This window comes from Aliivibrio sp. S3MY1 (genome assembly GCF_028765575.1).
Taxonomy (GTDB): domain Bacteria; phylum Pseudomonadota; class Gammaproteobacteria; order Enterobacterales; family Vibrionaceae; genus Aliivibrio.
The window spans coordinates 1-115,343 of the sequence record NZ_JARACO010000010.1 but is presented as its reverse complement, the minus strand read 5'-3'; the positions used below and the strand labels follow the sequence as shown (position 1 = coordinate 115,343).

Here is a 115,343-nt window from a genome sequence, read left to right as displayed (position 1 = left end):
TTTATTAATCTTTAAAAAGATAAAGATTAAATTGTATGGCTCCCTTTGCTGGACTTGAACCAGCGACATACGGATTAACAGTCCGGCGTTCTACCAACTGAACTAAAAGGGAATTGTATGGTGCCTCGAGGCGGAATCGAACCACCGACACGAGGATTTTCAATCCTCTGCTCTACCGACTGAGCTATCGAGGCAAAAGAATGGTGCCGACTACCGGAGTCGAACTGGTGACCTACTGATTACAAGTCAGTTGCTCTACCTACTGAGCTAAGTCGGCACACTAAATTCTTTTGACTATTCGTGATCTAGCATTTAATAAATAAATCTAGAACTACACCAACAATCTTATTGTATGGTGCCCGGAGGCGGAATCGAACCACCGACACGAGGATTTTCAATCCTCTGCTCTACCGACTGAGCTATCCGGGCAACGAGCGCTATTAAACGGATTTTTGCCCCTACCGTCAACTTTTTTTTTCAAAATAGGCCGTTTTTTTGATTGTTTGATTGATAATTCATCGAATAGGCGATTTTATCGCTAAATCTTCCCTGAGTTAAACTCTTTTTTAAAGGCGGTTACCTTTTCTAAATAGCGACGAGCTTCTGCATTTTTGTGTTTTTTGGTTAAAGCCCAGTACACTTGGTTAGGATTTAGGCTATTAATTTCGTTAATTGCACGGCTGCGGTTGCTATTGAAGGTAGTCAGTACGCCGCCAGCGCCGCCATTGTAAGCTGAGATCATACTGTATTGTTTAGATACAGGGTTTCGGATGTCTTTTAAGTAGCGTGTTTTTAGAATATGAAAGTAAGCCGTTCCAGTATCAATGTTGTTATGTGGATTAAAAAGATACTCAGGTGTTGGATCACCAGATTTATTTTTTACTAACTTAAAGACATCACGGCCAGCGGTTTTAGGCACAACTTGCATCAAGCCATAAGCATTTGCCCAACTAACAGCGTAAGGATTAAAGCTACTTTCGGTTCTAATAATTGAATAAATTAGATCTTCTGGAATGTTATAGCGTTGAGAAGCACCGCGAACAATGTCGGCGTATTGGTATTCTCGTAGTTGCGTGTGGTTTTTTACCATAGGGATATCGACATAAAGGGCTTTTTTATAATCGATATTTTTTGTCTTTAAATGATTAGCAATTAAATAGTCAGCATAACGACTAGCGCGCCATGACCATTCAATCGGCTTTTTATCTTGATCGACGACTTGCTGGTATAAAAAGGGTTTGCCACCAAGAGCAACATCAGCATCAGAATAAAGGTCGACACCTGCGGGATCATCGGGGGTAAGTAGGGTGGTGATAATAGCTTGGCGTAAATGGGCTTTAGGGTCCGTTCCTGCGACAGTTTCTACGGTAACTCGGCCAGTAGAAAAATCGACTTGAGATCGACTTAAATAGCCATCGGTGTATTTTACATACGATTGTTTACTGGCGATAACGAGGTTCTTTTTACCCCAACGCTTTTCAATGTTGCCATTAAAGCTGCTAATTAACGAGTCGAGGGCTTTAATGTCTTTAGTAAATTGGCCAGGAAGAGGTGCTAAATTTTTAGCAAAACGGTTCGTGGTATCGTAGTTTACCCCAAAAGTAGATTCTATTGACTCTCGGCTACAGCTGGTAAGAAAAAGACAAGCGGAAACAATCAGGATAATTTTTTTCATAAAAACAATATAGATAAGAATTCAATAATTAGATTAACGGCAGAAGTGCATAGTACTGAAATAGATAAAAATAAAGCAGTCATTAGACTGCTTTATTTACAATAATTTATTCGCTTGGTGGGGTATAACCATCAATGATGACTTCTTTGCCATCAAATAGAAAACCTTCCATTTCTGTTTCCAGCAGTTTGCGGTGCTCTGGATCCATCATGTTCAACTTCTTTTCATTAATAAGCATAGTTTGCTTGTGTTGCCATTGGCCCCATGCTTCTTTGGAGATATTGTCAAAAATACGCTTACCTAGTTCACCTGGGTAAAGTTGAAAATCTAGGCCGTCGGCTTCTTTATTTAAAAGAACGCAAAATACAGTGCGACTCATGGTTATTCTCCATTAGAAATTTCGAACGGTAAAGCATCTAACAGTTTTTGAACTGGCGCTGCTAGTCCTACCGTCATTGGTTGGGATAAGTTATACCAAACTCCACGCGTTCCTTCCATCACCATGTTCGGTTTCTTGTTCAGAGTGATAAGTACGGGAGTTATATCTAGGTGGTAATGACTAAAAGTATGACGAAAAGCAATCAATTGTTGGCTAGATTTTACGTCCATACCATAGTGTTCGGATAAATCATTTAAGGTATTTTCTGGTTGTTCAGGAAAACAGTATAAGCCACCCCAAATTCCCGTTTGAGGTCGTTGCTCTAGCAATACATCACCATCGTGATAGTAGATAGCAAACCATGCTTTTTTAGTCGGCTTGTCTTTTTTGGGTTTTTTAGTAGGGAAGTCTAATTGACGATCTTGCGCTTTGGCTTGGCAAAGATCATTCACTGGGCAAATCTCACACTTAGGCTTAGAACGAGTACAGACCATCGCCCCCATATCCATCATGGCTTGATTGTAACGTTCAACGCCTAACTTTGGTGTATGTTCTTCTGCTATTTTCCACATGGCATTTTCGACCGATTTCTTACCTGACCACCCTTCAATAGCAAAGCTACGAGAAAGAGTGCGTTTCACATTACCATCTAAAATAGGGTGGTGTTGCTTGAGAGAAAGTGACAATACAGCACCCGCAGTAGAACGGCCAATTCCCGGAAGTGCGATGACTTCTTCAATCGTTTCAGGGAATTTACCATTATATTGTTCAGCAATGATTTGGGCTGTTTTGTGTAAATTACGAGCACGAGCGTAATAGCCAAGTCCGGTCCATAAATGAAGCACTTCATCTTGTTCTGCATTAGCTAAATCAACAACGGTTGGAAAGCGAGCCATGAAACGCTCGAAATAGGGGATAACGGTAGTGACTTGGGTTTGTTGAAGCATGATCTCTGATAACCATACTTTATAAGGCGTTTTTTCTAATTGCCAAGGTAACGTCTTACGGCCGTAATTGTCGTACCACTCTAAAATGGCGTGAGAGAAAGAAGTCATGACATGCTCGATTACATTTTTATAATTAAGAATGGATCACATCATACTGTGATGATTTTGTACACCCGATAGAAAATAGGGTTATTAGTTCAGCTAAAGAATTGCCTTAATTAAGCTTGTTTATAGAGAAAAGCAAAGATAATACTTGAACACTGGGCTAAACTTTGGATAATGCCGGATCCACAATCCCTTGTTCAGAGAATAACCAGGTTATCCAATCATGACTGAAGTGACTAAAAACGACTTTACCGAAGAAGGTAAAATCGTTCGTAAAATTCGTAGCTTTGTACGCCGCGAAGGACGTTTAACGAAAGGCCAAGAAGGCGCTATTACTGAGTGCTGGTCTACCATGGGCATCGATTTTGTTGAGCAAATGCTTGATTGGAACGAGGTGTTTGGTAACAACAACCCTGTCGTTTTAGAAATCGGTTTTGGTATGGGTGCATCTTTGGTTGAGATGGCGCAAAAAGCACCAGAGCTTAATTTCCTTGGCATTGAGGTTCACCGTCCAGGTGTTGGCGCATGTCTTGCCGCAGCAAAAGAAGCTGGCGTAACGAACTTACGTGTAATGTGTCATGATGCGGTTGAAGTATTTGAATCAATGATCCCTGATTCATCTGTACATACCTTACAACTGTTCTTCCCTGACCCATGGCATAAAGCACGTCACCATAAGCGTCGTATCGTTAAAGCGGAGTTTGCTGAGATGATCCGTCCTAAGTTAAATCCTGATGGTGTTTTCCACATGGCAACTGACTGGGAAAATTACGCAGAACATATGATCGAAGTAATGAACGTCGCTCCGGGTTACGAGAATATCGCAACTGATGGTGATTACATTCCTCGTCCAGATGAGCGACCATTAACAAAATTTGAAGCGCGTGGTCATCGTTTAGGTCATGGCGTATGGGATATTAAATTCCGTCGCAACGCATAATCCGTTTATTTTAAAACGGGATGACAGCGTACGATAAGCGCTGCATGGCTCTGATGCCAATCTAAATAAATACTAAAGCCAACCTCTGTGTTGGCTTTTTTGTCCTTGCGATCAAAAGGGAATAAGAAATAATGAAGCCAACAAAACAGATATTAGATGATATTTTGAATGAAGTGCGTCCTCTTATTGGACAAGGAAAAGTTGCCGACTATATTCCCGCGCTTGCTTGTGTGCCAAGTGATAAATTAGGCATTGCCGTGTACACCAACGATGGTGAGATGATTACCTCTGGTGATGCAAATGAATGCTTTTCAATTCAATCGATCTCAAAAGCACTGAGTTTGACTCTTGCGATGGAGCTATATCAGCCAGAAGAATTATGGCAGCGAGTAGGAAAAGAACCGTCAGGGCAGGCATTTAACTCATTGATCCAACTTGAAATGGAGCAAGGTGTACCTCGTAATCCATTTATTAATGCCGGAGCTATTGTTATTTCAGATATGCTCTACAGCCGCTTTTCTGCTCCTAAGCATCGTTTATTGGAATTTGTGCGTAAATTATCTGGTAATAATCATATTATCTATGATCGTATTGTCGCTAATTCAGAAATGGATCACAGTGATCGAAATGCATCGATTGCCTATTTGATGCGTTCATTTGGTAACTTCGATAATGAAGTGATGCCAGTATTAAAGAACTATTTTCATGCTTGTGCACTGAATATGAGCTGTGTTGATTTAGCAAGAACGTTTGGTTATTTAGCCAATAAAGGCATTCAACCTGAGACGAATGAGTTCATAATTACGCCAATGCAGAGTAAACAAATTAATGCATTAATGGCTACTTGTGGATTATATGATGGTGCCGGAGAGTTTGCTTATCGCGTTGGTATGCCAGGAAAATCAGGTGTCGGTGGTGGGATAATAGCCATTGTTCCGGGTGAGATGACTATTGCTGTATGGTCTCCAGAATTAGACCCATCTGGTAACTCGCTAGCAGGAACTCAAGCATTAGAATTGCTTTCAGAACGTATTGGTCGTTCGATATTTTAAGATAAGAGCAGGTTTCAGGACGGTCGCAAGCTCCCTAAAGGTTTCAGGAAAAGATGTTTAAGCTCTTACTGAAACCTTTAAGCGAAGCGATCTGAACCCTGCTCTTAGTCTTCATCACTCACAAACGCTTCTAACATATCATTCAAGAACAACTTGCCGTGTTCTGTGATCTGCCAATGCGTTTCGGTTTCATCAAGATATTTCTTCTTTTTAGCCCAATCAATCGTCTCTTGAATCGACTCAAAACCTAACCCTGTTTTATCAATGAAATCTTGCTTAGGACAGGCTTCTAACAGACGGAAACGGTTCATGAAGAACTCAAAAGGCCTGTCGTGATCCGCAACCTCTTGTTCGTCAATTAAGTAAGGTTTCATTAAATCTAGAAAGCCGCGTGGGTGCTTGATTTTAGTGGTTCGAACAATGCGACCATCAGCAAAACTCAGTTTGCCATGAGCCCCACAACCAATGCCTAAATAATCCCCAAAACGCCAATAATTCAAATTATGTCGGCATTGATAACCGACTTTACTGTAGCCTGAAATCTCATATTGAACATAACCGGCGTCAGCAAGAATTTGGTGGCCTTGTTCAAAAATATCCCATAAATCATCATCGTCAGGCAATGTTGGTGGCTTATAGTAAAACACCGTGTTTGGTTCAATCGTCAGCTGATACCAAGACAAATGTGGAGGATTAAGCTCAATCGCTTGTTTTAAATCAGACAACGCATCATCAATACTTTGGTTTGGTAAACCGTGCATTAAATCAAGATTAAAGCTGTTTAATCCGGCCTCATGAGCAAGGCGAGCAGCACGAATGGCTTCATCTTTACCGTGAATACGTCCCAGTTTTTCCAATTTTTCTTGTTGGAAGCTTTGTACGCCGATGGAGATGCGGTTAACCCCCGCTTCACGGTATTCAATGAATCGACCTGCCTCTACGGTTCCAGGGTTAGCTTCCATCGTGATTTCAATATCATCAGCAAAGGGTAAGCGTTTTTCAACTTCGCTCAGTAAGCGTTTAATTTCAGGAGCAGTAATTAAGCTTGGTGTACCACCACCAATAAAAATAGAGTGCAGCTTACGGGATTCGTTTTGCATATCATAACGTGCAAGATCGGTATCAAGATCGTCAATTAACGCTGAAATGTATTGTGCTTCAGGGATTGTCGTTTTCAATGCATGAGAATTGAAATCACAATATGGGCATTTTTGAATACACCATGGAATATGAATGTATAAGCTTAGTGGTGGTGGAACTAGCATTACTTATTTACCTTCCTTTAATGCAGCAAACAGTTTTTTCAGCGCTTTACCACGGTGAGAAAGTTGTTTTTTGCGCGCAGGCTCAAGCTCTGCTGAAGAACAGTTATCTTCACTCACCCAAAAGATAGGATCATAGCCAAAGCCATTTTCACCTTGCTGTTCAGTGGTAATATGGCCTTCCCATGAACCGTGGCAAATTAACGGTGTAGGATCGTTCTCATGCTTCATTAGTACTAATACACAATGAAAGCGTGCAGTACGTTTTTCCGCAGGAATACCGTCCATTGCCGCTAGCATCTTATCGATATTCTTTTGATCGGTTGCGCTTTCGCCTGAGTAGCGTGCAGAGTAAACACCAGGTGCCCCATTTAATGCGTCGACCTCTAAGCCTGAATCATCAGCAATCGCCGGTAAGCCTGTTTCTTTAGCCGCATGACGCGCTTTAATAATGGCATTCTCAATGAAGGTTGTGCCAGTTTCTGCTACATCAGAGACGTTGAATTCACTTTGTGCAACCACATCAAACCCAAAGTCAGACAACACATCTGCCATTTCACGAACCTTACCTTGGTTGCCTGTTGCTAATACGATTTTGCTCATAATGATTCTCTTATTCTTCTACGTAAAATTTTTGATTGAATTTTAATTTACCAGCGCCTTTGGTATCGGCAGATACATTGATATCAAAGCGAAAGGTTTCTTCGTTAGTAATTGGCAGCTCAGCAATGTAGTAAATTGCATTTTGCTCTTTAATTTCACGAAAGGTTAACGTTTTTGTTTGGCCAAGTAAATTCTTAGCGCTGCCTGTGATTTTTGCAGCAATAGCCGGCTTTCCGGCTTGTGATATATCTAACACGCTAATATTAATTAAGGCGTTGTAGCCAGAGCGTTTTAGTTGATAAGTGCGAGCGACTTTAGGCGTTAGAAAGGTGGAATTAAATGCAGAGTAATGAACCTCGACATTTTTAATTTGTACAAATTGTCCTGCAAAAGTGGGTAAGCTAAAAAGAAACAGGGACAAAAGTAAGATTATTTTTTTCATAACGATCCTCATATAAAAAGATTTCCATATAAAAAAGCCGAGGGTTAACTCGGCATTCGTATTATTTTGATGGTAACAACTGCTTAATTGCTTCTGGGATAATGTCTGGTGAATGAATTCGAACTTGCTTGTGACGATTCAGTTCTCCTTTTTCTACCGCAATTTTTCCTTTAGCGACTTTAAACAGCTTGGAAAAGTACTTAATTAAATGTGCGTTTGCCTTTCCATCGACTGGAGGGGCGGTAATCGCTATTTTTAGCTCTTCACCATGTATTCCTACAATTTGATCTCGACTGGCTTTAGGTTGTAAATACAGCCGTAAGATCAAATCATCATTATCGTATTTAACTGGCATCGCTAGATTACAAGCTGTACCAAATAGGACCAATTAGATCGCCCATCAAGAAGTTAGCAAATTGAAGTACGATAAATAGCACTAATACGCTTAAGTCTAATCCACCCATTTGAGGAAGAATTTTACGAATAGGCGCTAACATTGGTTCTGTTAATTGGTGCATAACGTATTCAATTGGGCTACGACCTTGACTCACCCAGCTTAAGATTGCACGTACTAATAAGATCCAGAACAACAAACCACCCGCGGCTTTAGCAAGGGCAATCAGACCAATGAATAAAAACTCAGGGCCAAAAGCAATACCGCCTGATACGACTAATTGTAGAGCAATGAACTTCACAACACACAGTACATAAGCAAATAAAACCGTGGCTAAGTCTAAGCTACCAATTGATGGGATAACACGGCGTAAAGGAGAGACGATTGGTTGTGTCGCTTTTACGATAAATTGTGAAAATGGATTATAAAAGTCGGCGCGGGCAACTTGTAACCAAATACGTAGGATCACGACCATGATGTATAAATCAAAAACGGTCGAGATTAAAAAGCTCATTGCATTCATAGTTTATTAACCTTAAAAATCATTGGTTTTGTAAATAGAGTAATTGAGTAGAGAAGGTTATCTTAAAATAACGATTCCATCTCTTCTGCACGAGAGACCGCCGCTTGCATAGCTTTAGCGACAATATCTTTCAGGTTGTGTTCATTAAACGTGCGTAGTGCTTCTGCGGTAGTTCCACCTTTTGAAGTGACTTGTTCACGCAGTGTTGATAGTTCTGTTTCAGGGTTTGCTACTACCATTTCAGCAGCACCAAGAGCCGCTTGTTGTACTAATAGGCGAGCGGTTTCTTCATCAAAACCTTGTTTAATTGCTTCTGTTTGCATCGCTTCCATAAATAAGAAGAAATACGCTGGAGCGCTTCCTGCTGCCGCAATAACAGAGTTAATACCAGATTCTGTCTCAACCCAACAGACTTCACCGACGGCTGAAAGTAAGTTACTAGCATAGGTTTTGTCTTGTTCTGAGACATGTTCGACGGCAAACAGACCACTCATGCCTTTGCCCACTAATGCAGGAGTATTTGGCATAACTCGAACCAAATTCAACGTCGTAGCAAACATGTCATTGAGACGTTGTGCTGAAATGCCTGCAGCAATTGAGATAACTAACTTATCCGAGAAATCGACAGTTTGTAGGGGCTCTGCGGCACTGGCCATCATCTGTGGTTTTACCGCAAGAACAACGACATCTGCATTTTGAGTTGCAGTAAGGTTGTCTGTGCTGGTATTGATGCCATAACAGGTTTTCAAATGCTCAAGTTTCTCTGTACTTGGATTTGTCGCTGTAATTTTTCCTTTTGGATAACCACTGCTAATTAAACCGGCGATAATAGAGCGGGTCATGTTGCCCGCACCAATAAAAGCAATATTGCGATGTTCCATTCGTCTTCCTTACTTTATACCTATCGTTATATCGAGATTGGTATCATTCTAGTTGAGGTTATTTTTTATTTTTATAATGTTTGGCGCTAAAAAATCAGTCTCTAGTACCAAAAATAGCAGTGCCAATTCGAACCATTGTTGAGCCCGCTTCAATTGCAGCATCCATATCACTGCTCATTCCCATTGATAGGGTGTCTACTTGAGGATATTGTGCGCGTAATTGATTTTGAATGGAAGCAAGTTGTGTAAATGCAGCCAGTTGTTCATTGTAATTAGAGACATTTGCAGGGATCGACATCAATCCGCGTAATGTTAGGTTTGGCATCTCATGGATAGCAGCAGCCAGTTCCATAACTTCTTCAGAAGTAGTTCCTGATTTACTCTCTTCTGCGCTGATATTGACCTGAATAAGCACATTTAGTTCGCCAAGGTTATCTGGGCGTTGCTCATTAAGGCGTTGTGCTATTTTCAGGCGGTCAACAGAGTGAACCCAATCAAAATGTTCCGCTATTGGGCGAGTTTTGTTAGATTGAATTGGCCCAATAAAATGCCATTCTAACGGAGTGTTAGGATGGTTGTTTTGGAAGTATTGAATCTTTTCAATCCCTTCCTGAACGTAGTTTTCACCAAATGCGCGTTGACCAACATCCATTGCCTGTTCGAGTAATTCGATAGGTTTTGTTTTACTTACAGCCAGTAATTGCACTGAATCTGGGCGTCGACCACACTTTTGAACGCTATTCTCTATCTGAAGGGTGATTTGATTGATATTTTGCTTAATACTAGTCATAGAAACGATTACCGAGGAAAATTATGGATATCACAGAACTACTGGACTTTAGTGTAAAACAAAACGCGTCAGATCTACACCTATCTGCAGGAGTTCCTCCTATGGTACGTGTTGATGGGGATGTTCGTAAACTGACATTACCTGATTTTACACACGCAGAGGTTCATCGTTTAGTGACTGACATTATGAATGATGCTCAGCGCAGTGAATTTGAAGAGAAGCTTGAAGTCGATTTCTCATTTGAGTTGCCGAATGTTGGACGGTTTCGAGTGAATGCGTTTAATCAGTCTCGTGGGTGTGCGGCTGTGTTTCGAACCATTCCGGTTGAGATCCCATCATTAGAGCAACTTGCGGCACCTGATATTTTTACTAACATTGCCAACTATCAAAAAGGCTTAGTATTAATTACAGGACCAACAGGCTCAGGTAAATCAACAACGCTTGCAGCAATGGTTGATTACATCAATGAGAATCACAATAAACATGTATTGACGATTGAAGATCCGATTGAGTTTGTCCACAAAAATAAAAAGTGCTTGATTAACCAACGTGAAGTTCATCGTGATACGCACAGCTTTAAAGCGGCGCTACGTTCAGCGCTGCGTGAAGATCCTGATGTTATTTTAGTTGGTGAGCTTCGAGATCAAGAAACGATTAGTTTGGCATTAACCGCCGCAGAAACGGGACACTTAGTCTTTGGTACCTTGCACACGAGCTCTGCTGCAAAAACCATTGACCGTATTATTGATGTTTTCCCTGGTAGTGAAAAGTCGATGGTTCGTTCAATGCTTTCTGAATCACTTAAAGCCGTTGTCGCTCAAACATTATTAAAACGAACGGGTGGTGGCCGTGTTGCGTGCCATGAAGTGATGATTGCGACGCCTGCGATTCGTAACTTGATCCGTGAAGATAAAGTCGCGCAGATGTATTCGATAATTCAGACGGGATCTTCTTTTGGTATGCAGACCATGGAACAAAATGCCAAGAAAATCATGGCTCAAGGTTTGGTTGATCCTGATGAAGTGGCAAAGAAAGTTGATATCAGTAGCGTTGGGTTTTAATTATGGCGTTAGATCAACTTCTGGAGCAAATGGTTACACAAAAAGCGTCAGATATTTACTTAACGGTAGATGCGCCGTGCCTATTACGCGTTCACGGTGAATTACAGCCAGTAGGCGAAAAACAGACGTTTGATTCTATCACGGCGTTATTCACTGAAATGATGGATGATGATCGTCAAAAAGAATTTCATCAGAAGTTAGAAGCCAATTTTGCGATAGTGAAAGAGAGCGGTCGTTTTCGTGTGAGTGCATTTTGGCAGCGTGAACAGCCAGGTGCGGTGATCCGTCGCATTGAAACGAACATTCCATCAATGGATTCGTTGAATTTACCTGATGTAATGAAGGATCTTGCAACCTCTAAACGTGGTTTGGTTCTTGTCGTTGGGGCTACTGGTTCGGGGAAATCGACCTCGATGGCGGCAATGACAGGATACCGTAATGATAACCGCAGTGGTCATATTTTAACGGTGGAAGATCCAATTGAGTTTGTTCATCCGCATAATAAATGCATTGTGACTCAACGTGAAGTGGGGCTTGATACAGAAAGTTATGAAGTGGCACTGAAGAACTCGTTACGCCAAGCGCCAGATATGATTTTAATTGGTGAGATTCGTAGTCGTGAAACCATGGAATATGCAATGACATTTGCAGAAACTGGCCATTTATGTATGGCGACGTTGCATGCAAATAATGCCAACCAAGCATTAGAGCGTATTCTTCATTTAGTACCTAAAGATCGTAAAGAGCAGTTTTTGTTCGATTTATCAATGAACTTAAAAGGTATTATTGCTCAGCAACTTGTACCAGATATTAATGGTAATGGACGTCATGGTGTCTATGAGGTGCTATTAAATACTCCTCGAATTTCAGCTTTGATCCGTGGTGGTGATTTGCATCAGCTAAAATCAACCATGGCAAAATCACGAGAATTCGGTATGCAGACGTTTGATCAGTGTTTGTTTGATTTGGTTGTAGCAGAGAAAATTTCTGAGGATGAAGCGTTGCACAGTGCGGATTCAGCCAATGACTTGAGATTGATGTTAAAGACGAAGCGAGGGAGTTCATTTAGCTCGGCGGAGTTTGATAATGTGTCGATATCGTTAGACTAAAAAAGCAGGGTTCAGGACGCTTCGCGCTTAGGATTCAGAGGCGTTTGTTGTGAGTATTACACTTACAACGAGTACCTCTGAACCCTGCTCTTGTGCTTTTAGCTCCACTGATTCTCAAACCAGCTTTCTAAAATCACTACGGCTGACTGACAATCAATATTACCTTTTGATAACGCTTTATAGCCACCGAACTCAAATAAATCCGCACGAGCTTCAGCGGTTGATAAGCGTTCGTCATGAAGCTCAACTTGATTACCAAAACGACCATGTAGACGATTAGCAAACTTCTTTGCTTTTGGTGTGATGGTTTCTAGCTCTTTACCGTGAAGATCGGTTGGGAGGCCAACAACGATTAAATCGGGTTGCCATTCTTTAATCTGTTTTTCAATATCATCCCAGTTAGGGGTACCATCTTGAGCTTTAAATGCTTTTAATGGACTTGCAGTACCTGTGATTTCTTGGCCAATGGCAGAGCCAATGCTCTTGGTGCCAAAATCAAATGCCATGATGGTACGTGAACTCATGCGTGTCCAACCTCGCTAGATAGATTGGCAGGGTTAATGCCTAAAATTTCAATCGCTCTTCGCCAGCGATCAGGAATTGGGGTATCAAAAATAACAGCATGATCCGCTTCTAACACCAACCAACTGTTTTCAGAAAGCTCTTCTTCAAGCTGTCCAGCATCCCACCCTGAATACCCAAGCGCCACTAGGTATTTATGTGGCTGAGATTCAGTGCCAAGCGTGGCTAGAATGTCTTTTGATGTCGTGACTGAAAGTTCGTTAGTGACTCGGATACTTGATATATAACAGTCTTTCACTGAATGTAAGACAAAGCCTCGGTCATCAGAAACGGGCCCACCATTGAGTACTGGTTGGGTTAAGGTCTGTGGAAAAATAACCGGAGATGGCTTATCTAGTTTTATTTGGTCAAGCATACCTTCTAATGAAATAGGAACAGTTTCATTAATACGTAGGCCCATGGTCCCCTCTGAATCATGCTCACAAATGTAGATGACACTTCGGTGAAAAAATGGGTCTTTCATACTTGGCATTGCTACCAAAAAATGGTTTTTTAAATCCACAAAGCCTCCTAAAAAATTCAGTTTAATAAAGGGAACAATAGGTTCCCTTTATTATAGCTGGCTCAATTAAGCGTTAATGCGACGCTCGATTGCATCCATTAATTTACCCGTAATTGAAACATCAAATGCGGCTTCAATCTCTTTAATGCAAGTCGGGCTGGTTACGTTAATTTCTGTTAGCTTGTCACCAATAACATCCAGACCGACAAAGATTAGACCTTTTTCTTTCAATGTTGGAGCTACCGCATTAGCTATTGCCCAGTCAGTCTCACTTAATGGACGCGCTTCACCAGTACCGCCAGCGGCTAAGTTACCACGAGTTTCACCTTTAGCTGGAATACGAGCTAAGCAGTAAGGCATTGGTTCACCGTCAACAACAAGAATGCGTTTATCACCATTGCTAATATCTGGAACAAACGTTTGTGCCATACAGTAATTTTGTTCGTGATTAGTCAGTGTCTCAATGATCACAGATACGTTTGGATCGCCAGCTTTGACACGAAAGATTGACGCGCCACCCATACCATCAAGTGGTTTAAGGATAATATCGCCATGCTCTTCGCGGAATGCTTTAATTTTTTCCGCTTTACGAGTCACTAAGGTTGTAGGTGTTAGTTCAGGGAACCAAGCCGTAAATAGTTTCTCGTTACAATCACGTAAGCTTTGTGGTTTATTTACAATTAAAGCACCTTGAATTTCTGCGCGCTCTAAAATGTAAGTCGCGTAGATGTATTCAGTATCAAACGGAGGATCTTTACGCATTAATACCGCGTCAAGATCAGCAAGGTCGATGGTTTGCTCTGATTTAAATTCGTACCATCCGGTAGGGTCTTCTTTTAATTCAACGACTTTGGTATCTGCAACTGCTTTACCTTGATCTAGGTGTAGGTCAGCCATTTCCATGTAATGGATTTCCCAGCCACGTTTTTGTGCTTCAAGCATCATGGCAAAGCTAGAGTCTTTTTTGATGTTAATGGATGAGATAGGATCCATTACGATACCGAGTTTGATCATTGTGTTTCTCCAGTTAACCAAGATCGCCAAAACGAACTTGTAGGGCTGTAATTGCGGTAAGTGCTGCGGTTTCGGTTCTAAGAACACGAGGACCTAGCAACGTTTCTTCAAATTTGTATAGTTCAGTCATGTTAATTTCATCAGACGATAAACCGCCTTCTGGGCCGATTAACAAGCGTACATTTGTTACGGGTACTGGCAATGTATTGATAGAGTACTTTGCTCTTGGGTGAAGGTTTAGTTTTAGTCCTTCATACTCTTCAGCACACCACTCTTCTAATGACATGATCGGGCGAATTTCAGGAACAATATTACGTCCACACTGTTCACACGCTGCAATTGCAATTTTTTGCCATTGGTCGAGTTTCTTCTCGAAGCGTTCTTTATTTAATTTAACACCACAACGCTCTGAAATTAGAGGAGTAATGACATTAACGCCTAATTCAACCGATTTTTGAATGGTGAATTCCATTTTATCACCACGAGAAACCACTTGGCCTAAATGTAAATTTAGCGGTGATTCACTGCTACGCTCAACACGTTCGCTGATTTCAACTTCAACGCTTTTCTTAGAGGCTGATGTGATCACAGCAGGAAACTCCGCTCCACTGCCATCAAACAGTAATACCGACTCGCCTTCTTTCATTCGCATTACACGACCAACGTGGTTGGCTGCATCATCACTTAAATTAATTTTCCCTTGTGATGGAAGGGCATCTGGATGATGAATTCTTGGTATTCTCATGGTCTACTTTTCTTTAACTATCTTATATTTAAGGATGGAGGCTAAACGGTACTTTTTCAACCTCTATTTAGAGTCTATTGAGTTATTTAGTACACGCTTTGAAGACGAATTGATTGTGATTACCTTGGATCTTGGCAATACGTTTATCTCGTTCACATTCCCAAGCTGAAACTGGGTATTGTTTATCCCATGCTTCCATTAGTTGGCGCTGTGCTTTAGCTAAGTTAAAGCGATACTCTTTATTCATATACATATAGGTACGGGCAATCGCACCTCGTGATTGTGCTGGTGGCTCAGCAACGCGTCCTTTAAAATCGACTTTAAAGCTACATTGACCATAATTAGCCCCTTTACTGCCATTCCATTGTGAAAAACGAAAATTAGAACGGTCACCATTCACTTCGCCAATGGCTGGAACCAAGTTATGTAAATCGGCTTCCATCATTTTGAACTGTTTATCTTTTCGGGTGCAATTTTTACGTCCCCCCTCTTGCCAACATTGGCGTTGATGACCAAATTGCCAAGCAGGGACTACGTGTTCCCATTCTATACGGCTAGCGCGTTTTTCTTGTTTACGCACTTCATAGCCACAGCTTTCTAAGTCAGGAATGCCTTTCTTTTTATCTTTCCATGTAATGTCACAACCACAATAGAAAGAAGTAGGGTGATCAAGATAGATTTTCACGGCTAATTTTTTAGCTTTAGAAAATGAAGAAGGGGGCGCTGAAAGTACATTGAAGCTGAAAATAACAGCGATGATGCTGATAGCGAAGCGAATTAACTGCATGATAATGACCATTGATTATGTATTTATGCCGCAAGAATATCTTATTGTTAATTCGCATTATAGATAAATTAATTACTAGAGTGAGAAACGAGTCGTTTTCTATTTTTCCGTTGTTTGTAAACGACGCCTAGAAAGCTTTAATGGTGACTGGCACGCTTTACAAAGGTATTGGGTTTCTTTACGTTGAACTCGATTATGGCGGCGAACGGTAAGTTCGTGTGTTGTGCATTTACAGCGATAAGGAAAGGTTTCTCCCTTTACCGAATCAACACTAAAGCTGTGTGTGGTTCTTGCTGGTAAATTGAAAACTTGATTCATTACACCTTGCCACTCTTTTCCGTGTGGTTTTACTCGACCGTACAATTTAAATGTAATCAAATGAGCGATTTCATGAGGGATCACTTCATTAATAAAAGTGTGTTGATTCTCTTCTAATAATACGGGGTTAATTCTGATTTCCCATCCTTGAAGACGAGCGGTACCTGCAATTTTCCCACGCTGAGTAAAATTAATCGTTGGTAGGGAAAAGGGGCGATTAAAAAAGGCTGATGCTTGTTGAATACATTGTTGAGCTTTAGCTATGGAGGCTTGCTGAAGTGGGGTCATTGAATCTCTTTACTTTGAATGCCGATATCGAATCATAAATATAAAAAGTATATGGGGGTAAAAAACAAAAAAGGAAGCCGAAGGCTTCCTTTTCGTATCAGTTTAAGTAATAAACTACTTAATACCTGCGAAATCACGAAGGATTTCAGCTTTATCTGTCGCTTCCCAAGGAAACTCTTCACGACCGAAGTGACCGTATGCTGCTGTCTTCTTGTAGATTGGTTGAAGAAGGTTAAGCATTTCTTGTAGGCCGTATGGACGTAGGTCGAAGTGCTGACGAACCGCTTCAATGATGATGTCGTGAGATACTTTTTCAGTACCAAACGTTTCAACCATGATTGATGTTGGATCAGCAATACCGATAGCGTATGAAAGTTGGATTTCACAACGATCAGCCATGCCTGCGGCTACGATGTTTTTCGCTACGTAACGTGCAGCATATGCTGCTGAACGGTCAACTTTTGATGGATCTTTACCAGAGAATGCACCGCCACCATGACGAGCTGCGCCGCCGTAAGTATCAACGATGATTTTACGACCAGTTAGGCCACAGTCACCCATTGGGCCACCGATAACAAAACGACCAGTTGGGTTAATAAAGAATTTAGTCTCTTTATTTAACCATTCTGCTGGAAGTACTGGCTTGATGATCTCTTCCATTACCGCTTCACGAAGATCAGGAGTGGTTACTGAATCACAGTGTTGTGTTGAAAGAACAACGGCATCAATACCAACAATCTTACCTTGGTCGTATTGGAATGTTACTTGAGATTTTGCATCTGGACGTAAAAAGTCTAGTTTACCGCTTTTACGTACTTCTGCTTGTTTTTGAACAAGTAGGTGAGAGTAAGTAATTGGAGCTGGCATTAAAATTGGTGTTTCGTTTGTTGCGTAACCAAACATGATACCTTGGTCGCCTGCACCTTGATCTCTTGGGTCAGCTTTATCAACACCTTGGTTGATGTCAGGAGATTGCTTACCAATCGTATTTAATACGGCACAAGAGTTCGCATCAAAACCCATATCTGAATGAACATAACCGATATCACGAACGGTTTCACGAGTGATTTCTTCGATATCAACCCATGCTGAAGTCGTTACTTCACCACCGACCATAACCATGCCAGTTTTTACGTACGTTTCACAAGCAACACGAGCTTTTGGATCTTGTTCTAAGATCGCATCAAGTACTGCATCTGAAATTTGGTCGGCAATTTTATCTGGATGACCTTCTGATACTGACTCAGAGGTAAATAGGTGCTTAGCCATAAGGGAGCTCCACTTCTATAAATAATAAGTTCTAAAAATACCCACAATCTATATAAGTCTATACGTATAACAGTGTAGGTGTTTTTCCATCTAGACGGCTATAGTAGAGGAATATTGACTAATTACAACTCATTTCATAGAAGAAAATAAATATAAGACATAACCAATCGTTTGCGTCTGAGCGTGGGATTTGCTTCTGTAAATAAGGTTTTCTTTCAAAATCGTGAAAAAAAGCGTTTTATTTTATAAGTAATCGTTTGCAGTACAGATTAGCCTTTGCGACAATACGGACCTGCAAATTTAGGTTAATTCATAACGATGAATTAGCCAGTCAAGAGTTAACTAGCTCAATAAACATATAGTCCTTCGAATTCTCAGGAGTAGGCATGTCTTCACGTAAACATCTAGCAAATGCAATCCGCGCTTTAAGTATGGATGGTGTTCAACAAGCAAATTCTGGTCACCCTGGCGCACCTATGGGTATGGCAGACATCGCTGAAGTATTATGGCGTAGCCACCTAAATCACAACCCACAGAATCCAGAGTGGGCAGATCGCGACCGTTTCATTCTTTCAAATGGTCACGGTTCAATGCTGATTTACTCTCTGCTTCACCTTTCTGGTTACGACCTTTCTATCGAAGACTTAAAAAACTTCCGTCAGCTGCATTCTAAAACGCCAGGTCACCCTGAGTACGGTTATGCACCAGGTATCGAAACAACGACTGGTCCATTAGGTCAAGGCATCACAAACGGTGTTGGTATGGCAATGGCTGAGAAAGCATTGGCAGCGCAATTTAACCGTGAAGGCCATGATATCGTTGACCACAACACTTACGTGTTCATGGGCGATGGTTGTTTAATGGAAGGTATCTCTCACGAAGCGTGTTCTCTAGCTGGTACTCTTGGTCTTGGTAAGCTGGTTGCTTTCTGGGATGACAACGGTATCTCTATCGATGGTGAAGTGGAAGGTTGGTTCTCTGACGATACACCTAAACGTTTTGAAGCGTACGGCTGGCATGTAATTCAGTCTGTTGATGGTCACGATGCTGATGCAATCAACGCTGCAATTATTGCTGCTAAAGCAGATCCTCGCCCTACGTTGATCTGTACTAAAACAGTGATTGGCTTTGGTTCTCCAAACAAGCAAGGCACACACGACTGTCATGGTGCTCCACTAGGTGCAGATGAAATTGCAGCAACTAAGAAAGCATTAGGTTGGGAGTTCGGCGCATTCGAAATTCCAACAGATGTTGCTGCTGAGTGGGATGCAAAAGAAGCGGGTTCTGAAAAAGAAGCAGTTTGGAATGCTAAATTTGATGCGTATGCAGCGGCATACCCTGAGCTTGCCGCTGAATACAAGCGTCGTGTAAATGGCGATTTACCTGCAGAGTGGGAAGAAAAAGCATCGGCAATCATTGCAGATCTTCAAGCGAACCCTGCAAACATCGCTTCACGTAAAGCCTCTCAAAATGCACTAGAAGCGTTTGGTGCTATGTTACCTGAATTCATGGGTGGATCTGCTGACCTTGCGCCTTCTAACTTGACAATGTGGTCTGGTTCTAAGTCTCTAACGGCTGAAGATTTCTCTGGTAACTACATTCACTACGGTGTGCGTGAGTTTGGTATGACGGCGATCATGAACGGTATTGCTCTGCACGGTGGTTTCGTACCGTACGGCGCAACTTTCCTAATGTTCATGGAGTACGCTCGTAACGCAATGCGCATGGCTGCACTGATGAAAATTCAAAACATCCAAGTGTACACGCATGATTCAATAGGTCTTGGCGAAGATGGTCCTACTCACCAACCAGTTGAGCAGATTGCTTCTTTACGTCTAACACCAAACATGAGCACATGGCGTCCATGTGACCAAGTTGAATCTGCGGTTTCTTGGAAGCTAGCAATTGAACGTCGTGATGGTCCTTCTGCGCTCATCTTCTCTCGCCAAAACCTTGCACAACAAGATCGTAACGCTGAGCAAGTTGCTAATATCGCAAAGGGTGGTTACATCCTGAAAGATTGTGAAGGCCAACCTGAGCTTATCCTTATCGCAACAGGTTCTGAAGTTGAATTAGTGGTTGAAGCAGCAGCTCAATTAACCGCTGAAGGTAAATCAGTACGTGTTGTTTCTATGCCATCAACTGATGCATTTGATAAGCAAGACGAAGCGTACCGTGAAGCGGTTTTACCATCATCAGTAACTAAGCGTATCGCTGTTGAAGCCGGTATTGCTGATTTCTGGTACAAGTACGTTGGTTTTGGTGGCAAGATCATCGGTATGACAACATTTGGTGAGTCTGCACCTGCTGATGAGCTATTCAAAATGTTTGGGTTCACTACTGAAAATGTAGTAAACACAGCAAAAGAGCTTTTAGCTTAATCAAAAGTCATTCGCTGAATAAAAGTGAGTAACTGAATAAAAAGCGAAGTTATCGAAAGGTGGCTTCGCTTTTTTTTGATCCTTTAAGAAAAAAGCGAAAAGAGTACAATAGGTAGCAAATAAATCTGAGTGAATGGAATTATGTTAAGAGTGGCGATAAATGGATTTGGCCGAATTGGTCGCAGTGTTCTTCGTGCTTTATATGAAAGCGGAAAACGTGATCAAATAGAAATTGTTGCGGTGAATGAATTGTCACAACCAGAAGGGATGGCACACCTTCTTCAGTACGACTCTACTCATGGACGCTTTGCCCATAACATCACTCATGATCAAGAATATCTTTATATTGATTTACCAGATGGCTCTCAAGATAAGATTAGAATCGTGCATCAAGCTGATCTTTCTCTTTTGCCGTGGCAATCACTAGGTGTTGATTTGGTCTTGGACTGTTCAGGGGTCTATGGCTCTAAAGCGGATGGTGAAAAGCACATTGAAGCGGGCGCTAAAAAGGTTCTATTTTCTCATCCTGGTGGTTCGGATTTAGATAATACGATTATTTATGGTGTTAACCACGATACGCTACTGCCTGAGCATCGAATTGTTTCTAATGGTTCTTGTACTACCAATTGTATTATTCCTATTATTAAAGCCATTGATGATGCGTTTGGGATTGATTCTGGAACGATTACAACCATTCACTCATCCATGAATGACCAACAAGTTATTGATGCTTATCACCCTGATTTGCGCCGAACCCGCGCAGCAAGCCAATCTATTATTCCTGTCGATACTAAATTGCATAAAGGTATTGAACGAATTTTCCCGAAATTTTCCAACAAATTTGAAGCGATTTCCGTGCGAGTTCCGACAGTAAACGTCACAGCGATGGATTTAAGTGTAACAATTAATACAAATGTGAAAGTTAATGACATAAATCAAACCATTGTTAACGCATCTCGGTGTACATTACATAACATTGTTGATTATACTGAAGCGCCGCTTGTTTCTATCGATTTTAATCATGATCCCCACAGTGCGATTGTCGATGGTTCACAAACAAGAGTGAGTAATGGGCACTTAGTTAAAATGCTAGTCTGGTGTGATAACGAATGGGGATTCGCAAATCGAATGTTAGATACCGCATTAGTAATGAGAAAATAAAAGCGTCATTCAAGATATTTGAGATGGAAAGAGAAAAAAGATTAATTTTCACCTTGAAAAAAGTGAACTCCATCCCTATTTACTGAATAATGCAGTAAGAATTTAATCGGTTTGGCAATGATGCCGAACTTGAAAACTTTTTATTATTTAATTGAGAGGACAAAACATGTCTGTAATCAAGATGACTGACCTGGAACTTGCAGGTAAACGCGTATTTATCCGTGCTGACCTAAACGTACCAGTTAAAGATGGTAAAGTAACTTCTGATGCTCGTATTCTTGCATCTCTACCAACTATCAAGCTTTGCTTGGAAGCTGGTGCTAAAGTAATGGTTACTTCTCACCTAGGTCGTCCAACGGAAGGCGAATACAACGAAGAGTTCTCTCTAGCTCCTGTAGTTAACTACTTAAATGACGCACTAGATTGTGACGTTAAACTAGCGAAAGATTACCTAGATGGTCTTGAATTAAACGCTGGTGAGCTAGTTGTTCTTGAAAACGTTCGCTTTAACAAAGGCGAGAAGAAAAACGAAGAAGAACTTTCTAAAAAATACGCAGCATTATGTGACATCTTCGTGATGGATGCATTTGGTACTGCTCACCGTGCTCAAGCGTCAACTCACGGTGTTGGCATGAACGCTCCTGTAGCGTGTGCTGGTCCTCTTCTAGCTGCTGAACTTGAAGCACTTGGTAAAGCAATGGATAACCCAGCTCGTCCATTAGTTGCTATCGTTGGTGGCTCTAAAGTATCGACTAAGCTGACTGTTCTTGAGTCTCTATCTAAAATCGCTGACCAACTTGTTGTTGGTGGTGGTATCGCGAACACATTCATCGCTGCTGAAGGCCACAACGTAGGTAAGTCTTTGTACGAAGCTGACCTAGTTGAAACGGCTCAAAAACTAATGAAAGAGTGTGCAATCCCAGTAGCTACTGACGTTGCATGTGCAAAAGCATTTGATGAAAACGCTGAAGCTGAAATCAAGCACGTTTCTGAAGTACAAGACGACGACATGATCTTCGACCTTGGTCCAGATTCAACGGCTGCTCTTGCTGAAATTATCAGCAACGCAAAAACAATTCTTTGGAATGGCCCAGTTGGCGTATTTGAATTCAAAAACTTTGAAGCAGGTACGGCAGGTATTTCTAAAGCAATCGCTGATTCTGAAGGTTTCTCTGTAGCTGGTGGTGGTGATACGCTAGCAGCTATCGATAAGTTCGGTATTAAAGCTGACGTTTCTTACATTTCTACAGGTGGCGGTGCATTCCTTGAGTTCGTTGAAGGTAAAGTACTTCCTGCAGTAGCAATGCTTGAAGAGCGTGCTAAAGCATAATTATTTAAAAGCGGGAATCTAATCATTCCCGCTTTTTACGTTTGTTGATGACCCTGTTTATTGATACAATGGCGAGAGTTGTGAGCAAACGTTTGCAAAAATTTGAACGTAAGTTTTTTAATTTTAAAACGATAGAATAAATAGGACTATTTCCATGTCTAAGATCTTCGATTTTGTAAAACCTGGTGTTATTTCTGGCGACGACGTACAGAAAGTATTTGAAGTAGCAAAAGAAAACAAATTTGCTCTTCCTGCTGTAAACGTAGTTAACACAGATTCAATCAACGGTGTTCTAGAAGCGGCTTCTAAAGTTAAAGCGCCAGTTGTTGTTCAGTTCTCTAACGGCGGTGCTGGTTTCTTCGCTGGTAAAGGCGTTAAACTTGAAGGTCAAGGTGCACAAATCCTTGGTGCTGTAGCTGGTGCAAAATACGTACACGCTGTTGCTGAATCTTACGGTGTTCCAGTTATTCTTCACACTGACCACGCTGCTAAGAAACTTCTTCCATGGATCGACGGTCTACTAGACGCAGGTGAAGAGTTCTTCGCTCAAACTGGTAAGCCTCTATTCTCTTCTCACATGATCGACCTTTCTGAAGAGTCTCTAGAAGAAAACATCGAAATCTCTGGCCAATACCTTGCGCGTATGGCTAAGATGAACATGACTCTAGAAATCGAACTAGGTTGTACTGGTGGTGAAGAAGACGGCGTTGATAACTCTGATATGGACGCATCTGAGCTTTACACTTCTCCTGAAGATGTTGCATACGCATACGAGAAACTAACGGCTATCAGTCCACGTTTCACTATCGCTGCATCTTTCGGTAACGTACACGGTGTTTACCAAGCGGGTAACGTTGTACTTACTCCGACTATCCTACGTGACTCTCAAGCATACTGTTCAGAGAAGTTTGGTATTGCACCTAACGCTCTAAACTTCGTATTCCACGGTGGTTCTGGTTCTTCTGAAGCAGAAATCCAAGAGTCTATCGGTTACGGTGTTATCAAAATGAACATCGATACTGATACACAGTGGGCAACATGGGATGGTATCCGTACTTACTCTGCTGAAAACTTCGATTTCCTACAAGGTCAAATCGGTAACCCAACTGGCGAATCTGCGCCAAACAAGAAGTACTACGATCCACGCGTATGGCTACGTTCAGGTCAAGCTTCTATGGTTACTCGTCTTGAGAAAGCATTTGCAGACCTTAACGCAATCGACGTACTATAATTTTTATTATAGACCGCTCGAATTGAGTTAATAAAAAACCCGCTGATAGCGGGTTTTTTTATGTCTGAATTCTTCAAGCGAAGCGATCTGAACTCTTTCTCTTTAAAATAAAAAAGCAGCCTGTAATACAGACTGCTTTTATCGTTTCTAGCTAGCGAAGCGTATAGAAACTACTTTTTCTTTTTCTTCTTCGGTGCAAGTTTCTTCGCTAAAGCCGCTTTTTTCTTCGCGTTCTTTTTCTGTCTATTCTTAAATACCGCTTTTTTATGTTGTGGTTTTAATCCTTCAACAAAGCGTTCTTTAATGATTTCATCTTCTTCTTTAACGTAACGACCAACGCGTTCCATCATTTTTTGGTCATGCGCTTCGATTAAAGAAACCGCATTACCTTTTTTACCTGCGCGAGCAGTACGGCCGATACGGTGTAAATACACATCAGCGGTACGAGGCATATCAAAGTTAATTACATGACTAACATCTGGTAAATCAATACCACGAGCTGCTACATCGGTAGCAATCAAAACGTCAACTTTGCCATCACGGAAACGAGTAATCGCGTTATTTCGGCTCTCTTGAGGCATTTCACCTTGTAACCAAGCACATGAGATCTTAGCGGTTTCTAAGTGACCACGAAGTTCAGCAAGACGTTCACGAGTTTTTACAAACACGATAGCGCGCTCAGTTTGGTTCGTTAGAATACTTTTCAGTAGTTCTATTTTATGTGGCAAGCTATCTGCACGGTGATACCACTGAGTGATTTTTTTACGTTCACGACGAGAGGGATCTGCAATGATTTTTGCTGGCTCGTTTAATAGATCAGCAGTAAAACCATCAACGCCACGACCTTCTAATGTTGCAGAGAACAAGAAGGTTTGCTTACGCCAGCGACACTCTTTTGAAAGACGGTCAACGACAGGACCAAAGCCCATGTCTAACATGCGGTCAGCTTCATCTAGGATCAGTGTTTCAATAGCGCGGCAGTCAAAGCGTTCAGCTTCGATGTACTCCATTAAGCGCCCAGGAGTTGCGACAACAATATCTTGAGTTCTTGCAAGAATATCTGCGTGTTCTTGATAACTAATACCACCAGTAATTGTGAACACTTTGTGGTGAGTATATTTTGCTAGCTCACGAGCTTCATCTGCTACTTGAATAGCAAGCTCACGAGTTGGAGTTAGGATTAATACGCGCGCTGGACCAGGATCACGACGAGGGAAGTCATCAAGATGCTGTAGTGCTGGCAATAAGAAAGCCGCAGATTTACCAGTACCAGTTGGAGCAGAAGCAAGGATATCTTTACCTTCTAATGCTTCAGGGATAGCCATAGCCTGAACTTGAGTTGGACGTTGATAACCAATCTCCTCAAGAGCGCGCAGTAGGTTAGGGGATAGATCGAGATCAGCAAACGTTTTGATCACTGTAGATTCTCCGTTCAGGTCTAAAGAGTATAAATATGATGTTAGCCAGACATTATAATGATTTATTAGAGATGGATCACCGATCTTTTAATCCATATTGAGATAAAAGCCTCTTGTTAACTCAATAAAGGCATCACTATAACCATTTTTATTATGAATTATTAATGTATTCTCTTGAAAGTTATAAGGAAAAAGAGAAAGCTCAATCAATAAACGAGAAACTTCTTTTTTTTCTGTTGTTTTCACATTTGTCAGTTTAGTTAAGTTAAAACCGTCATTTTTAGCGATCTCAATAAATTTAGTGCCTTCAAAGAGTGGAAGAATGAAATTAGCTCTTCCTTTTGGCGAGAGTAATTTTTTACTTTGCGATAAGAGATCAGCAAACGATAAGGAGTCTGTGTGACGAGCAAAAGAACGCTCTCCTTTTTTGGACTGCTCTCCATTATTGAAATACGGCGGATTACAGATGATCGCGTCGTATTTTTTTTCAGGAAGGTACGAAAGAATATCCTGATGAAACAATTTAATTCGGTCATGCCATGGGCTGCGGTCTATGTTTGCTTGTGCGATTGTAGCGGCAGCAGGCATTAATTCAACGGCATCAATATGACTTAGAGCCTCTCTTTGAGCGCACATTAAGCTAAGTAGGCCAGTACCACTACCAATATCGATTATAGATACGCTATTTGCAATATTAGCCCATGCACCTAATAAAACGCCATCGGTACTTACTGGCATGCCGCATTCACCAATCTCGATGTGGAACTGCTTGAAAGTGAAGCTCTTATTCATAATTTCTCGTTAGATGATAACAATTGTTAATGTTGTGGATTTAATGTTAATTAGCTTGATGTTCTATTCTTGATCTTTTGTTGATTCTTTTAATGATAAGTGATCACTCTTTTATAAAAGAAATTAACAGAGGATTACACTGCTTTTAAAGCCTGTGACAACTTGATTGTGGTGTTTTTGTCTAAGCTATTGCGAATTATCGATAATTTGTTCATTATTCTGACATAAATATCAAAAAAGATATAAAACACAACATTTAATACACACAACATTATACAAGGGTTTCTTATGAAACAGTCATTAAAACTTACTGATATCATAGCCGTAGGCTTTATGCTTTTTGCCTTCTTTTTAGGCGCTGGTAATATCATTTTTCCACCAATTGCAGGTCAAATGGCTGGTGAGCACGTATATAGTGCGATGGGGGGCTTTCTAATTACAGCGGTAGGTTTACCACTATTAACTATTATAGCTATTGGTATTGCTGGCGGTTCTTGGCAGCAGCTTACTCGAGATTTACCACCCAAAGTCGCGATGATTATGGCGATCTTAATGTTTGTAATTATTGGCCCTGCATTTGCTGCACCACGTACAGGCTTAGTTGCTTATGAAATGGCTGCAAAACCATTTATGTCAGCAGAAGCTGGACAGTTATCACTAACTTTATTCTCAATTGCCTTCTTCTTAGTCGCAATGTTTTTTGCATGGTCTCAAGGTAAGCTTATCGATACGATTGGTAAGTTTTTAACACCAGCGCTATTCATTGGTTTAATCATTTTAGCAATTGCGGTATTTGTTAATCCACAAGGCGATATTGTTGCTGCAATGGGGAACTATATTGAGCAACCATTAACAACAGGTTTTTTTGAAGGTTATAACACCATGGATACGTTTGGTGCATTAATGTTTGGTATTTTAATTATTGATGCATTGAAAAAGAAAGGCATTACTGAACACAAAGCGACAACGAAGTACTTAACTGCTGCAGGTTGTATTGCTGCATTAGGACTAGCATTTGTTTATGTTTCTCTATTCTATTTAGGGGCAACTTCAAGCTCTGTTGCGCCAGGTGCGACCAACGGTGGTGCGATTCTAACGGCTTATACTCATGCATTGTTTGGTTCTTCAGGCCAAATTGTATTATCAGTTATCGTATTAATTGCATGTTTAACTACAGCAATTGGCCTTATCTCTGCGTGTGCAGATTACTTTAGCTCAATTAGCAAAGTAACATATAAAACATGGGTGATGGTTGTGGGCGCAGCTTGTGCGGTTGTTGCTAACATTGGTCTAACACAGTTAATTGCTTTATCTGTACCAGTACTATTCTTACTTTACCCAGTAGCCATTGCATTGGTTGCATTAGCATTTGTTCGTAAGATGATGCCAAACCCTCGTCTTGCATATCGTGTTGTGATTTTAGTAGCGACGTGTTTTGCAGTTCTAGATGCCGCGAAAGTGGCAGGGGCGGATATGTCAGCGTTCTCAATGCTACCATTATTTAATCATGGTATGGCTTGGGTTATCCCAACGTTTGCTTCGATGATTGCTGTACGTTTTGTTGGCAAGAAAGAAGACGAGTTAGTGACTGAAAACGCATAATTCTAGAGACTAGAGACTAGAGACTAGAGACTAGAGACTAGAGACTATAAGAGCGAGTGTAACTGTTTAAGTTTACTCGCTCTTTTCTTTTATAGAAGCGAAGCGCTCTAGTTAGCAAAGCGTATCGTTTCTAGTTTTAAAGTGAATCGTGATACTCCACTAACACCTGTTCACACCACTGCTCAATACGCTCATCACTTTTATCGTATTGGCTGTCTTCATCTAACGCCAAACCAACAAAGTGAGATTCATCTTCAGTCAACGCTTTTGATGCATCAAACTGATAGCCTTCATTCTTCCAATAGCCAATGAACTTCGCGTTTGTTGCTTTTAATTCATCGTGCAACAACCCCATCGCATCTAAGAACCATTCGCCATAGCCTTCTTGATCACCTAGACCAAATAGAGCAATAGTTTTACCTTCTAGAGAAAGGCCATCTAACTCTTCCCATACCGCAAGCCAATCTTCTTGAATTTCACCAAAGTCCCATGTTGATATCCCAAGCAATAGTAGATCGTAATCGTTCATTGTTGCTACTGGTGTCTCTTTAATATTGTAGATATCAACCAGTTCTTCACCCATGATAGATCTGATTTTTTCAGAAGCCATTTCGGTATAACAAGTGGAAGAGCCGTAAAACAGACCAATTTTCATTTTAACTACCATATTAATGAGGACGAAAGCCTAGTGTACCGCAAATGATTCTTAAAATTAAACTTGCAATGAAAGCCGTGATAATTGTTTAATACTGTAATTCTAACCAGTATTTTTGGTTTTCAGTAAATGGTGATGGCAATGAACAATGATATGGCTTTAATAGAGCGTTTTTTAGATACCATGTGGATGGAGCGTGGATTATCAGAGAATACGTTGGCTTCGTATCGAAATGATTTGGTGAAATTACTGCAATGGCTAGAAGATAATCATTATAAATGCGCTTCTATTTCAGCAATGGGTTTAAATGAATACCAAGCGTACTTGGTCGATAAAGAATATAAACAGACTTCACGAGCACGTATGTTGTCTGCACTTCGTCGATTCTTTCAGTATTTACATCGTGAGAAAGTTCGTGGTGATGATCCCACAGCGTTATTGATGAGCCCTAAGCTACCACAACGATTGCCGAAAGATTTGAGTGAGGATCAGGTGAATGATTTATTAGAAGCGCCTAATGTCGATGATCCACTAGAGCTTCGAGATCGTGCGATGTTAGAGCTGCTTTATGCAACCGGTTTACGTGTGACGGAATTAGTCAGTTTAACCATGGAAAACTTGAGCCTTCGTCAAGGTGTGGTTCGTGTTACTGGTAAGGGTGACAAAGAGCGTTTAGTGCCGATGGGTGAAAATGCGGTAGATTGGATTCAAACTTTTTTAGATCAAGGGCGTCCAGCATTACTTGGTGAAAAAAGTTCAGATGTGGTTTTTCCAAGTAAAAGAGCAAGACAGATGACAAGGCAAACCTTTTGGCATCGTATTAAGCATTATGCCGTGATTGCCGGTATTGATACGGATAAATTATCGCCACACGTCTTGCGCCATGCGTTTGCGACACATCTATTAAACTATGGTGCAGACCTACGTGTCGTACAAATGTTGCTAGGACATAGTGATCTTTCGACAACACAAATATATACTCACGTAGCAACGGAACGTTTAAAGCAGATCCATCAAGAGCATCACCCTCGTTCATAGTGAAAAGGGAACTTCTTGTTGGTTTACAACTCTAAAATTTAAACCTTCTATTTTTACTTTTTTTATAGGTACTTTTATGTCATTTATTCGCCGTACTAGCGCGATGTGTATTGCTCTATTAAGTGTTATTTCTTTTACTGCGTGTTCTGATGAGAAAGCAAAAGAAAAAGCAGTATCGCCATCAGTTGTTGAAGCATCTCAGGCTGATTCAGAGCAAGCGATTACTCAACGTTTAACTGCATTGGGTTTACCTGTAGAAGCCATTCACGACTCTGAAGTTGATGGTTTTAAACAAGTAGAAACGCCATTTGGTATTTTTTATGTTTCTGCTGATGGTAAGCATTTTATTCAGGGACGTATTTTTGAGTTTGATGAAAAAGGCAACATGAAAGACCTATTGGCAGCGCGTTTTGCCAAATTGGTTGATGGCCAAAGTGACAACATGATCGTTTTCCCTGCAAAAAATGAGAAATATGCGATTACTGTCTTCACTGATATTACGTGTGGCTACTGTACAAAGCTTCATAAAGAGATGAAAGATTATAACGATGCTGGAATTACGGTTCGTTATTTAGCTTACCCTCGCCAAGGTTACCAAGGCTCAGTTGCTAATCAAATGGCACAAATTTGGTGTGCAGATGACAAACAACAAGCGATGGACGATGCAAAATCACACCGTGCAATTAATGGTGAAAAACCAGCAACGGCTCAGTGTCAGAATATCATTAAAGAACAATATTTATTAGGTCGTAAAATGGGTGTAAATGGTACTCCTGCGATAGTACTGCCTAATGGTGATCTAGTACCTGGTTACAAACCAGCACAAGAGCTTTTGAAAGACTTAGAAAAATAATTCTTACGTCATTGAATTTAAATCCCCGCAATACTTATTTAAATTAAGTATGCTGCGGGGATTTTTTTATCTTTATAACTCTAACCTTGGGCCATTATCATGATTGAAGTGAAACGTCGTCTTATTCCTGAAATTCCAGCATTTCCAAGTTCAATTCCTTCAATCTTACAACGGATTTATGCTGCTCGTGGTATAACATCAAATGCTCAGTTAGATCGTGGTGCGAGATCGCTGCTGTCATTTCAATCTATGCATGGCATAACTAAAGCGGTTGATATTCTAGTTGAGGCTATCGCAAAACAAACTCGTATTATTGTTGTGGGTGATTTCGATGCCGATGGGGCGACGAGTTCAGCATTGTCTGTGATGGCATTTCGTTTAATGGGCAGCAGTAATGTCGATTATTTAGTGCCAAATCGCTTTGAGGATGGTTACGGATTAAGCCCTGATGTTGTCGATCAAGCGAAAGCGATGGGGGCTGAAATCATCATGACAGTAGATAATGGCGTATCATCCATCGACGGGGTATTAAAAGCCAAAGAGTATGGAATGCAAGTAGTGGTGACTGATCACCATTTACCGGGGGCTTCTTTACCTATTGCCGATTCAATAGTTAACCCTAACCTTGAGGAATGTGCGTTCCCATCAAAATCATTAGCAGGTGTTGGCGTCGCGTTTTATTTGATGTTAGCGATTCGTGCGCGTTTGCGTGAAAACAGCTGGTTTGAAACCCAAAATATCCCTATCCCTAATCTGGCCGATTTATTGGATTTAGTCGCTCTTGGTACTGTCGCTGATTTGGTGGCGTTGGATGAAAATAACCGTATTTTAGTGCATCAAGGTATTCAGCGTATTCGTGCTGGAAAATGCCGTCCTGGTATTCAAGCGTTAATCGAAGTGGCCAATAAAGTTCCTTCTCGAATTGTTGCTTCTGATTTTGGCTTTGCGCTTGGGCCGAGAATTAATGCAGCAGGGCGTTTGGATGATATGTCATTTGGTGTTGAGCTTCTGATGTCGAATAACATTCATGCAGCGCGTCGTATGGCTTCAGAGCTGGATGCCTTAAATCAAACTCGTAAAGAGATAGAGCAAGGGATGAAAGACGAAGCGATGGCCATTTGTGAGCGATTAGAATTCGGCGCACAGAGTGAATTACCCTTTGGTTTGGTCTTATTTCAACGTGATTGGCACCAAGGTGTTATTGGGATTCTCGCTTCGCGTATTAAAGAAAAATATCATCGTCCTGTGATCGCCTTTGCTGATGGTGGTGATGGCTTTATTAAAGGGTCGTGCCGCTCTATTTCTGGTTTTCATATGCGTGATGCATTGGATTTGATTGATACTCGTAATCCAGGATTAATTTTGAAATTTGGTGGCCATGCAATGGCAGCAGGCTTAACCATTAAAGAAGTGGATTATAAGAAATTCAGTCAAGCTTTTGATGATGTGGTTCGAGAATCAGTAGAGGAAGAGGCTCTTAATGGCGTTGTTTTATCTGATGGGGAACTCACGCCAGAAGAATTTACCTTAGGCACCGCTGAAATTATTCGTGCGGGTGGACCATGGGGACAAGCTTTCCCTGAACCTATTTTTGATGGTGAATTTAAAGTATTAAATCAGCGTTTGGTTGGTGAAAAACATCTTAAATTAATGTTAGAGCCAATTCATAGAGATTTCCCAACCAATAAAATGGTTGATGCCATCGCCTTTAATGTTGATATTCGTCGTTGGCCTGATGCTTCGGTACAAAAAGTGAAGCTGGCTTATCGCTTAGATATCAATGAATTTCGTGGTAATCAAACATTACAATTGATGGTTGAATACATAGACCCCATGTAAAGCGCCCCTTTTATAAAATGAAAAGGTTAATTTATACCAAGCAAGCCGTTAAGAAATACCTCATGAGATATTGTGTTCTTTTTTTGAATGAAAATAGAAAGGCTCGAATTCCGAGCTGAGGTTAAATAAAAAGAAATTTGGTGTGATTAAATTTACACCATTTTCTCAATCCTTATTGTTCTTGCCCTCAGAGGTTGAAATACCTCGATTTCTATCACACTTTTGGTTAAAATCTCTCGGTTATTTTTTATTCGGCGATGATAAACACCATGTTCGAAATTAATCCTATAAAAAACCGTCTCCAGGATGTGTCTGAACGCACAAATATCCTGAGGGGGTACCTTTGACTATGATGCTAAGAAAGAGCGTCTAGAAGAAGTCAATGCAGAGTTAGAGCAACCAGAAGTATGGAATGAACCTGAGCGTGCACAAGCGCTAGGCAAAGAACGTGCCACACTGGAAGCGATTGTTGAAACCATTGACCAATTAGATCTTGGCGGCGAAGACGTTGAAGGTTTACTTGAGTTAGCTGTGGAAGAACAAGATCAAGAAACATTTGATGAGATTGAACCTGAGCTTGCTGAGTTAGAAGCTAAACTAGCGACATTAGAATTTCGTCGTATGTTCTCAGGCGCACATGATGCATCTGATTGTTATATTGATTTGCAATCAGGCTCTGGCGGTACAGAAGCGCAAGATTGGACATCAATGATGTTGCGTATGTATTTGCGTTGGGCGGAAGCCAAAGGGTTTAAAACGGAAGTTATCGAAGTTTCTGACGGTGATGTTGCAGGCCTAAAAGGGGCAACTGTACGCATCTCTGGTGAATACGCTTATGGTTGGTTACGTACTGAAACTGGTGTACACCGTTTAGTTCGTAAGTCGCCATTTGACTCAAGTGGTCGTCGACATACCTCATTTGCTTCAGCGTTTATCTATCCTGAAATAGATGACAACATTGAGGTGGATATTAACCCTGCTGATTTACGTATTGATGTATACCGAGCTTCTGGCGCGGGTGGTCAGCACGTAAACACCACTGAATCTGCGGTACGTATTACTCACGTTCCGACAAATACAGTTGTGCAATGTCAAAATGATCGTTCTCAGCATAAAAACAAAGCACAAGCGATGAAGCAGTTGAAAGCAAAACTGTTTGAACTTGAGCTTCAGAAACAAAACGCAGAGAAACAAGTAAACGAAGATTCTAAATCCGACATTGGGTGGGGCAGTCAGATTCGCTCATACGTATTAGATGATTCGCGCATTAAAGATTTGCGTACCGGCATTGAAAATCGTAATACGCAAGCCGTATTAGACGGTGATTTAGATAAATTTATCGAAGCCAGCTTAAAATCTGGATTATAAGAAAGGGTTCATTATGACTGACCAAGTACAACTAGATGAAAACAAACTGATTGCAGAACGTCGTGGTAAATTAGACCATATCCGTCAAGCATGTAAGGCTAATGGCCACCCGAATGACTTCCGTCGTGACAGCCTTGCGAGTGACCTTCAAGCAGAGTTTGGTGAAAAGACCAAAGAAGAGCTAGAAGAACTAAACCATATCGTTGCTATCGCAGGCCGTATCATGGCTAAGCGTGGTCCTTTCTTATTGATCCAAGAAGTGTCTGGTAAGATCCAAGCTTATGCAGCAAAAGATGTGCAAAAAGAGCTTAAAGAACAATACCAAGGTTTAGATATCGGTGACATCATCGGTGTTAAAGGCGCACTACATAAATCAGGTAAAGGCGATCTTTACGTGAACATGGAAGAGTATGTATTACTAACTAAAGCATTGCGTCCATTGCCTGAAAAATTCCACGGCCTAACAGATCAAGAAATGCGTTACCGCCAGCGTTATGTTGACCTTATCGTAAACGAAGATTCTCGTACTGCATTTATTATCCGCTCTAAAGTGGTTTCTGCAATTCGTAACTTCATGGTTGATAAAGGCTTCATGGAAGTAGAAACACCAATGATGCATGTTATTCCTGGTGGCGCTTCTGCACGTCCATTCGTAACACACCATAATGCACTTGATGTTGATATGTACCTACGTATCGCCCCTGAGCTTTACCTAAAACGTCTCGTTGTTGGTGGTTTTGAGCGTGTGTTTGAAATTAACCGTAACTTCCGTAACGAAGGTCTATCTCCACGTCATAACCCAGAATTCACAATGATGGAATTCTACATGGCGTACGCTGATTACAACGATCTAATGGATCTAACTGAAGCAATGCTATCTCAAGTAGCTATCTCTGTATTAGGTAGTGATAAAATGCCTTACGGTGAGTATACCGTTGATTTTGGTGGCAAATACGCACGTATGAGCATGCTAGACGCGATTAAACTATACAACCCAGATCACGCAGAGATCCAAGCGCTAACGTATGAAGGCGTTCAAGATCGTGACCTAATGGTTTCTATCGCGAAATCAGTGCATGTTGACGTTGAAAGCTTCTGGACATGTGGTCAGCTTCTTGAGGAAATCTTTGGCGAAACTGCTGAACCTCAACTAATGCAACCAACATTCATTACAGAATACCCAGCAGATATCTCACCATTAGCACGTCGTAATGACAACAATGATTTCATTACAGACCGTTTTGAATTCTTTATTGGTGGCCGTGAAGTAGCAAATGGTTTCTCTGAGCTGAATGATGCTCAAGACCAAGACGAGCGTTTTAAAGCACAAGTTAATGCAAAAGAGTCTGGTGATGATGAAGCAATGTTCTATGATGCTGATTATATTACAGCACTTGAGCACGGTTTACCGCCAACAGCGGGTCAAGGTATTGGTATTGACCGTTTAGTGATGCTATTCACTAACACTCACACAATTCGTGACGTTATTTTATTCCCATCAATGCGCCCTCAAGCATAATTTAGAATAAAATTAGTATATTAATGAAAGAGCAGTGTTTAAAACTGCTCTTTTTTTTGACTAATTTCTGATAAAAAAGTAAATAATAAGAATTCAATAACACTTTTTAATCAATTGACTTAACTTTTACAATTCTATTGAGTCTCTTGTTATTTACTAAAAAGGAATATAGTTATTTTTTTTTATAACTAACTAACCTTTAAATCATCACTAATGAACCATTTTCTTATCTAATATGTTACTTGTTGCTTGTTGCTTATGGTGCTGTTGTCATTTTTTTGTTAAAAAGTCGACAGGCATCTCATTTATGAGACTGTGAGAGGTCTTAAAACCTGTATAGTTGCCTTTAGAAGAAAGTTTAGTTGGTTAAATAAAGAATTTAGAGGTAAGGCTATGGGTACTCAGTTTCGTATGGATTCTGTTCCAGGTTCGTTAGTGGTTGTTGGTGGAAGTTACGAACCTTGGTTAGCAGTATTAGAACAAGTTGGCTGGCGTTGTCATCGTTGTTATGACCTTCGTGCTGCGCAAGTATTGTTTGATGAAATTGGGCCATGTATTGGTATTGTTGATTTAAGCCAAGATGATTTTAGCCTTAATGGTATAGCGACATTGGTAAATAATAATAAACAAGTTCGTTGGATGGCATTTATTCGTGAATCTCAACTGAGTTCTGATACGATTTGCCAGTTTATAGTGAATTTCTGTATTGATTTCTTTACCGCTCCAATTCCTGACGCTCAGTTATTGAGTACGATTGGTCACCAACTTGGTATGCTTAAACTAGAGCGTAAAGTTTGGCCTAATATGGGCAAAAAATCAGAACTCGGCATTTTAGGCGAATCACCTATCGTGAAGCGCTTGCGTGATCAAATCCGTCGAGTAGCGCCTACAGACGTTTCTATTTTAGTCTCTGGCGAAAGTGGCGTAGGTAAAGATGCAGTAGCAAAAGCGGTGCACGACTCTTCTGGCCGTAATAAAGGCCCATTTATTTCTTTAAATTGTGGCTCGTTATCTGAATCAAAAATAGAGCAGGAGTTATTTGGTTTACCTATTTCTGAATTTGAAGACTTAAAACTATATCAAGCGAATGGTGGGACCCTATTTTTAAATGATATAAATGAGTTACCAGTGAGTCAGCAGCAGCATTTATTACGATTCCTACAGGAAGGTAATATTGAAACTTCTCAAGGTGTTATTGATCTTGATGTCCGTGTCATTGTCGCAAGTCATATTGATTTAGAGAAAGCGATTGAAGAGGGAGAATTTAAAGAAGAGCTGTATTACCGCTTAAATGTACTTCGTATTCATGTTCCTTCTTTAAAGGAAAGAAGTTCTGATATTTCGATCTTAGCGGATCACTTTCTTCAGCGCTATGCAAAAGAATATAATACTCAAGCGCGCACTTTCTCTGAAGAAGCGATACAGACTATGCTCCATTATCAATGGCCAGGAAATGTTCGTGAACTTGTGAATCAAGTAAAACGAGCGGTACTTCTTGCAGATAGTATGACGATTGATCTTGAGCATTTAGATCTTCCTCAACGTAGTGATACAAAACGTAGTTTACGTGTTATTCGTGAGGATTCTGAACGAGATGCACTATTGATGGTATTAGAGTCTCATGATGGTCAGGTTTCTTCAGCAGCAAAAGAGCTAGGTGTATCTCGCGCAACCATGTATCGTTTGCTGAATAAGCATAATTTAATTTCGGAACCAAGAAGCTATAGTTAATAAGAGACTATATTTAACAAGAAATTAGTTAAATAAAAAGTGCCAGTTAGATAGTAAAAAGAGGCTTATCTCGTTTGAGGTAAGCCTCTTTTTTACTTAAAAAATGATGTCAAAATAGAATGAGTAAAGTGGGTTTTTAAATAAAAGCCTCTAGGTAAGGTTTTAATTGGTTGACCGTTCTCTCCATAGGCCTCAGTAAGGGCTCGGCTATTTGCGGCTTTAGGTCTAAGTTGTAAGACTTCACCGTACTTTGCTGTTATAGACTCTACTTTCCCCAGTACAATAAGATCCATTAACTCCTCCCAATCCTGTTTAAGCTGTCGCTCTTCTTCTGATGACGGCTGCCATAAAACAGGATAGCCAACGTGTCGATCTCCTACTGGGATCTCTCGCTCGCCTTCTACAGGGATCCATAATACATGGGCTAATTTATGACGTACATGAGACTCTTCCCATTTTAAGCTGTGCACCCCAGTTAAAGGAGCAACAGAGACAAAAGTTGTCTCGAGGGGTTTTCCATTATGGCTAATAGGGATCGTTTTAAGTTCAATATTAAGATCAACAAAGTCAGGTAGAGGTTTACTGCCAGCTGATGCGCCTAGGTGTAATTCTAATAATTGCCCAACCCATCCTTTATCTCGTTTTAGGTTTTCAGGAACAGGAACCCCTGCCATCTCTGCAAGCTCTGATAATGTATAGCCAGCAATGGCTTCAGCTCGTGTTAATAGCTCAGTAATTGAGGTTGGAGGCAGTCGTTTCATAATGGCTCATTCATGGTATCGAGAGGGTAAGATTATCATAAAATGAATCTTTTAAGTGGTCAGAACAAGATCTAAATAAGTTATCCACATTGATGGTTGTTTTTTATACTTAGCTTATTTTTATGGATCGATATACAGTGCTTTATTTATGAATAAGTTATTGACTTTTGGTGTGTTACCTCATATTTAGGGGGGTAATTGTGGGTAACCACTAAGTTGTTTGATCTTTGACCGATCTGTATTTTTATTACTCATGCTTATTTTTTTTCGAAGATCCTTGTAAGGATTTGGCGCTTAACTTTATGTTTAATATGATTTTTATTAAGATATGTTTTTTTGATGATTCTTGGCCTAAATCGACTTTTAAGTCTCTTTTTGATTTGTTTTAATCTTCTTCACAAAGTTATGCACAGAAAAGGTGAATAAATGTGGGGTAGCTCTCATTGTTATGTTGATAACTAACCTTGTGATTAAAACTTATTCAAGAAAAGAGGTTATTTTAATAAAACGTGACAAGAAAGCGTGATCCGGTTTGCTCAAAGAGACGATCTGTGAAAAAATCAAAGGTAATATAAGTTTAATATGAGGTCATCCAGTGATAGATGGCGATGGTTTCCGCCCGAATGTCGGGATAGTGATATGTAATAGCCATGGTCAAGTATTCTGGGCGAAACGATATGGACAACATTCTTGGCAATTTCCCCAAGGTGGCATTGATGATGGCGAGACGCCAGAACAAGCAATGTACCGAGAGTTGTATGAAGAAGTTGGTCTGACAAAAAATGATGTACGTATTTTAGCGAGTAGCCGACATTGGTTGCGATATAAATTACCGAAGCGTTTAGTTAGATGGGATTCAAAACCTGTCTGTATTGGGCAAAAACAAAAGTGGTTTTTGCTACGCTTGGAATGTGACGAATCCAAGGTGAATATGCAAAGAGATCGCACGCCAGAATTTGATGGTTGGCGATGGGTGAGTTATTGGTACCCAGTTAGACAAGTGGTTTCATTTAAGCGTGATGTTTATCGTCGGGCCCTCAAAGAGTTCGCGGTAATTGCTATGCCGTTTAAGGAACGAAAATTTAAAAGGAAAGGTAAAAAAGGTTAAGCGGTCGATACCTTATAACCTTAAGGATTGCCTCTTATGCTTACTCAACTCAGGGATATAGTTGATCACGTCGCTAAAGCAGAGTCATTAGATGATGCTTTAGCGCTACTGGTTAAAAACACTCGTAATTCTATGCGTACAGAGTGTTGTTCAGTCTACTTGATGAGCAATGATAATCTGCGGTTAGAACTAATGGCAACGGAAGGCTTAAAAGCCAAACCTAATACCGTGTCATTAGGTATTGATGAAGGACTAGTAGGTCTTGTTGCTCGCAGTTGTGAGCCACTAAACCTTGCTAACGCATCGGTGCACCCATCATATAAATACATTCCAAGTATTGCTGAATACAAATTTAACTCTTTTTTGGCGACTCCGATTATATATCGTCGTCAAAATTTAGGGGTATTGGTTGTTCAGCAAAAAGAAAAACGCCAATTTACAGAAGTTGAAGAATCCTTTTTAGTTACACTATCAGCTCAGCTTGCCGTGGTATTAGCGCACGCCAAAGCCCATGAAAGTTGGTCGACTCACTTACAAACGTCTTCAACAGAGCAGAAGCAATTTAACGGTATTTCAGCCTCTAATGGGGTTGGGATTGCACCGCTATGGTTTGATGACGCGCAACCTAAAATTGAAGCTATTTTACCAAGCTCATGCCTTGATTCTGAGGCAGAAAAAGATCGCTTAGGCACTGCAATTGAACAAGCCTTAAAAGACTTTAGACGATCGAAAAAACGTTTTGAACAAGAGTTGAATACAGAAACACTTGCCATCTTTGATCTGTTTACTCACTTGTTGAATGATCCAATGCTGAAAGCTGATCTGAAAAAACAGATCGATAAAGGTGATTCTGCTGAATGGGCACTACGCCAAGTCATTGAGTCTTATGCTGGACGCTTTGAGAGAATGAGTGACTCTTATTTGAGTGAGAGAGCGAATGATGTCAGGGAGTTAGGGCAGAGGTTACTTTATTTTCTGAACTATGAAGATAATCTTGATATTGACCTTTCGCATCCGGTCATTTTGGTGACGGCTCAACTCACCGCATCAATGTTGGCAAGTATTCCAAAAAATAAACTCAAAGGCGTTATTTCTCTAGAGGGGGCTGCGAACTCTCACGCGGCAATACTCTCAAGAGCATTAGGTATTCCGGCGATTATGGGAGTCGAGTTTAACCCTGCTCATTACCATAAGTCATTAGCCATTGTTGATGGTTACAGTGGTTTGCTTTATATCAAGCCAACAGATGCTTTAACTCAAGAATATATAGAACTACAGAATGAAGAGATCGCACTCTCTGAATTGATTACACAAGATCTTGATAAGCCAACATTAACGTTAGATGGTCATCTAATGAAGATCCATCTTAATGCCGGATTAAGTGCCGATTCAAGTATTGCGGTTAACCAAGGGGTTGATGGCGTTGGTTTGTATCGAACAGAAATACCGTTTTTATTGCATCAACGATTTCCTTCTGAAGAAGAGCAATATTTGCAATATAAGGCAATTTTAGAAACCTATCCTCAAAAACCAGTCATCATGAGAACATTGGATATTGGTGGGGATAAACCGTTACCTTATTTACCAATAGAAGAAGATAATCCATTTTTAGGTTGGCGTGGTATTCGATTTACTTTAGACCACCCTGATATCTTTTTATTGCAATTAAAAGCGATGGTAAGAGCCAATATTGGCAATGAAAATTTGTCTATTATGTTACCTATGATTTCAGGGATCCCAGAATTAAAGCAAGCAAGAGCTTTTATCAATCAAGCTTATGAAGAAGTGCTGAGTGAGGCTGAAACACACTTTGTAAAACCGCGCATTGGTATGATGGTAGAAGTGCCTTCGATGCTTTATCTCTTACCAAGAGTCGCAGGGTTAGTTGATTTCATTTCGGTAGGGACGAACGATTTAACTCAGTATTTATTAGCCGTCGATAGGAATAACTCACGAGTATCTCATGTTTATGAGTCTTACCATCCTGCGGTATTGTTAGCATTAAAACAGATTATCGATACGGCAAATCAGCATAATTTACCTGTCAGTGTTTGCGGTGAATTGGCAGGTGATCCTATTGGTTGTTTATTATTAATGGGGCTTGGTTATCACAGTTTAAGCATGAACACCTCTAACGTTGCAAAAGTTAAGTACATTATTAGGCAAGTCACACTGACTGAAATGGAAGCGACAATAGAAAAACTTTTACACCATGATGATGCAGAGCAAATTTTAGCTGATATGATGACGTTTTTTGAAGCGAAAGAACTCTCCGGATTTATTCGAGCAGGTAAATAAATGTCAGTGGATTTTTGGTCTATTTTTGCACTATATCTTGCATTAGGTAGTGTTGTTGGTGTTATGGCTGGTCTACTAGGGATTGGTGGTGGTTTACTTGTTGTACCTGCATTGCTGTGGTTACTTCCACAAGCGGGTATTGATGCGAGTATAGCAATGCAAATGGCACTTGGTACATCACTCGCAACCATTATATTTACCTCAAGCTCATCGGCATTGAACCATTTACGCTTAGGTAATGTCGAAGTGGGGTTAATTAAAAGTTTAGCACCAGGTGTTGTCATTGGTGGATTTATTGGTAGTTATCTTACTGAATTAATACCGACCCAATATTTACCTAAAGTCTTTGGTATTATCGTGCTTTTATTGGCTCTACAGATGTTATTAGCTCTTAAATTTACAGTAACAAGAACAATGCCATCGCCCCTTAAAGCAGCGGCCTCTGGTGGGGCTATAGGTGTTGTATCCAGTTTAGCGGGTATTGGTGGTGGTTCACTTACGGTACCTTATTTAAGTTTTCATGGTATTGAAATGAGAAAGGCCATTGGCAGTTCCTCATTATGTGGCACATTAATCGCGATAGCAGGCATGATAGGGTTTATCATACATGGCGTGAATGTAGAAAGTTTGCCAGCGATGAGTTTCGGTTATGTTTATTTACCGGCGTTATGTGGCATAAGTGTCACTTCTATTTTAACCACTAGAATAGGCGCTAAGTTAGCCTCGCATTTACCAACACAAACATTGAAAAAAATCTTTGCCGTATTTCTAGTATTTATTGGCAGTAAAATGTTCTTAGGATAAGAGAGTAGTCATGAGTCAGGGGTATTTAAACTTCCCACATATCGATCCGATATTATTTGAAATTGGTCCATTAGCAGTACGTTGGTATGGATTAATGTATCTATTTGGTTTTATGTTTGCCTTATGGCTTGCAAATAAACGCGCAGATAAGCCGAACAGTGGCTGGACTAGAGATCAAGTTAGTGATCTTCTGTTTGCTGGCTTTTTAGGGGTAGTGATAGGTGGCCGAGTTGGTTATGTATTGTTTTATAACTTCGGTTATTTCTTAGATAACCCACTGTATTTATTTGAAGTATGGACAGGCGGAATGTCTTTCCATGGTGGATTACTTGGTGTGATCACCGCAATGCTTTGGTACGGCTATAAGAATAATCGCAGTTTCTTTACTATTGCTGACTTTGTCGCACCATTAGTCCCGTTTGGCTTAGGCGCTGGTCGTCTTGGTAACTTCATGAATGGTGAACTATGGGGCCGTGTTACTGACGTGCCGTGGGCAATGGTATTCCCAACAGGTGGGCCTTTCCCTCGTCATCCATCGCAGCTGTATGAATTTGCGCTTGAAGGTGTCGTTTTATTCTTAATTCTAAATTGGTTTATTCGTAAACCTCGCCCACTAGGTGCAGTATCAGGTTTATTCCTATTTGGTTACGGTACATTCCGTTTCTTAGTTGAATATGTTCGTCAACCGGATGCGCAATTAGGCTTATTTGGTGATTGGATCTCAATGGGGCAAATCTTATCGCTACCTATGGTTATTGGTGGTCTGTTGATGATGGTTTGGGCATTCAAACGTAATGTTTTTGCGACAGACTTACAGAAAAAGTCTGCAAAAGAAAATAGCTCAAAACAGAAAGCAAAATAAGCTAGAATAGCGATAATAACGATTAATAGTAATGGCCTCTTCGTTTGAGGCCATTTTTTTAAGCCAATTTTAGAGAGCATGCCCGTGAAGCAGTATTTAAATTTATGCCAACGCATCGTTGATGAAGGTCACTGGATTGAAAACGAACGTACAGGAAAGCGCTGTTTGACGGTGATTAATGCCGATTTAACCTATGATGTTGCCAATGGTGAATTTCCATTAGTAACGACACGTAAGAGCTTTTGGAAATCAGCCGTTGCTGAAATGATTGGTTATATTCGCGGTTATGACAACGCAGAAGATTTCCGCAAAATAGGTACTAAAACTTGGGATGCAAATGCGAACTTAAATGATGCGTGGCTTAATAACCCCCATCGTAAAGGCGATGATGACATGGGGCGAGTATATGGAGTTCAAGGTCGTTCGTGGGCAAAACCAAACGGTGAGTTTGTCGACCAACTGAAAAAGATCATTGATGACTTAAATGCGGGTATTGATGACCGTGGTGAAATTTTAAATTTTTATAACCCTGGTGAGTTTGATATGGGGTGTTTACGTCCGTGCATGTACTCACATCATTTTTCGCTATTAGGGGATACTTTGTTCTTAAATAGTACTCAACGCTCGTGTGATGTTCCGCTAGGCCTTAATTTTAATATGGTTCAGGTCTATTTTCTGTTGGCGATTGTGGCTCAAATTACAGGGCATAAAGCAGGTAAGGCCTATCATAAGATCGTTAATGGTCATATTTATGAAGATCAACTTGAATTGATGAAAGAAGTTCAGTTAAAGCGTGAGCCATTGAAAGCCCCAATCTTTAAGATAAACCCTAAGATTAAATCATTAGAAGATTTAGAAACTTGGGTAACCATGGATGATTTTGAAGTGATTGGTTATGAAAGCCACGAAGCGATTAAATACCCTTTTTCTGTGTAATACCAATTCCAGTTCTAATATCCACTTAATTACGTTGGTATAAGACATAAAAAAGCCCCGAAGCATTTACTTCGGGGCTTTCCTTTATCTGTTTATCACTCTTAAACCGTTAGAGCTAATACGCTACCTGGTAGAATGATGAATACAAAACTTAAATATCCAGCAACAACCGCCTTGTTACGGTTAGCCATTTCTGCAATCCACTCAGCCCCTTTAATTGGTAGCTCACGTAAGAATGGCGTACCGAAGATAACTAGCGTTGCAATGACGTTGAAACATAGGTGAACCAGTGCAATTTGCAGAGCAAGAACCGCATACTCACCTGATGCTGCCGTTGCTGCTAGTAGAGCTGTCACACAAGTACCAATGTTAGCACCAAGAGTGAATGGGTAAACATCGCGAACCTTAAGTACACCAGTGCCGACAAGTGGAACCATTAAACTTGTTGTTGTCGATGATGATTGAACGAGAACCGTTACCACTGTACCTGATGCGATACCATGTAGAGGGCCACGGCCAATTGCGCTCTTAAGCAGTTCTTTTGCACGGCCAACCATTAAGCTCTTCATTAATTTACCCATAAGAGTAATAGAAATAATAAGAACGGTAATACCAAGTGCAATCATTAGTAGACCACCAGTCATGCTTCCAAAGCTAGATAGAGGCTCTTGGATCGCGCTGATCACAGGTTTCGTAATTGGTTTGATAAAATCAAAGCCTTTCATGTTCATGTCACCCGCACTTAAAAATGGAGAGACTAACCATGCTGATAATTTTTGGAAAATGCCAAACATCATTTCTAATGGTAAGAAAATCGTTACCGCTAGTAGGTTGAAAAAATCGTGAACCGTAGCACAAGCAAATGCACGTCTAAATTCATTTTTACAACGAGCGTGTCCAAGACTTACTAGGGTATTCGTAACCGTTGTACCAATGTTTGCACCCATTATCATAGGAATTGCAGTTTCAATAGGTAAACCACCAGCCACTAATCCAACAATAATAGATGTTACCGTAGAAGATGATTGGATTAACGCCGTTGCTACTAAGCCGATCATTAAGCCTGCAATAGGGTGAGCTGCAAATTCAAAAAGAACTTTTGCTTCTTCACCAACAGACCATTTAAAGCCTGTGCCAACCATTGCAACCGCTAAAAGAAGAAGGTAAAGCATAAATGCTAAGTTTGCCCAACGCAGCATGCGCGAGGTATTACTCATTGTTGCTGCAGAAATTGATTGGGTATTCATAGTAAAGCTCCGTACCGAAATAATATGTTGTCGGTTTATTTAATCTGCAGCGATAGTAGATAACGAATATTTCAGAAATATTACAGTGGAGGTAAAAACTGTAATAAATGCGTCATATTTATTTATTGTTCATTTTTTGACAATAAGTTGTCGATTAAGTAATTGAATTTAAATGTTTTTTATTGGTTATTTTAAAAAGGAATATAAAAATTTTTTTGAAACGATTTTGTTCTATATTGCGGATTAATGACACTTTTAAGAATCTGGATGCGGAAAAGTCGAGGTATTAACAGGAAATAAAAGGTTTTTACGAACTATTTGCTATTGATGTAATAAATAACGTATCTTCAGTTCTTACTGTAATAGATAAGTGTATTGATTTATAAATCATAGGATTCAAGATGTCTCATTTAAACTATAACCATTTGTACTATTTTTGGATGGTATGCAAACAAGGGTCAGTAACGAAAGCAGCAGAAGCTCTATTTCTTACACCTCAAACGGTGACAGGCCAAATTAAAGCACTAGAAGAGCGAGTTGATGGAAAGTTAACAAAGCGTAATGGACGTAACGTAGAGCCGACCGAGCTAGGACAGTTAATTTATAAGTATGCTGATCGTATGTTTGGTCTAAGTTATGAAATGCTGGATATCGTTAACTACAGTCAGCAATCTAATGTGCTATTTGATGTTGGGGTTGCTGATTCCTTATCCAAGCGCTTAGTTAGTAAAGTTCTTTCAACTACAGTACCTGAAGATGCCTCTATCCACCTTCGTTGTTTTGAATCCACTCACGAATTGTTACTCGAACAATTATCTCAGCATAAATTAGATATGATCTTGTCTGATTGCCCTGTTGATTCAAGCCAAAACTCAGGCTTGTTTAGTAAGAAGTTGGGGGAGTGTAATATGAGTTTTTTTTGTTCTAAAGAGATGACAGGTTTTAGTTTTCCTGAAGTATTAGAACAAAAGAAATTATTGATCCCTGGTAGTCGAACCTCAATGGGCAGAAAAGTGATTCAATGGTGTGATCAGCAAGGCATTAAACCAAATATACTGGGAGAGTTTGATGATGTTGCGCTAATGAAGGCGTTTGCTCGTGAAAATAATGCGGTATTTTTAGCTCCAACTGTATATATCAAAGAAGCGGATTCTGATCTTTCATTGCATAGAATTGCGGATGTAAGCGACTTAAAAGAAGAGTATTACGTTATTTTTGCAGAGAGGATGATCCAACACCCGGCAGTAAAGAGTATCTGTAGCGCTGATTTCTCACATTTATTTGATTTTCATTTGCAATAATAAAGCTGATTAAGCTAAATTAGATAGAGCTAAATTAGAGGTCTAAAGTTATGAACTTACAAATGATGGAAGAAAATGCACCTCAAGCGGTAGCATTACTAAAAGCGATGGCGAATGAGCGTCGTTTATTTGTTCTATGTTTGTTACTTGAAGGGGAATTATCGGTAGGTCAAATTGCTGAAAAATTAGAATTGAGCCAATCAGCACTATCACAACATCTAGGTTGGTTACGTAAAGATGAATTAGTGTCGACGAGAAAAGAGTCTCAAACTGTTTTTTACTCTCTTAATAGTGAAGAAGTAAAATCAGTGATTCAATTATTGCATGATCTTTATTGCCCAAAGAATTAAAAGATAAAAGATAAAAGATAAAAGATAAAAGATAGAGAGGTTAATACTTCTCTTTTATCAAATTTCAGACATAAAAAAACCGACCTAAGTCGGTTTTTTCTTATTTCTAACTGAGAATCAAATTTCTATTAAAGAGCTTTGATTGCAGCAGTGAAACGCGCTTTATGACGTGCAGCTTTATTCTTATGAATAAGGCCTTTAGTCGCCATGCGGTCTAGAAGAGGAACAGCTGTTGCTAATGCAGCAGTTGCAGCTTCTTTATCACCAGCTTCAATAGCTGCGATAGTTTTTTTCATGTAAGTGCGCATCATTGAACGACGGCTAGCGTTGTGCTGGCGACGTCTTTCAGCTTGAGTTGCGCGCTTCTTAGCAGATTTACTATTTGCCAAGGGTCTAACTCCCAAAAACGTAGTTCGGTGACAATTTAAGGTCGGGAAATATGCACCCATTGAACCCAAATGTCAAATGATTTGTGTAAAAACCAAGCTGTCTCAAACAAAAGTTTGATGAGAATGGCAAAACACGGTTAAGATGGCGTGCATTCTAACAGCATTTTTTCCAGTTAGTAAGCTATTTATGGTCATCATTACCATCTTTGTGAGGTTTTTTTGTGAGTAAACGACTTTTACGTTCTGGCTTAATCGTCAGCATCATGACTTTAGTGTCTCGAGTACTCGGTTTAGTCCGTGATGTAGTAGTAGCAAATTTAATGGGCGCGGGGGCATCTGCGGATGTTTTTTTCTTTGCGAATAAAATTCCCAATTTTTTACGTCGCTTATTTGCAGAAGGGGCTTTTTCGCAAGCCTTTGTGCCTGTACTGACTGAATATCATGCCAGCGGAGATGATAATAAAACCCGAGAATTAATAGCTAAAGCATCAGGCACGCTCGGGGTGCTAGTTACTATAGTGACTTTCTTTGGCATTATTGGTTCGGGGGTTGTGACTGCGCTGTTTGGAGCCGGTTGGTTTATGGACTGGCTTAATGATGGTCCTAATGCACCTAAATTCGAGCTTGCTAGCTTTTTATTAAAAATTACCTTCCCTTATTTATGGTTTATCACCTTTGTTGCGCTCTCAGGTGCCATTTTAAATACATTAGGTAAGTTTGCTGTTTCTTCTTTTACACCTGTTTTTTTAAATATTGCCATTATTGCTTGTGCGTATTTTGTTTCACCGAATTTAGAACAACCAGAGATCGGCTTAGCGATTGGTGTGTTCCTTGGTGGTTTAATTCAATTTTTATTTCAACTGCCATTTCTTTATAAAGCGAAAATGCTCGTTCGCCCTAAGTGGGGTTGGAATGATCCCGGAGTGACAAAAATCAGAACATTAATGATCCCTGCACTATTTGGTGTCTCTGTAAGTCAGATTAACCTATTGTTTGATACTTTTATTGCAAGTTTCCTAGCCACCGGCTCGATCAGTTGGCTCTACTATTCTGATCGTTTGTTGGAGTTCCCACTTGGTTTATTTGGGATTGCCATTGCGACCGTAATTTTACCTGCGCTTTCACGTCAACATGTCGATGCAAAAGGAACTGGATTTTCACAAACAATGGATTGGGGGGTGAGAATGGTGATCTTGCTTGGGATCCCCGCAATGCTTGGTTTGATGGTATTAGCAAAACCAATGTTGATGGTGCTATTCATGCGTGGTGAGTTTTCTCCACACGATGTAAATCAAGCTTCTCTTTCTTTACTTGCATACGCATCTGGTTTGCTTAACTTTATGTTAATCAAGGTATTAGCTCCAGGTTATTACGCTCGACAAGATACTAAAACCCCGGTTCGTTACGGTATTATCGCGATGATCACCAACATGTTTTTTAATGCTATTTTTGCGTATTTCTATGGTTATGTCGGGCTAGCAATGGCGACCGCGCTATCTGCTTTGGTCAATATGGCGTTACTTTACCGTGGCCTTCACTTAGCCAATGTGTATAAGGTATCAAAGGAGACGCTGGTTTATATTGGCAAGTTAATCGTTTCTGGCGGCGTAATGGTCACTGTATTAGTTTGGTTTATGCCATCAATTAGCGTATGGCTAGAATGGGATCTAATGAAGCGAATGATCATGCTGATTGGCTTCATCGGCCTAGGTGCATTGAGTTATTTGATAACCGCGGTACTCTTCGGTTTACGCCTTCGTCATTTACGAGTCTCGGTCTAAAGTAAGAATTACGTTGTTCAGTGGTTTGGTTGGACACATTAGTATATAATTCGTCAGTTTTTTTAATCAAATAACTTGATATTGAGATAATGGAATTAATCCGAGGCATTCATAATATTACGCCTGACCATAACGGTTGCGTAATGACTATTGGTAATTTTGATGGTGTTCATTTAGGACATCAACAAGTATTACAACAAGTTAAGGCTAAAGCTAAGCAATTAGGTTTACCTTCTGTTGTGATGACATTTGATCCACAACCAATGGAATTTTTTGCTAAAGAGAAAGCACCTGCTCGATTGACTCGTTTACGAGATAAGTTTGTTCAGCTTGATAAATTGAATATAGAGCGATTGCTTTGTATTAATTTTAATCATAAATTTGCACAGCAAACGGCAGATGAATTCGTTGAGCACTTGTTGGTTAAGCTATTGGGTGTTAAGTTTCTGGTTGTTGGTGATGATTTTTGTTTTGGACAACATCGCCAAGGTAACTTTGAAATGCTACAAAAAGCAGGTAAAAAATACGGCTTTGAAGTAGTGAATACACAAAGCTTTTGTCTGCAACAACAACGAGTCAGCAGTACCGCTATTCGTAATGCACTTGCGGAAGACCGATTAAAAGATGTCGCCACGATGTTAGGGCGAAATTATAGTATTACAGGCCGTGTTTCACATGGTCGAAAATTAGGGAGAACGATAGGTTTTCCCACTGCGAATATCCCATTAAAACGTTGTGTTTCCCCTGTGTCTGGCGTTTATGTTGTTCAAGCCAAAGACAGTAGTGGTAAACAATTAGGTGGTGTCGCCAATATAGGCAACCGTCCAACGATAAATGGTGTTCGTCAACAGCTGGAAGTTCACTTCTTCGATTACAAAGGCAATTTATATGGCCAGCAATTGGATGTGGAGTTACTTTGTAAGTTGCGTGATGAGCATAAATTTGAGTCATTTGACGCATTAAAACAACAAATAGAATTAGATTCTCAGGCAGCACGGGTGTGGCTGTCTGAAAACAGATAACATTTCATTTCGCCCAAGTAACGGAATTAAGAATCAATGAGTGACTATAAAGATACCTTGAACCTGCCAGAAACAGGATTCCCAATGCGTGGTAACCTGGCTAATCGTGAGCCAGAAATGCTGAAGCGTTGGTATGATGAAGATCTTTACGGTGAAATCCGTAAAGCAAAAAAAGGTAAGAAATCGTTCGTATTACACGACGGTCCTCCTTATGCAAATGGTGACATCCATATTGGTCACGCATTAAACAAGATTCTTAAAGACATTATTATTAAGTCAAAGACACTTTCTGGCTTTGATGCGCCGTACATTCCTGGTTGGGATTGTCACGGTCTACCAATTGAATTAATGGTAGAAAAGAAAAAAGGCAAACCGGGTCAAAAAATCTCTGCGGCTGAATTCCGTGAAGAGTGTCGTAAATATGCGGCAGGCCAAGTTGAAGGCCAAAAAGAAAGTTTTAAGCGTTTAGGTATCATGGGCGAGTGGGACAAACCATACCGCACTATGGATTTTGGTACTGAAGCAAACATTATCCGTTCACTGGGTAAAATTGCCGACCAAGGTCATCTACTTAAAGGTTTCAAACCTGTTCACTGGTGTACAGATTGTGGTTCAGCACTTGCTGAAGCTGAAGTTGAATACCAAGATAAAGTATCCCCATCTATTGATGTGCGTTTTATTGCAGCAGACGAAGCGGCAACATTAGCAAAATTCAGCACGCCTGAAGGTCATCAAGGTGAAGGTGAACTATCGGTTGTTATCTGGACAACGACACCTTGGACTCTGCCTGCTAACCGTGCTGTAGCGTTACATGCTGATCTTGAATACGTATTGGTTCAAGTTGAAGCACATGGTGAGCAAAAAGCACAACGTCTAATTCTTGCGTCTGAGTTAGCTAAATCTGTAATGGATCGTGCTGGTATCGAGCACTTCCATAACCTAGGTTTTGCGAAAGGGTCTGATTTAGAGCTTCTGCAATTCAATCACCCATTCTATGGCTTTACGGTTCCGGCTATTTTAGGCGAGCACGTAACGACAGATTCAGGTACAGGTATCGTTCATACTGCTCCTGGTCACGGTCAAGAAGATTTCGTGGTTGGTAAGAAATACGATCTAGAAATTGCAAACCCAGTAGGTTCAAACGGTGTATACCTTCCTGATACTGAACTGTTTGCTGGTCAACACGTATTCAAAGCGAACGATTCAGTTCTTGAAGTGTTAAAAGAGAAAGGTGCATTACTGCATCACCACGCGTACGAGCACAGCTACCCACATTGCTGGAGACACAAAACGCCAATTATCTTCCGTGCAACACCGCAATGGTTCATCTCAATGGATCAAGCGGGTCTTCGTGCAAAAGCATTAGAAGAAGTGAAGAGTGTTGAGTGGATGCCAGAGTGGGGTCAAAACCGCATCGAAGGTATGATCGAAGGCCGTCCTGAGTGGTGTATCTCTCGTCAACGTACTTGGGGTGTGCCAATCGCTCTATTCGTTCACAAAGAAACGTCTGAACTGCACCCTAATTCACTAGAGCTAATTGAAAAAGTAGCTAAACTAGTTGAAGAGAAAGGTATTCAAGCATGGTGGGATGTAGATGCTGCTGAGCTTATGGGTGAAGATGACGCGGCTAAATACGAAAAAGTATTAGATACATTAGACGTATGGTTTGACTCAGGTGTTACTCACTTCTCGGTCGTTGATTCTCGTGAAGAGTATGACTTCCCAGAAGAAAAAGAAGAAAGAACACACAGTGCTGACCTTTACTTAGAAGGCTCAGATCAACACCGTGGTTGGTTCCAATCATCACTGATCTCTTCTGTTGCGATGAAAGGTAAAGCACCTTACCGCCAAGTACTAACACACGGTTTCGTGGTTGATGGTAATGGCCGTAAGATGTCTAAATCTATCGGTAACGTAGTTGCACCAAAAGACGTAACGAACAAACTAGGTGCAGATATTCTTCGTCTATGGGTTGCTTCAACGGATTACACTAACGAAGTTGCGGTTTCTGATGAAATCCTAAAACGTTCAGCTGACGCATACCGCCGTATTCGTAACACCGCACGTTTCTTCTTAGCGAACCTAAACGGCTTTAACCCAGAAACAGACATCGTTCCTGCTGAAGAAATGGTTGCTCTGGATCGCTGGGCTGTTGGTCGTGCATTTGCTGCACAAGAAGAGATCATCAAGTCTTTTGATGAATACAATCTTCATGAAGTAACTCAACGTTTGATGCACTTCTGTTCAATCGAAATGGGTTCTTTCTACCTAGACGTAATTAAAGACCGTCAATACACAGCGAAGCAAAGTGGTCACGCTCAACGTAGCTGTCAAACTGCGCTTTACTACATTGTAGAAGCTCTTGTTCGTTGGATGGCCCCAATCATGTCATTCACTGCAGATGAGATCTGGAATGAAATGCCTGGTGAGCGCGAGAAATTCGTATTCACAGGTGAGTGGTATCAAGGCCTGTTTGATCTTGCTGAAGGCGAAGAGTTTAATAATGAATTCTGGGCTGAAATCCAATCAGTTCGTGCATCAGTAAACAAACTTTTAGAAACTGCTCGTAGTGAGAAAGTTATCGGTGGTTCACTTCAAGCTGAAGTCACGCTATACGCAGACGATGCACTAGCGGCTAAAATTAACAAACTTGAAGATGAGCTACGTTTTGTTCTTCTAACATCAAGTGCGACAGTGAAACCACTAAGCGAAAAAACAGAATCAGCAAAAGCAACAGAACTAGAAGGTCTGTTTGTCGATGTTGCCGCTTCTGAAGCTGCGAAGTGTGAGCGTTGTTGGCACCATGTTGCAGATGTAGGTACTATTGAAGGTCACGAAGAAGTATGTGGTCGTTGTGTATCTAACGTTAGCGGCGAAGGCGAAGAGCGTAAATTTGCATAATGACTAGCGATAATAAGACATTACCGCTGCTTAAAGAATCAGGACTTCGCTGGCTATGGCTGGCGGGGATCATCTTTATGGCAGACATCAGCATCAAATTATTTGTGATGAAAGAGATGGGTTATGGTTGGGCAAACCGCATTGAGGTATTGCCATTCTTTAATTTTCTTTATGTTCATAACTATGGTGCTGCATTTAGCTTTTTAAGTGATCAAGCAGGTTGGCAGCGTTGGTTCTTTACTGGCATTGCTGTTGCCGTGTGTAGTTTATTAGGTTATTGGATGCGTAAAGCACCGCAAACTGACAAACTGAATAATGTGGCTTATGCACTGATTATTGGTGGTGCGATTGGTAATGTGTTTGATCGTTTAGTACATGGTTTTGTCGTGGATTATCTTGATTTTTATTGGGGTAATTATCACTGGCCAGCTTTCAATTTAGCTGATGCTGCAATTTGTATTGGTGCGGGACTTATCATTCTAGATGGTTTTCGTACTAGCAAAAAAGCACAGTAAATAAAAAGAAAGTAAATTAACGCTGCCCGAGAACTCGAGGTGGCGTTTTTTTTAAATACGATATAAAAATCTAGGGAAAGAAAATGTCAAAAATTGAAAGCAATAGTGAAGTCACTCTACATTTTACAATAAAACTAAAAGATGGTTCAGTTGCAGACAGTACACATACTGGAGGAAAAGCGGCAAAATTCACCATGGGTGATGGCAGCATTAGTGATAACTTTGAGAGGTGTTTATTAGGTTTAGAAGCCGAGCAATCAAAAAGTATTGAGCTTGGCGCAGAAGATGCTTTTGGTTTGCCTAACCCTGATAACATTCATCATATGGACAAAAGTCGCTTTGTTGGTGATGCCGCTGCTGAAGTGGGTACCATTATGGCATTCAGTGGTCCTGATGGCGTCGATATTCCAGGAATTATTACCAAGATTGCAGGCGATTCAGTAACGGTTGATTTTAATCACCCATTAGCGGGTCAAGATGTTATCTTTGACGTAGAAATTGTAGCGGTTGGTTAAACCAACACTAAATAGAGATAAAAAATGAAAATAGTATTAGCGAACCCTCGTGGATTTTGTGCTGGTGTCGATCGTGCCATTAGCATTGTTGAACGAGCTCTTGAATTGTATGAAGCCCCTATTTATGTGCGTAATGAAGTGGTACATAACCGCTTTGTTGTTGAGGGTTTAAAACAGCGTGGTGCTATTTTTATTAAAGAACTAGATGAAGTACCTGACGATAATATTGTTATTTTTTCAGCTCATGGTGTCTCTCAAGCGGTACGTAAAGAGGCAAAAGATCGTGAATTAACGGTGTTTGATGCAACTTGTCCATTAGTAACAAAAGTTCATATGGAAGTCGCTCGTGCTAGTAAGAAGAATATTGAAGTCGTATTGATTGGGCATGCTGGCCATCCTGAGGTTGAAGGTACGATGGGGCAATATACGAGTGAAACGGGTGGAATGTATTTAGTTGAAACACCAGCGGATGTTGAAACGCTGAGTGTTCGTGATGAAAGCAACCTGCATTACGTAAGTCAAACAACACTGTCAGTTGATGAAACAGCAGACGTCATTGATGAACTTCGCCGTGTATTCCCTGAGATTCAAGGCCCACGCAAAGATGATATTTGTTATGCAACACAAAATCGTCAAGATGCGGTGCGAGATATGGCCAACCAAGTCGATATTATGATAGTCGTAGGCTCTAAAAATTCATCGAACTCAAATAGACTTCGTGAATTATCAGAAAAATTAGGCACAACCAGTTATTTGATAGATAGCCCTGAAGATTTAAAAGAAGAATGGTTAACAGAGAAAGCTAAAATTGGCGTCACCGCGGGTGCATCTGCTCCTGAAGAGCTTGTTAATCAGATTATAGAGAAAGTAAAAGCACTTGGTGGCACGACGGTTGATGAATTAGCGGGACGTGAAGAAAACATGTTCTTTGAAGTACCAAAAGAATTACAAATAAAAACGGTGTCTTAGAACTTCATATAGTCGAACTAAAAAAATTAAGATAGAGTGCAAGGATAAGCATTTAAAGGAGCAAGAAAAATGGTAAGAGTAGCAATTGCTGGCGCAGCAGGAAGAATGGGCCGTAACCTAATTAAAGCAGTCAATGGCTCTCAGTTTGCTGTACTTGCGGCCGCAAGTGAGCATCCAGAATCAAGCTTAATCGGGGTTGATGTTGGTGAGATGGCTGGATTAGGAAAATCGGGCCTTACCATTGTTGATGATTTAGCAAAAGTCGTTGATGATTTTGATGTGATTATTGATTTTACTCTTCCTATTTCGACGCTTAAAAATATCGAATTGTGCCAAGAGCATAAAAAAGCGATTGTCATTGGTACAACAGGCTTTAGTGAACCAGGCAAGGCGCTTATTGATCAAGCTTCAAAAGATATCCCTATGGTTATGGCTCCTAACTACAGTGTTGGTGTTAACCTTGTCTTTAAGCTGTTAGAAAAGGCAGCAAAAGTGATGGGTGATTATTGTGATATCGAGATTGTAGAAGCGCATCACCGTTATAAAGTAGACGCGCCTTCAGGTACTGCTATTGGTATGGGGGAAGCGATAGCAGGTGCAATGGGAAATAAGCTTGATGATGTTGCCGTATATAGTCGTGAGGGCATTACCGGTGAGCGAACTAAAGATGAAATTGGTTTTGCTACCATTCGTGCGGGTGATATTGTCGGAGAGCATACCGCTATGTTTGCAGACATTGGTGAGCGTGTCGAAATTACCCATAAAGCAACGGATAGAATGACGTTTGCGAATGGTGCAGTAAGAGCTTCCCATTGGCTTCATCAGAAGTCTCCTGGTTTTTATACCATGCATGATGTATTAGAGTTGGATCAACTATAATAGTTATATTAAGCCCGAATCGTTATTGATTCGGGCTTTTTTTTAATGGTAATACTGCAGTGATCTGTTAATCATGCTTTATGCACTAATGGTGAGCTGTATAAAAGGGTGATGCTATTTGATGCTATTGCTTTTCTTTTATGGAAAGACACATATTCATTAAGTTTATGGCTTATTTTATTGGTTAAGGCCATTTTTTTATATAGGGTCTCTATTTTTTATTGTTAACTTGATGTTTTAACGTTTGCTATATTTCGAACAGTAATTTCTTATCGTGAAAAAAGATTGAATGTGCGAAAAATCATTTCAAGGGTAAATAACCATCAAATTGGATGGTTAAAGTGATTGTTTTGCTATTGAAATGACTGTTTTGTAGTGAGTTGCCTAAAAAAATCATTTTAATATGGTTTTTTTGTTGACAGGAATCCCATAGATCTCTAGACTTTCGCCAATTTATCAAAATTCGTACTTGAAGTTAGAGTTTTGGGTCTAAAAAAGCAGTTTTGAATTAATATTTGTAAAAACTGAATGTTTATTATGTCTGGAGGTTGTCTTGAGTAAATCAGCGCTGTTAGTCCTAGAAGATGGGACAGTGTTCCGCGGTCAATCGATTGGAGCAGATGGCTCGGCCGTTGGTGAAGTCGTTTTTAATACCTCGATGACGGGGTACCAAGAAATTCTTACTGATCCTTCCTATTCCCAACAAATCGTTACTCTTACTTATCCTCACATTGGCAATACCGGAATCAATTCCGAAGATGAAGAATCTTCTTCTATCCACGCTCAAGGCCTTGTGATTCGCGATCTTCCTCTTCTAGCTTCAAATTTCCGCAGTGAACAAACTCTTTCTGAATATCTTAAATCTCAAAACATTGTAGGCATTGCTGATATCGATACGCGTAAGCTAACTCGAATTTTGCGTGAAAAAGGTGCTCAAAACGGGTGTATTGTCGCGGGCAATAACCTTGATGAAGCGTTTGCACTTGTGCAAGCAAAAGAGTTCCCAGGCCTTAAGGGAATGGATTTAGCGAAAGAAGTAACAACGTCTGAAACTTACCAATGGAAGCAAGGTTCTTGGACATTGACTGGTGGTCTGCCAGAAGAAAAAGCGGACAGTGAATTGCCATTTCACGTTGTAGCTTACGATTTCGGTGCTAAACGTAACATCCTACGTATGTTAGTAGACCGCGGTTGTCGCCTAACGGTGGTTCCAGCACAAACTTCAGCGGAAGAAGTGTTAGCAATGAATCCAGATGGCGTATTCCTATCAAATGGTCCTGGTGATCCTGCGCCATGTACTTACGCAATTGAAGCAACGAAAGTGTTTTTAGAAAAAGGGCTTCCAATCTTTGGTATCTGTCTTGGTCACCAAATTCTTGCTTTAGCATCAGGCGCTCAAACCGTAAAAATGAAGTTTGGTCACCATGGTGCAAACCACCCTGTTAAAGATTTGGATCGTGATGTCGTTATGATCACTGCACAGAACCATGGTTTTGCGGCAGATGAACAAACACTTCCAGAAAATTTACGTGCAACACACAAATCATTGTTTGATGGCACTCTGCAAGGCATTCATCGTACAGATAAGCCTGCATTTAGCTTCCAAGGTCACCCTGAAGCAAGCCCAGGTCCACATGATGCAGCGCCATTATTTGACCATTTCATTGAATTGATTCAGCAGCATAAAGCTTAATTCGGAGTAGTAATAAGATGCCAAAACGTACTGATATTAAAAGCGTTCTAATTCTAGGTGCAGGCCCAATCGTAATCGGCCAAGCATGTGAATTTGACTACTCTGGTGCACAAGCGTGTAAAGCACTTCGTGAAGAAGGTTACCGCGTAATCCTTGTAAACTCTAACCCTGCAACCATCATGACTGACCCAGACATGGCTGATGCAACGTACATTGAACCTATCCATTGGGAAGTGGTTCGTAACATCATCGAAAAAGAGCGTCCAGATGCAGTTCTACCTACCATGGGTGGTCAAACAGCATTGAACTGTGCGCTTGATTTAGAAAAGCACGGCGTGCTTGCTGAGTTCGGTGTTGAGATGATTGGTGCAACGGCTGATGCAATTGATAAAGCAGAAGACCGTTCACGTTTCGATAAAGCAATGAAGTCAATTGGTCTTGAGTGTCCAACGGCTGATACGGCAAAAACAATGGAAGAAGCTTACAAAGTACTAGAGATGGTAGGCTTCCCTTGTATCATTCGTCCATCATTTACAATGGGTGGAACAGGCGGTGGTATCGCTTATAACAAAGAAGAGTTTGAAGAAATTTGTCGTCGTGGTTTGGACCTATCTCCAACCAATGAGCTTCTAATTGATGAATCATTAATCGGTTGGAAAGAGTATGAGATGGAAGTGGTTCGCGATAAGAACGACAACTGTATCATCGTATGTGCGATTGAAAACTTTGATGCAATGGGCATTCATACGGGTGACTCTATCACGGTAGCTCCAGCTCAAACGCTAACAGATAAAGAATACCAATTAATGCGTAATGCTTCTTTAGCAGTATTGCGTGAGATTGGTGTTGAAACGGGGGGGTCAAACGTACAGTTTGGTATTAACCCGAAAGATGGCCGTATGGTTATCATCGAGATGAACCCACGTGTATCACGTTCTTCTGCGCTTGCATCTAAAGCGACGGGTTTCCCTATTGCTAAAATTGCAGCGAAACTTGCGATTGGTTATACACTTGATGAGTTAATGAATGACATTACCGGTGGCGCAACACCAGCATCATTCGAACCAACAATTGATTACGTTGTTACTAAGATCCCTCGTTTTAACTTCGAAAAATTCGCAGGGGCAAATGATCGTCTAACAACACAGATGAAATCAGTTGGTGAAGTTATGGCTATCGGCCGTAATCAACAAGAATCACTACAAAAAGCACTTCGTGGCCTAGAAGTTGGCGCGGATGGTTTTGATGAAATGGTTGATCTTGATGCACCAGATGCATTAACTAAGATCCGTCACGAATTAAAAGACGCAGGTGCAGAGCGTATCTGGTACATCGCCGATGCATTCCGTGCCGGTATGTCAGTCGATGGCGTATTTAACTTAACAAACGTTGACCGTTGGTTCTTAGTTCAAATCGAAGATTTAGTAAAAGAAGAAGAAGCAGTTAAAGCGGGCGGTTTCGCTAGCTTAACAGCGGATAGCCTTCGTAAACTTAAGCGTAAAGGTTTTGCTGATGCGCGTTTATCTAAATTATTAGGTGTTGCAGAAAGCGAGATCCGTCGCTTACGTGACCAGCATGATATTCACCCTGTTTATAAGCGTGTAGATACCTGTGCGGCTGAATTCTCTTCAGATACAGCTTACATGTACTCATCTTACGATGAAGAGTGTGAAGCAAACCCAACAGATAAAGATAAGATCATGATCTTAGGCGGCGGTCCAAACCGTATCGGCCAAGGTATTGAGTTTGATTACTGTTGTGTACACGCATCGTTAGCACTTCGTGAAGATGGCTACGAAACTATCATGGTTAACTGTAACCCTGAGACGGTTTCTACTGATTACGATACGTCTGACCGTCTATACTTTGAACCAGTAACTCTGGAAGATGTACTAGCTATTGTTCGTATTGAAAAACCAAAGGGCGTTATTGTTCAGTACGGTGGTCAAACACCACTTAAACTGGCTCGTGCTCTTGAAGCGGCTGGCGTTCCAATTATTGGTACAAGCCCAGACGCTATCGACCGTGCAGAAGACCGTGAGCGTTTCCAAGTTGCGGTAGACCGTCTAGGCCTTCTACAGCCAGAAAACGCAACCGTAACGACAATGGAACAAGCAATTGAGAAATCTCGCGAAATAGGCTTCCCATTAGTTGTTCGTCCTTCTTATGTGCTTGGTGGTCGTGCGATGGAAATCGTATACGATGAGCAAGACTTACGTCGCTACTTCAACGAAGCAGTCAGCGTTTCAAATGAATCGCCAGTACTTCTTGATAGCTTCCTAGATGATGCAATCGAAGTTGATGTAGATGCAATCTGTGACGGTGAGCAAGTGGTTATCGCTGGTATCATGGAACACATCGAACAAGCGGGTGTTCACTCAGGTGACTCAGCGTGTTCTCTTCCTGCTTATACGTTAAGCGAAGAAATCCAAGATGTGATGCGTGATCAAGTACGTAAGCTAGCATTCGAGCTAGGTGTTCGTGGCTTAATGAATACACAGTTTGCGGTTAAAGATAACAAAGTTTACTTAATTGAAGTTAACCCTCGTGCTGCACGTACGGTTCCATTCGTATCTAAAGCGACAGGTGCGCCAGTTGCTAAGATTGCTGCACGTGTAATGGCGGGTCAATCTCTTGAGTCTCAAGGCTTTACAAAAGAGATTATCCCACCTTACTTCTCGGTTAAAGAAGTGGTATTACCGTTCAACAAGTTTCCTGGTGTTGACCCACTGTTAGGTCCTGAAATGCGCTCAACTGGTGAAGTTATGGGGGTTGGTGCAACGTTTGCTGAAGCATTTGCAAAAGCAGAATTAGGTTGTAGCAAAGAGTACCCAGAAGGCGGTCGAGCATTACTTTCTGTTCGTGAAGGCGATAAGAAACGTGTTGTAGATTTAGCAAAACATCTTGTGAAATTAGGTTACCAACTGGATGCAACTCACGGTACTGCAGTTATTCTTGGCGAAGCGGGCATTAACCCTCGTCTAGTAAACAAGGTACACGAAGGTCGTCCTCATATTCTTGACCGTATCAAGAATGGTGAATACACCTACATCGTAAATACGGCATCTGGTCGTCAAGCGATTGAAGATTCAAAACTTCTTCGCCGTGGGGCACTTGCAGCGAAAGTGAACTATACAACAACGCTAAATGCAGCATTTGCTAGTTGTTTAGCGCATGAAGCTGATGACCGTAACACGGTTAACTCGGTTCAAGAGCTACACGCTAAAGTAGCCGCTAAATACGCTTAATTGCGAAACTGGCTAAGTAACCATATTAGTTAAGTTACAATATTAGCTAAGTAATAAAAATCCCGAAGAATGAGAGTTCTTCGGGATTTTTTCATTTCTCTTCTCTAGTAAATCTAATGTAGTCAATTAGAGACATAAAACCCTAATCTTTTGAGAGTTCAATTAATTCTTGGTAAAAGCTTTTCTCAAAGGCATCAATAGAGCGTTCAACCGATATTGCTCCTTTCTTTGCTGCGACAGGGTGGTAATCTGCAACAAATTGAACAAACAGTAGAGGCTCTTTGTTTTCTAAGCCTACAAATCCCGCCATATTATAGCTACCAAATAACGAACCACTTTTAGATTTCATTCCGCCTTTAATTGGCTCTTTACGCATGCTGTTACGATATTTTAGTGTGCCATCAATGCCTGATGTCGGTAATAGGTCGATCAGCCCTAATTCTTTATCGTATTTATAGAGATACTGCAGGATTGATTTCATTTGATTTGCAGTCATTCGGTTATTACGAGATAAGCCTGAGCCATCAACCAGTACTGCATTGCTCAAATCAATATTCGCTTGTTTTAATAAAATATCTTTAATTGCTGCGGTGCCATTGGTGAAGCTACCTGCTTGTTGGTAATTCAAATGACCTAGCATCTTGGTTAAGTTATCAGCGTAATGGTTATCAGACTTTTTAAGCATATGATCCAACAATTCCATTAATGGCTTTGAGCTGTGCATAGCTAATTTATTATCAGTAATAGGAGGGGTTTCTGGTTTTCCAAAACGCACCTCACCATTAAGTTTAATATTGTGTTCATTTAAAATCTTAAGCACCGTTTGCTCGGTAAAATCTTGTGTGTCTTGCACTGCAAACTTTAGAGGAAGCGGTTTGTTACGATTAACCAAGCAGCCATTTAGCTCATAATGGTTACCTTGAGTGGTTAGTTCTAGATCGCAGAAGGTCGACTCTTGTTCTTCTCTGCTCACACTTTTAGCGTAGCTAGAAAAAGAGATAGGTTGATGAATAGGAACAAAGACTCTGGTACTTCCATCATCATGAGTGGTGATAGATGCTTGTACACAGTTCTCATCAATACTTAATGCACTCGATGGAGCGCTATAACATACGCCTAGAATATCCCATGGCCAACCTATTGCTCGCTCATAACCTGTAAAAATGGAGCCATCGATCCATAAATCACCTTGAATAGTGTTGATATCACTTTCATCAAATAGAGAAGAGAGCTGCTCGCGTGAAAGAGAGGGATCACCAGTGAAAGTCAGCACGATATCTTTATCGGCTTTATATAGAGAGGTTGTAAAGGTGAAGTCTTTACCAAGCGCGAGTCTAGCTGCTAATGCGGTGGCAATTTTTAAGGTACTCGCAGGGGGCAGGAGTTCATCTTGCTTTTGTTGAAATTCAATATCCTGTGAAGATATCTCTTCAACGACAATGGCAGTTCGACTTCCTGCAGGCAGAATATTAAGCGTGTGTTGAATGCTAGCAGAGCTTGAGCATGAGAATAGGGCAAGGCCCAATAGAGTAAAACGAGAAAAAGACATGAGGCTCTCAATATAAAGATAATTGAGAGTATCTTAGCGCTTGCAGCGAATGATGTGTAATGAATAGGACAAAATTAATGGAATGTCACAAATAAAAAACGCCCACCGAGGTGAGCGTTTTATTTAAGTAAGAGTTAAGACTGATTAGAAGTCGTAACGCATACCTAGAGCTAGTTCGTCTTCAGTCATTACGTTAGAGATGCCTTTAGCTGCATCTTTGTCTAACATGTTCAGATTGTAAGAGATGTACGTGCGGAAGTTTGCGTTGAAAAAGTACGTAGCATCTACAGCAAAGTTATCAGCACTTAGGTTTTTAACACCAACAGTATTCACTTCGTGATCAGCGTTGTTATACGTTGATGTAAATACTGTTTTACCCATGGTGTAAGCTACCGCTGCTTCAAAACCTGTATAATCGAAACGTGAAACTTCACCGGTTGTGAATGTACCAGCAAAGTACAGATCACCCATAGTGTAAGAACCCGCGAACATTGCTTCGTTATCTTTAGCTTGATCAGCGTAACCAGCACCTAGTTTAAAGCCTGAATCGCCAAATGCGTAGATACCAGATAGTGCGAAACCATCTTTACCATTATCAGTATATTTATCATTTACATCTGTACGGTCAGCAAAACGGTAGTTTGCTTTCGCAGAGAAGTCACCAAATGTGCCTTTGTAGCCAAGGTTGTTATCAGTACGGTCAGCTACCGCGATTTTTTTAGCTGCTGAATTACCCGCGTATGCCATGATATCAGTGAAGTCAGTGATAACGCCTAGCGCACCGTCGTTTTTACCGTAAGTTACTTCACCAAAGTTACCGCCGATTCCAGCATAAGCGTAACGATTGTCTAATGAAGAGCCAGAATCATTGTCGTTAGTGGTGAATTCGCCTTCCCAGAAGCCAACACCGTATAGGCCATCAGTAATTTGAGTTGTGCCTTTAATGTTTAAACGAGCACGAGTCTTGTCTTCTGCTTCACCGTCCTTCATAGATAGACGAGCTTCAGCACGACCACCCATAGCTAGAGATTGGTCTGCGCCTTTGTAGATTTCTGCTGCGTTTACTGCGCCAGCTGAAGTAATTGCTGCTACTGCTAGAGCTAGTACTTTTTTGTTCATCATTATTCTAATTCCTATAAGGGTGGAGGAGATTATGTCCATTTTAAATGAAGTTCATGAACAATAACTTCTTATTTTTAAGAGTAGTTATCATTTAAATTCACTGTTTCAATAACTATATTTTCAGGGGCATCGCGGCTAAAAGGTTAGTAAAACAATCTAAAAACTACAATTGCACACTGTTTTTAATTATTTTTTTGTGATCCTTATCATTAAAAATCAGGTGTTTATAAATTTAACAATAAGTTTGTATAAAATTTGAGTCAAAGCGTGTTTTATGTTTTTTTTAGTTTTAACTATAAAAATAATGTGACGAAACTCTCAGTTTATATTTAATAATGCCTTATTTTAAGGTGTGTTTTTATTTTTGAGACGAACTTCTTACTTCTGTTGCTGTCCTTCTTGCAAACAAATATCAGAAACAAGCAATAGAATAGGTGATAAAAGCCATTTCTTTGTTTACACTAGAGCAAATTAAATTTAAACAGATACACTTAGGATTATGTTCTTATTCGCAAATTGTTGCAGTAAGTCAGCCTTGGTGGGATTTTTATTTGCTGAATTTGTAATTTCAGCTTTAGAGGTAGAAAATATGAATAAGGTACCAATGACGGTACGTGGCGAGAAGCTACTGCGTGATGAACTAGACGTATTGTTAAAGCGTCGCCCTTTGATTTCAAAAGCAATTGGTGAAGCTCGTGAGCTTGGCGATTTGAAAGAAAACGCGGAATATCATGCAGCTCGTGAAGAGCAAGGTATTTGTGAAGCACAGATCCGTGATATCGAATATAAATTATCAATGGCGCAAGTTATTGATGTAACCAAAATGACCAACACAGGAAAGGTTATTTTTGGTGCGACAGTAATGCTAATCGATGTAAATACTGATGAAGAAGTAACATATCAGATCGTTGCAGATGATGAAGCAAGTATTAAAGATGGTCGTATTTCAGTAAATTCTCCGATTGCTCGTGGTTTAATTGGCAAAATGGAAGGAGATGAAGTGAACATTCAGACTCCTGGCGGCACTAAAGAGCTTGAAATAGAAAAAGTAGAATACATTTAAATGTTACTACGATAAAAAATATAAAGGCCGCGTAGTTATCTTTCGAAAAGAAAACTAAGACGGCCTTTTTAATTTCTTACAGAATTAATGTAGAAATTATTTTCTAGGGATCTCGATTTTACGAGCTTCGCTAGCACGGAATAGAACAAGAGTCTTACCGATAACTTGTACTTTTTCAGCTTCTGTTTCACGAATGATTGCTTCAACAATCAATTGTTTAGTGTCACGATCTTCAGAGGCGATTTTAACTTTGATTAGCTCGTGGTGGTTAAGAGCAATCTCAATTTCAGCTACTACAGCTTCAGTAAGACCATTTGAGCCCATCATTACAACGGGTTTTAAATTGTGAGCAAGGCCTTTAAGGTGTTGCTTCTGTTTTGTGCTTAGGTTCATATATACCCGATTTTTTCTATATTAAGGGTTGAAAACAGCCTATTCTAACGCCATCTATCCCTGAAGACTATTTTTTGTTTCAGTCTTCTAATTTAAATTAAGTATTTTTAGGTAATGCATGAGTAAGAATAAACTTTCAGCAAGCTCTGGCCGCTGGTTAAAAGAACATTTTGATGATAAATACGTTCTTGAAGCGCAAAAAAGAGGTTATCGCTCTCGTGCTATTTTCAAGATTGAAGAAATTCAAAATAAAGACAAGCTATTAAAGCCTGGAATGACGGTGGTTGACCTTGGTGCTGCTCCAGGTGGGTGGTCACAATTCGCGGTTGAACAAGTTGGTGATTCTGGGCAAGTGATTGCTTGTGATATTTTAGCGATGGACTCAATCGCAGGTGTGAGTTTTTTGCAGGGGGACTTTAGGGAAGAAGCAGTATTAGACGCATTGCTTGAACGTATTAAACCGAATATGGTCGATGTGGTAATGTCTGATATGGCTCCAAATATGGCGGGTAACCCAGCAGTAGACCAACCAAGAGCTATGTATCTTGTTGAGCTTGCTTTGGATATGTGTCGTCAAGTTTTGGCGCCTAACGGCAGCTTCGCAGTGAAAGTATTCCAAGGTGAAAGCTTTGATGCATACTTACAAGAAGTGCGTACTATGTTTAAAGTTGTTAAGATCAGAAAACCAGATTCATCACGTGCACGTTCTCGTGAAGTGTATATTGTAGCCACTGGTTACAAAGGATAATTCGTACGTAGTAGCTACAGCTTATAAACTGTAGTACTCTATCTTTCATCTATTTAGTTAACGCGGGGTTAACACCTTGAGTGACATGGCAAAAAATCTAATATTATGGCTAGTTATTGCTGTCGTTTTAATGTCAGTATTCCAAAGCTTTGGACCGAGTGATAGCTCTGGTCGTTCGATTGACTACACCACCTTTGTAAAAGAAGTCGGTAATAGTCAGGTACAAGAAGCAACCTTTAATAATCGTGAAATAAAGGTGATGAAGCGTGACGGTACTCGTTATGTGACATACATGCCTGTATTCCAAGATCCTAAATTGCTTGATGACCTTATTAACCAAAACGTAATCGTTAAAGGAACACCGCCTGAAGAGCAGAGCTTACTTGAGTCTATCTTTATTTCGTGGTTCCCAATGATTCTTCTTATTGGTGTTTGGATCTTCTTTATGCGTCAAATGCAAGGCGGCGGTGGCAAAGGGGCAATGTCCTTTGGTAAAAGCAAAGCCAAGATGATGACTGAAGAGCAGATCAAAACAACCTTTGATGATGTTGCTGGTTGTGATGAAGCAAAAGAAGACGTTAAAGAGTTGGTTGATTACTTACGTGAACCAAGTCGTTTTCAGAAGTTGGGTGGTAAGATCCCAACAGGTGTTCTTTTGGTTGGACCTCCTGGTACGGGTAAAACACTGATTGCAAAAGCGATTGCTGGTGAAGCTAAAGTACCGTTCTTCTCAATTTCAGGTTCTGACTTCGTTGAAATGTTCGTTGGTGTTGGTGCATCTCGTGTGCGTGACATGTTTGAACAAGCGAAGAAATCATCACCTTGTATTATCTTTATCGATGAAATCGATGCTGTAGGTCGTCAACGTGGCGCTGGTGTTGGCGGTGGTAATGATGAACGTGAACAAACACTGAACCAAATGTTGGTTGAGATGGATGGTTTTGAAGGTAACGAAGGTATTATCGTTGTTGCTGCAACTAACCGTCCTGATGTTCTGGATGCAGCGTTATTACGTCCAGGCCGTTTTGACCGCCAAGTTGTTGTTGGTTTACCAGATATTCGCGGTCGTGAACAAATTCTTCAAGTTCATATGCGTAAAGTGCCATTAGCCGGTGGTGTTGAACCATCGCTTATTGCTCGTGGTACACCGGGTTTCTCTGGTGCCGATCTGGCAAACTTAGTGAACGAGGCTGCGTTATTCGCGGCTCGAACAAATAAGCGTGTTGTATCAATGGTTGAGTTTGAGCTTGCGAAAGACAAAATCATGATGGGTGCAGAGCGTAAATCAATGGTAATGACAGAAGAGACTAAAGCCTCGACTGCGTATCATGAAGCGGGTCATGCTATTGTTGGTCGTTTAGTTCCTGAACACGATCCAGTATATAAAGTATCAATTATTCCACGTGGCCGTGCGCTAGGTGTAACGATGTACTTACCTGAGCAAGACCGAGTAAGCATGAACCGTCAGCACTTAGAATCTATGATTTCAAGTCTATACGGTGGCCGATTGGCTGAAGAGCTTATTTACGGTGTTGATAAAGTATCAACTGGAGCATCAAACGATATTGAACGAGCTACGGATATTGCACGTAAAATGGTAACCCAATGGGGTTTCTCGGATGCGCTAGGACCATTATTATACGCAGAAGACCAAGGTGACCCGTTCTCTGGTCACGGCGGCTCTCATCATGCTAAGCACGTTTCTCCAGAAACACTGCAACTGATTGATGCTGAAATCCGTACCATCATTGATCGTAACTATGCTCGCGCTAGACAGATCCTTGAAGATAATATGGATATCATGCATGCAATGAAAGATGCATTGATGAAATTTGAAACGATTGATGCAGGTCAGATTGATGACTTGATGGACCGTAAAGCAGAAATTCGTGAACCACAAGGCTGGGGTGATGATAATCAATCTCAAGCGAAAGATGAAAAACCTGCGCAAAAAGCGGAACAAGAATCAAAAGTAGAAGAGAAGGTTGAGGAAGAAAATACAACGCAACCAGCTGAAGATACTAAGAGTGATTCTGATTCATCAGAAAAATAAGATGAATTAAGTTAAAAATAAACCCCGAGTTATGCTCGGGGTTTTTGTATTTAAAAGGACTGATCATGAAATTGATAAGTAAAGATAAGACGTTAATACTGGACCGCTCTCATGTGATGGGGATCCTTAATGTTACGCCGGACTCTTTTTCTGATGGTGGTAAATTTACCCATTTAGATGCAGCGTTAAAACAAGCGGAAAAAATGGTAAATGCAGGTGTCAGCTTTATTGATATTGGTGGTGAGTCAACAAGGCCAGGTGCTCCCGAGGTAGAGCTTCAGCAAGAGTTAGATAGAGTTCTTCCAATTATTGAGGCAATACACCAACGATTTGATACGTGGGTATCGGTCGATACAAGTAAAGCCGTTGTGATGGAGGAAGCAGTTAAAGCGGGCGCTGATTTAATAAATGATGTGCGCGCACTGCAAGAGCCAAATGCGTTGGAGGTTGCAGCGAAAGCAAACGTACCTGTTTGTTTAATGCATATGCAGGGGCAGCCACGCACAATGCAATCTAATCCTATCTATAACGATCTATTTACTGATGTATCTACTTTTTTAGAGGAGCGAATTGTTGCTTGCCAATCGGTTGGCATCGCAAAAGATAAGTTAATTCTTGATCCTGGGTTTGGATTTGGCAAAACCTTGGCGCATAATTACCAATTGCTTGCAAATTTAGAACGCTTCCATCAATTAGGTCTTCCTATCTTGGCGGGAATGTCGCGTAAATCAATGATTTTTAAACTGCTGGATATCGAGCCTAAGCAGGCAGTATCTGGAAGCTTGGCGTGTGCAAGTATTGCTGCAATGAAAGGTGCTCAGATTATTCGTGTGCATGATTTTGAGCAGACAATGGATATCGTTAAAGTATGCCAAGCAACATTAGAACAAGTATCTTAACTTAATACCTCTGGTATTATATTTAACTAAATTATTAGAATTAAAGCATGGAGTACAGCATGGCTGAGCGTAAATATTTTGGAACCGATGGTGTTCGTGGTCTTGTAGGTCAAGCACCTATCACCCCTGATTTTATTATGAAACTGGGTTGGGCTGCTGGACAAGTTTTAGCTAAGCAAGGCACAAAAAAAGTCATTATTGGTAAAGATACGCGTATTTCAGGCTATATGTTGGAATCTGCCTTAGAGGCTGGTTTGGCTGCTGCTGGTTTACAAGCAAAATTTACGGGCCCAATGCCAACACCTGCTGTGGCTTATTTAACTCAAACTTTCCGTGCAGAAGCAGGGATCGTTATTTCAGCATCTCATAACCCTTATTATGATAACGGCATTAAATTTTTCTCATCAGAAGGAACTAAACTTCCTGATGATATCGAAATGGCGATTGAAGCAGAGCTAGATAAACCAATGACGTGTGTAGAATCTGCGTTATTAGGTAAAGCATCTCGCTTAAATGATGCTGCTGGACGTTATATTGAATTTTGTAAAAGCACCTTCCCTAAAGAGCTGAGCTTGGCGGGAGTTAAAATGGTTGTCGATTGTGCCCATGGTGCAACGTATCATATTGCTCCTAATGTATTTAAAGAATTAGGCGCTGAGATCATTACTCTTGGTTGTGAGCCAAACGGTACCAATATTAACCATGAAGTAGGGGCGACAGATGTGCGTGCACTACAAGCTAAAGTGTTAGAAGAAAAAGCCGATTTTGGTGTTGCTTTTGATGGTGATGGCGACCGTATTATCATGGTTGATGAGTTTGGTGCAAAAGTTGATGGCGATCAAATTGCTTATATTATCGCACGTGACGCATTACGCCGTGGTGAGTTAAAAGGCGGTGTTGTTGGTACTCTTATGACTAATATGGGAATGGAAGTCGCATTGCGTCATTTAGGGATCCCATTTGTTCGCTCTGATGTTGGTGACCGTTATGTGATGGAAAAACTATTAGAGAACAACTGGTTAATAGGGGCTGAGAATTCAGGCCATGTTATTCTTTTGGATAAAGTAACCACGGGCGATGCCATTGTTGCAGCACTTCAAGTGATAGCTTCTATTGTCGGTAGTAAAATGTCATTACAAGAATTATGTAATGGTATGACAATGTTCCCTCAAGTGTTGGAGAACGTTCGCTTTACTGGCGATAGTAACCCTCTTGATTCTGATGCCGTTAAAGCAGCTCAAGCTGATGTAGAATCAAAATTAGGTGATAATGGTCGAGTTTTATTACGTAAATCCGGAACAGAACCATTAATTCGCGTTATGGTAGAGGGCGAAAATGCTGAGCTTGTTCAGCAATATGCGCTGCAAATAGCGGATGCAGTAAAAGAAAGCTGTTAATTTGAGCAATTAAATGAAATTGAACGTTTTTTGTTAATTTTAACTTGTCATAGTAGCCTAGTTTGGTTAATATCCCTCGGCCTCTTAATTGAGAGGGCGCTGGTGTTGCCAATAGGCTACCGGTACATTAATTAGATACATGGGTGACGGAATGCATACGATTCTACTTGTGATTTATCTGATTGCCGCAGTCGGTGTAATTGGCCTAGTATTGGTACAACACGGTAAAGGCGCAGATATGGGAGCTTCATTTGGGGCTGGAGCATCAAATACAGTATTTGGCTCTGGTGGCTCTGGAAACTTTTTAACCCGAATGACTGCAATTTGTGCAACAGTATTTTTCATTATCAGTTTAGCGCTAGGCAATATGTCTACACATAAATCTGAAGGTTTTGATCTTAAATTAGATCAACAAGCTACAGAGCAAGTAATTGATAATACGAGCGACGTTCCTGCTACTGAAAACAGCGACGTACCTCTTTAAACGACTTTAGCCGAGATGGTGAAATTGGTAGACACGCTAGCATGAGGTGCTAGTGCCTTATGGTGTGAGGGTTCAAGTCCCTCTCTCGGCACCATATTCAGACAAGAATCTGATTCTTGTAATAAAAGGATAAAGAAACTATACTTTCTTTGTTCTTTTCGGACGCGGGATGGAGCAGCTTGGTAGCTCGTCGGGCTCATAACCCGAAGGTCGTCGGTTCAAATCCGGCTCCCGCAACCAATTATCTAGTAAAAGTAATTGCTCTTATTAGATAAGTCACGCAAGTGGCATTCAGGGTCCAGCAGTACTAAACCCCGCAATTATCGGGGTTTTTTGCTATCTGAAACAGACTGTTTTTTAAAAATTGGGCCTTTAGTGCCCTTTTTTTGTTTTCAGGGGATATCAATGACAGGATTAGAAAGACAACTAACAGAAATGCTTGAGGCTCCTGTTGGTGCTTTAGGTTATGAATTGGTCGGTTTAGAATTTATTCGTGCGGGTGAACATTCAACGTTACGTGTATTTATCGACCATGAAAATGGCATCTTTGTGGAGGACTGTGCGGAAGCCAGTCGTCAAATCAGTGCAGTAATGGATGTAGAAGATCCAATTACAGTAGCATATAACCTAGAGGTTTCGTCTCCAGGTCTTGAACGTCCACTGTTTAAAGCCGCACATTATCAACAATTTGTTGGTCACGAAGTCAGCCTTGTATTAAAAATGCCGATGAATAACCGTCGTAAATGGAAAGGGGATATCCTAGACATTAACGGTGAAATTGTTACGGTTACAGTTGATGGTAACAATGAAGAATTTGCGTTAAGCAACATTTCAAAGGCGAACTTAGTTCCTAAATTTTAAGGCTGAATAGAGGCTAAAATGAACAAAGAAATCTTAGCTGTTGTAGAAGCAGTATCAAATGAAAAAGCGGTTCCTCGTGAGCGAATTTTTGAAGCATTAGAAATCGCGCTAGCAACAGCAACAAAGAAAAAATCTGAATTAGACATTGAAGTACGTGTTGCGATTGATCGCAAAACAGGTGCTGTTGAAACTTTCCGTCGTTGGGAAGTGGTTGCTCAAGTTGAGAACCCAACATTAGAAATTTCTATTGAAGCGGCACAATTTGAAGATGAAACGATCGAAATCGGTGGTTTTGTTGAAGATGATATCGAATCAGTAACGTTTGACCGTATTACTACACAAACAGCGAAGCAAGTTATCGTACAGAAAGTACGTGAAGCTGAACGTGCAATGATTGTTGAACAATTCATTGATAACGAAGGTGAGTTAATCACTGGTATCGTTAAAAAAGTAAATCGTGATGCAATCATCGTTGATCTTGGTAACAACGCTGAAGCGGTAATTTTACGTGAAGACCAACTTCCTCGTGAAAACTTCCGTCCTGGTGACCGTGTTCGTGGTCTCTTATACGCAGTGAAACCAGAAGCTCGTGGCTTCCAGTTATTCATGACTCGTTCAAAAGGCGTTATGCTGACTGAATTGTTCCGCGTAGAAGTGCCAGAAATTGGTGAAGAGCTGATTGAACTTAAAGCGGCAGCTCGTGATCCAGGTTCTCGTGCTAAAATCGCAGTGAAAACTAACGATAAGCGTATTGATCCAGTAGGTGCGTGTGTTGGTATGCGTGGCGCACGTGTTCAAGCAGTATCAAACGATCTTGGCGGTGAGCGTATCGATATCGTGCTTTGGGATGATAACCCAGCGCAATTCGTTATCAATGCAATGGCACCAGCTGAAGTTGCTTCTATTATTGTTGATGAAGACAACAATACTATGGATATTGCTGTTGAAGCTGATAACCTAGCACAAGCTATTGGCCGCAGTGGTCAAAACGTACGTCTAGCATCTCAACTAACGGGTTGGGAACTAAATGTAATGACAGTTGCTGATCTTAACAAGAAGCACCAAGAAGAAGCTCAAGGCTCTATTGATGCATTTGTTAAGCACTTAGACATCGATGAAGACTTCGCTCAATTACTTGTTGAAGAAGGTTTCACAACACTTGAAGAGATCGCTTACGTTCCTGTAAATGAACTACTTGAAGTTGAAGCGTTAAACGAAGAAACAGTAGGTCTTCTTCGTACTCGAGCTAAGGAAGCATTAACAACACTTGCACTAGCGCAAGAAGAATCTTTAGATGGTATTGAACCAGCTGAAGACTTACTTGCTCTTGAAGGTTTAGAGCGTGAGCTAGCGTTCAAACTTGCAGCTAAAGGTGTAATTACACTAGAAGACCTTGCAGACCAAGGTGTTGATGAGCTGTCAGATATTGAAGACCTAACAGAAACTCGTGCTGGTGAGTTAATCATGGCAGCACGTAACATTTGTTGGTTCAGCGACGAAGCATAATTATTTCAGCAAGGAGAAGCGGTATGACAAAGCTTACGGTAAAAGCACTTAGTGAAGAAATTGGAACTCCGGTTGACCGCTTACTTCAGCAATTTTCAGATGCTGGTATTAATAAAAAAGATGGAGACTCTGTTTCTGAAGGCGAAAAGCAATCATTGCTTGTTCATCTAAAGAAAGAGCATGGTAGTGCTGATGAAAGCGCTTCACCAACCCGTCTAACTCTTCAACGCAAGACTCGTAGCACATTAAGTGTTGCGGGTTCAGGCGGAAAAAGTAAAGATGTGCAAATTGAAGTACGTAAAAAACGTACTTATGTGAAAGCAAGCACTCTTGAAGAAGAGAAAAAGGCTGAGCAACTGAAAGCGGAAGCTGAAGAACAAGCAAAACGTGATGCAGAGGATGCTGCAATTCGCGAACTTGAACAGAAAGCACAACGTGAAGCGGAAGAAAATGCTAAACGTGATGCTGAAGCAGAGGTTAAAGCAAAGCGTGACGCTGAACAAAAAGCGAAGCGTGCTGAGACCGAAAAGGCTAAAAAAGAAATGACTACTAAAAACGATCAAGCAAAAAAAGAAGCTGATGAACTAAAACTTCGTCAAGAACGAGAAGCGACTCGTAAAGCAGAAGCAGAAGCTGCAAAACTAGTTGAAGATGCTCGTAAACTAGCTGAAGAAAATGAAGCTCGTTGGAAAGAAGAAGAGCAGAAAAAATCAGCAGCTGAAAAAACTGCAGATTACCACGTAACGACCTCATCTCACGCTCGTGAAGCAGAAGATGCAGCTGACCGTAAAGATGAACAACAGCCTCGTCGTCGTAAGAAGAAAGCAAAACCTGCTGAAGCATCTCGCGGTGGTCGTAACCAACGTGGCGGTCGCAACAAGAAGCCTCTAGTAAACAAACCTACTTCAATGCAACACGGCTTTGATAAAACAGCAACCGTTGCTAAGCAAGATGTTGCAATTGGTGAGACGATTGTTGTTTCTGAACTGGCAAGTAAAATGTCAGTAAAAGCGACTGAAGTAATTAAAGTTATGATGAAGATGGGTGCTATGGCGACCATCAACCAAGTTATTGACCAAGAAACAGCAGCTCTGGTTGCTGAAGAAATGGGCCATAAAGTGGTTCTTCGTAAAGAAAACGAATTAGAAGAAGCAGTACTGTCTGATCGTGATAACAACGCAGAGGTTGAAGGCCGTGCTCCTGTTGTTACTATCATGGGTCACGTTGACCACGGTAAAACTTCTACACTAGATTATATCCGTCGCGCACACGTTGCTGACGCGGAAGCTGGTGGTATTACACAGCACATCGGTGCATACCACGTTGAAACTGACAACGGTATGATCACATTCCTTGATACTCCAGGACACGCAGCGTTTACTGCTATGCGTGCTCGTGGTGCTCAAGCGACAGATATCGTTGTACTTGTAGTTGCTGCAGATGATGGCGTTATGCCACAAACAATCGAAGCTATCCAACACGCAAAAGCGGCTGGTGTTCCTCTGATTGTAGCGGTAAACAAAATCGATAAAGAAGGCGCTAACCCAGACAACGTTAAAAATGAGCTTGCTCAATATGACGTTATTCCTGAGGAGTGGGGCGGCGAGAACATCTTTGTTCATATCTCTGCTAAGCAAGGTACAAACATCGAAGGTCTTCTAGAAGCTATCCTTCTTCAATCTGAAGTACTTGAACTAACCGCTGTTAGAGAAGGTATGGCATCAGGTGTTGTTGTTGAATCTCGTCTAGATAAAGGTCGTGGCCCAGTTGCTACTGTTCTTGTTCAGTCTGGTACTTTAAACAAAGGCGATATCGTTCTTTGTGGTCAAGAGTACGGCCGTGTTCGTGCAATGCGCGATGAAAACGGTAAAGATATTGAAACAGCGGGTCCTTCTATTCCTGTAGAAATTCTTGGTCTTTCTGGTGTTCCTGCATCAGGTGACGAAGCAACAGTTGTTCGTGATGAGCGTAAAGCGCGTGAAGTTGCTAACTACCGTCAAGGTAAATTCCGTGATGTTAAACTGGCTCGTCAACAAAAAGCGAAACTAGAAAACATGTTTGCAAACATGGAAGCTGGTGAAGTAGCTGAATGTAATGTTGTACTTAAAGCTGACGTTCAAGGTTCTGTTGAAGCGATTGCTGATTCACTACTTAAATTGTCTACTGACGAAGTTAAAGTGAACATCATTGGTTCTGGTGTTGGTGGTATTACTGAAACTGATGCAACACTTGCAGCAGCATCTAATGCAATCCTTCTAGGCTTCAACGTTCGTGCTGATGCGACAGCTCGCCGTACAATTGAAAATGAAAACCTAGACCTTCGTTACTACTCAATCATCTACCAATTGATTGACGAAGTTAAACAAGCGATGGGCGGTATGCTTGCTCCTGAGTTCCGTCAAGAAATCATTGGTCTTGCACAAGTACGTGAAGTATTTAAGTCTCCTAAACTTGGCGCTATCGCGGGTTGTATGGTTACTGAAGGTACTATTAAGCGTAACAACCCAATTCGTGTTTTACGTGACAATATCGTAATTTACGAAGGTGAACTAGAATCACTACGTCGTTTCAAAGACGATGTTGCTGAAGTTAAAAATGGTTACGAGTGTGGTATCGGCGTTAAGAACTACAACGATGTTCGTGCTGGCGACCAAATCGAAGTATTTGAAATCATTGAGATTCAACGTACTCTTGATTAATTGACTATAATTACTTCTATTATTCAATGAAATAATGGAGTAATCGGTTGTTAAATACACCATGGGGGGCTGGTAATTACCACGCCCCCCATCTTTCTAAGTGAGAAATGATATGTCAAAAGAATTTAGCCGCGCACAACGTGTGTCGCAACAATTACAAAAAGAATTAGCGGTAATCCTACAGCGTGAAGTTCGTGATTCACGTATCGGTATGGTTACTATTTCAGATGTTGAAGTATCTCGTGACCTTGCTTACGCAAAAGTATTCGTTACTTTCTTCTGTGTTGGTGATCAAACACCAGAAACATGCCTAGCAGCATTGAAAGAGCATGAAGTTCCAGTTCGAATGATGCTTGGTAAGCGTATCCGTCACCGTCTAACGCCTGAGGTTCGTTTTACTTACGACAATACACTTGTTGAAGGTATGCGTATGTCTAATTTAGTAACAGACGTGATGAATACTGATAAGCGTAAAATGGCTGAATCAGGCCGTACTGAATCAGACGAAGGGCAAGAGTAATGGCTCGTCGTCGTAAGGGTCGTCCTATTGATGGCGTTATCTTAATTGATAAGCCAGAAGGAATTACGTCGAACGATACATTGCAAAAAGTAAAACGCATCTACTTTGCAGAGAAAGCTGGCCATACTGGTGCGCTTGATCCTCTAGCAACTGGTATGTTGCCTCTTTGTTTTGGTGAAGCGACGAAATTTTCTCAGTTCTTATTGGACTCTGATAAACGCTATCGTGTGGTAGCGAAGCTTGGTGAGCGAACTAATACGTCAGATTCTGATGGTGAAGTAGTTCAAACTCGTGAAGTGAAGGTTGATCGTGGACAGCTTGAGCGTTGTATTGCTAAGTTTCGTGGTACAACCGATCAAATTCCATCAATGTTTTCAGCGTTAAAGCACGAAGGTCGCCCTTTGTATGAATACGCACGTGAAGGCATTGAGGTACCTCGTAAATCTCGTAAAATCACGGTTTATTCAATTGAGTTAATTCGCTTTGAAGGTCATGAAGTTGAGATGGAAGTGCATTGTTCTAAAGGCACTTACATTCGTACCATTACGGATGATCTAGGTGAAATGTTAGGCTGTGGTGCTCACGTAACTTATTTACGTCGTACGGGGGTATCAAATTACCCATATGAGAATATGGTAACGATTGAATACCTTGAGGCTTTACTAGAACAAGCTCATCGTGAAGACATTGCACCACGTGAGTTACTTGATCCATTACTAATGCCTATGGATTCAGCCGTTCAAGATTTACCAGAAGTAAACATGATCCCAGAATTGGCTGATCATGTATTACATGGACAACCCGTTCAAGTGTTTGGTGCGCCTCAAGAGGGGATCGTACGAATGACTTCAGGTGAAGAACGTTTATTTATTGGTATTGGACATATTGATAATGACGGTCGTGTTGCACCAAAACGTTTAGTTGTTTTCCGAGATGAAGTCGAAGAAGATAAATAAACACTCTTAAGTGTCTTGATTAAGAAAGAGCAAAGGCCTTGTGGTTTTTGCTCTTTTTTTATTGCTTTATTATTGTTCATCCGTATAATTCGCCCTTCGCGTAGTGGCTGAATCAGAGATTGGCTGCTACATATATTAAACAACTCTTATCAGGAGAGCATTATGTCTCTGAATGCAGAAACTAAAGCAGCAATCGTTGCAGAATACGCACAATCTGAAGGCGACACAGGTTCACCAGAAGTACAAGTAGCACTACTTACTGCTTCTATCAACCACCTTCAAGGTCACTTCGCTAATCACAAGCACGATCACCACAGCCGTCGTGGTCTATTACGTATGGTTTCTAGCCGTCGTAAGCTTCTTGATTACCTAAAAGGTAAAAACAGCGAGCGTTACCAAAATCTAATCAAACGTCTAGGCCTACGTCGCTAATTTGCGATGTCTGTAAAGACAGTTTGACAAAAAGGAGCGTTTATCGCTCCTTTTTTTGTGTCTGCAATAAACACATAGCTTAGTATAACTCTCCTTTTTCATTTCTGAACCTCGCATATTGCCCTAATTGGGGTATACTATGGCCGTTGAAATCGCAGTGTGCGTTTTTAACGCTATAATTTTGTTCATCTATTACAGTCACCGAAGTCGGCCACTAGGTCGCGACTATTACAAGTTATCTTTTACTCAGTAAATTTGTACTAGTCGCGATTGGTAATAGATTGAATTATCACTTAAATTTTCTTAATTTCAGCCAGAAATGGTTTGAGTGTTAAGAATAAAGGAAAAATAATGTTCGCGAATCCAGTCGTAAAATCATTCCAATACGGTAACCACACCGTAACTCTTGAGACGGGCGTAATGGCTCGTCAAGCAACAGCTGCTGTTATGGCAAGCATGGACGATACATCAGTATTCGTTTCTGTGGTCGCTAAAAAAGACGCAGTACCAGGTCAAGATTTCTTCCCACTAACAGTGAACTACCAAGAGCGTACATACGCTGCTGGTAAAATTCCTGGTGGTTTCTTTAAGCGTGAAGGTCGTCCTTCAGAAGGCGAAACACTAACGGCTCGTCTAATCGACCGTCCAATTCGTCCACTTTTCCCAAGTGCGTTTAAAAACGAAGTTCAAGTTATTGCTACGGTTGTGTCTATCAACCCAGACGTAAACCCAGACATGATCACTATGATCGCAACGTCTGCTGCACTTTCTATCGCAGGTGTTCCATTCAATGGTCCTATCGGTGCAGCACGTGTTGGTCACATCAATGGTGAGCTAGTTCTTAACCCATCAAACACTGAGCTTGAAAACTCTAAACTAGACCTAGTTGTGTCTGGTACAGAAGGCGCAGTATTAATGGTTGAGTCAGAAGCTGACAACCTATCTGAAGAAGAAATGCTTTCTGCTGTTGTGTTTGGTCACGAACAACAACAAGTAGTAATCAAAGCTATCAACGAGTTTGCTGCTGAAGTTGCTACTCCTGCTTGGGATTGGACTGCTCCAGAAGTAAACGCTGAGCTTAAAGCACAAGTTGCTGAGCTTGCAGAAACTCGTCTTTCTGAAGCGTACCAAATTACTGAAAAAATGGCGCGTTACGAGCAAGTTGGCGTAATTAAAAATGAAGCTGTTGAAGCACTTCTAGCTCAAAATGAAGAACTAGATGAGCGCGAAATCCGTAGCATGCTTGGTTCTCTAGAGAAAAAAGTGGTACGTAGCCGCATCATTGCTGGTCACCCACGTATCGATGGCCGTGAAAAAGACATGGTTCGTGCGCTAGACGTACGTACTGGTGTTCTTCCACGTACACACGGTTCTTCTCTATTCACTCGTGGTGAAACTCAAGCGCTTGTTACTGCAACACTTGGTACACAACGTGATGCACAAATCATCGATAGCCTAATGGGTGAGAAGAAAGACCACTTCCTTCTACACTACAACTTCCCTCCATACTGTGTAGGTGAAACTGGTTTTGTTGGTTCTCCTAAGCGTCGTGAAATTGGTCACGGTAAACTAGCTAAACGCGGTATCCAAGCGGTTATGCCTTCTGTTGAAGAATTCCCATACACAGTACGTGTAGTTTCGGAAATCACTGAATCTAACGGTTCATCTTCAATGGCTTCTGTATGTGGTACTTCTCTAGCACTTATGGATGCTGGTGTTCCAATTAAAGCGTCTGTTGCTGGTATCGCTATGGGTCTTGTGAAAGAAGGCGACGATTTCGTTGTTCTTTCTGACATCCTTGGCGACGAAGATCACCTAGGTGACATGGACTTTAAAGTAGCAGGTACTAACGAAGGTATTACTGCTCTTCAAATGGACATCAAAATCGAAGGTATCACTAAAGAGATCATGCAGATCGCTCTAAACCAAGCACAAGGTGCGCGTAAGCACATCCTTACTGTTATGGACGAAGCAATCTCTGGTGCTCGTGAAGATATCTCTGAATTCGCTCCACGTATCCATACAATGAAAATCAGCTCTGATAAGATCAAAGATGTTATCGGTAAAGGCGGCGCGGTTATTCGTGCTCTTTGTGAAGAAACGGGTACAACTATCGAAATCGAAGACGATGGTACTATCAAAATTGCTGCGACTGAAGGTGCTGCTGCACAAGAAGCCATTCGTCGTATCGAAGAGATTACCGCTGAAGTTGAAGTGGGTAAAATCTACCCAGGTAAAGTAATGCGTATCGTTGATTTCGGTGCATTCGTTACTGTTCTTGGTCCTAAAGAAGGTCTAGTACACATTTCTCAAATCGCTGAAGAGCGTATCGAGAAAGTAGCTGACCACCTACAAGTTGGCCAAGAAGTGCAAACTAAAGTACTAGAGATCGACCGTCAAGGCCGTATCCGTCTAAGTATCAAAGAAGCAAATGCTGAGCTAAACCCAGCAGCAGCTGCTGAAGTTAAAGACGCAGAATAATCTTATTGATTACAGTCTTTTGATTTAAAGCGTGTTATAAAGGGAGCAGAAATGCTCCCTTTTCTTTTAACTGTAGTTAGAAGAAGTCAGCTTATCATAGGAGAAAAATGAGTGAATTGGATTCGAGTTGCGTTAGTAGGCGCAGTATTAGTATTATCAGGGTGTGCATCAAACTCCTCTGGTTGGGGTTACCCACCAATGGCGGTTCCTTTGCAGCCAAGCATCCAGCAAGAGATCCAGTTGTCTCGTTTAGACCAATTATTACTACGACCAGATGTTGATGATATTACTCGTTCTAAAATGTTCTATGAACGTGGTTTAATTAATGACAGTTTAGGTTTACGTGATTTAGCGCGTGTAGATTTCACTCAATCCCTAAATTTAAAGCCAGATCAAAGTGATGTTTTTAATATTTTAGGTGTGTATTACACGCAAAATACGGACTTTGATGGTGCTTATGAGGCATTAGATTCTGCATTAGAGCTAGATCCATCGAATCAATTTGCAGAGCGTAATCTAGCCATCGCCCTTTATTATGGCGAGCGTTACGATCAAGCTTATGAAATTGCCACAAAACATTATAACGATGCACCACGAGACCCATATCGTGCCATTTGGTTATATTGGATTGGGTTAGAAGTGGATGCGAAAGTAGCCACAGAGACTTTCCAAAAACAATATCGACAAAGAGCGGATGAAGATTTTGGATGGGATCTTGCCGGACTTATTTTAAAAGAGACCTTAGAAGATGAGTTCTATAAAAAGCTTCTGACTACCACTCGTAATAACGTCGCGTTGGCAGAAAAACTAACGGAAGGGTATTTTTACTTAGCTAAGCGTTATCAACATGAAGGCGATTACTCTAATGCGATTGCTCTGTATAAATTAGCAATGGCAGGCAATGTGTATGAATATGTTGAACATCGCTACTCTTTTGTTGAGCTTGGTAAAATCTATCAATCATTACGCGAGTTACAAGAGCAGAAGATAAAAGAACAGCAAGCATTAGAAGCGAAAGCAGTTCCTGTTGCTGAACGTTCAGAAAAAGAAGTGTTAAAAGAAGAAGCGTTAGCGGAATAACTCTGTATTTAGTGTTTATGAAAGCCCTTATTTTTTAATGAAGTAAGGGCTTTTTGTTTATGAAGGGCTATCTAATTAATTAGATTTGGATGTCTAGCCCTGCGATATTGTGCCAATAACCGTTGCATTGACGAGCATCTTTTAGCGCAAACTTCTCAACACCTGCTTCATTCGCTTTAAATTTAGATACTTCGCTAAAGGTTTCTACACTTAATGGACTTAATCGCACCACATCAACCAACGTTTCCATGCTTGGTAAATCATTGATAAGGTTATAGCAGTAGCCTGATTGGGTTTGAATACCATTTAAAGTAAAGACTTCTTGCCCTTCTTGGCTATTTACCGTGATGCCGTTTGGATACTTGATACAACAAGTCTCACACTCATCTTTTGGTTTGTTTTCTGCTCTTGCGGTAAAGCAGCGAGCTGAATATGCTAATGGTAGATAACCATAGCTGAATACCTCAGTTTCAAACTTATCGCGGATCCCTAGATCGTCACATTGCATTAATACGTTTTGTAACCATTCACGCGATAGTTCAACAGGCATGCACCAACGAGTCATACCTTGTTTTAAAAATAAGTTTAAGGTTTGAGCGTTATAACAGTTAACCGCTGGTCCAACGACGAATGGAACTTTACTCTCAGACGCTAATTGGATTGCAGAAACATCGTTAGCCTCAATAATGAAATCACCATTATCAATGTACTTTTTCATGGCATTGACTTCACTTGGTGCCTCTAAGAGCGCCATCGTCGATAAAACGACTTGCTTACCTGAGTCAGAAATATCTTTAGCAATAGCAAACCAATCTTTTGGTTTCATTTCACGACGTTTTGAACAAACACTCTCGCCCAAATAAATAATATCTGCTTCACTGCTTATCGATTTCTGATAAAAAGATTCGATATTCTCTTTAGACCAAAAGTATAAAAGTGGACCTAATGCATATTTCATAATGTTCTCCTATTGCCACTTCTTATGATAAGCACCAAGGGTTGTTTGAGTTCCCTCAGATACATTTGCCAGAGTTGCATCCCATTTAGGTTCCACAGAATAACCTTCAGGATTTGCTTTATAACGATCAATAGCTGCTCGCCAAGTTCGTGTTACTTGTTCGACATAAGCAGGGCTACGTTGACGACCTTCAATTTTCACAGAAGCCACATTAGCAGCGAAAAGTTCAGGAACAAGAGATAAAGTGTTTAAACTGGTAGGCTCTTCTAATGCATGGAATGTTTTTCCTTCTACATCAAAGCGGCCCTTGCAAAGTGTTGGGTAACCGGCATTCTCACCGTCACCATAACGGTCAATAAGAATATTATTCAATCGCGATTCAAGGCCATTTTCTGTTTCTTGCCAGCGAACGTATTTTGCTGGAGAACAAGCACCAACCGTATTTGGTGATTCGCCTGTCATATAAGAAGATAAGTAACAACGGCCTTCAGACATGATACATAAACTGCCAAAGGCGAAAACTTCTAAATCCACATCCGAGGTTAGATTGCGTGATAGTTGCTTTACCTGATGAATAGAGAGCACTCGTGGTAAGACAACACGCTTGATATTGAAATTCTTTTTATAGAAATCAATTGCAGCAACGTTGGTTGCAGAAGCTTGAACTGATAAGTGTAGTTCTAAATCTGGATAAGTGTTCGCCGCGTATTCTAGAACCCCAATATCTGAGATAATTAATGCATCAATCCCCATAGCTGCTGCATTATCGACCGCTTTAGTCCAACGACTAAATCCATCTGGGTGAGCAAATGTATTTAAAGCAACGTGAATGTGCTTATTATGGTCGTGAACGTATTGCACTGCTTTCTCAAGCTTTTTACCGGTGAAATTTAAACCTGCAAAATGGCGAGCATTAGTATCGTCTTTAAAACCGATATAAACCGCATCGGCACCGCAATCAATTGCGGTTTTTAGAGCAGGTAAATTACCAGCTGGGCAGAGGAGTTCCATAAGAATACCTAGTTACAAAAATCTGATGCTCTATGATAATGATAAGATAAATTTGAAACTTGATTTAAGGCAGGTTTTGGTTCTTTTGTTGTATTAATGACGTCTTGGTATTAAATAGTATTAAAGATGACTTTTTTTGATTTAATTTTACATAATAGGTTGTAATACCTAGAAAGTGGGAGCCAATATCTAGGTATTAAGTAGGTAGGTATTTGATTATCTTGAGCGTTTGTTCTGTACTAATAGCGCTTCAATCTCATGTTTTGGTTGAGGTTTGTGGAAGTGGAAGCCTTGGATAGAGTCACAGTTTAAACTTGATAGCAGCATCGCTTGTTGTCTGGTTTCTACCCCCTCAGCGACGATAGCCATATTCAAGTTTTTACCTAAATTAATCACATTTTCAATAATAGTAATTTGTTTGGGCAGTGTATCTATTTCACTGATGAAACCACGATCAATCTTTAATTCATCGAGTGGGAAGCGAGCAAGGTAAGCTAAAGAGGAATAACCCGTACCAAAGTCATCAATAGAAAGGGTAAATCCAAGCTTTTTAATCGCATCAAGCATTTGGATGGCATGCTCACCATCACTCATTACTGCGCTTTCAGTTAACTCAAGAGTGATGTCGTTTGGATCCACTTGAGTTGTTTTTAATAGTCGCTCCATGTATTCAAGTAACAGAGGATTACCAAATTGTTCTGGTGACAGGTTGATGGCAATTCTTCCTGGTAAAATCCCTTGGCTTCTCCATTCTTTTACTGTCCGGAATACTTCACGCATGACCACTTTACCTAGCGTTTCAATCAAGCCAGAGCGTTCAGCAACGGGAATAAATCGAGCTGGGCTAATATAACCTTCTACAGGATGCTTCCAACGTACAAGCGCTTCAGCGCCATTGATCCTGAAATCACGAGCGCTTACTTTTGGTTGATACCAAACTTCAAGACCATTGTTTTGTAAGGCTTTTTGAAGTTCTATTTCTAACCATAAGCGCATCCTTGCTTCTTTGTTCATTTGGTCATGAAATTTGATTAATCGATTTCGACCACGATCTTTGGCCTCGTACATTGCGGTATCAGCATTTTGTAGCAAGCTTCGAGCATCTGTCCCATCTGTTGGGTATTGAACGCTACCAATAGAACAAGCGAGTCGTTTAGAGAAATGAACTAGGTCAAAAGGTTGATTGATCAGTTTTATAATTTTTTCAGCTAGTTGCTCAAGGATTTGGTTATGTTCAGGTTTTGGAAAAAGAATACCAAACTCATCTCCGGCTAGATGACCAACTATTGCATGTTTGGGAAGTAATTTCTGTAGGCGTGTTGAAATTTCTTTTAATACTCTATCGCCAATGTGGTGGCCTAAAGAGTCGTTAATGTTTTTAAAGTTATCGATATCCAAATAGAGCATGAAAAAAGGAATATCTTCTTTAATCATTTTTTCAATAACATGAGTGAAACCATGCCGGTTATAGATCCCTGTTAATAAATCGATTTGTGATGCGGTAACTTGGTTTGCAACAGCAGTCTGTTTTTTATGTTCTTTTACAATAGCTAAATGAGCAGGGCTACCTAAAATGTGTGTTTCTTCAACGGTTAAGGTTAGTTCTGTTCGCGTACCGCAATTAACGGTCGTTCTCACAATTAATGGTTGTTCTGACGCTAAAGTGATAATAGCTTCTGATAATGATTGGTTTTTATTTGCAGGAGTTAACAGTTGCTCAATACTTTCACCGATAAATTCACTGGCTTTATTAAAACCAAGTATTTTAGCTGAGGCGGTATTTGCGGAGACAATAATGTCACCTTCAATTAAGAAGACAGCGTCATTAAGCAGTTCGGTGAGTTTATGATATTTTGATTCGCTTTCTTTCAAAGAGCTAAGCAGTTGCTGTCGCTCAGAGGTATCGACAGCGTGAAAAACGATATAGGTATTATTATCTTGTTCGATAGGGAATAGACTGAAATGGAGGCTGGTATCAAAACGGTGGTCATCGAGAGTTATTTCAGCTTCAATTTTCTCTCCATTTAGCGCTCTACTATAATACGCCTTAAGTGAAGAATAGAAATGAGATCCTAAAATATCACTATCAGAACGACCGTATAACTCTTCTCTATTTAATCCACTGATTTCGCAGTAGCGATTATTTACGGTCACATAATTATGATCCGAGTCCAAAATAGCAAACAGAAATGGACTATTATCTGTTAGTAAAGGAAGCCAATGTTGTATTTGAGAAAGAGACATAGTGTTACCGCTTTTTAGTAAAAAGAAGACTAATAACTTCCAGAATTAATAATAATCATCAGTATTTATAAGTCGGACAATAAAATATACCTTGAATGAATCCCTATTTTCTACCCTAATTAGCAATAAGTGCTTTTTTTGATAAGAAACAGGTTAGGTATCGGGCAATCAATTTATACTGCTTACCGTTATCGACCAAATGTAATGGAAATTAAGCGTGATTAATCAAATTCGTTCAAAAATAGTAAAAAATGCGGCATCGTTCTTAAAAACACCTGCAAAGTTAATACCTGTTTCAATGCAACAGAAGGTGTTGCTCGAAGGATTAAAACAAGTATTCCATGAAGCGCTTGAAGATGGTGATTTTGAGTTCTTAGAAAATAAATGGTTAAAAGTTTCCATTACTGATCTCGAATTACACTGGTTTATCAGTTATCAAGATGAAAAACTGATAGTCTCAAGCAACATCGAGAGTGATGATGTGAGTTTTAGCGGACAGTTAAATGATTTAATCTTGATTGCTGGCCGTAAAGAAGATCCTGATACTCTATTTTTCCAACGTCGCTTGAAAATTGAAGGTGATACAGAGCTTGGGTTAGAAGTGAAAAACTTGATGGACAGTGTAGATCTTGATTCATTACCAAAGCATTTAAACCAAGCATTAATGACGTTGGCTAATTTTGTCCAACAAGGCTTGCAGAAGCCAGAAGTAAAAGAGACGATAGATGCTTATTAGAACTGAAGCGCCAGCGGATATTTTAACGATTGATCGATTAGTTCGTACGACATTTGAAACAGAAGCAGAAGCAAAGCTTGTGATGTCTTTACGTGAAAACAGTCACTTAACTTTATCATTAGTGGCTTGTACGGATGAAGGCGAAGTGATTGGACACTGCTTGTTTAGCCCTGTAATGCTTAATGGTGAAGACCTTAATTGGCAAGGGCTAGCTCCCTTGTGCGTTAAAAAAGAGTACCAAAAACAAGGCATAGCCCAGACTCTAATTAAAGAGGGGTTAGAAACGCTAACCGAGCTCGGTTACCCCGTGACTGTTGTATTAGGTGATCCCGCTTATTATCAACGCTTTGGTTTTGAAACGGCCAAAAAGCATGGTATGAAATGCAAATGGGAAGTGCCAGAAGAGGTATTTATGATTAAAGCGTGCTCACCCGAATTCATAGAAGGGAAAGCCGGATTGATCGAATATTGCCTTGAGTTTGATGCATTGTAAGCTTTTTATTGAATGCTCATTGGCATTAATGAGCATTCGTTTTTATTTATCGTTTTAATCCCTCCGACTCAAGTGGCATCAATACTGGAATGTTGATAGTATTCTTCTCCTTAGATTGACAGGTGAATTGATATGCCACAGCAAGCGTTACAGTTTTTAAATGAAATGAATATTTCGGTTTGGCAAGTACGTCAACCTGAATACTTTCCTGCATTAGAAGCAAGTACCATATCGCTACCTGAAACTTGTCAGTTGCTATTTGTAGCTCCTGCTATTCCTACTGAGCGTGATGCTTTTCTCTTTGGAAAGGTTCTTGCGAGTATGAAATTATTACCAGAGCAGGCGTTGTTTCTTCCTTCTGAGTCGTTAGAGTATTTAGCTGAGCATCATTTAACATGGTGCTGGTTCTCAGGTGTGCCTGTTACTGAATTGGAAGAAGTAAAAGCATTAAGTTCGCCGCTTCTTTCTGAAATGCATACTAATACTCAATCACGACGCGATTTATGGCGACAAATTTGTTCTTATGACCATTAATATTCAATGCATTTCTGATGCTCACCTAGATGATATTTGGCGAATTGAAAGAGCGGCACATTCACACCCTTGGGCTGAATCAATGATCCGTGATTTGAATAGTCGCTGCGCGCAACACCGAGTGATGCTAGAAAACGATCAAGTTATAGGCTATTTCTATGCTCAAAATGTGGTGGGAGAAGTCACTTTACTTAATATAGCGATAGATCCTGCGTATCAAAGAAAAGGGTTTGGTCGTAAATTGACTGAGTTTTTTATTGATATGTGTATGGAACAAAGTGCTGAGTCTGCTTGGCTTGAGGTGCGCGAAAGTAATGTTAACGCGATTGCTTTATATGAATCTGAAGGGTTTAATGAAGTGACTCGACGCCACGATTACTACCCAACAGCTAATGGTAAGGAAGACGCCATTATCATGAGTTATATATTCTTTTAATTCGGTGCTTTAGATAATCAACGTCTTTGAGTATAATCTCGCCTAATTACATCCTTTCTGAAATCTTACAGGATTATCAACGCTTATGTCTTTTTTACAAGAAGTGGGTAAACGCAGAACGTTTGCCATCATTTCTCACCCGGATGCGGGTAAAACAACCATTACTGAAAAAGTATTATTATTCGGAAACGCGATTCAAAAAGCGGGTACGGTAAAAGGTCGTGGTTCAAACCAGCACGCAAAATCAGACTGGATGGAAATGGAAAAAGAACGTGGTATCTCGGTAACTACGTCAGTAATGCAATTTCCATTTAACGGTTGCCTAGTTAACCTTCTTGATACTCCTGGACACGAAGATTTCTCGGAAGATACCTACCGTACCTTAACAGCAGTAGATTCATGTCTAATGGTTATCGATGCGGCGAAAGGTGTCGAAGACCGTACGCGTAAACTAATGGAAGTAACACGTTTACGTGATACACCCATCGTTACGTTTATGAACAAATTAGACCGTGAAGTGCGTGACCCAATGGAAGTGCTTGATGAGGTAGAAAGCGAGCTAGGAATGGCTTGTGCACCTATTTCATGGCCTATCGGTTGTGGTAAAGAGTTTAAAGGTGTTTATCACATTCACCGTGATGAAACGATCTTGTATGAATCAGGCCACGGTCATGAGATTCAAGAAGTTCGTACCATTAAAGGTTTAGATAACCCAGAGTTAGATGTAGCTGTTGGCGCTGAGTTAGCTGCGAATGTTCGTGAAGAGCTAGAGTTAGTAATGGGTGCTTGCCCTGAATTTGATCTTGAACTTTTCCTTGCTGGTGAGTTAACGCCTGTTTACTTTGGTACCGCACTAGGTAACTTTGGTGTTGACCATATGCTAGAAGGCTTAACTGAATGGGCTCCTGCGCCACAAACGCGTGAAGCAGTAGAGCGTCCAGTTGAAGCAACAGAAGAAAAATTCTCAGGCTTTGTATTTAAGATCCAAGCAAACATGGATCCTAAGCACCGTGACCGTATTGCTTTTATGCGTATAGTGTCAGGTACTTATACTCAAAGCATGAAAATGAACCACGTACGTACAGGTAAGAGTGTCAGTATTTCTGATGCGGTAACTTTCATGGCGGGCGATCGTTCTCGTGCTGAGACGGCGTATGCGGGTGATATCATTGGTTTACATAACCACGGTACCATTCAAATCGGCGATACGTTTACACAAGGTGAGAGCTTAAAATTCTCAGGCATTCCAAACTTTGCCCCTGAATTGTTCCGTCGTATTCGCCTAAAAGATCCACTAAAGCAGAAACAACTGCTTAAAGGTCTTGTTCAACTTTCAGAAGAAGGTGCTGTACAGGTTTTCCGTCCACTACAAAACAATGATTTGATTGTTGGTGCGGTTGGTGTACTTCAGTTTGATGTGGTTGTTTCTCGTTTGAAATCTGAATATAACGTTGAAGCTATTTATGAAGGTATCAGTGTAGCAACCGCTCGTTGGGTTGAATGTACAGATGGTAAAATCATGGACGACTTCCAACGTAAAAACCAAACTAACCTTGCGTTAGATGGTGGCAATAATTTAACCTATATTGCACCGACAATGGTTAATTTGAATTTAGCGTCTGAGCGTTTTCCTGAGGTTCAATTCAGAGCAACTCGCGAACACTAATTAGCGGTTTATCAAATAAATGAAACGGAGTCTTAATGGACTCCGTTTTTGTATCTATAGTTTAATTAACAGATGTTTTTGGTCATGGAGTTAAAGATTACTTATGTGGAAAATAATTAAACAATGGATAAAAAAATATGATGGATGGTGCAAATCTCTTGGTTTAACTCCTGAAAATAAACGCAGTTGTGTGCCATATAAAAAAGAAGGTGAATAATGACATTTGAATTTATTGACTCTCATTGTCACTTGGATTTTTCTCCTTTTTCTGAAAATGAAGCGTATTACCTTCAAAAAGCTCAAAAGAAAGGCGTCAGTAAATTTATTGTACCTAGTGTGAATCAATTTAATTGGACTAACGTCGCTTCCTTATCACAGCGGCATGAATCGATTTATTATGCTTTAGGCATTCATCCTCTCTTTATCTCAAATGATCACCAATCTGAAGTGGCCTCTTTAACGCAATTTGTCATCGAACGCAGAGATAAGTGTGTTGCCATTGGTGAGTGTGGATTGGATTTCTGGGACCCAGAATGTAATAAAGAGGCTCAAATCTATGTGTTTCAAAAGCAATGCTTTTTAGCTAAGCAATATGAACTGCCTTTAATTATTCATAGTAGAAAAAGTCATGATGTTGTTTTGAAAATATTACGAGAAATGAAATTAAGTAAAGGCGGTGTTATCCATGGTTTTAGTGGCAGCTTGCAACAGGCGGAGCAATTTATGTCTTTAGGGTTCTTAATTGGAGTTGGAGGGATCATTAGCTACGAGCGAGCTAAAAAAACAAAAGACGTAATATCTCAGATCCCATTGAGTAAAATTTTGTTAGAAACTGATGCACCTGACATGCCATTAAGTGGCTTTCAAGGAGAAATAAATTCACCTGATAGGGTATTAAATATCTTTGAATGCTTATGTTTGCTTAGAAATGAATCAAAGAAAACGATTGCGAATGCAGTTTATAGAAATGCCAATGATTTGTTTGGGATTTGAGTTATTAGTCATTCCTTTAGATGTAATTGATGAATCTTTAGGTATTTGCTAGTGATAAAGATCACATTAATGAATGAATCTATGATGTACGTTGGCAGAATATGTGACCGCGGCATTACTTTATTGGTAGTTCAATGAGTATAATCGCCCCCGCTAATTTGAAACACGCCAACAATCAATTTTAGGGAAACTTTTAACTATGAGCCTGTTAATGAGCTTGGTTGGGATTGTAGCACTGCTTGCTTTTGCAGTACTTCTATCTGATAACCGCAAAGCAATCAATCTACGTACTGTCGGTGGCGCTTTTGCCATTCAATTTCTTTTAGGTGCATTCATTCTTTATGTACCAGTGGGTCGTGATGTACTTTTAGGTGCATCTGAAGCGGTTGCTAATGTAATAAACTATGGTAACAAAGGTATCGAATTCTTATTCGGTGGCCTAGTATCTGGTAAAATGTTTGAATTATTTGGCGGCGGCGGTTTCATCTTCGCACTGCGTGTTCTTCCTGTCATCGTATTCTTCGCTTCACTAACCGCGGTTCTTTACTACTTAGGCATTATGCAAGTAGTTATCAACTTCTTAGGTGGCGCGCTTCAAAAAGCACTTGGTACTTCTCGTGCGGAATCTCTATCTGCTACTGCGAATATTTTCGTTGGTCAAACAGAAGCACCTCTAGTTGTTCGTCCATTCATTCCAAAAATGACGCAATCTGAATTGTTTGCAGTAATGTGTGGTGGCCTTGCTTCTGTTGCTGGTGGTGTACTTGCAGGTTATGCCTCTATGGGCGTACCTTTAGAGTACCTAATCGCAGCATCATTCATGGCAGCACCTGGTGGTCTTTTATTTGCTAAAATTCTTAAACCAGAAACGGAAACGCCGATTGAACAATTTGATGCTTTAGAGCAAGAAGGCGCAGACAAGCCTGCAAACGTAATTGATGCGGCAGCGGCTGGTGCAGCAACAGGTATGCAACTTGCGTTAAACGTAGGTGCAATGCTTCTTGCATTCATCGGTCTAATTGCACTAATCAACGGTATCCTAGGTGGTGTTGGTGGTTGGTTTGGTATGCCAGAAATTACGCTAGAGCTTATTCTTGGTTATGTATTTGCTCCAGTTGCCTTCCTTATCGGTGTGCCGTGGGAAGAAGCAATAATTGCGGGTTCTTTCTTGGGTCAAAAATTAGTAGTTAACGAATTCGTTGCTTACCTAAACTTTGCACCGTACCTAGCTGAAGGCGCTGAAGTTGTACTGTCTGATAAGACAAAAGCAATCATCTCATTCGCACTATGTGGCTTTGCTAACCTTTCTTCTGTAGCAATCCTACTTGGTGGTTTAGGTAGCCTTGCTCCTGAACGTCGTCATGACATCGCTAAGATGGGTATGAAAGCTGTTGCTGCTGGTACATTATCAAACCTAATGTCAGCAACAATCGCCGGTCTATTCCTATCTCTATAATCATTATAGAGTAAGTTAGATACCTAAAAACCCGCATTTGTTGCGGGTTTTTTTATGCAAAAAGTTTGAGATGCAAACCGATTGCGTTACTCGTTAGAAACATAAGCGCTAAATTAACTTGATATAATGTGGAACATAGTAAAGAGAAACACAGCTAGATTATCAAAAATAAACTATGTTTAATGCATACATATAATGAGAATCTAGAGAGTTAATTATGAATGAAGTTCTATTGTCTATATTTGCAGGTTTGATTGTTGGTGTTGTTTTTTCAGCAATTAAATTACCGATCCCAGCGCCGCCTGTTTTATCAGGAGTGATGGGGATTGTCGGGGTTTACGCCGGTGCAGTCGGTTATCAATGGATAATTGAACGTTTCTTTTCATAATCTCTGTGTCTTTGTAGAGAAACATGGTTTCACTAGTGACACTAAAGAAGTATTGGTAAAATGAACCATGTTTCAACGGCGTCTCATGATGAGATGTTAGAGCAGTACTCATTCATGCTATTGAAGTAAGTACTGGCGGCAAAATGGATATTGATTGGGCGTTATGCGCTCAAGTCTTCAGGGAATCAAGTCCGCTCATTTGCTGTTGAACTTAATATATGAACAGCAAAACTATCAAAGAATTTATTCTATTTTGGAGATAACAATGAGCGATTTAAAAGCAGCGGCACTACGTGCATTACAATTAATGGATCTAACGACGCTTAACGATAACGATACAGATGAAGCGGTAATCGCATTATGTAAGAACGCGAAAACAGCAGTAGGTAATACAGCAGCTGTTTGCATTTACCCACGCTTCGTACCTATCGCTAAGAAAACGCTGCGCGAGCAAGGCACACCAGAAGTACGCATTGCAACGGTAACTAACTTCCCTCACGGTAATGACGATATTGCTATCGCTGTTGCTGAAACTAAAGCCGCTGTTGCTTATGGTGCTGATGAAGTTGATGTGGTATTCCCATACCGTGCGCTTATCGCAGGTGATGAAACGGTTGGTTTTGAACTGGTTAAACAGTGTAAAGAAGCGTGTGGTGATGTTCTTCTTAAAGTGATCATTGAAACGGGTGAGCTAAAAGAAGAAGCATTGATCAAAAAAGCGTCTCAAATCTGTATTGAAGCGGGCGCTAACTTTATTAAAACATCAACAGGTAAAGTGCCGGTTAATGCAACACCAGAATACGCTCGCATGATGCTAGAAGTTATTCGTGATATGGGCGTAGCGAAAACAGTTGGCTTTAAGCCTGCTGGCGGCGTTCGTACTGCTGAAGATGCACAAGCATATTTAGCAATGGCTGATGATATTTTAGGTGGCGATTGGGCTGATAACATGCACTACCGTTTTGGTGCTTCAAGCCTACTGACGAATCTTTTAAATACATTAGAAGTAACTGAAGAAACCGCTGATCCATCAGCTTACTAGTTTCTCGTTACTTGATTTATAGCTAAAAAATAAATCGACTTAGGTGAGGCATTACCGTCTCACCTACCTCAACCCTACCTATATAAATTACCCAACCAAGATTGGGGAGGCACTAATGTATCTACCACAAGAGATTATTCGCAGAAAACGTGACAATAAAGTACTAACAACCGAAGAAATTAACTTCTTTATTCAAGGGGTTGCAAAGAATACCGTATCGGAAGGTCAAATAGCAGCTTTTGCAATGGCGGTCTACTTTAATGAAATGACAATGCCAGAACGTATCGCATTAACGTGCGCTATGCGTGATTCAGGAATGGTGATTGATTGGAGTCACATGAACTTTGATGGACCTATTGTTGATAAGCATTCAACAGGTGGTGTTGGTGACGTGACTTCATTAATGCTTGGTCCTATGGTAGCAGCGTGTGGTGGTTATGTCCCGATGATCTCAGGTCGTGGTTTAGGCCATACTGGCGGTACACTGGATAAACTTGAATCTATTGCTGGTTACAACATTATGCCAAGTAATGAGATTTTTGGAAAAGTAACTAAAGAAGCTGGTGTAGCGATTATTGGCCAAACTGGTGATTTAGCTCCTGCTGATAAACGTGTGTATGCGACTCGTGATGTAACAGCAACCGTTGATAATATTTCATTGATCACAGCTTCTATTTTATCTAAGAAATTAGCGGCAGGGTTAGACTCGTTAGTCATGGATGTTAAAGTGGGTTCTGGTGCATTTATGCCAACTTACGAAGCATCTGAAGAGTTAGCAAAATCGATAGTTGCAGTAGCAAACGGTGCTGGAACTAAGACAACCGCACTACTTACAGATATGAATCAAGTGTTAGCCTCTACAGCAGGTAATGCATTAGAAGTGCGTGAAGCGATTCGTTTTTTAACTGGTGAATATCGTAACCCTCGTTTATACGAAGTAACGATGGCACTATGTGCTGATATGCTAGTCATTGCTAACTTAGCAAAAGATGAAAAAGAAGCTCGATCTAAATTACAAACGGTATTAGATAATGGCAAAGCAGCAGAATGCTTTGGCAAAATGGTATTTGGTCTTGGCGGCCCAAGTGACATTATTGAAAATTACGATAACCACTTAGAAAGCGCACAAATTATTAAACCTGTATTTGCAGATAAAACTGGTTTTGTTAATGCGATGGATACTCGTGATTTAGGTATGGCCGTTGTTGGTATGGGCGGTGGCCGTCGTGTTGCAACCGATACGATTGATTATGCGGTTGGTTTAAGTGATATGATCCGTCTTGGTCAAACAGCAGATAAAGAGCAACCACTAGCGATGATCCATGCTCGCAGTGAAGAACAATGGCAACAAGCCGCGGATGCGGTAAAAGCAGCCGTCGTGATTAGTGATGAACAACCAGAAATGACTCCGGAAGTTTATCGCAAAATTCGCCCTGAAGATGTGTAAGGAAGAAAACATGAAACGTGCAATAATTTTAGTACTAGATTCATTTGGTATCGGTGCCGCAGGCGACGCTGAAAAATTTGGCGATGTAGGTTCAGATACAATGGGTCACATTGCTGAGCAGTGTGCTAAAGGCCTCGCTGACAACAGTAATCGTCAAGGACCTTTAACTCTTCCAAACCTTTCTAAGCTTGGTTTAGCGATGGCTGGTAAAGAATCAACAGGTCAATTTGCAGCAGGTTTAGATGCGAACGCTGAGATCATTGGTGCTTACGGTCATGCGGCTGAATTATCTTCAGGTAAAGATACGCCTTCAGGCCACTGGGAAATTGCAGGGGTTCCTGTGTTGTTTGATTGGGGGTACTTTTCTGATAAAACAAACAGCTTCCCTAAAGAGCTGACTGATCGCATTCTTGCTCGTGCAAATCTTTCTGGTTATCTAGGTAACTGCCATGCATCAGGCACTCAAGTGCTTGATGATTTGGGCGAAGAGCACATGAAAACAGGCATGCCAATCTTCTATACTTCTGCCGATTCTGTATTCCAAATTGCCTGCCATGAAGAGACATTTGGTTTGGATAATCTGCTAACGCTTTGTCAGATTGCTCGTGAAGAGCTTGCGGATTACAACATTGGCCGTGTAATTGCGCGTCCATTTGTTGGAGAAGGCAAAGGTAAATTTGAGCGCACAGGCAATCGTCGTGATTTATCACTAGAGCCACCAGCAATGACCGTGCTGCAAAAATTAGTTGAAGAGAAGAGTGGCCACGTTCATTCAATTGGCAAGATCTCTGATATTTACGCAGGTTGTGGTATTACTCAAAAAACCAAAGCGACGGGTATTCCAGCGCTGTTTGATGCGACTAAAGACGCGATTGAAATAGCAGGTGATAACACCATCGTATTTACAAATTTTGTCGATTTCGATTCAGCGTATGGCCATCGTCGTGATGTTGCAGGTTATGCGGCTGCGTTAGAGTACTTTGATGGTCGCCTTCCTGAAATCATGGATATGTTAAAAGAAGACGATATTCTTATTTTAACGGCGGATCACGGTTGTGATCCAACATGGCCGGGAACTGATCATACACGTGAGCATATTCCTGTTCTTGTTTATGGTCATAAAGTACCAGCAGGTTCATTAGGGCGTCGTGATACATTTGCAGATATTGGTCAAACCTTAGCAGAGTACTTTGAAACCTCTGATATGGAATATGGACAATCTTTCCTATAAAAATAATAAGCAGTAGAGTTCGCTCTGCTGCTTTTTTTCTATTTAAAGTTAAAAGAAAGGATACAAACTTATGGCTACTCCACATATTAATGCTGAAATGGGTGATTTTGCAGACGTAGTACTGATGCCAGGAGACCCAATCCGTGCAAAATATATTGCTGAAACTTTTTTAGACGATGTAGTTCAAGTGTGTGATGTACGTAATATGTATGGTTTTACTGGTACTTATAAAGGTCGTAAGATCTCAGTTATGGGGCATGGCATGGGCATACCATCATGTTCTATTTACATGACTGAATTAGTAAAAGATTTCGGTGTTAAGAAAGTTATCCGTGTTGGTAGCTGTGGTGCAGTGAATGATGGCATCAAATTACGTGACGTTGTTATCGGTATGGGCGCATGTACTGATTCAAAAGTGAACCGCATCCGTTTTAAAGATCATGACTTTGCAGCGATTGCTGATTATGAAATGGTTCGTAACGCAGAGTTAGCTGCTCAAGCACGTGGTATTGATGTAAAAGTAGGTAACCTTTTCTCTGCTGAGTTGTTCTACACGCCAGATCCAAGCATGTTTGATCTAATGGATAAATACGGCATCGTAGGCGTAGAGATGGAAGCTGCAGGCATGTACGGTGTGGCTGCTGAATACGGTGCAAAAGCATTAGCAATTTGTACCGTATCGGATCACATTAAGACCGGTGAGCAAACAACATCAGATGAGCGTGCAACAACGTTTGATGAAATGATGCTCATCGCACTAGATTCAGTCTTACTTGGCGACAAATAATATCGATTGCTAGGTTAACGCTAAGATATCAAAAAGGCGATGAGGGTAACCTCATCGCCTTTCTTTTTTATGATTTCCCACCAAATAAAGTAGTGATGGGTTTATTTGAGTTTTTACGTTTTCGAAGTAGAGCCATAATGAGCATTCCCGACACTAAACTTATTGCTAACATACCAAACATTAAGCGGTCACTTTTACGATAGTGGTGATTAGCAAATCCTGTCAGGGTTGATTTCTCAAAGGTAATCCTTAAAAAGCCCATTAGATGATTATCTTTTGTGATGGGCTCTATTAACTGTTGGCGACCAATTCCATCAATAGAAAGTGGGGTGTTTAATCCTGTGATCTGAGAGGCAGTTAGTGCATTGTCACTTTTAGCTAAAATGCCACCTTCCGCATCATAAATCGTGGCATCGAACACTAGAGGCTCTTTGGCTAAATTATTAGCCAGTTGCAGTAACCCTTCATGATTATCTTGTTTGATATTATCAACAGAAAATAGGGCTGCTTGGCGAGCCATTGTTCGACTTAAATCTTGTAACTGTTTATTTTGAATGACTTGGTTACTGTCACTGATAACGGTACTGTTGATTAAAATAAAATAACTGAATGCCAAAAGAGAAAGTAATATTATACTTTTGGTGACAAAATTTTGAGAAAGCATCGTTAGCACCACAAAAATAAGAATGACGGAATTATACCCAAATTAAAAAAAAATAGCAGTTTATGTCGTTTGACTATTGCTCATCTGCTCTTCAATCGGTATTTTTGAGATAGGATTAGTAAGGATACGAATCATGGATACGATAGCCCCATTGTTAATTAAGAAAAACATACCTCTGTTAAAGCGGTTCTCATCAACGCTAGAAATAAGCCAACTTGATATAAAACAAACAGGTTGGATAGTATATGGATATCATTTGTCCCCAGAACATTTCCAAGACATCGATTTCTTTGTTGGCGAGCCATCTAAAGTCATAGCAACTTGGAAAGTTGGCCATTATGAAGTCGCCGCCATAGCCGGTGCAATAACCTCTGAACACAAAACAATTCTTGATGCTCTAGAACTGGATTATGCTGAAATAAAAGACATTCCAGATTTATCCAAGCCGGGTATTATTTTATTTGATATGGACTCTACTGCGATAGAGATAGAGTGTATTGATGAGATTGCAAAGCTTGCTGGTGTAGGTAAACAAGTATCTGAAGTTACAGAGCGAGCAATGCAAGGTGAACTCGATTTTAAAGACAGTTTGCTTCAGCGTGTAGGCACTCTTGAAGGGGCTGATGAATCAATATTAGCTCAAGTGAAATCAACGCTCCCATTTATGCCTGAAATCAGAGAACTTATAGCTACCATGCATCAACAGGGCTGGAAACCAGCTATTGCTTCTGGTGGTTTTACTTATTTCTCTGATTATCTAAAAGAAGAATTAAATTTAGTGCATGCACAATCCAATCAACTTGAAATCCTTAATGGAAAGCTGACAGGTAAAGTTATTGGTGAGATTGTTAGCGCTGAAACAAAAGCAGAAATCTTAGTTGAATTAGCTGATAAATATGACATTGAGATCAGCAATACGGTCGCCGTTGGTGATGGTGCTAATGATCTGGTAATGATGGAGGCTGCAGGCCTAGGTATTGCTTATCATGCGAAACCTAAGGTTCAACAACAAGCTCAAGCTGCCATTCGTCATGCTGATTTAGGTGGAGTTGCTTGTATTCTTTCTGCTTCGTTATTATTGAATAAAAAATTAAGTTGGTAATACCAATCATAGTAGATGACGGATCATCCTAGCTTGTTATTAAGCCTTTTTCTTCGCTATTTTTGAGTGTTTACTTACTGTGATTTGTATAAATTATTAGCTAATAATAGATAGAAAAATGGACTCTAATTCTAAAGAGAGTCCATTTTTTATATGATTTATTCAGACTTATCCTAACTCTAAGCGGATGAGAACTTCATCAGTGATGTCTGCAATTTCGCCACAGCCAACAATGCTCGATAGCTCATCTTCTAAAGCTCTTGCGTAGTGTATCGCGTATTGAGCTAGCTGACTTAATTCTATTTCTGAAGTTGTTGATAACGGGTTCTTAACAGCAGTCGTCGTTACTCGTATCGCTAAAAATTCACCGTGTTCTTTCGCTTTTCTTATAAAAGTAATACGGTCGTTATAAGAAGAGAACTCTTGCAGCATTCGAGTAAATACCGATTTTATTTTTCCATCACGGATCACAACCGCGAGATAAATCTCGTGATGGTGAGAGCGTTGATTGGCGGGAGTTCTCAATGGTTCTACGAGTAATTTCTGCATTCTTGATTTAAAAATAGGTTCTAAATTTAAATGCTGTTCATCACCTAAATGCTGCCAAATTGTATTTAATCGATTGAGAGGAAAGTTAACGCCAATGCATCGGGTTTTTAATTTATGGTCATCTTTCTCAATAAAGAACGGCGTTGTTGTTAATTTATTGAGTAATAACTGATGCATAATTCTTAGCATATCCATTGATGGAAGTTGCTCATAGTCCATCGGTAGCTTTTCTATATTATGTTGGATTAAGCGACCTAAAAAGGCTTTGCTTTTTTGGGTTTGTAAGCTGTCTTCAATATGTAGCTGAATGTTTAGACCATTAGAGGCAACTTTCAATACGTGATAGCTAATACGACTCAACGGTGTGTTTTTGTCTAAACTTTGTAAGTCATTGAATGTGATCTTTACATCTGATTTTTTTGTTAACAGTGCTGGTTTGTCTAAATGAATAGACAGTCCATTCGTTGATATATCTAACGTTTTACCTGTAATTTCGCCAAAACTCGGGTGATAAAGCGTAATTAAGGTTTGATAATTAAATCTTGGTTCTGTACGGCGTGGTGCTGAATCAAAATAGAGTGCGTGCGCTTGACTGATTGATGCTGTGGCATGGCGATATGGATTCAGTTCTTTAGGAGCAAGACTTGGCTTATCTGTTAAGAGATAATCTTTTTGTGTTTCAGGTAAGCTGATTTCCGTTAAGACCCCCATATGAGTTAACGTTTCAAGAACACCTTCCATCTCAGGTGCAACGGTTAATAATCTTTCTTTGTCACCTTGCTCTAACTCAAAAAGGGATAAGCGAATAACTTTCCAACTTTTTCTTTTTGCGCCAATATGCCAAAATAACTGACGCTCTTTCTGTGAGCCTTCCGATGACATCATTGAGTAAAACAGCTCTCTGTCTTCATGGTCATGTTTAAAGCTGTAAAAATGCGTACGGCTGGCTTTTAATCCAGGCTTTGTCAAAAACTGCATTCGATCGGCTTTAAAAAGATGATTAATAACCGGCTGGTTTTTTTCATCATGCCAGTGTTTCCAAAGCGTTTCATTGTGATCAGTAATAATGGCGTATTTTAGATTATCCCCAGAAAAAAATAGAGGAATATTAGTGGTGTGTTTTAAAAAGCAGTGTTCATAGCCTTGAGTTCTAGCTCTTACAATTTGATCTTTTTGATCATGCTGAGTTCGACGTTTATTTTTATTTAGTTTTTCATCGATAGCTGCTGCAATAACATCATGATCCGATTCCATTTTCAGGCGTAGCCAACGATAGCTATCATTTTCTTCACTGTCGTGAATACCTAAAATACGATAAGGAAAATCCCCATTAAGCTCTTTAATGCAGGTATCTTTAGCAAGACTTGGGAAGCTAACCTGAATAATTTGGCCTAATCCGTATTCAAAAGCGGTAGGAACTTTGATCCTAGCTCCTGAGGAGGATAGGTCACTGCTTGTTCCATGAATAAGATTGCCATTGGGTAAAAGAACCGTCACTTGTGTAGACATACGCAAACGGCTTTCACTTCGAGTGAGGTAATGACCAAAACGAACTAATTTTGCTTTAAAAGAACCACTTTCACTTTTCTCACTAGAAGGTATGTTGATTTCTTTATTCTTATGCAAAACACGAAAATTATTACGGGTATTGGTTAATGCTTCCCAAACACCTTCAGTATAGCTTCCGTAGCGTTCTATAGTTTTGTGATAGGTATTGATTGCGACATCATCTAACCAATGTGTATAGCCATCAAGATCGTATTGATGACATTCTCCTTTTACACGTCCACGTAAATCAATGCTTTTTATGCAAGGCGTCATAATACGCTTCAGTTCAATCTTTACGATTAAATGAACTGAAGGATGTTCATGTGCCATGACTTGCCTGCTCACCAGTTCAAAATCTGGTTCGCCAAAAACAGGGATAAGTTGATCTACATAGCTTTGATATTCTTCTTGCTGCATGATTTCTGGTACAGTAATAACAATCTAATGGGTTTATCGGCAGAGTTGCTAAAATATTTAACATTATACGTTAAATAATACCCATCACTCTAATAACATTTATGTCGGTGATATATGGCAAAAGCAAAACGAGCCTACGTTTGTAATGATTGTGGGGCAGACTTCCCTCGTTGGCAAGGGCAGTGTAGTGCTTGTGGGGCATGGAACACGATAACAGAAGTTCGCTTAGCGGCTTCACCACAAGTTGCTCGTAATGAGCGTTTAGTAGGATATGCTGGTTTATCGGCCGAATCTCAAGTTCAAGCCTTATCAAGTATCGATCTTCAAGAAGTTCCTAGATTTTCCACTACGTTTAAAGAGTTTGATAGAGTTCTGGGTGGTGGCATTGTTCCTGGAGCAGCTATTTTGATCGGCGGTAATCCTGGTGCGGGTAAATCAACGCTATTATTACAAACCATGTGTCAGTTAGCGGCACATATGCCAACCTTGTATGTTACGGGTGAGGAATCACTCCAACAAGTAGCGATGCGAGCGTCTCGCTTAGGATTACCAAAAGATAATTTAAAAATGTTATCTGAAACCAGCATTGATAAAATTTGCCAGATTGCAGAAAAAGAAAAACCTAAAATAATGGTTATCGATTCAATTCAAGTAATGCATGTCGATGATGTTCAATCTTCTCCTGGCAGTGTTTCTCAAGTGAGAGAATCTGCAACGACATTAACGCGTTATGCAAAACAGAATAATGTCTCTATTTTCCTTGTTGGACACGTAACAAAAGACGGCACATTAGCAGGACCAAAAGTTCTCGAACATATTATTGACTGTTCTGTATTGCTTGATGGCAGTGCCGACAGTCGCTTTAGAACATTACGTTGCAATAAAAACCGTTTCGGTGCAGTGAATGAGTTGGGCGTATTTGCGATGACAGGGCAGGGCCTTAAAGAAGTTAATAACCCATCCGCTATTTTCTTGTCTCGTGGCGAGGAGGAAACTTCTGGCAGCTCTGTTATGGTGGTATGGGAAGGGACTCGACCTTTATTAGTGGAAATTCAAGCGTTAGTTGATTACTCCCAATTATCAAATCCGAGACGAGTATCGGTAGGTTTAGATCAAAATCGATTATCAATGTTACTGGCGGTGCTGCATAAGCATGGTGGGTTGCAAATGGCTGACCAAGATGTCTTTGTTAATGTTGTTGGTGGTGTCAAAGTTGCTGAAACCAGTGCCGATTTAGCCTTAATTATGGCTTTATTATCTAGCTTTAAAGATCGCCCATTGCCAAAAGATGTGGTGGTATTTGGTGAAGTTGGACTGGCTGGTGAAATCCGTCCTGTGCCTAGTGGACAAGAACGATTGATGGAAGCCTATAAACATGGATTTAAACGTGCAATCGTACCCGCGGCAAATATGCCTAAAGGTGGTATTGAAGGTATGCAGATCCATGGTGTAAAGAAGCTCTCAGAAGCAATTGATGCCTTTGAAGAGCTATAAACGGCAATAATTATGGATTTACACTATTCTTTGTATTTGAAATTGTGTAAATTCAACTATAATTTGCAAAAGCAGAAAATAAGCAGAGGTTAATTGGGCTAAATTCTATCCAAAAATAGAACAAAGCATATACCAATTGACAGTTTGTGTTATACTCTGCGCGCATTTTCTATCCTATTAATAGAGTAAAACAATGACTGATTTATCTAAATACAGAAATATTGGTATTTTCGCGCACGTTGATGCGGGTAAAACTACCACAACTGAGCGTATCCTAAAACTTACTGGTCAGATCCACAAATCTGGTGAAACTCATGATGGCGAATCTACGACTGACTTCATGGAACAGGAAGCTGAGCGCGGAATTACTATCCAATCAGCAGCTGTAAGTTGTTTCTGGAAAGATCACCGTTTTAACGTTATCGATACTCCTGGACACGTTGACTTTACTGTTGAAGTTTATCGTTCTCTTAAAGTACTTGACGGTGGTATCGGTGTATTCTGTGGTTCTGGTGGTGTTGAACCTCAATCAGAAACTAACTGGCGTTACGCGAACGAATCAGAAGTTGCACGTATTATCTTCGTAAACAAACTAGACCGTATGGGCGCTGACTTCTTCCGTGTTGTTAAGCAAACTCAAGACGTACTAGGCGCTAACCCGCTAGTTATGGTTCTTCCTATCGGTATCGAAGACGATTTCGTTGGTGTTGTAGACCTTCTAACTCGTAAAGCTCACATTTGGGATGAAACGGGTCTTCCAGAAAACTTCGAGATCACTGATGTTCCTGCGGACATGGTTGACCAAGTAGAAGAATACCGTGAGATGCTAGTTGAGACTGCTGTAGAGCAAGACGACGACCTAATGGAAGCTTACATGGAAGGCGAAGAGCCATCTATCGAGCAACTAAAAGCATGTATCCGTAAGGGTACTCGCACAATGGACTTCTTCCCTGCATTCTGTGGTTCTGCATTTAAGAACAAAGGTATGCAACTTGTTCTTGATGCTGTAGTTGATTACCTACCTTCTCCAACAGAAGTAGATCCTCAACCACTAATGAACGAAGAAGGCGAAGAGACTGGCGAACACGCTATCGTTTCTGCTGACGAAACATTCAAAGCGCTAGCATTCAAAATCATGGATGACCGTTTTGGTGCACTAACATTCGTACGTATTTACTCTGGTAAACTAAACAAGGGTGATACAATCCTTAACTCGTTCACAGGTAAAACTGAGCGTGTTGGCCGTATGGTTGAGATGCAAGCGAACGATCGTAACGAATTAACATTCGCACAAGCTGGTGATATCATCGCTATCGTTGGTATGAAAAACGTGCAAACTGGTCACACTCTATGTGATCCTAAGCACCCAATCACTCTTGAGCCAATGGTATTCCCTGTACCAGTTATCTCTATCTCTGTAACGCCTAAAGATAAAGGCAGTACTGAGAAAATGGGTGTAGCGATTGGTAAAATGGTTGCAGAAGATCCATCTTTCCAAGTTGAAACTGACGAAGAAACTGGTGAAACAATCCTTAAAGGTATGGGTGAGCTTCACCTAGACATTAAGGTTGATATCCTTAAGCGTACGTACGGCGTAGACCTAACAGTTGGTCAACCACAAGTTGCTTACCGTGAAACTATTACTCAAGCTGTTGAAGATAGCTACACGCATAAGAAACAATCTGGTGGTTCTGGTCAGTTTGGTAAGATCGACTACGTTATGAAACCAGGTGAAGTTGGTTCAGGTTTTGCATTTAAGTCTTCTGTTGTGGGCGGTAACGTTCCTAAAGAATTCTGGCCTGCAATCGAGAAAGGCTTCAAAGGCATGATGGATACTGGTGTTCTTGCTGGTTTCCCTGTTCTTGATGTTGAAATCGAACTTCTAGATGGTGGTTTCCACGCAGTCGATTCATCTGCAGTAGCATTTGAAATCGCAGCGAAAGGTGCATTCCGTCAATCTATGCCAAAAGCGGGTGCTCAACTTCTAGAGCCAATCATGGCTGTAGACGTGTTTACTCCAGATGATCACGTTGGTGATGTAATCGGTGACCTTAACCGTCGTCGTGGCATGATCAAAGACCAAATGGCTGGCGTAACTGGTGTTCGTGTTAAAGCTGACGTACCACTTTCAGAAATGTTTGGTTACATCGGTACTCTACGTACAATGACTTCAGGTCGTGGTCAATTCTCTATGGAATTCGCTCATTACGCACCTTGCCCAATGAACGTGGCTGAAAAAGTTATTGCTGACGTTAAAGAAGCTAACGCTAAGAAGTAATTCTGGCTAACGCTCTTTAATTAAAAAAGCCCCGTAAGTGCAAACTTACGGGGCTTTTTGTTTTTAATCGATTGAATATTTAAGTTACGATTTAAACCAATATAACGATTAGATAATTACTGGAATTGGTATTATTCAGATTAATTTAATTTTTCTGCTTTTTCTTTATGACGTTGAAGTTTCAAATAGATATTCTCTACTCGCACTCGCGCCCACTCGGTTTTTCGCAAAAATTTCAAACTTGATTTAATGGTTGGATCGGATTTAAAACAATTGATGTTAACCATGTAGCTTAATTCCTCCCAACCGTAATGTTCAACTAATTCTGTTAAGATTGCCTGCAGGGTCAAACCGTGAAGCGGGTTATTTTGTTGTGTCATAATGTCGCCATTTATCTTGAATTAGGGTAAGTATAACATTCACCCTTAAAGAATATTCATAAAAAATGGGAGCACAAAGGCTCCCATCTGTATCTGATTATTTAACGTCTAATTAACGCTAAAATGAAACCACTTCTGGTTTATCTAAAGTGATGACTGTTGTTGCTGGCTGAGTATCTGAAATTACATTACCTTGAAGGTTCGAATAACGAACAGGAACTTGACGACGGAGTGCATCAAAGCCATTTTCTGCAGGTAAAATAATTAAGTCACCTCGCTGTTTTGGTTGTTAAATGCTCCCTATTTAGGATTATTCCCAGATTATTTTTTTATCTTTTGGCCAAGAAGATGCAAACTCATGGTATTTTTTCTCTAAAATATGACGTTTTATCTTTAATGTTGGAGTTAAAATGCCATTTTCGATACTCCATGGTTCTTTGATCATTAAGATGCCTTTTAGCTTCTCATGAGACTCGAGGCCACTATTAATGGTCTCTAAGTTTTTTAGTGCGGTTCTTTCGTACCGTTCTTGGTTAAAATTAGGATATGAGTGAGGAATAGCCAATAGAATTGGACCAGGAAGCCCTGAGCCAATAAGACACATCATTTCTAAGTTACTTAAATCAAAAATACGTTTTTCAATAGGAACAGGAGCAACAAACTTCCCTTTAGCTGTTTTGAATGTGTCTTTTTTGCGGCCTTGTATTGTTAAGAACCCTTCAGAATCAATCGATCCAATATCTCCAGTATGTAGCCAACCTTCTTGATTAAACGTTTCTGCCGTGGCTTCATCATTTTTATAGTAGCCCGCAAAGAGTCCATCACCTCGAACTAAAATCTCTTCATCGGCGGCTATTTTCAATTCAACGCCAGGACCTGCTGAGCCAACCGTTCCAACTTTATCTGAACGATAAGGGTGGTTGAGGGTGCTATAAGCAAATGTTTCGGTCATTCCCCACGCTTCAGTAATATGTAAACCAATGCTTTCATACCATTTTAATAATCCGGCTGAGACGGGGGCGGAACCACAACCTAGAACTCGGGCTTGATCTAAGCCTAAGCCATCAGCCAATTTACGTTTGATTAAGCCATTAACAAACGGGATTTTGAGTAATATATTGAGTTTTTTCTGAGGTAATTTATCTTGAATTCGTTGTTGGAATACCGTCCATAATCGGGGAACAGATATAAATAAAGTAGGACGATGCATTTTTACATCATCTATAAAGGTATCTAAGGATTCAGGAAAGGCGGTTTGAATGCCCCCGAAAAATGCAGAGCCTAAGATGTATACACGCTCTGTTATATGAGCAAGAGGTAAGTAGGAAAATAAACGATCATCGGGTTGCATCCCAATATGATTAACGAGATGTTTGGACGAACGACTAAAGCCGCCAAAGGTTAGCATTGCCCCTTTTGGTAACCCTGATGTTCCTGATGTATATACAATAGACATTAACGTATTGTCATTATGATCAGGTCTGAATTTTGAAGGCTGATGTTCTTTAATTAGGTCTTCAAATTGATACTGAGATTGAGCTGCTGAGTCATAATCAAAAGCAATGGTAGAAAGGTGAGGAAGGTTTTTTATTGCTTGAGTAGTCGCTTCATTATTATCGAGTTTACCAACAATGAGCGCTTTACTATCACTGTGCGTTAAACAATGTTCAATGGTATCTAGCCCCGCAGTTGGAAAAATAGGGACACTAACAAAATCCCCAAGCATTAGAGCTAAATCAGTAATAAACCATTCGGCACAATTTTTAGAAATTAAAGCAACCCGATCTTTTGGTTGTATCCCCATACTTTGTAATGCGCTCACTAAGCGTAGCGCCTTATCAACCACTTCAGAGAAGGTGTAGTCAACAAAGTGCCTCTCCTTTATTTGACGAAGGAAAATCGAAGTTGGTTTTTTCTTGGCCCATTCAAGCATCGCTTCATGAGGGAGTTGAGGGTTGGTATTGTGATCGAATAATGGCTGACTCATGGCGGCATCCTGCAGGTTATTGTAACTATTCTTGTTAACTTTATGTTAATTGAAATGCTTTTTGAGTAAATAGTCAAATTTGGTTGAAAATAATGAGAGGTTGTTTTTTCTATAAAAACGAATAATTTGCTATATAAATAAGATAGGAAATTATAAAGATAAAGAAAGGGGAATGTATAAAAAAGGCAATAACATTGGCGTTATTGCCTTAATTAAAATTGAGATGTGGTGAAAGTTACAAAAGTGCTTTTAGGCGATATAGTTCTTCTAACGCCTGTCGGGGTGTTAGATCATCTGGGTTTACATTTGCTAATGCTTCTTCAACGTCACTTGGCTCAGGAATAAGAGACAATTGATGCTCTTGTTTTACTTGAGTTGTCGCTAATGTTTGGTTTTTAGGTTGACCATTTTCAAGTTGTTGAAGCTTTTGTTTGGCTTTTTTGATGACCGTTTTTGGCACTCCCGCCAGAGAAGCAACCGCTAGGCCGTAAGATTTATTGGCAGCGCCATCTTGAACAGCATGCATAAAGGCAATCTCATCACCATGCTCTACTGCATCTAAATGTACATTGGCTAATCCATTAAATAGGCTTGGTAATTCAGTCAGTTCAAAGTAATGGGTAGCAAATAGTGTCATGGCATTAATTTTTGTTGCTAACCATTCAGCACTTGCCCAAGCAAGAGAGAGTCCATCATAAGTACTTGTACCGCGACCAATTTCATCCATTAACACTAAACTGTGTTTGGTAGCATTATGAAGGATGTTTGCTGTTTCTGTCATTTCAACCATAAATGTTGAGCGTCCAGAAGCAAGATCATCTGATGCTCCAATGCGGGTAAATATGCGATCTAATAGGCCAATTTTTGCAGAATCAGCAGGAACATAACAACCAACATGTGCCATTAAAGCGATCAATGCGGTTTGGCGCATATAGGTTGATTTACCACCCATGTTTGGTCCGGTAATGATCAACATTTTTCGGTTACCGTTTAAATTGATTGGGTTGGCAATAAACGGATTGCTCATCACTTGTTCAACAACAGGGTGACGGCCACCTTCAATGTTCATCCCTATCTCTGATGATAAGGTAGGACGGCAATAATTTAAGCTATCAGCACGCTCAGCAAGGTTACTTAATACGTCTAATTCAGAAATCGCATTGGCCATTAATTGAAGCTGTTCTAAGTGAGGTAGAAGTTGATCAAACAACTCTTCCCACAGTTTCTTTTCTATCGCTAGTGCTTTTGATTTTGAGCTTAGCACTTTATCTTCATGTTCTTTCAGCTCTGGAATAATATAGCGTTCTGCATTTTTCAGTGTTTGACGACGAACATAGTGAGCAGGTGCTTTATGACTTTGACCTTTGCTGATCTGGATATAAAAACCATGAACGTTGTTATAGCCGACTTTCAGCGTATCAATATCATGACGTTCGCGCTCTTCTTGCTCAAGTTTTTCTAAGAATAACGTCGCACCATTAGCGAGATCTCGCCATTGGTCGAGCTCTTCATTATAACCATCAGCTAATACACCCCCGTCACGAATAACAACAGGAGGGTTCTCTTTTACTGCGCGTTCTAATAGATCGCAAATTGAGTCTATAGGCTGCGCAAGTGAAGCCAGTTCTACTAAATGAGCTTGTTCAAATTCTTTGGTGCTTTGTGCAAGCTCTGGTAGTTGTTGTAATGCGTTACGTAAGCGAGCTAAATCTCTTGGACGAGCAGAGCGTAATGCTAAGCGAGCAAGAATTCGCTCTACATCACCAATTTGTTTTAACTGTGGAGCAAGCTCTGTGAATAGACCACTTTCTTTTAATTCTCCAATCGCATCAAGACGTTGATTTAAAACTTGATGAGTTCGTATTGGTTGATGTAACCAACGCTTTAAAAGACGGCTGCCCATTGCGGTTGATGTGTGGTCGAGTACTTCTGATAACGTATGATTAAAACCACCCGCTAGATTTTGGGTTATTTCTAAATTACGACGTGTTGCGGCATCTAAGATCACCGAGTCATCTTGATGATCCATCACAATAGAGCGAATGTGAGGCAAGGTTGTACGTTGCGTGTCTTTTACATACTGAATAAGACAGCCAGCCGCACATAAACCAAATTCAGCTTTTTCTACTCCAAAACCAATTAGGTCACGTGTACCAAACTGTTGGTTTAATTGTTGTTTAGCGGTTTCTAATTCAAATTCCCATACTGGGCGACGACGATTACCACTGCGTTTCTCTAATAAATGCACAGGTTCGAAATCTTCACTAAACAAAAGCTCTGTAGGAGAAGTTCGTTGTAACTCAGCCAACATTGCTTCTTCTGTGCCTGGTTCTGATACTTTAAATCGGCCAGAAGTAATGTCTAATGTGGCGTAACCAAAGCGGCCTTTATGATGAAAAATAGCGGCAATAAGATTATCAAAACGCTCTGGAAGAAGAGCTTCATCAGTAACCGTTCCTGGGGTTACGATACGAACCACTTTGCGCTCAACAGGACCTTTACTCGTAGCAGGGTCTCCAATTTGCTCACAGATAGCAACAGACTCGCCTTGCTGAACTAATTTGGCTAAGTAGCCCTCAACGGCATGGTAAGGAAGACCTGCCATTGGAATTGGTTCACCTGCTGAGGAGCCTCGTTTCGTTAACGATATTTCAAGAAGCTGAGAGGCTCGTTTGGCATCATCATAGAAAAGCTCATAAAAGTCGCCCATACGATAGAACAGTAAGATATCCGGATTTTCAGATTTTAAACGCAAGTACTGTTGCATCATTGGGGTGTGTTTTTCAGTTGATTTTGTTGCCACAACGAGACCTAATGAGTGTTGAGAATATTTGTTGCTAAGAATACGTGAATCAAGACGGCAATCAAAGATAGAATCAATAAAATTCGAATCAAGATGGAAGAATTTAATGGATATGACAAAAAATGCTCAACTCGCGCAAGAAGTTGGTGAGCTATTGATGCAACAAGGCAAAACGATGGCTTGTGCAGAATCGTGTACTGGTGGTGGTGTTGCTTTTTGTGCGACGGAGAATGCAGGGAGTTCTGCTTGGTTTGAGCGTGGTTTTGTGACCTACAGTAACCAAGCAAAGCAAGAGTCATTAGGGATTCATTTAGATACGCTAAACTCTTTTGGGGCAGTAAGTAAAGCGGTAGTCAAAGAGATGGCCTTAGGGACGCTACGTAACAGCAATGCTGATATTAGTGTATCTATTAGTGGCATTGCAGGCCCTGGAGGGGCAACAGAAGATAAGCCTGTTGGGACTGTGTGTTTTGGTTTTGCAGATAAAACGAATTGGCATCAAGAAACTACTGTGTATTTTACTGGTGATCGTAGTGAAATAAGAAAAAGTGCGATTGAATATGCATTTCTAACATTAAAGATAAGACTGTTAGAACTTAATTAATTCAAGTGCTTATGGTTTTTTGTATTAAGGCGCAATAGAAATTTTGATAAAAAAACGAGTTAGCCTATGGACACTGTATGAATAGACAGTATACTACTGTTCATTAACTGATTTAGTGATCTAGAAATCTGGAGAATCAAATGGACGATAACAAGAAAAAAGCACTGGCCGCCGCATTAGGTCAAATTGAAAAACAATTTGGTAAAGGTTCAATTATGAAGTTGGGCGATAACCGCACAATGGATGTTGAAACTGTGTCTACTGGTTCTTTATCTCTTGATATTGCTCTAGGTGCTGGCGGTTTACCAATGGGGCGTATCGTAGAAATCTACGGTCCTGAATCATCAGGTAAAACAACACTAACTTTGGAAGCGATTGCTCAAGCACAAAAAGCAGGAAAAACCTGTGCATTTATTGATGCGGAGCATGCTCTAGACCCTATCTACGCTCAAAAACTGGGTGTTGATATTGACCAATTATTATGTTCTCAACCTGATACTGGTGAGCAAGCATTAGAAATCGTTGATGCATTAGCGCGTTCTGGCGCGGTTGATGTAATCGTAGTCGATTCAGTTGCTGCATTAACGCCAAAAGCAGAAATTGAAGGTGAGATGGGCGACAGCCACATGGGTCTTCAAGCTCGTATGCTTTCTCAAGCAATGCGTAAGTTAACGGGTAACCTAAAACAATCAAATTGTATGTGTATCTTCATCAACCAAATTCGTATGAAAATTGGTGTGATGTTTGGTAACCCAGAAACGACAACTGGTGGTAATGCACTTAAGTTCTACGCATCTGTTCGTCTTGATATTCGTCGTACTGGCGCCGTAAAAGATGGTGATGAGGTTGTGGGTAACGAAACTCGAATCAAAGTAGTTAAAAACAAAATTGCAGCGCCATTTAAGCAAGCTGAAACTCAAATTTTATATGGTAAAGGCTTTAACCGTGAAGGTGAGCTAATTGATTTAGGTGTGAAGCATAAATTAGTCGATAAAGCTGGCGCTTGGTATAGCTACAATGGCGACAAGATTGGCCAAGGTAAAGCAAATGCGTCTAAATTCATGCGTGATAACGTAGAGATTGCGACTGAATTAGACCATAAACTGCGCGAGATGTTATTAACACCAGCAGAAGAACAACCTGAAATCGAAGAGAAAATTGAAGAAGAAAACGAAGAATTTTAATTTATTCAATTTTCAGTGAAATAATAGAAAGCCAAACCATCGTGTTTGGCTTTTTTACGTCTATAAAAAAAGACAGCCCTAATCACAAATAGAATTATTTCTCTTTCCTTACTTGATCGCTCTACTCAATCTATATTTCGCTCTCATTTGCGTATACAATGTTCGAAATTCTGTCTAAAAAACACTGCTTGTCTTAACTGAGTACAAGAGTGAGTTAACCTACGATTCAATCAGGAATATCCACATGTATATGAGCACTGACGAGATCCGCCGTGCGTTTCTTGCTTTTTTTGAAAGCAAAGGACACCAAATTGTTGAGAGTTCTTCTCTAGTTCCAGCAAATGATCCAACTCTTCTATTTACCAATGCCGGTATGAACCAATTTAAGGATTGTTTCCTAGGTTCAGAGAAGCGTAACTATACTCGTGCAACTACCGCTCAGCGTTGTGTTCGTGCTGGTGGTAAGCATAACGATTTAGAAAACGTAGGCTTTACTGCTCGTCACCATACTTTCTTTGAAATGCTAGGTAACTTTAGCTTTGGTGATTATTTCAAGCAAGACGCAATTAAATACGCATGGGAATTCTTAACAGAGCGTTTAGAGCTTCCTGCAGATCGTCTATTAGTGACTATCTACGAAACAGATGACGAAGCATTTGAAATCTGGAATAAAGAAATGGGTATCCCTGCGGACCGTATCGTTCGTATTGGTGATAACAAAGGCGCACCTTATGCATCAGATAACTTCTGGCAGATGGGTGACACGGGTCCTTGTGGTCCTTGTACTGAAATTTTCTACGATCATGGTGAGCACATTTGGGGTGGCCGTCCAGGTACACCTGAAGAAGATGGTGACCGTTTCATCGAAATTTGGAACAACGTTTTCATGCAGTTCAACCGTCAAGCGGATGGCACAATGGAACCACTTCCAAAGCCATCAGTAGATACAGGTATGGGTATTGAGCGTATTGCCGCAATCATGCAAGGCGTACACTCAAACTATGAAATTGATATTTTCCAAACATTAATTAAAGAAACAGCAAAAGTTGTTGGTTACGATGATCTTTCAAACCAATCTCTACGTGTTGTTGCTGACCACATCCGTTCTTGTGCTTATTTAATCGTTGATGGTGTTATGCCGTCAAACGAAGGCCGTGGTTACGTATTACGTCGTATTATTCGTCGTGCGGTACGTCACGGTAACAAGTTAGGTGCTAAAGGCTCTTACTTTTATAAATTAGTTGGTCCATTGGCTGAGATCATGGGCACGGCTGGTGAAGAACTTAAAAAACAGCAAGCACTAGTAGAAAAAGTACTTAAGATCGAAGAAGAAAACTTTGGTCGTACGCTTGAGCGCGGCATGGTAATTCTGAACGAAGCGTTAGATAACCTAGAGGGCACCGTTCTTGACGGCGAAACCGTATTTAAACTTTACGATACTTACGGTTTCCCTGCAGATTTAACCAATGATGTTGCTCGTGAGCGTGAATTAACTATCGATGAAGATGGTTTTGAGAAGGCGATGGAAGAACAACGTCAGCGTGCTCGTGAAGCGGGTCAATTTGGAACTGATTACAATGCAATCATTAAGGTTGAATCTGAAACAGTATTCCACGGTTATGATTCGACTGAAGCAAAAGCAACGGTATTAGAAATCTTCCGTGAAGGTGAAGGCGTTGAGACTCTTTCTGCTGGTGATGATGCGATTCTAATTTTAGATGTAACGCCATTCTATGCTGAGTCAGGTGGTCAATCTGGTGATGCAGGTATCATTACTGTTGAAGCGGGTAAGTTTGTTGTTACTGATACTCAAAAAGTAGGTAATGCGATTGGTCACCACGGTAAGTTAGTTGAAGGTGTATTATCAACGGCTGATAGTGCAATGGCTCAAGTTGATGAAGAGCGTCGTACTGCGATTACTTTAAATCACTCAGCAACTCACTTATTACACGCAGCTCTTCGTGAAGTACTCGGTGAGCACGTAACTCAAAAAGGGTCATTAGTTAAAGCGGAAGGTTTACGTTTTGACTTCTCTAACCTTGAAGGCGTAAAAGCGGAAGAATTACGTAAAGTTGAGCGTATTGTTAACCAACAAGTACGTTTAAATCATGAGATTGAAACAAATCTAATGGACATTGATGCTGCTAAAGAAAAAGGCGCAATGGCTTTATTTGGTGAGAAATACGACGATGAAGTTCGTGTTCTGTCTATGGGTGAGTTTTCTACTGAGTTATGTGGTGGTATTCACGCATCAAGCACGGGTGATATTGGCTTATTTAAAATCACGTCAGAAAGTGGCATTGCCGCGGGTATCCGCCGTATTGAAGCCGTTACTGGTGAAGCCGCATTAGATGCGATTGAAGCACAACAAAAATCAGCCGATAAAAAGCTGAACGAAGCTGCATCAAAAGCAAAACAACTTGAGAAAGAGATCCAACAGCTTAAAGATAAGCTAGCGTCTCAAGAAGGGGCAAGCCTTATCAATCAAGTTCAAGACATTGCAGGAACAAAAGTACTTATTGCCCAGTTAGATGGTGCAGAGAGTAAAGCGCTTCGTGGCATGGTTGATGAGCTTAAAAATCAAATCGGCAGCTGCGTTATCATGTTAGGTAATGTGAATGACGGTAAAGTTGGTTTAATTGCAGGTGTAAGTAAAGATCTTATTGGTCAAGTGAAAGCGGGCGAATTAGTGAATATGGTTGCACAACAAGTTGGTGGTAAAGGCGGCGGTCGTCCTGATATGGCTCAAGCTGGCGGTACTGATGCGAATGCATTACCCGCAGCACTAGCTTCTGTTGAAGCTTGGCTAACTGAGCGTCTGTAATAGGTCGTATCAGTGGCATTAATCGTACAAAAGTATGGTGGTACATCAGTTGGGTCCATTGAACGGATCCAATCTGTTTCTGAACGTATCATTTCAGCACAGCAACAAGGGCATGATGTCGTTGTTGCTGTTTCTGCTATGGCCGGAGAAACCAATCGCTTAATGAGCTTAGCAAATCAAATTAGTGAGGCCCCTGAGCCTCGTGAATTGGATATGCTCCTTTCTGCTGGTGAACAGGTTTCTATTGCGCTACTAGCCATGTCTTTAAATCAGAAAGGCGTTAAAGCCATTTCTCTAACGGCTGATCAAGCGGGTATTTATACTAACAGCACCTTTAACGATGCAACTATTGAGCATATTGAAACTGACTTAATTACTCAATGGGTTGATAAAGGGTATGTGGTAATTATTGCTGGCTTTCAAGGTCGTGATGCTCACGGTAACATCACCACATTAGGAAGAGGCGGCTCTGATACGACAGCTGTCGCCTTATCTGCTGCCTTAAATGCAGATGAATGTCAGATATTTACTGATGTTGATGGCGTTTATTCTTCCGATCCTCGCTATGTAGCTAATACTCGACGTTTAAAAGAGGTGTCATTTTCTGATATGCACCTTTTAGCAAAATCGGGCGCGAAAGTATTGCAAGAGCATTCTGTTGCTCATGCTTGGAGAACATCGGTGAAGTTACGAGTACTTTCTTCATTTGAAGAGGGGGAAGGGACTTTAATTTGTGAAGAGCCCGCAGAGAGTCCATCGGTAACAGGATTGGCTTTAAAGCAGGATTTACTTCTTGTTGAATGCACAGGGCTCTCCATTACAGAACAAGCAATACTGTTGAAACAGTATGAAGAGTTAACTGCTCAAAGTGATTGTTTTAAAATTGTTGTGCCAAAAGCAACTTTTTTACAATTGAAACTGGCATTTAATACAAAAATACGCAATATTAGTAGCTTATCAATACTAACGTTAGTTGGTGATAAAGTTGAAGGGATGGCAGATCTTGCTTGCAATCAACTGAAGGCTAATGGTGTTGATATCTATCAACACAATAAAGAGCCCAAAAGTGTGTCGGTTATCGTTAATCAGGCTGATTTCGAACAAGCAGCCGAAATTTTACATAAAACGTTTGTTATTACAGAGCAATCACAAGATAATAACCTTATGATCGCTGTTTCTTGAGCAGAGACGTTTATGAAAATAGGCGATAACGGACAAAACATACATTTATTATAAAACTGAGATTACTCAAGGAGCATTCGAATGCTAATTCTGACACGCCGTGTAGGTGAAACTTTAATGATTGGTGATGAAGTAACAGTTACTGTACTAGGCGTTAAAGGCAACCAAGTACGTATTGGTGTTAATGCACCTAAAGAAGTATCTGTACACCGTGAAGAGATTTACATGCGCATTCAAGCGGAAAAAGGTACACCTGCTGCGACGCAAGGTAACTTTTAATTCGTATGAATGAGGCTGACATTGTCAGCCTTGTTTATTTTTATCTAATTCAATTAGGTGAAAATAAAGAAAAACAAGGTACAAACAAAGGCACAAACCACGGATAACGTTTCATTTTTGCTCATTTTGGTTGTTTCGTAGGCTGTTGAACAAAAAGCGTTATTTTTTACTTAAAAAGTCATTGACATATTTTTGGTAAACCGTAATATGTGCCTCCT

General features: G+C 40.5%; 100 protein-coding genes, 6 tRNA genes and 1 pseudogene. 68 read left to right on the top strand and 39 right to left on the bottom strand.

Going from position 1 to position 115,343, the window contains the following annotated elements:
- Window positions 1–36 precede the first annotated feature (36 nt).
- The 7 genes from PVK62_RS08945 to mutY form a co-directional block, all read right to left on the bottom strand.
- Window positions 37–112, bottom strand: a tRNA-Asn gene (locus tag PVK62_RS08945).
- A gap of 6 nt (window positions 113–118) precedes the next feature.
- A tRNA-Phe gene (locus PVK62_RS08940) sits at window positions 119–194 on the bottom strand.
- A 7-nt stretch (window positions 195–201) separates the two neighbouring features.
- Window positions 202–277: transfer RNA gene (locus tag PVK62_RS08935), tRNA-Thr, on the bottom strand.
- Window positions 278–353: 76 nt separating this feature from the next.
- Window positions 354–429, bottom strand: a tRNA-Phe gene (locus PVK62_RS08930).
- 109 nt (window positions 430–538) lie between these two features.
- Entirely contained in the window at window positions 539–1,675 is a 1,137-nt protein-coding gene (gene mltC, locus PVK62_RS08925; protein ID WP_274444014.1) for a membrane-bound lytic murein transglycosylase MltC, read from the bottom strand.
- A 106-nt stretch (window positions 1,676–1,781) separates the two neighbouring features.
- Window positions 1,782–2,054 carry an oxidative damage protection protein gene (locus tag PVK62_RS08920; RefSeq protein WP_060992501.1) on the bottom strand — a complete coding sequence of 91 codons (273 nt, stop codon included), beginning with the start codon at window positions 2,052–2,054 and terminating at the stop codon, window positions 1,782–1,784.
- Between the two features lie 2 nt (window positions 2,055–2,056).
- Entirely contained in the window at window positions 2,057–3,109 is a 1,053-nt protein-coding gene (mutY, locus tag PVK62_RS08915) for an A/G-specific adenine glycosylase (RefSeq protein WP_274444015.1), read from the bottom strand.
- Window positions 3,110–3,329: 220 nt separating this feature from the next.
- Here mutY and trmB point away from each other — a divergent pair, with 220 nt between their 5' ends.
- Both trmB and glsB read left to right on the top strand, forming a co-directional pair.
- On the top strand, window positions 3,330–4,046 hold the full coding sequence (trmB, locus tag PVK62_RS08910) for a tRNA (guanosine(46)-N7)-methyltransferase TrmB (RefSeq protein ID WP_274444016.1): 717 nt from the start codon (window positions 3,330–3,332) through the stop codon (window positions 4,044–4,046).
- 131 nt (window positions 4,047–4,177) lie between these two features.
- A complete protein-coding gene (gene glsB / locus PVK62_RS08905; protein ID WP_274444017.1) occupies window positions 4,178–5,098 on the top strand; it encodes a glutaminase B in 921 nt (306 codons plus the stop codon).
- Between the two features lie 104 nt (window positions 5,099–5,202).
- On the opposite strand, the gene hemW is transcribed toward glsB, so the two are convergent.
- The 7 genes from hemW to PVK62_RS08870 form a co-directional block, all read right to left on the bottom strand.
- Window positions 5,203–6,363, bottom strand: coding sequence for a radical SAM family heme chaperone HemW (gene hemW / locus PVK62_RS08900; protein WP_274444018.1), 1,161 nt, complete (start codon window positions 6,361–6,363; stop codon window positions 5,203–5,205).
- Window positions 6,364–6,366: 3 nt separating this feature from the next.
- The gene (locus PVK62_RS08895; RefSeq protein WP_274444019.1) at window positions 6,367–6,963 is read right to left on the bottom strand and encodes an XTP/dITP diphosphatase; all 597 of its coding nucleotides are present in this window, start codon (window positions 6,961–6,963) and stop codon (window positions 6,367–6,369) included.
- Window positions 6,964–6,973: 10 nt separating this feature from the next.
- Window positions 6,974–7,405, bottom strand: coding sequence for a DUF4426 domain-containing protein (locus PVK62_RS08890; protein ID WP_274444020.1), 432 nt, complete (start codon window positions 7,403–7,405; stop codon window positions 6,974–6,976).
- 61 nt (window positions 7,406–7,466) lie between these two features.
- A complete protein-coding gene (gene yggU, locus PVK62_RS08885; RefSeq protein WP_274444021.1) occupies window positions 7,467–7,760 on the bottom strand; it encodes a DUF167 family protein YggU in 294 nt (97 codons plus the stop codon).
- Between the two features lie 7 nt (window positions 7,761–7,767).
- The gene (locus PVK62_RS08880; protein ID WP_274444022.1) at window positions 7,768–8,322 is read right to left on the bottom strand and encodes a YggT family protein; all 555 of its coding nucleotides are present in this window, start codon (window positions 8,320–8,322) and stop codon (window positions 7,768–7,770) included.
- A 62-nt stretch (window positions 8,323–8,384) separates the two neighbouring features.
- Window positions 8,385–9,203, bottom strand: coding sequence for a pyrroline-5-carboxylate reductase (gene proC / locus PVK62_RS08875; RefSeq protein WP_274444023.1), 819 nt, complete (start codon window positions 9,201–9,203; stop codon window positions 8,385–8,387).
- A gap of 94 nt (window positions 9,204–9,297) precedes the next feature.
- Complete coding sequence (locus tag PVK62_RS08870) at window positions 9,298–9,993, bottom strand: YggS family pyridoxal phosphate-dependent enzyme (RefSeq protein ID WP_274444024.1); 696 nt, start codon at window positions 9,991–9,993, stop codon at window positions 9,298–9,300.
- Window positions 9,994–10,016: 23 nt separating this feature from the next.
- On the opposite strand from PVK62_RS08870, the gene PVK62_RS08865 reads away from it, so the two are divergent.
- Window positions 10,017–11,054 carry a type IV pilus twitching motility protein PilT gene (locus PVK62_RS08865; protein ID WP_274444025.1) on the top strand — a complete coding sequence of 346 codons (1,038 nt, stop codon included), beginning with the start codon at window positions 10,017–10,019 and terminating at the stop codon, window positions 11,052–11,054.
- Between the two features lie 2 nt (window positions 11,055–11,056).
- Window positions 11,057–12,163: a PilT/PilU family type 4a pilus ATPase gene (locus tag PVK62_RS08860; RefSeq protein ID WP_274444026.1), complete on the top strand. Its 1,107-nt coding sequence runs from the start codon at window positions 11,057–11,059 to the stop codon at window positions 12,161–12,163.
- Between the two features lie 98 nt (window positions 12,164–12,261).
- Here the strand turns inward: PVK62_RS08860 and ruvX are convergent, their stop codons facing one another.
- The 7 genes from ruvX to metK all read right to left on the bottom strand — a co-directional run bounded on the left by ruvX (window position 12,262) and on the right by metK (window position 17,668).
- Window positions 12,262–12,687, bottom strand: a complete 426-nt coding sequence (gene ruvX / locus PVK62_RS08855; protein ID WP_274444027.1) for a Holliday junction resolvase RuvX — start codon at window positions 12,685–12,687, stop codon at window positions 12,262–12,264.
- Window positions 12,684–13,247 carry a YqgE/AlgH family protein gene (locus tag PVK62_RS08850; protein ID WP_274444028.1) on the bottom strand — a complete coding sequence of 188 codons (564 nt, stop codon included), beginning with the start codon at window positions 13,245–13,247 and terminating at the stop codon, window positions 12,684–12,686. Before PVK62_RS08850 ends, ruvX begins: the two co-directional genes overlap by 4 nt.
- Window positions 13,248–13,313: 66 nt before the next feature.
- Entirely contained in the window at window positions 13,314–14,261 is a 948-nt protein-coding gene (gene gshB / locus PVK62_RS08845; protein ID WP_274444029.1) for a glutathione synthase, read from the bottom strand.
- Window positions 14,262–14,274: 13 nt separating this feature from the next.
- On the bottom strand, window positions 14,275–15,006 hold the full coding sequence (gene rsmE, locus PVK62_RS08840) for a 16S rRNA (uracil(1498)-N(3))-methyltransferase (protein WP_274444030.1): 732 nt from the start codon (window positions 15,004–15,006) through the stop codon (window positions 14,275–14,277).
- 82 nt (window positions 15,007–15,088) lie between these two features.
- A complete protein-coding gene (locus PVK62_RS08835; protein WP_274444031.1) occupies window positions 15,089–15,793 on the bottom strand; it encodes an endonuclease in 705 nt (234 codons plus the stop codon).
- Between the two features lie 99 nt (window positions 15,794–15,892).
- Entirely contained in the window at window positions 15,893–16,399 is a 507-nt protein-coding gene (locus PVK62_RS08830) for a SprT family zinc-dependent metalloprotease (RefSeq protein WP_274444032.1), read from the bottom strand.
- 114 nt (window positions 16,400–16,513) lie between these two features.
- Window positions 16,514–17,668, bottom strand: coding sequence for a methionine adenosyltransferase (metK, locus tag PVK62_RS08825; protein WP_274444033.1), 1,155 nt, complete (start codon window positions 17,666–17,668; stop codon window positions 16,514–16,516).
- 386 nt (window positions 17,669–18,054) lie between these two features.
- On the opposite strand from metK, the gene tkt reads away from it, so the two are divergent.
- From tkt to fbaA, 4 genes are all read left to right on the top strand, one after another.
- Window positions 18,055–20,049 (top strand): transketolase, encoded by a 1,995-nt coding sequence (tkt, locus tag PVK62_RS08820; protein WP_274444034.1) that lies wholly within the window; start codon window positions 18,055–18,057, stop codon window positions 20,047–20,049.
- Window positions 20,050–20,190: 141 nt separating this feature from the next.
- The gene (gene epd / locus PVK62_RS08815; protein ID WP_274444035.1) at window positions 20,191–21,210 is read left to right on the top strand and encodes an erythrose-4-phosphate dehydrogenase; all 1,020 of its coding nucleotides are present in this window, start codon (window positions 20,191–20,193) and stop codon (window positions 21,208–21,210) included.
- A gap of 166 nt (window positions 21,211–21,376) precedes the next feature.
- Window positions 21,377–22,540 carry a phosphoglycerate kinase gene (locus tag PVK62_RS08810; protein ID WP_151655499.1) on the top strand — a complete coding sequence of 388 codons (1,164 nt, stop codon included), beginning with the start codon at window positions 21,377–21,379 and terminating at the stop codon, window positions 22,538–22,540.
- A gap of 154 nt (window positions 22,541–22,694) precedes the next feature.
- A complete protein-coding gene (gene fbaA, locus PVK62_RS08805; protein ID WP_274444036.1) occupies window positions 22,695–23,771 on the top strand; it encodes a class II fructose-bisphosphate aldolase in 1,077 nt (358 codons plus the stop codon).
- A 170-nt stretch (window positions 23,772–23,941) separates the two neighbouring features.
- Here fbaA and srmB read toward each other — a convergent pair whose 3' ends face one another.
- Together srmB and PVK62_RS08795 are read right to left on the bottom strand one after the other, a co-directional pair.
- On the bottom strand, window positions 23,942–25,189 hold the full coding sequence (srmB, locus tag PVK62_RS08800) for an ATP-dependent RNA helicase SrmB (RefSeq protein WP_274444037.1): 1,248 nt from the start codon (window positions 25,187–25,189) through the stop codon (window positions 23,942–23,944).
- 87 nt (window positions 25,190–25,276) lie between these two features.
- Complete coding sequence (locus PVK62_RS08795) at window positions 25,277–25,981, bottom strand: tRNA1(Val) (adenine(37)-N6)-methyltransferase (protein WP_274444038.1); 705 nt, start codon at window positions 25,979–25,981, stop codon at window positions 25,277–25,279.
- Window positions 25,982–26,269: 288 nt separating this feature from the next.
- Here PVK62_RS08795 and brnQ point away from each other — a divergent pair, with 288 nt between their 5' ends.
- Window positions 26,270–27,583: a branched-chain amino acid transport system II carrier protein gene (gene brnQ, locus PVK62_RS08790; RefSeq protein WP_274444039.1), complete on the top strand. Its 1,314-nt coding sequence runs from the start codon at window positions 26,270–26,272 to the stop codon at window positions 27,581–27,583.
- Between the two features lie 136 nt (window positions 27,584–27,719).
- On the opposite strand, the gene fldB is transcribed toward brnQ, so the two are convergent.
- A complete protein-coding gene (fldB, locus tag PVK62_RS08785; protein ID WP_274444040.1) occupies window positions 27,720–28,238 on the bottom strand; it encodes a flavodoxin FldB in 519 nt (172 codons plus the stop codon).
- A 141-nt stretch (window positions 28,239–28,379) separates the two neighbouring features.
- Between fldB and xerD the strand changes: the two genes are divergently transcribed.
- From xerD to PVK62_RS08755, 6 genes are all read left to right on the top strand, one after another.
- The gene (gene xerD / locus PVK62_RS08780; protein ID WP_443111766.1) at window positions 28,380–29,276 is read left to right on the top strand and encodes a site-specific tyrosine recombinase XerD; all 897 of its coding nucleotides are present in this window, start codon (window positions 28,380–28,382) and stop codon (window positions 29,274–29,276) included.
- Between the two features lie 76 nt (window positions 29,277–29,352).
- Window positions 29,353–30,129 carry a bifunctional protein-disulfide isomerase/oxidoreductase DsbC gene (gene dsbC / locus PVK62_RS08775; protein ID WP_274444042.1) on the top strand — a complete coding sequence of 259 codons (777 nt, stop codon included), beginning with the start codon at window positions 29,353–29,355 and terminating at the stop codon, window positions 30,127–30,129.
- Window positions 30,130–30,228: 99 nt separating this feature from the next.
- Window positions 30,229–31,968, top strand: coding sequence for a single-stranded-DNA-specific exonuclease RecJ (gene recJ / locus PVK62_RS08770; protein WP_274444043.1), 1,740 nt, complete (start codon window positions 30,229–30,231; stop codon window positions 31,966–31,968).
- 269 nt (window positions 31,969–32,237) lie between these two features.
- A protein-coding gene (prfB, locus tag PVK62_RS08765; protein WP_274444044.1) for a peptide chain release factor 2 occupies window positions 32,238–33,336 on the top strand; the annotation gives its coding sequence in 2 pieces (ribosomal slippage) (window positions 32,238–32,312 and window positions 32,314–33,336; 1,098 coding nt in all).
- Window positions 33,337–33,349: 13 nt separating this feature from the next.
- Window positions 33,350–34,855: a lysine--tRNA ligase gene (gene lysS, locus PVK62_RS08760; RefSeq protein ID WP_274444045.1), complete on the top strand. Its 1,506-nt coding sequence runs from the start codon at window positions 33,350–33,352 to the stop codon at window positions 34,853–34,855.
- 393 nt (window positions 34,856–35,248) lie between these two features.
- Window positions 35,249–36,586 carry a sigma-54-dependent transcriptional regulator gene (locus tag PVK62_RS08755; protein WP_274444046.1) on the top strand — a complete coding sequence of 446 codons (1,338 nt, stop codon included), beginning with the start codon at window positions 35,249–35,251 and terminating at the stop codon, window positions 36,584–36,586.
- Between the two features lie 92 nt (window positions 36,587–36,678).
- Here the strand turns inward: PVK62_RS08755 and mutH are convergent, their stop codons facing one another.
- Entirely contained in the window at window positions 36,679–37,347 is a 669-nt protein-coding gene (gene mutH, locus PVK62_RS08750) for a DNA mismatch repair endonuclease MutH (RefSeq protein WP_274444047.1), read from the bottom strand.
- Between the two features lie 595 nt (window positions 37,348–37,942).
- On the opposite strand from mutH, the gene rppH reads away from it, so the two are divergent.
- From rppH to PVK62_RS08725, 5 genes are all read left to right on the top strand, one after another.
- The gene (rppH, locus tag PVK62_RS08745; protein ID WP_122036636.1) at window positions 37,943–38,455 is read left to right on the top strand and encodes an RNA pyrophosphohydrolase; all 513 of its coding nucleotides are present in this window, start codon (window positions 37,943–37,945) and stop codon (window positions 38,453–38,455) included.
- Between the two features lie 36 nt (window positions 38,456–38,491).
- Complete coding sequence (gene ptsP / locus PVK62_RS08740; protein ID WP_274444048.1) at window positions 38,492–40,753, top strand: phosphoenolpyruvate--protein phosphotransferase; 2,262 nt, start codon at window positions 38,492–38,494, stop codon at window positions 40,751–40,753.
- The gene (locus PVK62_RS08735; protein ID WP_274444049.1) at window positions 40,754–41,557 is read left to right on the top strand and encodes a sulfite exporter TauE/SafE family protein; all 804 of its coding nucleotides are present in this window, start codon (window positions 40,754–40,756) and stop codon (window positions 41,555–41,557) included.
- A 10-nt stretch (window positions 41,558–41,567) separates the two neighbouring features.
- Complete coding sequence (lgt, locus tag PVK62_RS08730; RefSeq protein ID WP_274444050.1) at window positions 41,568–42,419, top strand: prolipoprotein diacylglyceryl transferase; 852 nt, start codon at window positions 41,568–41,570, stop codon at window positions 42,417–42,419.
- A gap of 84 nt (window positions 42,420–42,503) precedes the next feature.
- Window positions 42,504–43,355: a thymidylate synthase gene (locus PVK62_RS08725; RefSeq protein WP_274444051.1), complete on the top strand. Its 852-nt coding sequence runs from the start codon at window positions 42,504–42,506 to the stop codon at window positions 43,353–43,355.
- A 101-nt stretch (window positions 43,356–43,456) separates the two neighbouring features.
- On the opposite strand, the gene PVK62_RS08720 is transcribed toward PVK62_RS08725, so the two are convergent.
- Window positions 43,457–44,602 (bottom strand): Na/Pi symporter, encoded by a 1,146-nt coding sequence (locus PVK62_RS08720; protein WP_274444052.1) that lies wholly within the window; start codon window positions 44,600–44,602, stop codon window positions 43,457–43,459.
- Window positions 44,603–45,003: 401 nt separating this feature from the next.
- Here PVK62_RS08720 and nhaR point away from each other — a divergent pair, with 401 nt between their 5' ends.
- Both nhaR and PVK62_RS08710 read left to right on the top strand, forming a co-directional pair.
- Window positions 45,004–45,903 carry a transcriptional activator NhaR gene (nhaR, locus tag PVK62_RS08715; protein ID WP_274444053.1) on the top strand — a complete coding sequence of 300 codons (900 nt, stop codon included), beginning with the start codon at window positions 45,004–45,006 and terminating at the stop codon, window positions 45,901–45,903.
- 50 nt (window positions 45,904–45,953) lie between these two features.
- Window positions 45,954–46,253, top strand: a complete 300-nt coding sequence (locus PVK62_RS08710; RefSeq protein ID WP_274444054.1) for an ArsR/SmtB family transcription factor — start codon at window positions 45,954–45,956, stop codon at window positions 46,251–46,253.
- A 128-nt stretch (window positions 46,254–46,381) separates the two neighbouring features.
- Here the strand turns inward: PVK62_RS08710 and rpsT are convergent, their stop codons facing one another.
- Window positions 46,382–46,642: a 30S ribosomal protein S20 gene (gene rpsT / locus PVK62_RS08705; protein WP_274444055.1), complete on the bottom strand. Its 261-nt coding sequence runs from the start codon at window positions 46,640–46,642 to the stop codon at window positions 46,382–46,384.
- Window positions 46,643–46,863: 221 nt separating this feature from the next.
- Between rpsT and murJ the strand changes: the two genes are divergently transcribed.
- From murJ to carB, 9 genes are all read left to right on the top strand, one after another.
- On the top strand, window positions 46,864–48,423 hold the full coding sequence (murJ, locus tag PVK62_RS08700) for a murein biosynthesis integral membrane protein MurJ (protein WP_274444056.1): 1,560 nt from the start codon (window positions 46,864–46,866) through the stop codon (window positions 48,421–48,423).
- Between the two features lie 89 nt (window positions 48,424–48,512).
- Window positions 48,513–49,445, top strand: a complete 933-nt coding sequence (ribF, locus tag PVK62_RS08695) for a bifunctional riboflavin kinase/FAD synthetase (protein ID WP_274444057.1) — start codon at window positions 48,513–48,515, stop codon at window positions 49,443–49,445.
- Between the two features lie 36 nt (window positions 49,446–49,481).
- A complete protein-coding gene (ileS, locus tag PVK62_RS08690) occupies window positions 49,482–52,346 on the top strand; it encodes an isoleucine--tRNA ligase (RefSeq protein ID WP_274444058.1) in 2,865 nt (954 codons plus the stop codon).
- Window positions 52,346–52,861, top strand: a complete 516-nt coding sequence (gene lspA / locus PVK62_RS08685; protein WP_274444059.1) for a signal peptidase II — start codon at window positions 52,346–52,348, stop codon at window positions 52,859–52,861. The genes ileS and lspA overlap by 1 nt, the downstream gene beginning before the upstream one ends.
- Window positions 52,862–52,944: 83 nt before the next feature.
- Window positions 52,945–53,376 (top strand): FKBP-type peptidyl-prolyl cis-trans isomerase, encoded by a 432-nt coding sequence (fkpB, locus tag PVK62_RS08680; RefSeq protein WP_274444060.1) that lies wholly within the window; start codon window positions 52,945–52,947, stop codon window positions 53,374–53,376.
- 24 nt (window positions 53,377–53,400) lie between these two features.
- Window positions 53,401–54,345, top strand: coding sequence for a 4-hydroxy-3-methylbut-2-enyl diphosphate reductase (gene ispH / locus PVK62_RS08675; RefSeq protein ID WP_274444061.1), 945 nt, complete (start codon window positions 53,401–53,403; stop codon window positions 54,343–54,345).
- A 69-nt stretch (window positions 54,346–54,414) separates the two neighbouring features.
- On the top strand, window positions 54,415–55,224 hold the full coding sequence (dapB, locus tag PVK62_RS08670; protein ID WP_274444062.1) for a 4-hydroxy-tetrahydrodipicolinate reductase: 810 nt from the start codon (window positions 54,415–54,417) through the stop codon (window positions 55,222–55,224).
- A gap of 553 nt (window positions 55,225–55,777) precedes the next feature.
- The gene (carA, locus tag PVK62_RS08665) at window positions 55,778–56,917 is read left to right on the top strand and encodes a glutamine-hydrolyzing carbamoyl-phosphate synthase small subunit (RefSeq protein ID WP_274444063.1); all 1,140 of its coding nucleotides are present in this window, start codon (window positions 55,778–55,780) and stop codon (window positions 56,915–56,917) included.
- 17 nt (window positions 56,918–56,934) lie between these two features.
- Complete coding sequence (gene carB, locus PVK62_RS08660) at window positions 56,935–60,165, top strand: carbamoyl-phosphate synthase large subunit (RefSeq protein WP_274444064.1); 3,231 nt, start codon at window positions 56,935–56,937, stop codon at window positions 60,163–60,165.
- Window positions 60,166–60,307: 142 nt separating this feature from the next.
- Here carB and dacB read toward each other — a convergent pair whose 3' ends face one another.
- Together dacB and PVK62_RS08650 are read right to left on the bottom strand one after the other, a co-directional pair.
- On the bottom strand, window positions 60,308–61,714 hold the full coding sequence (gene dacB, locus PVK62_RS08655; protein ID WP_274444065.1) for a serine-type D-Ala-D-Ala carboxypeptidase: 1,407 nt from the start codon (window positions 61,712–61,714) through the stop codon (window positions 60,308–60,310).
- Between the two features lie 144 nt (window positions 61,715–61,858).
- Window positions 61,859–62,833, bottom strand: a complete 975-nt coding sequence (locus PVK62_RS08650; RefSeq protein ID WP_274444104.1) for a porin — start codon at window positions 62,831–62,833, stop codon at window positions 61,859–61,861.
- A gap of 592 nt (window positions 62,834–63,425) precedes the next feature.
- On the opposite strand from PVK62_RS08650, the gene greA reads away from it, so the two are divergent.
- Complete coding sequence (gene greA, locus PVK62_RS08645) at window positions 63,426–63,899, top strand: transcription elongation factor GreA (protein WP_274444067.1); 474 nt, start codon at window positions 63,426–63,428, stop codon at window positions 63,897–63,899.
- A gap of 96 nt (window positions 63,900–63,995) precedes the next feature.
- On the opposite strand, the gene yhbY is transcribed toward greA, so the two are convergent.
- Window positions 63,996–64,292, bottom strand: a complete 297-nt coding sequence (gene yhbY / locus PVK62_RS08640; protein WP_274444068.1) for a ribosome assembly RNA-binding protein YhbY — start codon at window positions 64,290–64,292, stop codon at window positions 63,996–63,998.
- Window positions 64,293–64,410: 118 nt separating this feature from the next.
- Here yhbY and rlmE point away from each other — a divergent pair, with 118 nt between their 5' ends.
- The 15 genes from rlmE (at window position 64,411) to nlpI (ending at window position 80,408) form a co-directional block, all read left to right on the top strand.
- On the top strand, window positions 64,411–65,040 hold the full coding sequence (gene rlmE / locus PVK62_RS08635; RefSeq protein WP_274444071.1) for a 23S rRNA (uridine(2552)-2'-O)-methyltransferase RlmE: 630 nt from the start codon (window positions 64,411–64,413) through the stop codon (window positions 65,038–65,040).
- A gap of 85 nt (window positions 65,041–65,125) precedes the next feature.
- Window positions 65,126–67,093 carry an ATP-dependent zinc metalloprotease FtsH gene (gene ftsH, locus PVK62_RS08630; protein WP_274444072.1) on the top strand — a complete coding sequence of 656 codons (1,968 nt, stop codon included), beginning with the start codon at window positions 65,126–65,128 and terminating at the stop codon, window positions 67,091–67,093.
- Window positions 67,094–67,158: 65 nt separating this feature from the next.
- Window positions 67,159–67,992, top strand: coding sequence for a dihydropteroate synthase (gene folP, locus PVK62_RS08625; RefSeq protein WP_274444073.1), 834 nt, complete (start codon window positions 67,159–67,161; stop codon window positions 67,990–67,992).
- Window positions 67,993–68,051: 59 nt separating this feature from the next.
- Window positions 68,052–69,389, top strand: coding sequence for a phosphoglucosamine mutase (gene glmM, locus PVK62_RS08620; protein ID WP_274444074.1), 1,338 nt, complete (start codon window positions 68,052–68,054; stop codon window positions 69,387–69,389).
- Between the two features lie 151 nt (window positions 69,390–69,540).
- On the top strand, window positions 69,541–69,873 hold the full coding sequence (gene secG, locus PVK62_RS08615) for a preprotein translocase subunit SecG (RefSeq protein WP_130044302.1): 333 nt from the start codon (window positions 69,541–69,543) through the stop codon (window positions 69,871–69,873).
- A gap of 9 nt (window positions 69,874–69,882) precedes the next feature.
- A tRNA-Leu gene (locus PVK62_RS08610) sits at window positions 69,883–69,967 on the top strand.
- A 69-nt stretch (window positions 69,968–70,036) separates the two neighbouring features.
- Window positions 70,037–70,113, top strand: a tRNA-Met gene (locus tag PVK62_RS08605).
- Between the two features lie 165 nt (window positions 70,114–70,278).
- The gene (gene rimP / locus PVK62_RS08600; RefSeq protein ID WP_012549404.1) at window positions 70,279–70,734 is read left to right on the top strand and encodes a ribosome maturation factor RimP; all 456 of its coding nucleotides are present in this window, start codon (window positions 70,279–70,281) and stop codon (window positions 70,732–70,734) included.
- Window positions 70,735–70,752: 18 nt separating this feature from the next.
- On the top strand, window positions 70,753–72,240 hold the full coding sequence (nusA, locus tag PVK62_RS08595; RefSeq protein ID WP_274444075.1) for a transcription termination factor NusA: 1,488 nt from the start codon (window positions 70,753–70,755) through the stop codon (window positions 72,238–72,240).
- A 23-nt stretch (window positions 72,241–72,263) separates the two neighbouring features.
- Complete coding sequence (infB, locus tag PVK62_RS08590) at window positions 72,264–74,939, top strand: translation initiation factor IF-2 (RefSeq protein WP_274444076.1); 2,676 nt, start codon at window positions 72,264–72,266, stop codon at window positions 74,937–74,939.
- A 112-nt stretch (window positions 74,940–75,051) separates the two neighbouring features.
- Window positions 75,052–75,459: a 30S ribosome-binding factor RbfA gene (gene rbfA, locus PVK62_RS08585; protein WP_274444077.1), complete on the top strand. Its 408-nt coding sequence runs from the start codon at window positions 75,052–75,054 to the stop codon at window positions 75,457–75,459.
- The gene (gene truB / locus PVK62_RS08580) at window positions 75,459–76,415 is read left to right on the top strand and encodes a tRNA pseudouridine(55) synthase TruB (RefSeq protein ID WP_274444078.1); all 957 of its coding nucleotides are present in this window, start codon (window positions 75,459–75,461) and stop codon (window positions 76,413–76,415) included. Before rbfA ends, truB begins: the two co-directional genes overlap by 1 nt.
- Before the next feature lie 162 nt (window positions 76,416–76,577).
- Entirely contained in the window at window positions 76,578–76,847 is a 270-nt protein-coding gene (gene rpsO / locus PVK62_RS08575) for a 30S ribosomal protein S15 (protein WP_060992441.1), read from the top strand.
- A gap of 351 nt (window positions 76,848–77,198) precedes the next feature.
- The gene (gene pnp / locus PVK62_RS08570; protein ID WP_274444079.1) at window positions 77,199–79,328 is read left to right on the top strand and encodes a polyribonucleotide nucleotidyltransferase; all 2,130 of its coding nucleotides are present in this window, start codon (window positions 77,199–77,201) and stop codon (window positions 79,326–79,328) included.
- A 111-nt stretch (window positions 79,329–79,439) separates the two neighbouring features.
- On the top strand, window positions 79,440–80,408 hold the full coding sequence (nlpI, locus tag PVK62_RS08565; RefSeq protein ID WP_274444080.1) for a lipoprotein NlpI: 969 nt from the start codon (window positions 79,440–79,442) through the stop codon (window positions 80,406–80,408).
- 79 nt (window positions 80,409–80,487) lie between these two features.
- Here nlpI and PVK62_RS08560 read toward each other — a convergent pair whose 3' ends face one another.
- From PVK62_RS08560 to PVK62_RS08550, 3 genes are all read right to left on the bottom strand, one after another.
- Window positions 80,488–81,366 (bottom strand): U32 family peptidase, encoded by an 879-nt coding sequence (locus PVK62_RS08560; protein WP_274444081.1) that lies wholly within the window; start codon window positions 81,364–81,366, stop codon window positions 80,488–80,490.
- 9 nt (window positions 81,367–81,375) lie between these two features.
- Complete coding sequence (ubiU, locus tag PVK62_RS08555) at window positions 81,376–82,377, bottom strand: ubiquinone anaerobic biosynthesis protein UbiU (protein WP_274444082.1); 1,002 nt, start codon at window positions 82,375–82,377, stop codon at window positions 81,376–81,378.
- A 216-nt stretch (window positions 82,378–82,593) separates the two neighbouring features.
- On the bottom strand, window positions 82,594–84,621 hold the full coding sequence (locus PVK62_RS08550) for a sensor domain-containing protein (protein ID WP_274444083.1): 2,028 nt from the start codon (window positions 84,619–84,621) through the stop codon (window positions 82,594–82,596).
- A gap of 217 nt (window positions 84,622–84,838) precedes the next feature.
- On the opposite strand from PVK62_RS08550, the gene ubiT reads away from it, so the two are divergent.
- The 13 genes from ubiT to deoD all read left to right on the top strand — a co-directional run bounded on the left by ubiT (window position 84,839) and on the right by deoD (window position 95,830).
- Window positions 84,839–85,357, top strand: coding sequence for a ubiquinone anaerobic biosynthesis accessory factor UbiT (gene ubiT / locus PVK62_RS08545; protein WP_274444084.1), 519 nt, complete (start codon window positions 84,839–84,841; stop codon window positions 85,355–85,357).
- Window positions 85,347–85,850 carry a GNAT family N-acetyltransferase gene (locus PVK62_RS08540; protein WP_274444085.1) on the top strand — a complete coding sequence of 168 codons (504 nt, stop codon included), beginning with the start codon at window positions 85,347–85,349 and terminating at the stop codon, window positions 85,848–85,850. Before ubiT ends, PVK62_RS08540 begins: the two co-directional genes overlap by 11 nt.
- A 132-nt stretch (window positions 85,851–85,982) precedes the next feature.
- A complete protein-coding gene (locus tag PVK62_RS08535) occupies window positions 85,983–86,384 on the top strand; it encodes a DNA polymerase III subunit psi (RefSeq protein WP_274444086.1) in 402 nt (133 codons plus the stop codon).
- Window positions 86,374–86,820, top strand: a complete 447-nt coding sequence (gene rimI / locus PVK62_RS08530) for a ribosomal protein S18-alanine N-acetyltransferase (protein ID WP_274444087.1) — start codon at window positions 86,374–86,376, stop codon at window positions 86,818–86,820. The genes PVK62_RS08535 and rimI overlap by 11 nt, the downstream gene beginning before the upstream one ends.
- An 85-nt stretch (window positions 86,821–86,905) precedes the next feature.
- Window positions 86,906–88,486, top strand: coding sequence for a peptide chain release factor 3 (prfC, locus tag PVK62_RS08525; RefSeq protein ID WP_274444088.1), 1,581 nt, complete (start codon window positions 86,906–86,908; stop codon window positions 88,484–88,486).
- A gap of 103 nt (window positions 88,487–88,589) precedes the next feature.
- Window positions 88,590–88,703, top strand: a complete 114-nt coding sequence (locus tag PVK62_RS17670) for a DUF5363 family protein (RefSeq protein WP_338000111.1) — start codon at window positions 88,590–88,592, stop codon at window positions 88,701–88,703.
- Window positions 88,703–89,479: a TatD family hydrolase gene (locus PVK62_RS08520; protein WP_274444089.1), complete on the top strand. Its 777-nt coding sequence runs from the start codon at window positions 88,703–88,705 to the stop codon at window positions 89,477–89,479. The genes PVK62_RS17670 and PVK62_RS08520 overlap by 1 nt, the downstream gene beginning before the upstream one ends.
- 199 nt (window positions 89,480–89,678) lie before the next feature.
- Complete coding sequence (locus PVK62_RS08515; protein WP_274444090.1) at window positions 89,679–90,935, top strand: NupC/NupG family nucleoside CNT transporter; 1,257 nt, start codon at window positions 89,679–89,681, stop codon at window positions 90,933–90,935.
- A gap of 217 nt (window positions 90,936–91,152) precedes the next feature.
- A complete protein-coding gene (locus tag PVK62_RS08510) occupies window positions 91,153–91,323 on the top strand; it encodes a XapX domain-containing protein (protein ID WP_122036690.1) in 171 nt (56 codons plus the stop codon).
- 265 nt (window positions 91,324–91,588) lie between these two features.
- Complete coding sequence (gene deoC / locus PVK62_RS08505) at window positions 91,589–92,365, top strand: deoxyribose-phosphate aldolase (protein WP_130044283.1); 777 nt, start codon at window positions 91,589–91,591, stop codon at window positions 92,363–92,365.
- A gap of 115 nt (window positions 92,366–92,480) precedes the next feature.
- Window positions 92,481–93,812 (top strand): thymidine phosphorylase, encoded by a 1,332-nt coding sequence (deoA, locus tag PVK62_RS08500; RefSeq protein ID WP_274444091.1) that lies wholly within the window; start codon window positions 92,481–92,483, stop codon window positions 93,810–93,812.
- A 10-nt stretch (window positions 93,813–93,822) separates the two neighbouring features.
- Window positions 93,823–95,043, top strand: a complete 1,221-nt coding sequence (locus tag PVK62_RS08495; protein ID WP_274444092.1) for a phosphopentomutase — start codon at window positions 93,823–93,825, stop codon at window positions 95,041–95,043.
- A 70-nt stretch (window positions 95,044–95,113) separates the two neighbouring features.
- On the top strand, window positions 95,114–95,830 hold the full coding sequence (deoD, locus tag PVK62_RS08490; protein ID WP_105054054.1) for a purine-nucleoside phosphorylase: 717 nt from the start codon (window positions 95,114–95,116) through the stop codon (window positions 95,828–95,830).
- 67 nt (window positions 95,831–95,897) lie between these two features.
- Here the strand turns inward: deoD and PVK62_RS08485 are convergent, their stop codons facing one another.
- Window positions 95,898–96,494: a YtjB family periplasmic protein gene (locus tag PVK62_RS08485; RefSeq protein ID WP_274444093.1), complete on the bottom strand. Its 597-nt coding sequence runs from the start codon at window positions 96,492–96,494 to the stop codon at window positions 95,898–95,900.
- 133 nt (window positions 96,495–96,627) lie between these two features.
- Here PVK62_RS08485 and serB point away from each other — a divergent pair, with 133 nt between their 5' ends.
- Window positions 96,628–97,596 carry a phosphoserine phosphatase gene (gene serB, locus PVK62_RS08480; RefSeq protein ID WP_274444094.1) on the top strand — a complete coding sequence of 323 codons (969 nt, stop codon included), beginning with the start codon at window positions 96,628–96,630 and terminating at the stop codon, window positions 97,594–97,596.
- Between the two features lie 168 nt (window positions 97,597–97,764).
- Here serB and PVK62_RS08475 read toward each other — a convergent pair whose 3' ends face one another.
- Complete coding sequence (locus PVK62_RS08475) at window positions 97,765–100,110, bottom strand: PilZ domain-containing protein (protein WP_274444095.1); 2,346 nt, start codon at window positions 100,108–100,110, stop codon at window positions 97,765–97,767.
- Between the two features lie 114 nt (window positions 100,111–100,224).
- On the opposite strand from PVK62_RS08475, the gene radA reads away from it, so the two are divergent.
- Both radA and fusA read left to right on the top strand, forming a co-directional pair.
- The gene (radA, locus tag PVK62_RS08470; RefSeq protein ID WP_274444096.1) at window positions 100,225–101,604 is read left to right on the top strand and encodes a DNA repair protein RadA; all 1,380 of its coding nucleotides are present in this window, start codon (window positions 100,225–100,227) and stop codon (window positions 101,602–101,604) included.
- Window positions 101,605–101,797: 193 nt separating this feature from the next.
- Entirely contained in the window at window positions 101,798–103,882 is a 2,085-nt protein-coding gene (gene fusA / locus PVK62_RS08465; protein WP_274444097.1) for an elongation factor G, read from the top strand.
- A 140-nt stretch (window positions 103,883–104,022) separates the two neighbouring features.
- Here fusA and PVK62_RS08460 read toward each other — a convergent pair whose 3' ends face one another.
- The 4 genes and pseudogenes from PVK62_RS08460 to mutS form a co-directional block, all read right to left on the bottom strand.
- On the bottom strand, window positions 104,023–104,262 hold the full coding sequence (locus tag PVK62_RS08460) for a VF530 family DNA-binding protein (RefSeq protein ID WP_045101298.1): 240 nt from the start codon (window positions 104,260–104,262) through the stop codon (window positions 104,023–104,025).
- A gap of 118 nt (window positions 104,263–104,380) precedes the next feature.
- Window positions 104,381–104,536 (bottom strand): annotated as a pseudogene (locus PVK62_RS08455) (cytosine deaminase); the annotation flags it as partial.
- A 36-nt stretch (window positions 104,537–104,572) separates the two neighbouring features.
- A complete protein-coding gene (locus PVK62_RS08450) occupies window positions 104,573–106,249 on the bottom strand; it encodes an AMP-binding protein (RefSeq protein WP_274444098.1) in 1,677 nt (558 codons plus the stop codon).
- A gap of 235 nt (window positions 106,250–106,484) precedes the next feature.
- Window positions 106,485–109,019, bottom strand: coding sequence for a DNA mismatch repair protein MutS (gene mutS, locus PVK62_RS08445; protein ID WP_274444105.1), 2,535 nt, complete (start codon window positions 109,017–109,019; stop codon window positions 106,485–106,487).
- Between the two features lie 139 nt (window positions 109,020–109,158).
- Between mutS and PVK62_RS08440 the strand changes: the two genes are divergently transcribed.
- The 5 genes from PVK62_RS08440 (at window position 109,159) to csrA (ending at window position 115,125) form a co-directional block, all read left to right on the top strand.
- Window positions 109,159–109,656, top strand: a complete 498-nt coding sequence (locus tag PVK62_RS08440; RefSeq protein ID WP_274444099.1) for a CinA family protein — start codon at window positions 109,159–109,161, stop codon at window positions 109,654–109,656.
- Window positions 109,657–109,796: 140 nt separating this feature from the next.
- Window positions 109,797–110,840 carry a recombinase RecA gene (gene recA, locus PVK62_RS08435; protein ID WP_274444100.1) on the top strand — a complete coding sequence of 348 codons (1,044 nt, stop codon included), beginning with the start codon at window positions 109,797–109,799 and terminating at the stop codon, window positions 110,838–110,840.
- A gap of 244 nt (window positions 110,841–111,084) precedes the next feature.
- A complete protein-coding gene (alaS, locus tag PVK62_RS08430) occupies window positions 111,085–113,664 on the top strand; it encodes an alanine--tRNA ligase (RefSeq protein WP_274444101.1) in 2,580 nt (859 codons plus the stop codon).
- Between the two features lie 12 nt (window positions 113,665–113,676).
- Window positions 113,677–114,846, top strand: coding sequence for an aspartate kinase (locus PVK62_RS08425; RefSeq protein WP_274444102.1), 1,170 nt, complete (start codon window positions 113,677–113,679; stop codon window positions 114,844–114,846).
- Between the two features lie 81 nt (window positions 114,847–114,927).
- Window positions 114,928–115,125 carry a carbon storage regulator CsrA gene (gene csrA / locus PVK62_RS08420; protein WP_045101306.1) on the top strand — a complete coding sequence of 66 codons (198 nt, stop codon included), beginning with the start codon at window positions 114,928–114,930 and terminating at the stop codon, window positions 115,123–115,125.
- Window positions 115,126–115,343 lie beyond the last annotated feature (218 nt).

What these genes read in the sequence shown, in the direction of transcription:
- mltC (WP_274444014.1), bottom strand. Translation starts at nt 1,675, where the DNA reads ATGAAAAAAATTATCCTGATTGTTTCCGCTTGTCTTTTTCTTACCAGC.
- PVK62_RS08920 (WP_060992501.1), bottom strand. Translation starts at nt 2,054, where the DNA reads ATGAGTCGCACTGTATTTTGCGTTCTTTTAAATAAAGAAGCCGACGGC.
- mutY (WP_274444015.1), bottom strand. Translation starts at nt 3,109, where the DNA reads ATGACTTCTTTCTCTCACGCCATTTTAGAGTGGTACGACAATTACGGC.
- trmB (WP_274444016.1), top strand. Translation starts at nt 3,330, where the DNA reads ATGACTGAAGTGACTAAAAACGACTTTACCGAAGAAGGTAAAATCGTT.
- glsB (WP_274444017.1), top strand. Translation starts at nt 4,178, where the DNA reads ATGAAGCCAACAAAACAGATATTAGATGATATTTTGAATGAAGTGCGT.
- hemW (WP_274444018.1), bottom strand. Translation starts at nt 6,363, where the DNA reads ATGCTAGTTCCACCACCACTAAGCTTATACATTCATATTCCATGGTGT.
- PVK62_RS08895 (WP_274444019.1), bottom strand. Translation starts at nt 6,963, where the DNA reads ATGAGCAAAATCGTATTAGCAACAGGCAACCAAGGTAAGGTTCGTGAA.
- PVK62_RS08890 (WP_274444020.1), bottom strand. Translation starts at nt 7,405, where the DNA reads ATGAAAAAAATAATCTTACTTTTGTCCCTGTTTCTTTTTAGCTTACCC.
- yggU (WP_274444021.1), bottom strand. Translation starts at nt 7,760, where the DNA reads ATGCCAGTTAAATACGATAATGATGATTTGATCTTACGGCTGTATTTA.
- PVK62_RS08880 (WP_274444022.1), bottom strand. Translation starts at nt 8,322, where the DNA reads ATGAATGCAATGAGCTTTTTAATCTCGACCGTTTTTGATTTATACATC.
- proC (WP_274444023.1), bottom strand. Translation starts at nt 9,203, where the DNA reads ATGGAACATCGCAATATTGCTTTTATTGGTGCGGGCAACATGACCCGC.
- PVK62_RS08870 (WP_274444024.1), bottom strand. Translation starts at nt 9,993, where the DNA reads ATGACTAGTATTAAGCAAAATATCAATCAAATCACCCTTCAGATAGAG.
- PVK62_RS08865 (WP_274444025.1), top strand. Translation starts at nt 10,017, where the DNA reads ATGGATATCACAGAACTACTGGACTTTAGTGTAAAACAAAACGCGTCA.
- PVK62_RS08860 (WP_274444026.1), top strand. Translation starts at nt 11,057, where the DNA reads ATGGCGTTAGATCAACTTCTGGAGCAAATGGTTACACAAAAAGCGTCA.
- ruvX (WP_274444027.1), bottom strand. Translation starts at nt 12,687, where the DNA reads ATGAGTTCACGTACCATCATGGCATTTGATTTTGGCACCAAGAGCATT.
- gshB (WP_274444029.1), bottom strand. Translation starts at nt 14,261, where the DNA reads ATGATCAAACTCGGTATCGTAATGGATCCTATCTCATCCATTAACATC.
- rsmE (WP_274444030.1), bottom strand. Translation starts at nt 15,006, where the DNA reads ATGAGAATACCAAGAATTCATCATCCAGATGCCCTTCCATCACAAGGG.
- PVK62_RS08835 (WP_274444031.1), bottom strand. Translation starts at nt 15,793, where the DNA reads ATGCAGTTAATTCGCTTCGCTATCAGCATCATCGCTGTTATTTTCAGC.
- PVK62_RS08830 (WP_274444032.1), bottom strand. Translation starts at nt 16,399, where the DNA reads ATGACCCCACTTCAGCAAGCCTCCATAGCTAAAGCTCAACAATGTATT.
- metK (WP_274444033.1), bottom strand. Translation starts at nt 17,668, where the DNA reads ATGGCTAAGCACCTATTTACCTCTGAGTCAGTATCAGAAGGTCATCCA.
- tkt (WP_274444034.1), top strand. Translation starts at nt 18,055, where the DNA reads ATGTCTTCACGTAAACATCTAGCAAATGCAATCCGCGCTTTAAGTATG.
- epd (WP_274444035.1), top strand. Translation starts at nt 20,191, where the DNA reads ATGTTAAGAGTGGCGATAAATGGATTTGGCCGAATTGGTCGCAGTGTT.
- PVK62_RS08810 (WP_151655499.1), top strand. Translation starts at nt 21,377, where the DNA reads ATGTCTGTAATCAAGATGACTGACCTGGAACTTGCAGGTAAACGCGTA.
- fbaA (WP_274444036.1), top strand. Translation starts at nt 22,695, where the DNA reads ATGTCTAAGATCTTCGATTTTGTAAAACCTGGTGTTATTTCTGGCGAC.
- PVK62_RS08795 (WP_274444038.1), bottom strand. Translation starts at nt 25,981, where the DNA reads ATGAATAAGAGCTTCACTTTCAAGCAGTTCCACATCGAGATTGGTGAA.
- brnQ (WP_274444039.1), top strand. Translation starts at nt 26,270, where the DNA reads ATGAAACAGTCATTAAAACTTACTGATATCATAGCCGTAGGCTTTATG.
- fldB (WP_274444040.1), bottom strand. Translation starts at nt 28,238, where the DNA reads ATGAAAATTGGTCTGTTTTACGGCTCTTCCACTTGTTATACCGAAATG.
- xerD (WP_443111766.1), top strand. Translation starts at nt 28,380, where the DNA reads ATGAACAATGATATGGCTTTAATAGAGCGTTTTTTAGATACCATGTGG.
- dsbC (WP_274444042.1), top strand. Translation starts at nt 29,353, where the DNA reads ATGTCATTTATTCGCCGTACTAGCGCGATGTGTATTGCTCTATTAAGT.
- recJ (WP_274444043.1), top strand. Translation starts at nt 30,229, where the DNA reads ATGATTGAAGTGAAACGTCGTCTTATTCCTGAAATTCCAGCATTTCCA.
- lysS (WP_274444045.1), top strand. Translation starts at nt 33,350, where the DNA reads ATGACTGACCAAGTACAACTAGATGAAAACAAACTGATTGCAGAACGT.
- PVK62_RS08755 (WP_274444046.1), top strand. Translation starts at nt 35,249, where the DNA reads ATGGGTACTCAGTTTCGTATGGATTCTGTTCCAGGTTCGTTAGTGGTT.
- mutH (WP_274444047.1), bottom strand. Translation starts at nt 37,347, where the DNA reads ATGAAACGACTGCCTCCAACCTCAATTACTGAGCTATTAACACGAGCT.
- ptsP (WP_274444048.1), top strand. Translation starts at nt 38,492, where the DNA reads ATGCTTACTCAACTCAGGGATATAGTTGATCACGTCGCTAAAGCAGAG.
- PVK62_RS08735 (WP_274444049.1), top strand. Translation starts at nt 40,754, where the DNA reads ATGTCAGTGGATTTTTGGTCTATTTTTGCACTATATCTTGCATTAGGT.
- lgt (WP_274444050.1), top strand. Translation starts at nt 41,568, where the DNA reads ATGAGTCAGGGGTATTTAAACTTCCCACATATCGATCCGATATTATTT.
- PVK62_RS08720 (WP_274444052.1), bottom strand. Translation starts at nt 44,602, where the DNA reads ATGAATACCCAATCAATTTCTGCAGCAACAATGAGTAATACCTCGCGC.
- nhaR (WP_274444053.1), top strand. Translation starts at nt 45,004, where the DNA reads ATGTCTCATTTAAACTATAACCATTTGTACTATTTTTGGATGGTATGC.
- PVK62_RS08710 (WP_274444054.1), top strand. Translation starts at nt 45,954, where the DNA reads ATGAACTTACAAATGATGGAAGAAAATGCACCTCAAGCGGTAGCATTA.
- ribF (WP_274444057.1), top strand. Translation starts at nt 48,513, where the DNA reads ATGGAATTAATCCGAGGCATTCATAATATTACGCCTGACCATAACGGT.
- ileS (WP_274444058.1), top strand. Translation starts at nt 49,482, where the DNA reads ATGAGTGACTATAAAGATACCTTGAACCTGCCAGAAACAGGATTCCCA.
- lspA (WP_274444059.1), top strand. Translation starts at nt 52,346, where the DNA reads ATGACTAGCGATAATAAGACATTACCGCTGCTTAAAGAATCAGGACTT.
- fkpB (WP_274444060.1), top strand. Translation starts at nt 52,945, where the DNA reads ATGTCAAAAATTGAAAGCAATAGTGAAGTCACTCTACATTTTACAATA.
- ispH (WP_274444061.1), top strand. Translation starts at nt 53,401, where the DNA reads ATGAAAATAGTATTAGCGAACCCTCGTGGATTTTGTGCTGGTGTCGAT.
- dapB (WP_274444062.1), top strand. Translation starts at nt 54,415, where the DNA reads ATGGTAAGAGTAGCAATTGCTGGCGCAGCAGGAAGAATGGGCCGTAAC.
- carB (WP_274444064.1), top strand. Translation starts at nt 56,935, where the DNA reads ATGCCAAAACGTACTGATATTAAAAGCGTTCTAATTCTAGGTGCAGGC.
- dacB (WP_274444065.1), bottom strand. Translation starts at nt 61,714, where the DNA reads ATGTCTTTTTCTCGTTTTACTCTATTGGGCCTTGCCCTATTCTCATGC.
- PVK62_RS08650 (WP_274444104.1), bottom strand. Translation starts at nt 62,833, where the DNA reads ATGAACAAAAAAGTACTAGCTCTAGCAGTAGCAGCAATTACTTCAGCT.
- greA (WP_274444067.1), top strand. Translation starts at nt 63,426, where the DNA reads ATGAATAAGGTACCAATGACGGTACGTGGCGAGAAGCTACTGCGTGAT.
- yhbY (WP_274444068.1), bottom strand. Translation starts at nt 64,292, where the DNA reads ATGAACCTAAGCACAAAACAGAAGCAACACCTTAAAGGCCTTGCTCAC.
- rlmE (WP_274444071.1), top strand. Translation starts at nt 64,411, where the DNA reads ATGAGTAAGAATAAACTTTCAGCAAGCTCTGGCCGCTGGTTAAAAGAA.
- ftsH (WP_274444072.1), top strand. Translation starts at nt 65,126, where the DNA reads ATGGCAAAAAATCTAATATTATGGCTAGTTATTGCTGTCGTTTTAATG.
- folP (WP_274444073.1), top strand. Translation starts at nt 67,159, where the DNA reads ATGAAATTGATAAGTAAAGATAAGACGTTAATACTGGACCGCTCTCAT.
- glmM (WP_274444074.1), top strand. Translation starts at nt 68,052, where the DNA reads ATGGCTGAGCGTAAATATTTTGGAACCGATGGTGTTCGTGGTCTTGTA.
- secG (WP_130044302.1), top strand. Translation starts at nt 69,541, where the DNA reads ATGCATACGATTCTACTTGTGATTTATCTGATTGCCGCAGTCGGTGTA.
- rimP (WP_012549404.1), top strand. Translation starts at nt 70,279, where the DNA reads ATGACAGGATTAGAAAGACAACTAACAGAAATGCTTGAGGCTCCTGTT.
- nusA (WP_274444075.1), top strand. Translation starts at nt 70,753, where the DNA reads ATGAACAAAGAAATCTTAGCTGTTGTAGAAGCAGTATCAAATGAAAAA.
- infB (WP_274444076.1), top strand. Translation starts at nt 72,264, where the DNA reads ATGACAAAGCTTACGGTAAAAGCACTTAGTGAAGAAATTGGAACTCCG.
- rbfA (WP_274444077.1), top strand. Translation starts at nt 75,052, where the DNA reads ATGTCAAAAGAATTTAGCCGCGCACAACGTGTGTCGCAACAATTACAA.
- truB (WP_274444078.1), top strand. Translation starts at nt 75,459, where the DNA reads ATGGCTCGTCGTCGTAAGGGTCGTCCTATTGATGGCGTTATCTTAATT.
- rpsO (WP_060992441.1), top strand. Translation starts at nt 76,578, where the DNA reads ATGTCTCTGAATGCAGAAACTAAAGCAGCAATCGTTGCAGAATACGCA.
- pnp (WP_274444079.1), top strand. Translation starts at nt 77,199, where the DNA reads ATGTTCGCGAATCCAGTCGTAAAATCATTCCAATACGGTAACCACACC.
- PVK62_RS08560 (WP_274444081.1), bottom strand. Translation starts at nt 81,366, where the DNA reads ATGAAATATGCATTAGGTCCACTTTTATACTTTTGGTCTAAAGAGAAT.
- ubiU (WP_274444082.1), bottom strand. Translation starts at nt 82,377, where the DNA reads ATGGAACTCCTCTGCCCAGCTGGTAATTTACCTGCTCTAAAAACCGCA.
- PVK62_RS08550 (WP_274444083.1), bottom strand. Translation starts at nt 84,621, where the DNA reads ATGTCTCTTTCTCAAATACAACATTGGCTTCCTTTACTAACAGATAAT.
- PVK62_RS08540 (WP_274444085.1), top strand. Translation starts at nt 85,347, where the DNA reads ATGCTTATTAGAACTGAAGCGCCAGCGGATATTTTAACGATTGATCGA.
- PVK62_RS08535 (WP_274444086.1), top strand. Translation starts at nt 85,983, where the DNA reads ATGCCACAGCAAGCGTTACAGTTTTTAAATGAAATGAATATTTCGGTT.
- rimI (WP_274444087.1), top strand. Translation starts at nt 86,374, where the DNA reads ATGACCATTAATATTCAATGCATTTCTGATGCTCACCTAGATGATATT.
- prfC (WP_274444088.1), top strand. Translation starts at nt 86,906, where the DNA reads ATGTCTTTTTTACAAGAAGTGGGTAAACGCAGAACGTTTGCCATCATT.
- PVK62_RS17670 (WP_338000111.1), top strand. Translation starts at nt 88,590, where the DNA reads ATGTGGAAAATAATTAAACAATGGATAAAAAAATATGATGGATGGTGC.
- PVK62_RS08520 (WP_274444089.1), top strand. Translation starts at nt 88,703, where the DNA reads ATGACATTTGAATTTATTGACTCTCATTGTCACTTGGATTTTTCTCCT.
- PVK62_RS08515 (WP_274444090.1), top strand. Translation starts at nt 89,679, where the DNA reads ATGAGCCTGTTAATGAGCTTGGTTGGGATTGTAGCACTGCTTGCTTTT.
- PVK62_RS08510 (WP_122036690.1), top strand. Translation starts at nt 91,153, where the DNA reads ATGAATGAAGTTCTATTGTCTATATTTGCAGGTTTGATTGTTGGTGTT.
- deoC (WP_130044283.1), top strand. Translation starts at nt 91,589, where the DNA reads ATGAGCGATTTAAAAGCAGCGGCACTACGTGCATTACAATTAATGGAT.
- deoA (WP_274444091.1), top strand. Translation starts at nt 92,481, where the DNA reads ATGTATCTACCACAAGAGATTATTCGCAGAAAACGTGACAATAAAGTA.
- PVK62_RS08495 (WP_274444092.1), top strand. Translation starts at nt 93,823, where the DNA reads ATGAAACGTGCAATAATTTTAGTACTAGATTCATTTGGTATCGGTGCC.
- deoD (WP_105054054.1), top strand. Translation starts at nt 95,114, where the DNA reads ATGGCTACTCCACATATTAATGCTGAAATGGGTGATTTTGCAGACGTA.
- PVK62_RS08485 (WP_274444093.1), bottom strand. Translation starts at nt 96,494, where the DNA reads ATGCTTTCTCAAAATTTTGTCACCAAAAGTATAATATTACTTTCTCTT.
- serB (WP_274444094.1), top strand. Translation starts at nt 96,628, where the DNA reads ATGGATACGATAGCCCCATTGTTAATTAAGAAAAACATACCTCTGTTA.
- PVK62_RS08475 (WP_274444095.1), bottom strand. Translation starts at nt 100,110, where the DNA reads ATGCAGCAAGAAGAATATCAAAGCTATGTAGATCAACTTATCCCTGTT.
- radA (WP_274444096.1), top strand. Translation starts at nt 100,225, where the DNA reads ATGGCAAAAGCAAAACGAGCCTACGTTTGTAATGATTGTGGGGCAGAC.
- fusA (WP_274444097.1), top strand. Translation starts at nt 101,798, where the DNA reads ATGACTGATTTATCTAAATACAGAAATATTGGTATTTTCGCGCACGTT.
- PVK62_RS08460 (WP_045101298.1), bottom strand. Translation starts at nt 104,262, where the DNA reads ATGACACAACAAAATAACCCGCTTCACGGTTTGACCCTGCAGGCAATC.
- PVK62_RS08450 (WP_274444098.1), bottom strand. Translation starts at nt 106,249, where the DNA reads ATGAGTCAGCCATTATTCGATCACAATACCAACCCTCAACTCCCTCAT.
- mutS (WP_274444105.1), bottom strand. Translation starts at nt 109,019, where the DNA reads ATGATGCAACAGTACTTGCGTTTAAAATCTGAAAATCCGGATATCTTA.
- PVK62_RS08440 (WP_274444099.1), top strand. Translation starts at nt 109,159, where the DNA reads ATGGATATGACAAAAAATGCTCAACTCGCGCAAGAAGTTGGTGAGCTA.
- recA (WP_274444100.1), top strand. Translation starts at nt 109,797, where the DNA reads ATGGACGATAACAAGAAAAAAGCACTGGCCGCCGCATTAGGTCAAATT.
- alaS (WP_274444101.1), top strand. Translation starts at nt 111,085, where the DNA reads ATGTATATGAGCACTGACGAGATCCGCCGTGCGTTTCTTGCTTTTTTT.
- csrA (WP_045101306.1), top strand. Translation starts at nt 114,928, where the DNA reads ATGCTAATTCTGACACGCCGTGTAGGTGAAACTTTAATGATTGGTGAT.